The 114459-nt window shown below is 73.4% G+C and carries 103 protein-coding genes and 1 riboswitch (1 of these 104 only partly in view); of the genes, 73 read left to right on the top strand and 30 right to left on the bottom strand.

All coding sequences use genetic code 11. The features are described 5' to 3' along the window. From pknB to thiO, 4 genes are all read right to left on the bottom strand, one after another. Nucleotides 1-36, bottom strand: partial view of a Stk1 family PASTA domain-containing Ser/Thr kinase gene (pknB, locus tag PUR61_RS27775; protein WP_329882207.1) — the start only. The gene continues 1719 nt to the left of window position 1, outside the view; 36 of the gene's 1755 nt are visible here — the first part of the coding sequence; the start codon lies at nt 34-36; the stop codon falls past the left edge of the window. A 128-nt stretch (nt 37-164) separates the two neighbouring features. Beyond that, nucleotides 165-962, bottom strand: a complete 798-nt coding sequence (locus PUR61_RS27770) for a thiazole synthase (RefSeq protein WP_329882170.1) — start codon at nt 960-962, stop codon at nt 165-167. Nucleotide 963: 1 nt separating this feature from the next. Continuing rightward, nucleotides 964-1173 (bottom strand): sulfur carrier protein ThiS, encoded by a 210-nt coding sequence (gene thiS, locus PUR61_RS27765; protein WP_329882169.1) that lies wholly within the window; start codon nt 1171-1173, stop codon nt 964-966. Beyond that, nucleotides 1170-2324, bottom strand: a complete 1155-nt coding sequence (gene thiO, locus PUR61_RS27760) for a glycine oxidase ThiO (protein ID WP_329882168.1) — start codon at nt 2322-2324, stop codon at nt 1170-1172. The genes thiS and thiO overlap by 4 nt, the downstream gene beginning before the upstream one ends. 3 nt (nt 2325-2327) lie before the next feature. Next, a riboswitch (TPP riboswitch) is annotated at nt 2328-2440 on the bottom strand. Between the two features lie 119 nt (nt 2441-2559). Here thiO and PUR61_RS27755 point away from each other — a divergent pair. Genes PUR61_RS27755 through thiE form a run of 3 tightly spaced genes read left to right on the top strand, consistent with a single transcriptional unit; the run spans nt 2560 to nt 4836 of the window. Next, on the top strand, nt 2560-3768 hold the full coding sequence (locus tag PUR61_RS27755; RefSeq protein ID WP_329882167.1) for an NAD(P)/FAD-dependent oxidoreductase: 1209 nt from the start codon (nt 2560-2562) through the stop codon (nt 3766-3768). Nucleotides 3769-3820: 52 nt separating this feature from the next. Beyond that, nucleotides 3821-4186: an Rv2175c family DNA-binding protein gene (locus PUR61_RS27750; RefSeq protein ID WP_329882166.1), complete on the top strand. Its 366-nt coding sequence runs from the start codon at nt 3821-3823 to the stop codon at nt 4184-4186. Beyond that, nucleotides 4186-4836: a thiamine phosphate synthase gene (gene thiE / locus PUR61_RS27745; protein WP_329882165.1), complete on the top strand. Its 651-nt coding sequence runs from the start codon at nt 4186-4188 to the stop codon at nt 4834-4836. Before PUR61_RS27750 ends, thiE begins: the two co-directional genes overlap by 1 nt. A gap of 102 nt (nt 4837-4938) precedes the next feature. On the opposite strand, the gene PUR61_RS27740 is transcribed toward thiE, so the two are convergent. Continuing rightward, on the bottom strand, nt 4939-6045 hold the full coding sequence (locus PUR61_RS27740) for a polyprenyl synthetase family protein (protein WP_329882164.1): 1107 nt from the start codon (nt 6043-6045) through the stop codon (nt 4939-4941). Between the two features lie 184 nt (nt 6046-6229). Here PUR61_RS27740 and metF point away from each other — a divergent pair, with 184 nt between their 5' ends. Together metF and PUR61_RS27730 are read left to right on the top strand one after the other, a co-directional pair. After that, the gene (gene metF / locus PUR61_RS27735; RefSeq protein ID WP_329882163.1) at nt 6230-7144 is read left to right on the top strand and encodes a methylenetetrahydrofolate reductase [NAD(P)H]; all 915 of its coding nucleotides are present in this window, start codon (nt 6230-6232) and stop codon (nt 7142-7144) included. A 208-nt stretch (nt 7145-7352) separates the two neighbouring features. Next, nucleotides 7353-8312: a hypothetical protein gene (locus PUR61_RS27730; RefSeq protein ID WP_329882162.1), complete on the top strand. Its 960-nt coding sequence runs from the start codon at nt 7353-7355 to the stop codon at nt 8310-8312. Between the two features lie 53 nt (nt 8313-8365). Here PUR61_RS27730 and PUR61_RS27725 read toward each other — a convergent pair whose 3' ends face one another. Continuing rightward, a complete protein-coding gene (locus tag PUR61_RS27725; RefSeq protein ID WP_329882161.1) occupies nt 8366-9871 on the bottom strand; it encodes a phytoene desaturase family protein in 1506 nt (501 codons plus the stop codon). A 10-nt stretch (nt 9872-9881) separates the two neighbouring features. Then, on the bottom strand, nt 9882-10526 hold the full coding sequence (locus PUR61_RS27720) for a DUF4126 domain-containing protein (RefSeq protein WP_329882160.1): 645 nt from the start codon (nt 10524-10526) through the stop codon (nt 9882-9884). Between the two features lie 555 nt (nt 10527-11081). Between PUR61_RS27720 and PUR61_RS27715 the strand changes: the two genes are divergently transcribed. The 3 genes from PUR61_RS27715 to PUR61_RS27705 all read left to right on the top strand — a co-directional run bounded on the left by PUR61_RS27715 (nt 11082) and on the right by PUR61_RS27705 (nt 13260). After that, nucleotides 11082-11651 carry an SAV_6107 family HEPN domain-containing protein gene (locus PUR61_RS27715; RefSeq protein ID WP_329882159.1) on the top strand — a complete coding sequence of 190 codons (570 nt, stop codon included), beginning with the start codon at nt 11082-11084 and terminating at the stop codon, nt 11649-11651. A gap of 80 nt (nt 11652-11731) precedes the next feature. Beyond that, nucleotides 11732-12484 carry a methyltransferase domain-containing protein gene (locus PUR61_RS27710; RefSeq protein WP_329882158.1) on the top strand — a complete coding sequence of 251 codons (753 nt, stop codon included), beginning with the start codon at nt 11732-11734 and terminating at the stop codon, nt 12482-12484. A gap of 386 nt (nt 12485-12870) precedes the next feature. Further along, nucleotides 12871-13260, top strand: coding sequence for a DUF3040 domain-containing protein (locus PUR61_RS27705; protein ID WP_329882157.1), 390 nt, complete (start codon nt 12871-12873; stop codon nt 13258-13260). 159 nt (nt 13261-13419) lie between these two features. Here the strand turns inward: PUR61_RS27705 and PUR61_RS27700 are convergent, their stop codons facing one another. The 4 genes from PUR61_RS27700 to PUR61_RS27685 all read right to left on the bottom strand — a co-directional run bounded on the left by PUR61_RS27700 (nt 13420) and on the right by PUR61_RS27685 (nt 19077). Next, nucleotides 13420-15861 carry a transglutaminase family protein gene (locus tag PUR61_RS27700; protein WP_329882155.1) on the bottom strand — a complete coding sequence of 814 codons (2442 nt, stop codon included), beginning with the start codon at nt 15859-15861 and terminating at the stop codon, nt 13420-13422. After that, complete coding sequence (locus PUR61_RS27695; protein WP_329882154.1) at nt 15858-17180, bottom strand: DUF58 domain-containing protein; 1323 nt, start codon at nt 17178-17180, stop codon at nt 15858-15860. Before PUR61_RS27695 ends, PUR61_RS27700 begins: the two co-directional genes overlap by 4 nt. A gap of 1 nt (nt 17181) precedes the next feature. Next, complete coding sequence (locus PUR61_RS27690) at nt 17182-18228, bottom strand: AAA family ATPase (RefSeq protein WP_380363915.1); 1047 nt, start codon at nt 18226-18228, stop codon at nt 17182-17184. Nucleotides 18229-18534: 306 nt separating this feature from the next. Continuing rightward, nucleotides 18535-19077 (bottom strand): beta-class carbonic anhydrase, encoded by a 543-nt coding sequence (locus PUR61_RS27685; RefSeq protein WP_329882153.1) that lies wholly within the window; start codon nt 19075-19077, stop codon nt 18535-18537. Nucleotides 19078-19670: 593 nt separating this feature from the next. On the opposite strand from PUR61_RS27685, the gene rsmH reads away from it, so the two are divergent. From rsmH to PUR61_RS27605, 16 genes are all read left to right on the top strand, one after another. Further along, a complete protein-coding gene (gene rsmH, locus PUR61_RS27680; protein WP_329882152.1) occupies nt 19671-20645 on the top strand; it encodes a 16S rRNA (cytosine(1402)-N(4))-methyltransferase RsmH in 975 nt (324 codons plus the stop codon). Between the two features lie 73 nt (nt 20646-20718). Continuing rightward, a complete protein-coding gene (locus tag PUR61_RS27675) occupies nt 20719-21291 on the top strand; it encodes a cell division protein FtsL (protein ID WP_329882151.1) in 573 nt (190 codons plus the stop codon). Next, a complete protein-coding gene (locus PUR61_RS27670; protein WP_329882150.1) occupies nt 21288-23552 on the top strand; it encodes a peptidoglycan D,D-transpeptidase FtsI family protein in 2265 nt (754 codons plus the stop codon). The genes PUR61_RS27675 and PUR61_RS27670 overlap by 4 nt, the downstream gene beginning before the upstream one ends. A gap of 6 nt (nt 23553-23558) precedes the next feature. Then, nucleotides 23559-25226 (top strand): UDP-N-acetylmuramoyl-L-alanyl-D-glutamate--2,6-diaminopimelate ligase, encoded by a 1668-nt coding sequence (locus PUR61_RS27665; protein ID WP_329882149.1) that lies wholly within the window; start codon nt 23559-23561, stop codon nt 25224-25226. Further along, nucleotides 25223-26623, top strand: a complete 1401-nt coding sequence (locus tag PUR61_RS27660; RefSeq protein ID WP_329882148.1) for a UDP-N-acetylmuramoyl-tripeptide--D-alanyl-D-alanine ligase — start codon at nt 25223-25225, stop codon at nt 26621-26623. Before PUR61_RS27665 ends, PUR61_RS27660 begins: the two co-directional genes overlap by 4 nt. Beyond that, nucleotides 26623-27684: a phospho-N-acetylmuramoyl-pentapeptide-transferase gene (mraY, locus tag PUR61_RS27655; protein WP_329882146.1), complete on the top strand. Its 1062-nt coding sequence runs from the start codon at nt 26623-26625 to the stop codon at nt 27682-27684. The genes PUR61_RS27660 and mraY overlap by 1 nt, the downstream gene beginning before the upstream one ends. Continuing rightward, nucleotides 27681-29114 carry a UDP-N-acetylmuramoyl-L-alanine--D-glutamate ligase gene (murD, locus tag PUR61_RS27650; RefSeq protein ID WP_329882145.1) on the top strand — a complete coding sequence of 478 codons (1434 nt, stop codon included), beginning with the start codon at nt 27681-27683 and terminating at the stop codon, nt 29112-29114. Before mraY ends, murD begins: the two co-directional genes overlap by 4 nt. A 180-nt stretch (nt 29115-29294) precedes the next feature. Further along, complete coding sequence (gene ftsW, locus PUR61_RS27645) at nt 29295-30602, top strand: putative lipid II flippase FtsW (protein WP_380520418.1); 1308 nt, start codon at nt 29295-29297, stop codon at nt 30600-30602. A 6-nt stretch (nt 30603-30608) separates the two neighbouring features. Continuing rightward, entirely contained in the window at nt 30609-31715 is a 1107-nt protein-coding gene (murG, locus tag PUR61_RS27640; RefSeq protein ID WP_329882144.1) for an undecaprenyldiphospho-muramoylpentapeptide beta-N-acetylglucosaminyltransferase, read from the top strand. Further along, entirely contained in the window at nt 31708-32511 is an 804-nt protein-coding gene (locus PUR61_RS27635; protein ID WP_329882143.1) for a cell division protein FtsQ/DivIB, read from the top strand. The genes murG and PUR61_RS27635 overlap by 8 nt, the downstream gene beginning before the upstream one ends. Nucleotides 32512-32918: 407 nt before the next feature. Next, entirely contained in the window at nt 32919-34145 is a 1227-nt protein-coding gene (gene ftsZ / locus PUR61_RS27630; protein WP_329882142.1) for a cell division protein FtsZ, read from the top strand. Then, nucleotides 34142-34873, top strand: a complete 732-nt coding sequence (gene pgeF, locus PUR61_RS27625; RefSeq protein WP_329882141.1) for a peptidoglycan editing factor PgeF — start codon at nt 34142-34144, stop codon at nt 34871-34873. The genes ftsZ and pgeF overlap by 4 nt, the downstream gene beginning before the upstream one ends. Further along, nucleotides 34873-35679: a YggS family pyridoxal phosphate-dependent enzyme gene (locus PUR61_RS27620; RefSeq protein ID WP_329882140.1), complete on the top strand. Its 807-nt coding sequence runs from the start codon at nt 34873-34875 to the stop codon at nt 35677-35679. Before pgeF ends, PUR61_RS27620 begins: the two co-directional genes overlap by 1 nt. Nucleotides 35680-35906: 227 nt before the next feature. Beyond that, complete coding sequence (locus PUR61_RS27615) at nt 35907-36509, top strand: cell division protein SepF (protein ID WP_327676357.1); 603 nt, start codon at nt 35907-35909, stop codon at nt 36507-36509. A gap of 93 nt (nt 36510-36602) precedes the next feature. Further along, complete coding sequence (locus PUR61_RS27610) at nt 36603-36884, top strand: YggT family protein (RefSeq protein WP_030301231.1); 282 nt, start codon at nt 36603-36605, stop codon at nt 36882-36884. Between the two features lie 59 nt (nt 36885-36943). Beyond that, nucleotides 36944-38314 carry a DivIVA domain-containing protein gene (locus PUR61_RS27605; RefSeq protein WP_329882138.1) on the top strand — a complete coding sequence of 457 codons (1371 nt, stop codon included), beginning with the start codon at nt 36944-36946 and terminating at the stop codon, nt 38312-38314. 202 nt (nt 38315-38516) lie between these two features. Here the strand turns inward: PUR61_RS27605 and ileS are convergent, their stop codons facing one another. Further along, on the bottom strand, nt 38517-41663 hold the full coding sequence (ileS, locus tag PUR61_RS27600; RefSeq protein WP_329882137.1) for an isoleucine--tRNA ligase: 3147 nt from the start codon (nt 41661-41663) through the stop codon (nt 38517-38519). Nucleotides 41664-42377: 714 nt separating this feature from the next. Here ileS and PUR61_RS27595 point away from each other — a divergent pair. The 4 genes from PUR61_RS27595 to PUR61_RS27580 all read left to right on the top strand — a co-directional run bounded on the left by PUR61_RS27595 (nt 42378) and on the right by PUR61_RS27580 (nt 45299). Continuing rightward, a complete protein-coding gene (locus tag PUR61_RS27595; protein ID WP_329882136.1) occupies nt 42378-42893 on the top strand; it encodes a TraR/DksA family transcriptional regulator in 516 nt (171 codons plus the stop codon). 185 nt (nt 42894-43078) lie between these two features. After that, on the top strand, nt 43079-43825 hold the full coding sequence (gene lspA / locus PUR61_RS27590; protein WP_329882135.1) for a signal peptidase II: 747 nt from the start codon (nt 43079-43081) through the stop codon (nt 43823-43825). Nucleotides 43826-43879: 54 nt separating this feature from the next. After that, nucleotides 43880-44818, top strand: coding sequence for an RluA family pseudouridine synthase (locus PUR61_RS27585; RefSeq protein ID WP_329882134.1), 939 nt, complete (start codon nt 43880-43882; stop codon nt 44816-44818). A 10-nt stretch (nt 44819-44828) separates the two neighbouring features. After that, nucleotides 44829-45299: a GNAT family N-acetyltransferase gene (locus PUR61_RS27580; RefSeq protein ID WP_329882133.1), complete on the top strand. Its 471-nt coding sequence runs from the start codon at nt 44829-44831 to the stop codon at nt 45297-45299. A 583-nt stretch (nt 45300-45882) separates the two neighbouring features. Here PUR61_RS27580 and PUR61_RS27575 read toward each other — a convergent pair. Next, complete coding sequence (locus PUR61_RS27575) at nt 45883-46011, bottom strand: hypothetical protein (RefSeq protein WP_329882132.1); 129 nt, start codon at nt 46009-46011, stop codon at nt 45883-45885. A gap of 241 nt (nt 46012-46252) precedes the next feature. Between PUR61_RS27575 and PUR61_RS27570 the strand changes: the two genes are divergently transcribed. Together PUR61_RS27570 and PUR61_RS27565 are read left to right on the top strand one after the other, a co-directional pair. Beyond that, entirely contained in the window at nt 46253-49117 is a 2865-nt protein-coding gene (locus PUR61_RS27570; protein ID WP_329882130.1) for an alpha/beta fold hydrolase, read from the top strand. A 20-nt stretch (nt 49118-49137) separates the two neighbouring features. Then, the gene (locus tag PUR61_RS27565) at nt 49138-50025 is read left to right on the top strand and encodes an ABC transporter permease (protein ID WP_329882204.1); all 888 of its coding nucleotides are present in this window, start codon (nt 49138-49140) and stop codon (nt 50023-50025) included. Between the two features lie 85 nt (nt 50026-50110). On the opposite strand, the gene PUR61_RS27560 is transcribed toward PUR61_RS27565, so the two are convergent. Then, nucleotides 50111-51745 carry an alkaline phosphatase D family protein gene (locus PUR61_RS27560; RefSeq protein WP_329882203.1) on the bottom strand — a complete coding sequence of 545 codons (1635 nt, stop codon included), beginning with the start codon at nt 51743-51745 and terminating at the stop codon, nt 50111-50113. Nucleotides 51746-51939: 194 nt separating this feature from the next. Between PUR61_RS27560 and PUR61_RS27555 the strand changes: the two genes are divergently transcribed. Both PUR61_RS27555 and PUR61_RS27550 read left to right on the top strand, forming a co-directional pair. Further along, nucleotides 51940-52530 (top strand): dienelactone hydrolase family protein, encoded by a 591-nt coding sequence (locus tag PUR61_RS27555; protein ID WP_329882129.1) that lies wholly within the window; start codon nt 51940-51942, stop codon nt 52528-52530. 186 nt (nt 52531-52716) lie between these two features. Then, nucleotides 52717-53934: a hypothetical protein gene (locus PUR61_RS27550; protein ID WP_329882128.1), complete on the top strand. Its 1218-nt coding sequence runs from the start codon at nt 52717-52719 to the stop codon at nt 53932-53934. Here the strand turns inward: PUR61_RS27550 and PUR61_RS27545 are convergent, their stop codons facing one another. Then, nucleotides 53935-55263 carry a DUF2252 domain-containing protein gene (locus tag PUR61_RS27545; RefSeq protein WP_329882127.1) on the bottom strand — a complete coding sequence of 443 codons (1329 nt, stop codon included), beginning with the start codon at nt 55261-55263 and terminating at the stop codon, nt 53935-53937. It abuts the gene before it with no gap. A 189-nt stretch (nt 55264-55452) separates the two neighbouring features. Between PUR61_RS27545 and dnaE the strand changes: the two genes are divergently transcribed. Then, nucleotides 55453-58986 carry a DNA polymerase III subunit alpha gene (dnaE, locus tag PUR61_RS27540; protein WP_329882126.1) on the top strand — a complete coding sequence of 1178 codons (3534 nt, stop codon included), beginning with the start codon at nt 55453-55455 and terminating at the stop codon, nt 58984-58986. A gap of 104 nt (nt 58987-59090) precedes the next feature. On the opposite strand, the gene PUR61_RS27535 is transcribed toward dnaE, so the two are convergent. Further along, entirely contained in the window at nt 59091-59978 is an 888-nt protein-coding gene (locus PUR61_RS27535; protein ID WP_329882125.1) for a LysR family transcriptional regulator, read from the bottom strand. A 72-nt stretch (nt 59979-60050) separates the two neighbouring features. On the opposite strand from PUR61_RS27535, the gene PUR61_RS27530 reads away from it, so the two are divergent. The 6 genes from PUR61_RS27530 (at nt 60051) to PUR61_RS27505 (ending at nt 66447) form a co-directional block, all read left to right on the top strand. Beyond that, nucleotides 60051-60953, top strand: coding sequence for a dihydrodipicolinate synthase family protein (locus tag PUR61_RS27530; protein ID WP_329882124.1), 903 nt, complete (start codon nt 60051-60053; stop codon nt 60951-60953). Nucleotides 60954-61065: 112 nt separating this feature from the next. After that, on the top strand, nt 61066-62094 hold the full coding sequence (locus tag PUR61_RS27525) for an aspartate-semialdehyde dehydrogenase (RefSeq protein ID WP_329882123.1): 1029 nt from the start codon (nt 61066-61068) through the stop codon (nt 62092-62094). A gap of 256 nt (nt 62095-62350) precedes the next feature. Continuing rightward, nucleotides 62351-63622, top strand: a complete 1272-nt coding sequence (locus tag PUR61_RS27520; RefSeq protein ID WP_329882121.1) for an NYN domain-containing protein — start codon at nt 62351-62353, stop codon at nt 63620-63622. 86 nt (nt 63623-63708) lie between these two features. Next, nucleotides 63709-64707 carry an ABC transporter ATP-binding protein gene (locus PUR61_RS27515; RefSeq protein WP_329882120.1) on the top strand — a complete coding sequence of 333 codons (999 nt, stop codon included), beginning with the start codon at nt 63709-63711 and terminating at the stop codon, nt 64705-64707. Then, a complete protein-coding gene (locus PUR61_RS27510) occupies nt 64704-65516 on the top strand; it encodes an ABC transporter permease (protein WP_329882119.1) in 813 nt (270 codons plus the stop codon). The genes PUR61_RS27515 and PUR61_RS27510 overlap by 4 nt, the downstream gene beginning before the upstream one ends. A gap of 76 nt (nt 65517-65592) precedes the next feature. Next, the gene (locus PUR61_RS27505; protein WP_329882117.1) at nt 65593-66447 is read left to right on the top strand and encodes a hypothetical protein; all 855 of its coding nucleotides are present in this window, start codon (nt 65593-65595) and stop codon (nt 66445-66447) included. Nucleotides 66448-66489: 42 nt separating this feature from the next. On the opposite strand, the gene ybaK is transcribed toward PUR61_RS27505, so the two are convergent. The 3 genes from ybaK to PUR61_RS27490 form a co-directional block, all read right to left on the bottom strand. Further along, complete coding sequence (gene ybaK, locus PUR61_RS27500) at nt 66490-66984, bottom strand: Cys-tRNA(Pro) deacylase (protein ID WP_329882116.1); 495 nt, start codon at nt 66982-66984, stop codon at nt 66490-66492. A 66-nt stretch (nt 66985-67050) separates the two neighbouring features. Beyond that, complete coding sequence (locus PUR61_RS27495) at nt 67051-67779, bottom strand: LON peptidase substrate-binding domain-containing protein (RefSeq protein ID WP_329882115.1); 729 nt, start codon at nt 67777-67779, stop codon at nt 67051-67053. A 107-nt stretch (nt 67780-67886) separates the two neighbouring features. After that, nucleotides 67887-69467, bottom strand: a complete 1581-nt coding sequence (locus PUR61_RS27490; RefSeq protein WP_329882114.1) for an oxidoreductase — start codon at nt 69465-69467, stop codon at nt 67887-67889. A gap of 93 nt (nt 69468-69560) precedes the next feature. Here PUR61_RS27490 and hisD point away from each other — a divergent pair, with 93 nt between their 5' ends. From hisD to hisF, 8 genes are read left to right on the top strand one after another with little or no spacing between them, the layout of a single operon-like run. Then, nucleotides 69561-70868, top strand: a complete 1308-nt coding sequence (gene hisD, locus PUR61_RS27485; protein WP_329882113.1) for a histidinol dehydrogenase — start codon at nt 69561-69563, stop codon at nt 70866-70868. After that, complete coding sequence (locus tag PUR61_RS27480; protein WP_329882112.1) at nt 70865-71965, top strand: histidinol-phosphate transaminase; 1101 nt, start codon at nt 70865-70867, stop codon at nt 71963-71965. Before hisD ends, PUR61_RS27480 begins: the two co-directional genes overlap by 4 nt. A 6-nt stretch (nt 71966-71971) precedes the next feature. Then, complete coding sequence (hisB, locus tag PUR61_RS27475; RefSeq protein ID WP_329882111.1) at nt 71972-72565, top strand: imidazoleglycerol-phosphate dehydratase HisB; 594 nt, start codon at nt 71972-71974, stop codon at nt 72563-72565. Then, on the top strand, nt 72562-72714 hold the full coding sequence (locus PUR61_RS27470) for a hypothetical protein (RefSeq protein ID WP_329882110.1): 153 nt from the start codon (nt 72562-72564) through the stop codon (nt 72712-72714). Before hisB ends, PUR61_RS27470 begins: the two co-directional genes overlap by 4 nt. Before the next feature lie 34 nt (nt 72715-72748). Next, nucleotides 72749-73384: an imidazole glycerol phosphate synthase subunit HisH gene (hisH, locus tag PUR61_RS27465; RefSeq protein ID WP_329882109.1), complete on the top strand. Its 636-nt coding sequence runs from the start codon at nt 72749-72751 to the stop codon at nt 73382-73384. Between the two features lie 22 nt (nt 73385-73406). Further along, nucleotides 73407-74132, top strand: coding sequence for a bifunctional 1-(5-phosphoribosyl)-5-((5-phosphoribosylamino)methylideneamino)imidazole-4-carboxamide isomerase/phosphoribosylanthranilate isomerase PriA (gene priA, locus PUR61_RS27460; protein ID WP_329882108.1), 726 nt, complete (start codon nt 73407-73409; stop codon nt 74130-74132). Further along, nucleotides 74129-74569 carry a Rid family hydrolase gene (locus PUR61_RS27455; protein WP_329882107.1) on the top strand — a complete coding sequence of 147 codons (441 nt, stop codon included), beginning with the start codon at nt 74129-74131 and terminating at the stop codon, nt 74567-74569. Before priA ends, PUR61_RS27455 begins: the two co-directional genes overlap by 4 nt. Next, nucleotides 74566-75336: an imidazole glycerol phosphate synthase subunit HisF gene (gene hisF / locus PUR61_RS27450; protein ID WP_329882106.1), complete on the top strand. Its 771-nt coding sequence runs from the start codon at nt 74566-74568 to the stop codon at nt 75334-75336. The genes PUR61_RS27455 and hisF overlap by 4 nt, the downstream gene beginning before the upstream one ends. 50 nt (nt 75337-75386) lie before the next feature. Here the strand turns inward: hisF and PUR61_RS27445 are convergent, their stop codons facing one another. From PUR61_RS27445 to PUR61_RS27420, 6 genes are all read right to left on the bottom strand, one after another. Next, nucleotides 75387-76205 (bottom strand): hypothetical protein, encoded by an 819-nt coding sequence (locus tag PUR61_RS27445; RefSeq protein ID WP_329882105.1) that lies wholly within the window; start codon nt 76203-76205, stop codon nt 75387-75389. Further along, on the bottom strand, nt 76202-77362 hold the full coding sequence (locus PUR61_RS27440; protein WP_329882104.1) for a hypothetical protein: 1161 nt from the start codon (nt 77360-77362) through the stop codon (nt 76202-76204). Before PUR61_RS27440 ends, PUR61_RS27445 begins: the two co-directional genes overlap by 4 nt. A gap of 162 nt (nt 77363-77524) precedes the next feature. Continuing rightward, nucleotides 77525-78376 (bottom strand): Crp/Fnr family transcriptional regulator, encoded by an 852-nt coding sequence (locus PUR61_RS27435; protein WP_329882103.1) that lies wholly within the window; start codon nt 78374-78376, stop codon nt 77525-77527. Nucleotides 78377-78591: 215 nt separating this feature from the next. After that, complete coding sequence (locus PUR61_RS27430; protein ID WP_329882102.1) at nt 78592-79377, bottom strand: VOC family protein; 786 nt, start codon at nt 79375-79377, stop codon at nt 78592-78594. A gap of 154 nt (nt 79378-79531) precedes the next feature. After that, complete coding sequence (locus tag PUR61_RS27425) at nt 79532-80170, bottom strand: TIGR03085 family metal-binding protein (protein WP_329882101.1); 639 nt, start codon at nt 80168-80170, stop codon at nt 79532-79534. 49 nt (nt 80171-80219) lie between these two features. Further along, on the bottom strand, nt 80220-80903 hold the full coding sequence (locus PUR61_RS27420) for a hypothetical protein (protein ID WP_329882100.1): 684 nt from the start codon (nt 80901-80903) through the stop codon (nt 80220-80222). A 223-nt stretch (nt 80904-81126) separates the two neighbouring features. On the opposite strand from PUR61_RS27420, the gene hisI reads away from it, so the two are divergent. The 17 genes from hisI to PUR61_RS27335 all read left to right on the top strand — a co-directional run bounded on the left by hisI (nt 81127) and on the right by PUR61_RS27335 (nt 99126). Continuing rightward, the gene (hisI, locus tag PUR61_RS27415) at nt 81127-81498 is read left to right on the top strand and encodes a phosphoribosyl-AMP cyclohydrolase (protein ID WP_329882099.1); all 372 of its coding nucleotides are present in this window, start codon (nt 81127-81129) and stop codon (nt 81496-81498) included. Between the two features lie 36 nt (nt 81499-81534). Next, the gene (locus tag PUR61_RS27410) at nt 81535-83055 is read left to right on the top strand and encodes an anthranilate synthase component I (protein ID WP_329882098.1); all 1521 of its coding nucleotides are present in this window, start codon (nt 81535-81537) and stop codon (nt 83053-83055) included. A gap of 19 nt (nt 83056-83074) precedes the next feature. Beyond that, nucleotides 83075-83638: a Uma2 family endonuclease gene (locus PUR61_RS27405; protein WP_329882097.1), complete on the top strand. Its 564-nt coding sequence runs from the start codon at nt 83075-83077 to the stop codon at nt 83636-83638. Nucleotides 83639-83670: 32 nt separating this feature from the next. Then, the gene (locus PUR61_RS27400) at nt 83671-84297 is read left to right on the top strand and encodes a TIGR02234 family membrane protein (RefSeq protein ID WP_329882096.1); all 627 of its coding nucleotides are present in this window, start codon (nt 83671-83673) and stop codon (nt 84295-84297) included. Nucleotides 84298-84442: 145 nt separating this feature from the next. Further along, the gene (locus PUR61_RS27395) at nt 84443-84685 is read left to right on the top strand and encodes an HGxxPAAW family protein (protein ID WP_329882094.1); all 243 of its coding nucleotides are present in this window, start codon (nt 84443-84445) and stop codon (nt 84683-84685) included. A gap of 85 nt (nt 84686-84770) precedes the next feature. Further along, complete coding sequence (locus PUR61_RS27390) at nt 84771-85220, top strand: DUF2752 domain-containing protein (protein ID WP_329882093.1); 450 nt, start codon at nt 84771-84773, stop codon at nt 85218-85220. A 232-nt stretch (nt 85221-85452) separates the two neighbouring features. Further along, nucleotides 85453-86259 (top strand): indole-3-glycerol phosphate synthase TrpC, encoded by an 807-nt coding sequence (gene trpC, locus PUR61_RS27385; RefSeq protein WP_329882092.1) that lies wholly within the window; start codon nt 85453-85455, stop codon nt 86257-86259. Nucleotides 86260-86269: 10 nt separating this feature from the next. Beyond that, nucleotides 86270-86419 carry a tryptophan biosynthesis modulator TrpM gene (gene trpM / locus PUR61_RS27380; protein WP_167352964.1) on the top strand — a complete coding sequence of 50 codons (150 nt, stop codon included), beginning with the start codon at nt 86270-86272 and terminating at the stop codon, nt 86417-86419. A 61-nt stretch (nt 86420-86480) separates the two neighbouring features. Continuing rightward, on the top strand, nt 86481-87740 hold the full coding sequence (gene trpB, locus PUR61_RS27375) for a tryptophan synthase subunit beta (RefSeq protein WP_329882091.1): 1260 nt from the start codon (nt 86481-86483) through the stop codon (nt 87738-87740). 2 nt (nt 87741-87742) lie between these two features. Then, nucleotides 87743-88552, top strand: coding sequence for a tryptophan synthase subunit alpha (gene trpA, locus PUR61_RS27370; protein WP_329882090.1), 810 nt, complete (start codon nt 87743-87745; stop codon nt 88550-88552). A 197-nt stretch (nt 88553-88749) separates the two neighbouring features. Continuing rightward, nucleotides 88750-89019: a hypothetical protein gene (locus PUR61_RS27365; protein ID WP_329882089.1), complete on the top strand. Its 270-nt coding sequence runs from the start codon at nt 88750-88752 to the stop codon at nt 89017-89019. Nucleotides 89020-89113: 94 nt separating this feature from the next. Continuing rightward, the gene (locus PUR61_RS27360) at nt 89114-89605 is read left to right on the top strand and encodes a MauE/DoxX family redox-associated membrane protein (protein ID WP_329882088.1); all 492 of its coding nucleotides are present in this window, start codon (nt 89114-89116) and stop codon (nt 89603-89605) included. A 64-nt stretch (nt 89606-89669) separates the two neighbouring features. Next, nucleotides 89670-90509: a DsbA family protein gene (locus PUR61_RS27355; protein WP_329882087.1), complete on the top strand. Its 840-nt coding sequence runs from the start codon at nt 89670-89672 to the stop codon at nt 90507-90509. A 124-nt stretch (nt 90510-90633) separates the two neighbouring features. Further along, on the top strand, nt 90634-91695 hold the full coding sequence (lgt, locus tag PUR61_RS27350) for a prolipoprotein diacylglyceryl transferase (RefSeq protein WP_329882086.1): 1062 nt from the start codon (nt 90634-90636) through the stop codon (nt 91693-91695). A 209-nt stretch (nt 91696-91904) separates the two neighbouring features. Next, nucleotides 91905-92597 carry a VIT1/CCC1 transporter family protein gene (locus PUR61_RS27345; RefSeq protein ID WP_329882202.1) on the top strand — a complete coding sequence of 231 codons (693 nt, stop codon included), beginning with the start codon at nt 91905-91907 and terminating at the stop codon, nt 92595-92597. A 489-nt stretch (nt 92598-93086) separates the two neighbouring features. Beyond that, entirely contained in the window at nt 93087-97673 is a 4587-nt protein-coding gene (gltB, locus tag PUR61_RS27340) for a glutamate synthase large subunit (protein WP_329882201.1), read from the top strand. After that, entirely contained in the window at nt 97666-99126 is a 1461-nt protein-coding gene (locus PUR61_RS27335; RefSeq protein WP_329882085.1) for a glutamate synthase subunit beta, read from the top strand. Before gltB ends, PUR61_RS27335 begins: the two co-directional genes overlap by 8 nt. Nucleotides 99127-99332: 206 nt before the next feature. On the opposite strand, the gene PUR61_RS27330 is transcribed toward PUR61_RS27335, so the two are convergent. Then, a complete protein-coding gene (locus PUR61_RS27330; protein WP_329882084.1) occupies nt 99333-100310 on the bottom strand; it encodes a winged helix-turn-helix domain-containing protein in 978 nt (325 codons plus the stop codon). A gap of 94 nt (nt 100311-100404) precedes the next feature. On the opposite strand from PUR61_RS27330, the gene PUR61_RS27325 reads away from it, so the two are divergent. The 7 genes from PUR61_RS27325 (at nt 100405) to PUR61_RS27295 (ending at nt 107444) form a co-directional block, all read left to right on the top strand. Continuing rightward, the gene (locus PUR61_RS27325) at nt 100405-101670 is read left to right on the top strand and encodes an MFS transporter (RefSeq protein WP_329882083.1); all 1266 of its coding nucleotides are present in this window, start codon (nt 100405-100407) and stop codon (nt 101668-101670) included. Between the two features lie 248 nt (nt 101671-101918). Next, the gene (locus PUR61_RS27320; protein WP_329882082.1) at nt 101919-102785 is read left to right on the top strand and encodes a helix-turn-helix domain-containing protein; all 867 of its coding nucleotides are present in this window, start codon (nt 101919-101921) and stop codon (nt 102783-102785) included. A gap of 81 nt (nt 102786-102866) precedes the next feature. Further along, nucleotides 102867-104324, top strand: coding sequence for an aldehyde dehydrogenase family protein (locus PUR61_RS27315; protein ID WP_329882081.1), 1458 nt, complete (start codon nt 102867-102869; stop codon nt 104322-104324). 148 nt (nt 104325-104472) lie between these two features. Next, nucleotides 104473-105327, top strand: coding sequence for an SAM-dependent methyltransferase (locus PUR61_RS27310; protein ID WP_329882080.1), 855 nt, complete (start codon nt 104473-104475; stop codon nt 105325-105327). A gap of 37 nt (nt 105328-105364) precedes the next feature. Beyond that, the gene (locus PUR61_RS27305; RefSeq protein WP_329882079.1) at nt 105365-105742 is read left to right on the top strand and encodes a hypothetical protein; all 378 of its coding nucleotides are present in this window, start codon (nt 105365-105367) and stop codon (nt 105740-105742) included. Between the two features lie 25 nt (nt 105743-105767). Then, the gene (locus PUR61_RS27300; RefSeq protein ID WP_443035243.1) at nt 105768-106256 is read left to right on the top strand and encodes a MarR family winged helix-turn-helix transcriptional regulator; all 489 of its coding nucleotides are present in this window, start codon (nt 105768-105770) and stop codon (nt 106254-106256) included. A 96-nt stretch (nt 106257-106352) separates the two neighbouring features. After that, the gene (locus PUR61_RS27295; RefSeq protein ID WP_329882078.1) at nt 106353-107444 is read left to right on the top strand and encodes an NAD(P)/FAD-dependent oxidoreductase; all 1092 of its coding nucleotides are present in this window, start codon (nt 106353-106355) and stop codon (nt 107442-107444) included. A gap of 142 nt (nt 107445-107586) precedes the next feature. On the opposite strand, the gene PUR61_RS27290 is transcribed toward PUR61_RS27295, so the two are convergent. After that, the gene (locus tag PUR61_RS27290; RefSeq protein ID WP_329882077.1) at nt 107587-108522 is read right to left on the bottom strand and encodes an AraC family transcriptional regulator; all 936 of its coding nucleotides are present in this window, start codon (nt 108520-108522) and stop codon (nt 107587-107589) included. 49 nt (nt 108523-108571) lie between these two features. Next, complete coding sequence (locus PUR61_RS27285) at nt 108572-109498, bottom strand: NADP-dependent oxidoreductase (RefSeq protein ID WP_329882076.1); 927 nt, start codon at nt 109496-109498, stop codon at nt 108572-108574. 211 nt (nt 109499-109709) lie between these two features. On the opposite strand from PUR61_RS27285, the gene PUR61_RS27280 reads away from it, so the two are divergent. Next, on the top strand, nt 109710-110612 hold the full coding sequence (locus tag PUR61_RS27280) for a MerR family transcriptional regulator (RefSeq protein WP_329882075.1): 903 nt from the start codon (nt 109710-109712) through the stop codon (nt 110610-110612). Beyond that, nucleotides 110609-111631: a BtrH N-terminal domain-containing protein gene (locus PUR61_RS27275; RefSeq protein ID WP_329882074.1), complete on the top strand. Its 1023-nt coding sequence runs from the start codon at nt 110609-110611 to the stop codon at nt 111629-111631. The genes PUR61_RS27280 and PUR61_RS27275 overlap by 4 nt, the downstream gene beginning before the upstream one ends. 7 nt (nt 111632-111638) lie before the next feature. Here PUR61_RS27275 and PUR61_RS27270 read toward each other — a convergent pair whose 3' ends face one another. Both PUR61_RS27270 and PUR61_RS27265 read right to left on the bottom strand, forming a co-directional pair. Then, nucleotides 111639-112067 carry a hypothetical protein gene (locus PUR61_RS27270; RefSeq protein ID WP_329882073.1) on the bottom strand — a complete coding sequence of 143 codons (429 nt, stop codon included), beginning with the start codon at nt 112065-112067 and terminating at the stop codon, nt 111639-111641. 155 nt (nt 112068-112222) lie between these two features. After that, nucleotides 112223-114049, bottom strand: a complete 1827-nt coding sequence (locus PUR61_RS27265) for a bifunctional metallophosphatase/5'-nucleotidase (protein ID WP_329882072.1) — start codon at nt 114047-114049, stop codon at nt 112223-112225. Between the last annotated feature and the right edge of the window lie 410 nt (nt 114050-114459).

Here is a 114459-nt window from a genome sequence, read left to right as displayed (position 1 = left end):
GAGCAGGGTACCGATCAGGGGGTCGCGCAGTGCCATGTCCACCCGGCGAGTCTAGGGCTTGGGCCCCGGCCGGCCCCGGGAGGCACCGCTCCCGGGGCCGGTCTGTGCCCGGTTCGTGACACCGTGCGGCGGCGCCGGTGCCGGGGCCGGGTCGGAACGCCGGGTCAGAACGCCGGGTGCTCGCGGGTGTCCAGCTCGGCCCGGCCGGCCATCGCCGAGGAGGCCTCGGCGTGGAAGCGGCGCGGGATCCGGCCGGCCCGGTAGGCCAGCCGGCCGGCCTCGGCGGCGTGCCGCATCGCGTCGGCCATCAGCACCGGGTCCTGGGCGCGGGTGACGGCGGAGGCGAGCATCACGGCCGCGCAGCCCAGCTCCATCGCGAGCGCCACGTCGGAGGCGGTGCCGGCGCCGGCGTCCAGGATCACCGGGACGCCCGCGCTCTCCACGATCAGCTGGAAGTTGTGCGGGTTGCGGATCCCCAGGCCGGAGCCGATCGGCGAGCCGAGCGGCATGATCGCCGCGCAGCCGACGTCCTCCAGCTTCCGGGCCAGCACCGGGTCGTCGTTGGTGTACGGCAGGACGGTGAAGCCGTCGTCGACCAGGATCTCGGCGGCGTCCAGCAGTTCGATCGGGTCCGGCAGGAGGGTCCGCTCGTCGGCGATCACCTCCAGCTTCACCCAGTCGGTGCCGAGCGCCTCGCGGGCCAGCCGGGCCGTCAGCACGGCCTCGCCGGCGGTGAAGCAGCCCGCGGTGTTGGGCAGCACGCGGATGCCGTTGCGGGTCAGCACGTCGAGGACCGAGCCCTGGGTGGCGGCGTTGACCCGGCGCATCGCCACCGTGGTCAGCTCGGTGCCCGAGACCCGCAGCGCCTGCTCCAGGACCTCCAGGCTGGGGGCGCCGCCGGTGCCCATGATCAGGCGCGAGCCGAAGGCGGTACCGGCGATGGTGAAGGCGTCGTCGGCCATGTCAGCCTCCCTGGACGGCGGTGAGGATCTCGATCCGGTCGCCGGCGGAGAGCTCCGTGCGCGGCCAGTCGGTGCGTGGCACCACGGTCTCGTTCAGCGCGGCGGCGACCCCGGAGTGGGCCCGGCTGAGCGTGGCCACCACCTCGGCGAGGGTGGTCGGGGCGGCGACCGTCCGGGGCTCGCCGTTGACGTGCAGGGTGATGTCGCTCATGCGGGGACCTTCGTGAAGCGGGCGGGGGAGAACGGCTCGGCGAGGTCCGGCGTCACGCCGGTGGCCAGATACTCGGCGAGCAGGTCGCCGGTGACCGGGGTGAGCAGCACCCCGTTGCGGTAGTGACCGGTGGCCGCGACCAGGCCGGGCAGCGCGGTCGGGCCGAGCAGCGGCGCGTTGTCGGGCGAGCCCGGGCGCAGACCGGCGGCGGTCTCGGTCAGCGGCAGCTCGGTGATGCCGGGGACCAGCTCGTGGGCGTCGCGGAGCAGCTCGTACACGCCGCCGGCGGTGACCGTGGTGTCGTACCCCTGCTCCTCGCTGGTGGCGCCGATCACCAGCTCGCCGTTCTCCCGCGGCACCAGGTAGAGGTGCTGTCCGCGGACCACCGCGCGGACGTTGCGGGAGAGGAACGGCCGGTACGCCGCGGGGACCAGCAGCCGCAGGATCTGGCCCTTGACCGGGCGGATCGCCGGCAGCACGCCCTCCGGCAGCCCCGGCAGCAGGTGGCTGCGGGAGCCGGCGGCGAGGACGACCTGGTCGGCGGTGACGCTTTTGCCGGTGGACAGCCGGGCGCCGACGGCGCGGTCGTGCTCGACCAGCAGTCCGACGGCCTCGGCGCGGTGCAGGAGCACGCCTGCGCGCTCGCAGGCGCGCACCAGGGCCCCGGCGAGCCGGCGGCCGTCCACCTGGTGGTCGTCGGTGACGTGCAGGCCGCCGCGGACGCCCGGGGCGAGCATCGGCTCCAGCCGGCGGGCCTCGCGGCCGGTGAGCCACTGCGAGTCCAGGCCGAGCCTGCGGTGGAAGTCGTGCAGTTCGCGCAGTTCCGCGCGGTCGTCGGAGTCCAGGGCGACCGCGATCGTGCCGCACTGCCGGTAGCCGGTGTCCTGGCCGCCGCTCGCCTCGGTGAGCTCGGCGGCGAAGGCCGCGTAGCGCTCGTTGGAGGCCATGCCGAGGCGCAGCAGCGGCTCCTCGCCGTACTGGAGCTCGGTGACCGGGGCGAGCATCCCGGCCGCGACCTGGGCGGCGCCGCCGCCGTGCGCCGGGTCGGCCACGACCACGCGGAGCCCGCGCTGGGCCGCCCGCCAGGCGACCGCGAGTCCGATGACGCCGCCGCCTATCACCAGCACGTCGGCATGGGCGCCTTTCGCCAAGCGTGTCAAAGTCGCTGCTCTCCCTTCGCCGGTATGACCCGGATCAGGTTCGGACGGTCGCAGGCCGTTCCAGCCCGCCTCTCAGCCCGGTACGCCGGGCTCCCGTGATGGTGCCCCCACCATAACTCCGGGGGGTGCGGCCGTTGAAGGCGCGTACGAGGGGCGGAACGGGCCCCGGGCGGGCCGCCCGGACCGGACCGGAGGGCCCGGGGCCGGGCTGGGTACAGTGACGGGCGTGGCGGACAAGAGCGGGGCGGACCGGACGGATCAGGTGGTCGTGGTCGGCGCGGGGCTGGCGGGGGCCCAGTGCGCCCTGGTGCTGCGGCGCGACGGCTGGCAGGGGCGGATCGTGCTGGTCGGCGCGGAACCGCACGCGCCGTACGACCGGCCGCCGCTCTCCAAGGACGTGCTGCTCGGCAAGGCCGACACCACCGCCCTCGACCTCGACTTCGGGCAGCTGGACGTCGAGCTCCTCACCGGCCGCCGGGCCACCGGCCTCACCCCCGGCGTGCTGCACACCGACGCCGGCGACCTGCCCTACGGCTCGCTGGTGATCGCCACCGGCGCCGAACCGCGCGCCCTGCCCGGCGCCGAGCGGGCCCACCTGCTGCACACCGTGGACGACGCGCTCGCCCTGCGCGCCCTGCTCCGCCCGGGCCTGCGCCTGGTGCTGGTCGGCGCGGGCTGGATCGGCGCCGAGGTGGCCACCGCCGCCCGGGCCGCCGGCTGCGAGGTGACCGTCGTCGAGGCGGGCCCGGCCCCCGTCCCCGGCGCCCTGCCCACCGAGATCGGCCGGGTGATGGCCGGCTGGTACGCCGAGGCGGGGGTCGAGCTGCGCTGCGGCGTGGGGGTCGCCGCCGTCGAACCGGGCGCGGTGCTGCTCGCGGACGGCTCGCACCTGCCGGCCGACGAGGTGGTGGTCGGCGTCGGGGCCCGCCCGGCGACCGGCTGGCTGGCCGGCTCCGGCGTGGAGCTGGACGCGGCCGGCGCCGTCCTGGTGGACGAGCGGCTGCGCACCGGCCTGCCCCGCGTCTTCGCGGCCGGCGACTGCGTCAGCTACCCCTCGGCGCGCTCCGGCGTCCGCCTGGCCGTCCAGCACTGGGACCACGCGCTGCAGTCCGCCACGGCGGCGGCGGCCTCGGTGCTCGGCACGGACGCGCCGCCGTACGACCCGGTGCAGTACTTCTGGTCCGAGCAGTTCGGCCGCAGGGCGCAGTACGCCGGGCGGCACGCCGAGGGCGACGAACTGCTCTGGCGCGGTTCGCCGGACGGGCCGGACTGGTCGGTGCTCTGGCTGCGCGACGGCGCCCTGCGCGCGCTGCTCGCCGTCGACCGCCCGCGTGATCTGACCCAGGGCCGACGGCTGGTCGAACGCGGTGCGGTGCTGGACAGGGCCCGTGCGGCGGACCCCGCGGTACCGCTGAAGTCGGCCGTCGCCGGGTAGTCCGCGGGGCCGATTGGTGCGCGGCGGGCCGCGGAGGTGGCAGTCTGGTGACGTGAGTGAGATCGAAAGCAAGATTGAAGCCCTGGTCACCGACTGGATGTACCTGCCCGACATCTCGGAGCAATGGGGGGTCCGGGTCACCGAGGTGCGTGACATGGTCAAGCACGGCGGACTGATCGCCGTGCGCCGCGGCCCGAACAGGTCGCTGCAGGTCCCGGCCGCGTTCATCGACGGCACCGGGCTGGTCAAGCACCTGTCCGGAACGCTGACCGTGCTGCGTGACTGCGGCTACAACGACGTGGAGATCCTGGAGTGGCTCTTCACCGAGGACCCGTCGCTCCCCGGCAGCCCGATCCAGGCGCTGCAGGAGAACCGCGGCACCGAGGTCAAGCGCCGCGCCCAGGCGATGCTGATCTGATGGCGGCCGACACCCGGCGTCGGAGTCTCGCCGACGCCCGGCTCTACCTGTGCACCGACGCCCGCCGTGAGCAGGGCGACCTCGCCCAGTTCCTCGACGCGGCGCTGGCCGGCGGGGTGGACATCGTCCAGCTGCGGGACAAGGGCCTGGAGGCCAGGCAGGAACTCGCGGCGCTGGAGGTCTTCGCCGACGCCTGCCGGCGGCACGGCGCGCTGCTCGCCGTCAACGACCGCGCCGACGTCGCCCATGCGGCCGGACCGGACGTGCTGCACCTCGGGCAGGACGACCTGCCGGTGCCGGCCGCCCGCGCGATCCTCGGCGACGACGTACTGATCGGGCGGTCCTGCCACGCCGAGTCCGAGGTGGACGCGGCGATCGCGGAGCCCGGCGTGGACTACTTCTGCACCGGGCCGGTCTGGCCGACCCCCACCAAGCCGGGCCGCCACGCGCCGGGCCTCGGCCTGGTCTCGTACGCGGCCGGGCGGCCCACCGACCGGCCGTGGTTCGCCATCGGCGGCATCGACCTGGGCAACCTGGACGAGGTGCTGGCCGCGGGCGCCCGCCGGGTCGTGGTGGTCCGGGCGATCACCGGCGCGGACGACCCGGGGGCCGCGGCCGCCGAGCTCGCCCGCCGGCTGCGCGCCGTCTAGCCGAAGCCGGACGGCTGGGCGGCCGTCCGGTCCGGGGCCCATGCCCGGGACCGCCGTCCGGGGTACGGCCGACCGGCCGCCTGCCTCCTCCGCCGTCCGCGGTCAGTACTGGCGGACGGTGGCGGCCTCGGCCAGCGCCAGCAGCACCTCGCGGGCCCGCTCGTCCGCCAGCGGCGCCGCCGCCAGCGCGGCCAGCGACTGCCGCATCAGCTCCTCGATCCGCTGCTCGACCACGTCCGGCGCGCCGGAGCGGGCCACCAGCCCGCGCAGCTCGGCGACCTCCGGGGCGGCCAGGTCGGGGGCGCCCAGCCGCTCGTCCAGGTGCCGGGCGTCGGCGGCCGACAGGCCCCGCATGGCGTGCGCCACCAGCAGCGTCCGCTTGCCCTCGCGCAGGTCGTCCCCGGCCGGCTTGCCGGTGACCGCGGGGTCGCCGAAGACGCCGAGCAGGTCGTCCCGCAGCTGGAACGCCTCGCCCAGCGGCAGTCCGAACGCCCCGTACGCCTCGACCAGCTCAGGCGGGGCGCCCGCCAGTAGCGCGCCGACCTGCAGCGGCCGCTCGATCGTGTACTTGGCCGACTTGTAGTGCAGGACGGTCTGCGCCCGGTCCAGCGCGCCCTCGTCGGCGGAGTCCCCGGCGACCGGCTCCAGCACGTCCAGGTACTGGCCGACCATCACCTCGGTGCGCATCAGGTCGAACATCGGCTTGGCGGCCAGCACCGCGGCCGGTTCCAGGCCCGAGTGCAGGAACAGCTCGTCGCACCAGATCAGCAGCAGGTCGCCGAGCAGCACCGCCGCCGAGGCGCCGTACTGCTCGCGGTCGCCGCGCCAGCCGTGCTCGCGGTGGAGCGCCTCGAACCGGCGGTGCACCGAGGGCAGACCGCGCCGGGTGTCGCTGCGGTCCATCAGGTCGTCGTGGACCAGCGCGCTGGCCTGGAGCAGCTCCAGGGCCGCCGCCGCCCGGTCGATCCCGCTGCTCGCCGCCGGGCCGCCGGCGCCGCGCCAGCCCCAGTAGCAGAACGCCGGGCGCAGCCGCTTGCCGCCGTCCAGCAGGAAGTCGCGGAGCGCGTCGGCGACCGGCCCCAGCTGTGGGGAGATCTTGCCGAGCAGGGCCGACTGGCCGCCCATGAAGCCGGCGAGGGCGGCGTTGACACGCTCGCGCACGTCCTCCACGTCAATGGGGTTGGCCGGCCGCTGGCGGGACGAGGTCACGATGGGACTCCGGAGGTCGCTGGGGTTCAGCCAGGGTATCCGGGCGGGCAGGAACAACTGTACGGACGAGCCTCGGCCGCCCGGGTGAACGGCAGTGGCGGGGAACCGGAACGCCGTCCACCTGTTGTCTCAAAATCTGGGACCGAGTTGTCCGCGCCCTCCGCCCGGCGGCTAACCTGCCAGCATGGCACTAGGTATCGCTTCCACCAGACCGGACCGCGCGCTGACGGTCCGCGAACTCCTGGCAGCCGGCAAGCGGTCCTTCTCCTTCGAGTTCATGCCACCGCGCACCGAGGCCGGCGAGCAGAAACTCTGGGACGCCATCCGGCGGCTCGAACCGCTCGACCCCAACTTCGTCTGCATGACCTACGGCGCGGGCGGCTCCTCGCGCGAGCGCACCGTCAACATGGTCGGCCGGATCGCCACCGAGACCACGCTGACCCCGGTCGCCCACCTGACCGCCGTCGACCACTCGATCGCCGAGCTGCGCAACATCATCGGCCAGTACGCCGACCAGGGCGTGCGGAACGTCCTCGCGGTGCGCGGCGACCCGCCCGGTGACCCGACCGGCGAGTGGGTCAACCACCCGCAGGGCGTCACCTACGCCTACGAGCTGGTCGAGCTGATCAAGGGCATCGGCGACTTCTGCGTCGGCGTGGCGGCCTCGCCGAACATGCACCCGCGGTCGACCGACTGGGACGAGGACATCCGGCACTTCGTGGCGAAGATCCGCTCCGGGGCCGACTACGCGATCACCCAGATGTTCTTCGAGGTCGACGACTACCTGCGGCTGCGCGACCGGGTGACGGCCGCCGGCTGCGAGGCGCCGATCATCCCGGAGATCATGCCGGTCACCAACGCCAAGCAGCTGGAGCGGTTCCCCGAGCTGAGCGGTTCGGCCTTCCCGGTCGACCTGGAGGCCCGGCTGCGGGCCGTGATCGACGACCCGGCGGCGCTGCGCGAGGTCGGCATGGAGCACGCCACCGCGATGTCCGAGCGGCTGCTGGCGGAGGGCGTCCCCGGGCTGCACTTCATCACGCTGAACCACTCGACGGCCACCCTGGAGATCTACCAGAACCTCGGCCTGCACCGGCGCTGAGCTGCGCCGGAGCCTTGTCGGCGGCTCATGTCCGGCCCTGCCCGGCCCGCTTTCCGCCCTTCTGCGGCCCGTCCGCAGGCGGTCCGGGGCAGGCCGGGAGCCGGGCCCGAGCGGCCGGGAACGCGATGCGGTACCCGGGCCGTTGAACCGGTACAGTCGCCGCACACGCGCGGCGCGCGCGGGCACGCGACTGGAGGTACCGGGCGGGATGGGGATCGGATACCTGCTGCTGTACGGCGCGTTGGCGGTGGTGGCGCTCTGGCTGGTCGCCGAGCTGCTGCTGCAGAACCGGGCGCCGCTGCACTGGCGCGGCCTGGCCCTCGCCGGCTTCCTCGGGGTGGCCGTCGGGATGGCGATGGGATCCGTCCCGGTGATCGGCGGGGGCGCGGCGATGTTCGCGGTCGGCCAGACCTTCGTCACCCTCTCGGTGAAGCGCGGGTACGCGGCCGGCTGGTCGCTCCGCACGGCCGACGGCGGCCTGCCCGGCCCGCTGGCCAAGGTGCCCATGCTCGGCGCGCTGACCGGCGGTGCGGCGGCCGCGGCCGCCGTGGTCGCGGCGGAGCGGGTCGGCGAGGTGAGCGTCGTCGAGGAGGCCCCGGAGCCGGCCCCGGCGGCCGAGGACACACCGGCCGTCGAGCAGACCGCTGCCTTCGCGATGCAGGAGCTGGCGACGGACGGCGTCTACGCGCCCGCCTACTACGAGCAGCAGCAGACCGAGCTGCTCCAGGCCGTCCCTCAGGCCGACCCGTACGCCGAGGCCTACGGGACGGGGTACGACCAGCAGCAGACGGCGTGGGACCAGAACGCCCAGCAGCAGTGGCAGACCCCGCAGCAGCCCGCCTTCGCGTACGACCAGGGCTACGGCACCTACCAGCAGCAGGCCGTGCAGCAGCCCGACCCGTACGGCACCTACCAGCAGCAGGGCGTCCAGCAGCCGGATCCGTACGGCACCTACCAGCAGCAGGGCGTCCAGCAGCCCGACCCGTACGGCTACGACCAGCAGCAGTGGCACCCCCAGCCCGGGCACCAGCACGTGGACCACCAGCAGGCCCAGCCCGACCAGGGGCAGGGCCACGATCAGGGCCAGGGCCGGCACGGTATCCCGCAGCAGCCGCAGTACGACCAGTACGGCTACCCGCAGCAAACCACCTGGCAGCAGCAGGGCTGATTCCGGGATCCCGGAACCGGATCCCGCTCGGCGGCCCGCTCCGACCGTCCGGCTCAGGCGGGGCCGACGAGGTTGGCCACGATGCAGGCGGACATGCCGACGCGGGCCAGGCCGCCGCCGGGGTGGGCGGCGCCGCCGGTGAGGTAGAGGCCGGGGTAGTCCTCGTTCGGGGCCTGGAGCAGGTCGCCGCCGAAGCCGGCGAGCGCGGGCGGCGGCACGGAGCCGAAGAAGGAACCGGCGTCGCGCTCGGTGTGCTCGGGGGTGCGGACCACCCGCCAGAGCACCCGCTCGCGCAGGCCGAGCCCGGCCGCGTCGGCCTGGTCGAGCATCCGGTCGGCGAAGGCGTCGGCGGTGCCGGGCGTCCCCCAGTCGAGGTCCAGCGAGGGCGTGGTCGCGGTGAGCACGACGCTCTCGTGGCCCTCCGGACGCAACGACGGGTCGTCCGGCCGCAGGACCTGGACGGTCGGGCGGTCCGGCAGCGGGGCGCCCGGGGAGAAGATGCCGGCCAGCTCGGCGGCCGGGTCACCGGCGTGCACCACCGTGCGGTGCGCGGTACCGGCCGGGCGGGCGCCGCGCAGCGCGAGCAGCACGCTGACCCGTCCGGGCACGCCGTGCAGCCGCCCGGCGGAGGCCGGCCATTCGTCCGAGGAGTCGGCCGGGCCCATCCACTGGGTGTGCAGCACCCGGGTGTCGATCGAGGAGACCACCAGGTCTGCGTCGATCCGGTCGCCCTTGGTCTGCACACCGCAGACCCGGCCGTCCCGGGTGTCCACCTTGGTGACCGGCGTCTCGAAGCGGAACTCCACCTTGCGCTGCTCGCACCGCCGGTAGAAGGCGTCGGCCAGCGCGCGCAGGCCGCCCCGGACGTACCAGACGCCGAAGGACTGCTCCATGTACGGCAGCACGGTGGCCCCGGCGGGGGCGCTGCGCGGGTCGAGCCCGAAGCGCAGCGCGTGCTCGTGCAGCAGGGCGGTCAGGGCCGGGTGCCCGCCCAGCTGCTCGGCGGCGACGTCGGCCAGCGTCCACGGCCGGCGGCCGCGCAGCCGGCCGAACAGGCCGCGCCGGTCGGCCCCCGGCACCGGGTACGGGTCGGTGTGCAGCGGCCGGGGGTCGGCGGGGAGGGGCTCCTCCAGCAGCGGGCGGCGGGTGGCCTCCCAGACCGTCCGGCCGTGGTTGAGCACCGTTGCCCAGCGCTCGCCGGCGCCCGGGCCGAAGGCCTCGTCGAGGGCCCGGACCACGCCGCCCCGGGACGCGTTGGGCAGCGACAGCGCGGTGCCGTCGGCGAACAGGTGACGGCTCTCCGGGTCGACCGGGCCCAGCTCGACCAGTTCCTCCAGCGGCTCCCTGCCGGTCTTCAGCGCGAGGTCGCGGTAGACGGCGGGGAGGGTGAGCAGACCCGGGCCGGTGTCGAAGGCGAAGCCGTCGCGCTCGTAGCGGCCGACCATCCCACCGTACGTGCCGCGCGCCTCGCAGACCGTCACCCTGTGCCCGAGGGTCGCCAGCCGGGAGGCCGCCGCGAGCCCGCTCATACCTGCGCCGATGATGACGATCCGTGCCATGCGTCCGATCCTAGGGCCCGCTCCGGGTCCCCTGGACGGGCTCCTCCACCACCGGGCGTCCGGCCGCGGCGGCGCGGGCGGCCCTCCGTTCCCGCCGCCGGGCCCGGAAGGCCCGGATCCGGTTGACCGCGAACCAGACCAGCAGCAGGCCGATCAGCAGCAGGACGGTGGCGATCGAGGCGGCCAGCCAGGGGTGGAAGATCGCCAGTGTGACCAGTCCGGCCACCGACACGTCCTCGGCCAGCGAGACCACGATGTTGCTGGCCGGCTCCGGCGAGGTGTTGACCGCCATCCGCAGCGAGGCCTTCACCAGATGGCTGACCAGCGCGGCTGTGCCGCCCATCGCGCCCGCCGCGACCTCGCTCAGCGAGCCCGGATCGGCGGAGGCGATCAGCGCGCCCACGGTGGCACCCGCGACCGGCCGGATCGCGGTGTGGGCGACGTCCCAGAGGCTGTCCACGTAAGGGATCTTGTCGGCCACCGCCTCCAGCAGGAACAGCACGCCCGCGGCGATCAGCACGTCGGTGCGCTCCAGCGCGGGCGGCACCGAGTCGGCCCCCGCGAACCGGCCGAGCAGACCGAGCAGCAGCACCACCGCGTACGCGTTGATCCCGCTCGCCAGTCCGCTGGTGAAGATCAGCGGAACGATCGTCATCCGTTCCTCCTCGGAGTGCCCGCCGGGATCGGCCCGGCTCGCCGTACCGTACCGGGACGCCGCGGGCGGGGTGTGCGGTTCCCGCCTCGGGAGGTCCGAGTGCGGTCTGAGTACGGATACTCAGGTACCGGGTTGAGTAGCTGCGCGGATGGCCTGCGACCTGCGAAGACGGGAGAGTGGTGGCACCGGGACGGCGGCGCGTCGGGCGCCCCGCCCCGGAGCTGCGGACGGGCGTCGTCCGCCGGTCACGGGGGACCGGCGGAAGCGCCGTCGAGCTCCGCACCGGAGCCGGTCGCAGGCCCCGCACCGCCGGCACGGGGCGGCGGAGCGGGCCAGGGGGGACCGGCGTACCGGCGGGGGGACCGGGGCCGGAAGGCCGCGGCCGGGGGCCGCGGCGAACGGGGGGACCGGGGTGCTCCGAAGCGCCGTCCGTGGGGGACGGCGCTTCGGTACCCGCGCCAGCGACGGCGCTCCGGCCGGATTGTCAGTGGTGCCGGTCACGATGGAGGAGCGCGGATCACCCGGTCCGTGCGCTGCCTCGGAACGGGGGAGACCATGACCATCAGCCACCCTGAGCCCGTCACCGCCCGCCTCCACTCCGCCGCCTACCGACCGGCCGCCGACCGGCCCGCCGCCCAAGGGCCGGCCACCGGCGCCGACGTGCACCCGGTGCTGCGCCGGGTCTCCGCTCCGCCCGCCGCCCTCGACCTGCTCGCCGACGCCCACCGGACTCTGACCCGTTCCCGTTCCCTGGAGGACCCGCTGGAGCGGTACGCCGCCGCGCACCTCGCGGCGCTGCGCACCGTCGCGGCGGTGCTGGCCGTCCGGGGGCGGCCCGAGAAGAACCCCCGGCGCCGCCGGGCGATCCGCAGCGCCTGGGAGGTGCTGCCCGAGGTCGCGCCCGAACTCGCCGAGTGGGCGGTGTACTTCGCGGCCGGTGCCCGCCGCCGGGCCGCCGCCGAGGCCGGCATCCGGGGTTCCGCCTCGGCCCGCGACGCCGACGACCTGATCCGCAACTCCGCCTTCTTCCTCCGTCTGGTCGAGCGGCTGCTCGGCCTGCACCCGACCCCGCCCGCCCCGCGCCTGCCGCTGGACGGTGCCGACGACCCGGGTGACGCCGGGTGACCGGCGTCGCGGGCGCGTCGTCCGCTCGGTCTAAGGTGGAGGCAACCTGATCGAATCTGCACGTGCCAAGGAGCCCCGCCTTGTACCCGACGCGTCCCCGCAGTGCCCTGCGTACCGCCGTGGTGTGGGAGGTGGTGCGGGCCGCCCTGGAGAAGCGGGCGGCCGAGCTGGACCAGCCGGTGCTGGACGTGGTGGACACCGGTGGCGGCACCGGCAACTTCGCGGTGCCGGTGGCCCGGCTCGGCCACCGGGTCACCGTGGTCGACCCGAGCCCGGACGCGCTGTTCGCGCTGGAGCGGCGGGCCGCCGAGGCCGGCGTGACCGACCTGGTCCGCGCCGTGCAGGGCGACACCCAGACGCTGCCCGAGCTGGTCGCGCCCGGCAGCGTCGACGCGGTGCTCTGCCACGGCGTGCTGGAGGTCGTGGACGACCCGGCGGACGCCCTCGGCAGCCTGGCCGGCACCCTGCGCCGGGGCGGTTTCGTGAGCCTGCTGGCCGCGAACCGGAACGGTGCGGTGCTCGCCCGGGCCCTCGGCGGCCACTTCGCCGAGGCCCGAGCGGTGCTGGCCGCCGACGACGGCCGCTGGGGCGACAGCGACCCGATGCCGCGCCGCTTCACCGGCGAGGAGCTGGACCGGCTGGCGGTCGGGGCGGGCCTGCGGGTCGAGGCCGTGCACGGGGTCCGGGTCTTCGCCGACCTGGTGCCCGGCGTCCTGGTGGACACCGAGCCGGGTGCCATGGAGGCGCTGCTCAAGCTGGAGGAGGCGGCCGCCGGGCAGCCCGCGTTCCACGCCGTGGCGACCCAGCTCCACCTGCTGGCCACCCTGGCCTGACCGGCCCGTCCGCCGCCGTTCGCCCGCGCACCGCCGCCGCGTCTCCCGGCCGTCTCCTCACCGTCTCCTCACGATCCCCCCAGGTCCGGGCCCATTCCATCGGATCGGGCACTTGTCCGGCGGCCTCCGCGTTGAGCACTGTGCAGCTGGGAGCCGCCGAAGTGGCCGGGCCCACGCGTGGTCGACCGCTCCGGAACCGGCCGGTGGACCGTATGATCTGGGTAAAGCCGGAAAGCATGACAGCCGGAAGCGCGGGGCATATGGACGACACGGACCCGGGCCCCCGCACAGGCGTCCGACCGCGTGTTCTGAAGGCTGATTGGACGTGCCTCCCCGACCGGGGCGGCGGACCGGTCGCACCCGCGACCGACGAGTAGGAGGACTCCGTGCCGCTCTCGGAGCACGAGCAGCGACTGCTCGACCAGATGGAGCGAGCGCTGTATGCCGAAGATCCCAAATTCGCGTCGGCGCTTGAGGGAACCGGTCTGCGCACCTACACCCGTCGCCGGGTGTACCTGGCCGTCGGTGGCTTCGTGGTGGGCATCGGCCTGCTGATGGGCGGCATGGTCGTACCCAATCAGATCTGGGTCAGCGTGGTCGGGTTCCTGGTGATGCTGGGGTGCGCCGTCTTCGCCGTGACCGGCTGGCGCCGTGGGCCCGCCGGACAGACCCAGGGCGCCGGGCCGGCCGCGGCCCCGCGCCGCAAGGCAGGGATGATGGACCGGGTGGAGCAGCGCTGGCAGCGCCGGCGCGACGAGCAGACCGGCGGGTTCTGAGCCGGTCGTCCGGGGCCGGGTGAGGATCCGGACGGACGCACGGGACGCCGGACGAACGTGACGAGGGCGGGCAGTCGACCGACTGCCCGCCCTCTCCGTTGTCCCCGGGCTCCCGTCCGGCACCCGCAGGGGAGCCGGACGGGGACGGGAGCCGGTGTGTCAGGACTCCGGACCGTCGCCCTTCCGCCGCCGCAGGGCCCGGCGGACCGGCCCGGTGACGGCGGCGGTCAGCCGCGCGGCCCTGCGGCGCACTGCCAGCCGGGCCGCCAGCACCGCGTCCGAGAGGCGCCACCAGAGCTGGGCCGAGGACGCGGGCAGGAGCAGCGCCCTGGCCCGGCCGCGCCGGCCCGCGCCGGCCCGCAGGCCGTCGCGGGCGGTCCGGACGTCCGCCGCCAGCGGCGTGGTGACCTGCGTGGTCCGGGCGTAGAGGACCCGCTCGGTGGCCAGCGCCACCCGCCCGGCCGCCGCCGCCGCGGCCTCGTCGAGCTCGGCGGTCTCGGCGATCCGGCGCGCGGCGGAGCGCGGGGTCCGCGACTCGTCGGGCGGGATGCCGAGGTCCCAGGCGGAGTCGATCAGCTCGTCCCAGGCGGCCATCACCTGCTCGTCGGTGAGTTCGACCGACCCCTCCCCTCCGGGGCGCCGCCGCCCGCCGGCTCCGAGCCGGCGCCGGCGCAGCAGCGCCCGCCAGACCATCGGGGTGAGCAGCAGCGCGAGCAGCACCAGGGCGGAGGCCAGGGTGGCCAGGGTCTTCCCGGAGAACAGCCAGGAGTCGGCCAGGGCACCGCCGGCGGACTTGTCCCGCTCCCCGCACTCGCCCATGCTGCGCAGCTTCGGGTCGCAGTCGGGGTTGGCGGACGGCAACTGCGCCGAGGCGCTGGGCTGCGGCTGCGCGGTCGGCTGCGTGGTCGGTGCGGTGGTCGGCGCGGCGACCTGGTCGCTGTACTCGGGCTGCACGCCGCGGGTCGGGGTGGGCTCGAAGCGCATCCAGCCGTAGCCCTCGAAGTACAGCTCGGGCCAGGCGTGGTACATCGAGTCGGTCACCGAGTAGACGTCGCCGCCCTTGGTGTCGCCGGGCGTGAAGCCGAGCGCGACCCGGGCGGGGATGTCCAGGACGCGCGCCATCGCGGCCATGGTGGAGGCGAAGTGGACGCAGTAGCCCCGGCGCCGGGTCAGGAAGTCGGCCATCGCGTCGCTGCCGCTGTCGGACCGGGTCTTGACGTCGTAGGTGAAGCCGGAGCGGGTGAACCACTCCTGCAGCGCGACCGCCTTGTCGTAGGGGGTCCTCGCCTGCTGGGTGACGGAGACGGCCTTCTGGCGGACGATCGGCGGCAGGTCCCTCGGCAGGTCGAGGTACTGGGCCCGGATCCGGTCGGGCGCCTGGGGGGCGCTGCGCAGTTCGGCGGCGGTGGGGCCGACGTACAGCGAGGTGACCGTGTAGCCCAGACCCTTGATCGCCTTGTCCCGGGTCGGTTGGAGGGCCGAGGTGAGCGAGTCGAGCTGCCAGTCGGCGGTGTTGCGCAGTGAGACGGTCCGGGCCGGGTAGGGCATCGGGAGCCAGGCGTTCTCCAGCCGGTCGCTGATCCTGACCGTGGTCTTCAGCTCCGGGAAGTCGGGCACGGTCAGGCCGTCGGGGGCCGGCAGGGTGCCCTTGAACTCGGTCGTGTCGGTGGAGCTGAGCTTCCACCTGGTGCCGTCGAAGGCGTCCAGCGAGCCGGTGCGCAGGTAGGTGCTGTCGGCCAGCGGGCTGTCCATCTTGTAGGTGAGCAGCTCGACGTTGCGGGGCTCGGGGAGCGCGTCGTTCAGGGCGACCAGGGGATCGAGGCTGTTGAAGCCGCCGGCGCCGCCGTGCTTGCCGGAGCTCGCGGTGCCGCCGCTGTTCACCAGACCGGAGCTCCAGCGCGGCAGAAAGGCCGGCAGCAGCAGGGCGAGCGCGAGTGCCACCACGCCGACCTGCCGGCCGCTCTGGCTGAGTCCGCCGGAGCTGCCCTCGGTGCCGTGCGGGGTGCCGCGGAAGACCCGGCCCCAGCGGGAGACCCGGTCCTGGCCCTCGGCGAAGAGCAGGACCAGGTAGCCGGCCGCGGCGGCCGCGAACCAGAGCCAGTTGCCCCGGTCGCCGGCCAGGCCGTTGCCGACCGAGTAGAGCGCCAGCAGCGGCAGCCCGGCCAGCGCCGAGCGCCGGTACGTCACCGCGACGGTGTCCACCGCGACGGCGATCAGGCCGATCGAGGTGATCATGATCAGCCGCAGGCCCGCGCTGGGCGGGGCGGGGATGGCGTACTCCCGGATGTCGTTCAGCCCCTGCTCGAACGCCCGGGCGAGGGTGCGCAGCGACTCGGGACCGGGGACGATCCCGCCCCAGGAGGCGCCGGAGGCCGCGAAGGCGAGCAGCAGCAGGAGGAGGAGCGCGACCAGTTGGCCGAGCGGGACGGCCCAGCGGTAGAGCGGCGTGCGCCGCAGGCCCGCGCCGACGACCGCGATCACGGCCACCACCAGGTACGCGTGGGTGATCCAGCCCTTGGTGGTCAGCAGCGGGGTCAGGCAGAGCGCGGCCAGGGCGGTGGCCAGCGCCGAGTACGCGGTCAGTTTGGCCCGGGTGGTCACGCGCCGGCCTCGTTTCGGTAGGGGGAGGGCGCCTCGGCCCGGTCGGCGGCCCGCCACAGTTCGGTGACCGAGTCGCCGGCACGGACGGGCAGGACGGTCCATCCGGCCTCGCGCAGGCGGAGCACCCGGTCGCGGAACTCGTCGCCGCCGGTGTCGGGGGCGAGCATGCGGAGGCCGGCCCAGGTGGCGGTGTCGAGGAGGAAGGCCACGGCGCCACCGGTGCGGTTGCGCAGCCGGGCCAGCCGGGCGACCTGCTCCTCGTCCAGGTCGCCGAGGACGGCGACCAGCAGGCCCTCCCCGCCGGCCCGCAGCGGTTCCTCGGCGCGGGAGAGCCCGGCGCCCTCGGAGAGGTCGGCCACGGCGAGGGCGTCCAGGATCAGGCCGGAGGCGTCGGCCGCCGTGTTGCCGCCGCCGGCGCCGCTCCCGGGGACGGCGAGTCCGGTGTCGGTCAGCAGCCGGGTCTGGTAACCGCGTTCCAGCAGGTGGGCGGTGACCGAGGCGGTGCAGGAGACCGCCCATTCGAAGGAGGAGGCGGGGCCGCTGCCCCGGTGGCCCACCTCGCGGGTGTCCAGCAGGACGGTGGCCCGGGCCTTGCGGGGCTGCTCCTCGCGGCGGACCATCAGCTCGCCGTAGCGGGCGGTGGACTTCCAGTGCACCCGGCGGAGGTCGTCGCCGGGGCGGTACTCGCGCAGGATGACGTCGTCGTCACCGGCCAGGGCCAGGGCCCGGGCGTGGCTGTCGCCCTGGCCGGCCCACTCGCCGCTGAGCCGGACGTACGGTAGCGGCAGGATCTGCGGGACGACGGTGAGCACGTCGGACGCGGAGAACGAGCGGTTCAGCTCGCACATCCCGAACGGGTCGGAGAGCCGCAGCTGGAGCGGGCCGAGCGGGTAGCGGCCTCGGAGGTCGGAGCGGACCCGGTAGGAGACCTCGCGGTTGCCGCGGGGCTCGACCCGGTCCAGCACGAACCGCGGGCGCGGCCCGAGCACGTACGGGACCTTGTCCTCCAGCAGCAGCAGGCCGGTGGGGACCCGGGAGACGTTGTCCACCCGCAGGTGGACCCGGGCCTCCTGGCCGGCCACCGCCCGGCGCGGGCTGAGCCGCCGGCCACTGGCCACCCGGTAGCGGGTGTTGGACAGCAGCAGGGCGGCGGCCAGCGGCAGCGCGGCGAGCAGGACGCCGACGCGCAGCAGGGCATCCTGGTCGAGCAGGTACGCACAGACCACCGCGGTCACCCCGGCGGCGAGGAAGGAACGGCCCCGGGTGGTGAGGCCGCGCAGGCCGGCGCGCAGGCCCGACGGTTCGTCGGACGGGCCCACCTCAGCTCCTCCGCGTGGCGGGGGCGCCCTGCGGGCGCGGGAGCGGCAGGCGGGCGACCAGCTCGGCCACGATCTGCTCGGAGGTGCGGCGGCTGAGCTGGGTCTCGGCGGTCGGCATCAGGCGGTGGGCGAGCACCGGGACGGCGAGGCGCTGGAGGTCGTCCGGGGTGACGTAGTCGCGGCCGTCCAGGGCGGCGGCGGCGCGGGCGGCCCGGACCAGGTGCAGGGTGGCGCGGGGCGAGGCGCCGAGGCGCAGCTCGTGGCTGGTGCGGGTGGCGGAGACCAGGTCGACGGCGTAGCGGCGGACCGGGTCGGCGATGTGCACGGTGCGGACCAGGTCGATCAGCTTGAGGATGTCGGAGGCGTGCGCGACCGGCTGGAGGTCGTCCAGCGGGCTCGCGCCGGCGTGCACGTCGAGCATGGCGAACTCGGCCTCGGGGCTCGGGTAGCCCATCGAGATCCGGGCCATGAAGCGGTCCCGCTGGGCCTCGGGGAGGGGGTAGGTGCCCTCCATCTCGACCGGGTTCTGGGTGGCCACGACCATGAACGGCGAGGGCAGCTCGTAGCTGGTGCCGTCGATGGTGACCTGACGCTCCTCCATCGACTCCAGCAGCGCGGACTGGGTCTTCGGCGAGGCCCGGTTGATCTCGTCGCCGACGACGATCTGGGCGAAGATCGCGCCCGGCCGGAACTCGAAGTCGCGCTGGTGCTGGTCGAAGATGTTGGTGCCGGTGACGTCCGAGGGCAGCAGGTCCGGGGTGAACTGGATGCGCCGCACGGTGCAGTCGACGGACCGGGCCAGCGCCTTGGCCAGCATGGTCTTGCCGACGCCGGGCACGTCCTCCAGCAGCAGGTGGCCCTCGGCGAGCAGGACGGTCAGGGCGATCCGGATGGCCTCCGGCTTGCCCTCGATCACGCTCTCGATGTTGCCGCGGATCCGGTCCACGACGGCGGCGAGTTCCGGCAGACCGACGGGGTGGTACCCCGGCGTCTCCCGGTCGCCCCCTGCACGACCGTCGAGACCGGCCTGATCGTTGTAGCTCGTCACCCGTTCGCTCCCTGGCACACCACGTGCCCGCCTCCGTTGAGGCCGGCCCCCACCCCATGCTGGACGCGGCCCCTCCGGGAGCGGTTCCGTGTTCCGGGAGCCGGTGCCGGAGTACGGCCTGCGACCGGCCGCCCCAGGTGGTTCGAGGCCGGACCGGCAGGCGCATTCTCCCCCGGGCGGTGGTCAGAAGTCACCCTCCGGACCGGGCACCCTCGGGCGGCCGTGCCGGGGAGGCGGGCCGGGGGGCTTCCGGGGAGCGTCCGGCTGGCCCGGGCGACGCTGGCCGGGCCGACCGGATGGACGGGGTCAGTGGATCTCGCGCAGCAGCCCGGTGTGGACGTCGAAGACGAAGCCGCGCACGTTGTCGGTGTGCAGCAGGAACGGAGAGGTGCGGACGCGCTGCATGGACTGCCGGACGTCACTGTCCAGGTCGACGAAGGATTCGACCGCCCACTGCGGGCGCTGTCCGACCTCCTGCTCCAGCTCGCGGCGGAAGTCCTCGGTGAGGCCGAGCAGGCCGCAGCCGGTGTGGTGGATCAGCGCGACCGAGCGGGTGCCCAGGGCGCGCTGGCTGATGGTGAGGGAACGGATGGTGTCGTCGGTGACCACGCCGCCCGCGTTGCGGATGACGTGGGCGTCGCCGAGTTCGAGGCCGAGCGCGGCGAACAGGTCGAGGCGGGCGTCCATGCAGGCGACCACGGCGATCTTCTGCACCGGGCGGGCGTCCATCCCGCCGTCGCGGAAGGTCACCGCGTACTCGCGGTTGGCCGCGACGAAGCGGTCGATGATGGTGGGTGTCGGGGCGTCGGCAGCGGCGGTCGGCGTGGGCCGGTCGGGGGTCACTGTCATGGTGAAGACGTTAGTGCGATTCGCCGGGTCTTGGTGGGGCTGATGGCGACAGAGCGGGCCCGTGTGACCGAGCGCATATCCACAAGGCGCCGCTGCTTCCGGGCGATACGGACGGATTTGTCCGACCCGGTCCCGGTCCGGCCCCGACCCGTCCCGTCCGCTGTCCGGGGCGGTGCCCGGTACCGGGGCGTGCGGCACCGCGGCCGGCGCGGCCGCGGCGTCCGGCATGTGCCACGAGCACCGTCGCGACCTGCGGTGATCCGTACCGCCGCCCGGGTGGTGCGCCGGAGCGGGCCATTGACTGACGGGGCGTGCGCGGTAGAGTTGCGGCGCAGTGGAGCACACCCGCCGGGGCCCGTCAACCGGGCGTTTCCGGCCGGTGCGGCGGCCGACTCGGCCCGTGGCCTCCACCCGCTCCGTGCCACCTGGCGCACCTTCCCCGGTGCCGGGCGGTCACGACCTTCCCCAAGGAGCGGGCGGGGCCCACGGGCCGCGGCCCGGCCCCTGCGTCTGCTTCGCGGCGTGGTGGGACAGAATGGTCCGAGCTCCCGTACTTCGGGCGGCTCCGCACCGAGGAAGGGCGCCACCGCGCAATGACCACCAACGATCCGGCCCCCAAGCACGTCCCGGTGATGCTGCAGCGGTGCATGGACGCGCTGGCCCCGGCGATCTCCCGGCCCGGTGCGGTGGTGGTGGACGCCACCCTCGGCCTCGGTGGCCACAGCGAGGCGCTGCTCACCCAGTTCCCGGACGTCCGGCTGGTGGCGGTGGACCGCGACACGGCGGCGCTCAAGCTCTCCGGCGAGCGGCTGGCCCCCTTCGGCGAACGGGCCACCCTGGTGCACGCCGTCTACGACGAGATCCCCGAGGTGCTGGAGCGCCTGGACATCCCGAAGGCCGACGGCATCCTCTTCGACCTCGGGGTCTCCTCCATGCAGCTGGACGAGGCCGAGCGCGGGTTCGCGTACGCGCAGGACGCGCCGCTGGACATGCGGATGGACCAGACCCGCGGGATCAGCGCGGCCGAGGTGCTGAACACCTACAGCCACGGCGAGCTGGCCCGGATCCTCAAGTTCTACGGCGAGGAGCGGTTCGCCGGGAAGATCGCCTCGGTGATCCTGCGCGAACGCGAGAAGGAACCGTTCACCAACAGCGCGCGTCTGGTCGAGTTGGTGCGCAACGCCATCCCGGCCGCCACCCGCCGCACCGGCGGGAACCCGGCCAAGCGCACGTTCCAGGCGCTGCGGATCGAGGTCAACGGCGAGCTGGAGGTCCTGGAGCGGGCGATTCCCGGGGCTCTGGGCGTCCTGCCCATCGGCGGGCGGATCGCCGTGATGTCCTACCAGTCGCTGGAGGACCGCCTGGTCAAGCAGTGCTTCGCGGCCGGGGCGACCAACACCGCCCCGCCGGGGCTGCCGTTCGTCCCGGAGGAGCACCAGCCCTGGCTCAAGCTGATCACCCGCGGTGCCGAGCAGGCCACCGAGGAGGAGATCGAGGAGAACCGGCGCGCCGCACCCGTACGGCTGCGGGTGGCGGAGAGGATCAGGGACCGAAGCACCCGGGGCTGACCGGCACCGGGACGGTCCGAAGGGCGGAGGAAAGACGGTGGGGCCGGTGGCCGGAGGCGGGGCGGGGAGCAGGGTGCTCCCCGGGCAGGGCGGCAGGGCGCGGATCACCGTCCGCCCCGGGCGACGCCAGGTACGGGGGCGGACGCCGTTCGCGGTGCTGGTGGTGGTGCTGCTCGGGGCCGGACTGCTCGGGCTGCTGGCACTGAACACCGCCCTCAACGAGGGCTCCTTCGAGCTGTCCAGGCTGCAGCGGCAGACCACCGTGCTCACCGACGAGCAGCAGGGGCTTCAGCACCAGATCGACCAGAACTCCGCGCCGGACGCGCTGGCCCGCCGGGCCGCCGAGCTGGGCATGGTGCCGGCCGGCGGGATGGCCTTCCTCGACCTGCCGAACGGCGGCGCGGTGGTCGGCACGCCGAAGCCGGCCCAGGACAGCCCGCCGGTGAAACGGTCCACCGTGGAACCGTGGCCCGGGAAGCAGCCGGCGCCGAGCGCCCAACCCGGTGCCCAGCCCGGATCCCCGGCGGCGGCGCAGCCCACCACCGCGGCGCCGAACGCCCCGGCCCCCGGCGGCGACGTCACCGTCCAGCTCAACCCGACCGCGCCGCAGCCGGCGCCGGCCACGGGCGGGGGCGCAGCCCGATGAGCACACCCCGTCAGCCCTCCGGCGCAAACGGCGGCAGCGGCGGCAACGGCGGACGCCGTCCCGTCAAGGGCGCCGCGCCCCGGCCGGTCCCGCGCGGGCAGTCCACCGGCAAGCCGCCGGCCGCCGGGCGCGCCCAGCCCGCCAAGGGGCAGCCGGCCCGCGCCAAGCAACCGCCCGCGAAGCCGTCGCCCGCGAAGCAGTCCCAGGCGCGCCAGCCCGGGGCCAAGGCCCAGCCGGCCGCCGGGCGGGACCCGAGGGCCGCCGCCCGCACGCCCCGCACCCCGCAGCAGCGCCGCCCCGAGGGCCGCCCGCCGGCCCGCGCCGGCCAGGCGGGGGACCGGCCGCGCCCGCGTCCGCCGCAGCGCCGCCCGCAGCCGCGGGGGATCCGGCTGGCGGACCCGCGCCGCCGGCTGCGGGTGATCACCATCGTGCTCTCGGTCGTCTTCTCGATCTTCGCCGGACGGCTGGTCCAGCTCCAGCTGCTGGACTCCGACGCGCTGGCCGCCGACGCCAACACCAACCGGTACCTGAACATCCCGATCACCGCCGAGCGCGGCTCGATAACGTCCTCCGACGGGGTCGCCCTGGCCACCACCGTCGACGCGTACGACATCACCGCCGACCCCGCGATGTTCACCCCCGAGGCCACCGGCCTCCCGGACGCCCCCGAGCAGGCCGCCGCTCTGCTGGCGCCGATCCTCGGCCTGCCCAAGGAGCGGATCGCCGCCGACCTGCACACCCCCAAGGCCCGCTACAAGCGGCTGGCCGCCCAGCAGACCCCGGACGTCAAGAACCAGATCAGCGACCTCAAGTCGAGCCTGGAGAAGCAGGCCGGCTCGCGGGGCTGCCAGGCCCAGAAGCGGCTGCTGAACAAGTCCGTCGAGGACGGCGGCCGGACCAGGCTCGACAACGAGTGCGTCAACCCGCTGGCCGGGGTCTTCAACCGGGACACCCAGAAGCGGGTCTACCCCTCCGACGGCCTGGCCGCCAACCTGGTCGGCTTCGTCAACGCCGAGGGCGAGGGCGCAGGCGGTCTGGAACAGCAGTACCAGCACGAGCTGTCCGGCAAGGACGGCCACAGCAGCTACGCCCAGGCCGGCGGTCGCCTGGTGCCCACCGCCGGCGGCTCGCTGGAGCCCGCCGTGCCCGGCACCGACCTGCGACTGACCGTCAACCGCGACATCCAGTGGGCCGCCCAGCGGGCCATCACCGACCAGGTCGCCAACGCCGGGGCGGAGAAGGGCTACGTCATCGTCCAGGACGTGAAGAACGGCCAGGTGCTGGCGATGGCCTCCTCGCCGGGCTTCAACCCGAACGACCTGAGCACGGCCAGGAACTCGCAGCTCGGGAACGCGGCCCTGCAGGACGCCTACGAGCCGGGCTCCACTGCCAAGCTGATGACCATGGCGGCGGTCCTGGACACCGGCAAGGCCACCTGGGACACCAAGGTCACCGTGCCGTACCCGCTGGTCCGCGGCGACGTGGCGTTCAAGGACGACGTCCTGCACGACACCTGGTACCTCACCCTGGCCGGCGTGCTCGCCAAGTCCTCCAACATCGGCACCATCGAGGCCGCCCAGACGCTCGGCGCGACCCAGCCCGAGGCCAACCGGGTCCTCTACGACTACCTGCGGAAGTTCGGCATCGGCGAGCACACCGGCCTGGACTTCCCCGGCGAGACCGCCGGCCTGCTCGACAAGCCGGAGGACTGGAAGGCGTCCAAGCAGTACACCATCCCGTTCGGGCAGGGCCTGTCGGTCAACGCCCTGCAGGCGACCTCGGTGTTCTCGACCATCGCCAACGGCGGGGTCCGGGTGACGCCCAGCGTCGTGCAGGGCACCACCGCACCGGACGGCAGGTACACCCCGGCCGCACAGGGCGCGCAGTCCCGGGTGGTCGGCGAACAGACCGCCAAGACCCTCACCGAGATGCTGGAGTCGGTCGTCTCCGACGAGCAGGGGACCGGCGGCAAGGCCGCCATCCCCGGCTACCGGGTGGCCGGGAAGACCGGCACCGCCAACCGGGTGGACCCCAAGACCGGCGGGTACCGCGGCTACACCGCGTCCTTCATCGGCTTCGCCCCGGCCGACCAGCCGCGGGTCACCGTCTCCTGCGTGATCCAGGACCCGGTCAACGGCCACTTCGGCGGCCAGCTCTGCGGCCCGGTGTTCAAGCAGGTGATGGAGTTCACCCTCAAGACCCTCCAGGTCCCGCCGAGCGGTAGCGAGGCGCCCAACCTGCCCGTCGAGTGGAAGCCGTGATCGACCATGAGCAACGACCGGGCGGGTGCGGCCGCCGGTACGGGAAAGGGCCGGTTTGGCCCTGGAAGCCCTTCGGCGGATAGCCTCTCCGCCGTGCCGAAACCCGATCAAACCACCGTGAGCCCGCCCCGCCCCGCCCGGACGGGGGCCCGGCCGCTCGCCGAGGTCGCCCGACTGCTGGGTCTCGACCCCGTCGAAGGACCCGAGATCACCGGCGTCACCCACAACGCCCGCGAGGTCCGTCCCGGCGACGTGTACGTGGCGTTCCCGGGCGCCAACCACCACGGCGCGTCCTTCGCCGGGCAGGCCGCCGCGGCCGGCGCCGTGGCGGTGCTCACCGACCCGGCCGGCGCCGAGCTGGCCGCCGGCACCGGCCTGCCGCTGCTGGTCGTCGACCGCCCGCGGGCCCGGATGGGCGAGCTGGCCGCCGCCGTCTACGACCGGCCCTCCGAGCGGCTGCTGATGATCGGGCTGACCGGCACCAACGGCAAGACCACCACCTCCTACCTGGTCGAGGGCGGTCTGCACGGCGCCGGGCGCAGCCCCGGGGTCATCGGCACCGTCGAGATGCGGGTCGGCACCGAGCGGATCAAGAGCGAGCGGACCACCCCCGAGGCCACCGACCTGCACGCGATCCTCGCCGTGATGGGCGAGCGCGGCGCGGACGCGGTGACCATGGAGGTCTCCAGCCACGCGCTGGTCTACGGCCGCACCGACGGCGTGGTCTACGACGTGGCGCTGTTCAACAACCTCACGCCCGAGCACCTCGACTTCCACCCGGACATGGAGGACTACTTCCAGGCGAAGGCCCGGCTCTTCCAGCCCGGCAAGTCCCGCGCCGGCGTGGCCAACCTGGACGACGCCTACGGCCGCCGGCTGGCCGCCGAGGCGAAGATCCCGGTCGTGACCTTCTCCGCCACCGGCGCGCCCGAGGCGGACTGGCGCGCGGTGGACGTCCAGCTCGGCCCGGTCGGCTCGACGTTCCGGGTGCTCGGCCCCGACGGCGCCGAGGCGGACGCGGCCGTCCCGCTGCCCGGCCCGTTCAACGTCGCCAACGCGCTGGCGGCGATCGCCGTGCTGGCGACCGCCGGCCTCCCGCTGGACCGGGCCGTGGCCGGCATCGCGGCCGTTCCCGGCGTGCCGGGCCGGCTGGAGCGGGTCGACGCCGGTCAGCCGTACGTCGCGGTGGTCGACTACGCGCACAAGCCGGACGCGCTGGAGGCCGTCCTCGGCTCCCTGCGCGAGGTCACCAAGGGCCGGCTGCACGTGGTGGTCGGCTGCGGCGGCGACCGCGACCCGCACAAGCGCGCCCCGATGGGCGGCATTGCCGCCCGGCTCGCCGACACCGCCCTGCTGACCAGCGACAACCCGCGCAGCGAGGACCCGCTGGCGATCCTCGCCACCATGCTCGCCGGCGCCGCCGCGGTGCCCGAGGCCGAGCGCGGCACCGTCCTGGTCGTCCCCGACCGGGCCGAGGCGATCCAGTTGGCCATCACCCGCGCCCGGGCCGGTGACACCGTGCTGGTGGCCGGCAAGGGCCACGAGCTCGGCCAGTACGTACGAGACGAGATCCGCCCCTTCGACGACCGGGAGGTGCTGCGTGACGCCATCGGACAGGACGTCGTGGCACGGACCACGGCCGCCCGGGGCACCGGAGGAGTAGAGCAGCAGTGATCGCACTGACCCTCGCCGAGGTGGCCGCAGCAGTCGGGGGCACCCTGGCCGACGCCGACCCCGACGCCCTGGTGACCGGCCCGGTCGAGGTCGACTCCCGCAAGGTCGTCCCCGGCGGCCTCTTCGCGGCCTTCGTCGGCGAGCACGTGGACGGCCACGACTACGCCGCCACCGCCGTCGCGGCGGGCGCCGTCGCGGTGCTGGCCTCCCGCCCGGTCGGCGGCCCCACCGTCCTGGTCGACAGCGTGGTGGACGCGCTCGGCAAGCTGGCCCGCGCGGTCGTCGGCCGCGCCGGCGCCACCGTCGTGGCCCTCACCGGCTCGGCCGGCAAGACCAGCACCAAGGACCTGATCGCCCAGCTGCTCCTGCGCCTCGGCGACACCGTCTACCCGCCCGGCTCGCTCAACAACGAGATCGGCCACCCGATGACCGCCCTGCGGGTCGAGGACGCCACCCGGCACCTGGTGCTGGAGATGGGAGCCCGGCACAAGGGCGACATCGAGTACCTCACCTCGATCACCCCGCCCCGGATCGGCCTGGTGCTGAACGTCGGCACCGCGCACGTCGGCGAGTTCGGCTCGCAGGAGGCGATCGCCGAGGCCAAGGGCGAGCTGGTCGAGGCGCTCCCGGCCGACGGCGTCGCGATCCTCAACATCGACGACCGGTTGGTGCGCGCAATGGCCGCGCGCACCAAGGCCAGGGTGGTGTTCTTCGGCGAATCCCCGGACGCCCGGGTCCGCGCACAGGATGTTCGTCTGGACTCCACCGGACGGCCATCCTTCACGTTGACGACCCCCGCCGGTTCCGCACCCGTGCAGCTGCGCCTGTACGGTGAGCACCACGTCTCGAACGCCCTCGCCGCCGCAGCGGTGGCGACGGAGCTCGGGATGACCGTCGACGACACCGCCGAAGCACTGAGTGAGGCGGGTGCGCTGTCCCGCTGGCGCATGGAGGTCGTCGACCGGGCCGATGGTGTCACCGTCGTCAACGACGCCTACAACGCGAACCCCGACTCGATGCGGGCCGCGCTGCGGGCGCTGGTCTCGATGGGGGGACGAGGTCCGGAGCGTCGCCGTACCTGGGCGGTGCTCGGCGAGATGCGGGAGCTCGGCGAGGAGAGCCTGGCCGAGCACGACGCCATCGGGCGGCTCGCGGTCCGGCTGGACGTCACCAAACTGGTGGCGGTCGGCGGACGCGAGGCGGCCTGTATGGAACTGGGCGCGAGGAACGAAGGTTCGTGGGGTGAGGAGTCGGTGCTGGTGTCCGACGCGGACGCGGCGGTCGAACTGCTGCGCAGTCAGCTGCGGCCGGGGGATGTGGTGCTGGTGAAGGCGTCCCGCTCGGTGGGGCTCGAAAAGGTGGCCGAGGCGATCCTCGCGGACGGTGCGGCCCAGTAATGAAGCAGATCCTCTTCTCCGGCATGATCGGCCTGGTCCTGTCGCTGCTCGGCACCCCGGCCCTGATCAAGCTGCTCGCCCGGCAGGGCTACGGCCAGTACATCCGCGACGACGGCCCGAAGGCGCACCACAGCAAGAAGGGCACGCCCACCATGGGCGGCATCGCCTTCATCCTGGCGACGCTCATCGCCTACTTCGCCACCAAGGCGATAACGGGCGAATCCCCGACCGCCTCCGGACTGCTGGTGCTGTTCCTGACGACCGGTCTGGGACTGGTGGGTTTCCTCGACGACTACATCAAGGTCGTCAAGCGCCGTTCGCTCGGCCTGCGGGCCAAGGCGAAGCTCGCCGGGCAGTCCCTCGTCGGCCTGATCTTCGCCGTCCTGGCGCTGCAGTTCCCCGACGGCGCCGACCGCACCCCGGCCTCCCAGCACCTCTCGTTCGTCCGCGACTTCGAGTGGTCGGTCGGCCCGGTGCTGTTCGTCATCTTCGCGTACTTCCTGATCGCCGCGACCTCGAACGGCGTGAACCTGACGGACGGTCTGGACGGCCTGGCCACCGGTGCCTCGGTGATGGCCTTCGGCGCCTACACCTTCATCGGCGTCTGGGAGTACGGCCAGAGCTGCGCGTACGCCGTCTCGGCCACCTCCAACTGCTACGACGTCCGGGACCCGCTGGACCTCGCCGTGGTCGCGGCCGCTCTGATGGGCTCCTGCTTCGGCTTCCTCTGGTGGAACACCTCGCCCGCCAAGATCTTCATGGGCGACACCGGCTCGCTGGCCCTCGGCGGTGCGATGGCCGGTCTGGCGATCTGCTCGCGCACCGAGATCCTGCTGATCCTGCTCGGCGGCCTCTTCGTGATCATCACCCTCTCGGTGATCATCCAGGTCGGCTCGTTCCGGATGACCGGCAAGCGCGTCTTCAAGATGGCCCCGCTGCAGCACCACTTCGAACTCAAGGGCTGGAGCGAAGTCCTGGTCGTGGTGCGGTTCTGGATCATCCAGGGCCTCTGCGTGGCCGTCGGCCTCGGCCTCTTCTACGCGGGATGGGTGACCGGATGACCAACCCCGAGTGGGCCGGGCTGCCGGTCGCCGTCGCCGGGCTCGGAGTCTCGGGCATCAGCGCGGCCCGTGTCCTGCACGGACTCGGCGCCCGCGTCACCGTGGTGGACGGCGGCGGCGGCGAGGGCCTGAAGGCCCGCGCCGCCGAGCTGGAGGCCCAGGGGGTGACCGTCCGCCTCGGCGACGGTGACAGCCTGCCCGACGGCACCCGGCTGGTCGTCACCTCGCCCGGCTGGCCGCCGAGCAGCCCGCTGTTCGCGGCCGCCGCCGCGGCCGGCGCGGAGGTCTGGGGCGACGTCGAACTGGCCTGGCGGCTGCGCCGCCCGCTGGCCACGACCGGCGAGCCCGCTCCCTGGCTGGCCGTCACCGGCACCAACGGCAAGACCACCACCGTCCAGATGCTCGCCTCGATCCTCACGGCCGCCGGCCGGCGCACCGCCGCCGTCGGCAACGTCGGGGTCTCGGTGCTGGACGCCGTGCTCGCCGAGGAGCCGTACGACGTGCTCGCCGTCGAGCTCTCCAGCTACCAGCTGCACTGGGCGCCCTCGCTGCGCCCGTACTCGGCGGCCGTGCTCAACCTGGCCCCCGACCACCTCGACTGGCACGGCTCGATGGAGGCGTACGCCGCCGACAAGGGCCGGATCTACGAGGGCAACGTCGTCGCGTGCGTCTACAACCTGGCCGATCCGGCCACCGAGGCGCTGGTCCGCGAGGCCGACGTCGAGGAGGGCTGCCGGGCGGTCGGCTTCGGCCTCGGTGCGCCCGGCCTGTCGAACTTCGGCGTGGTCGACGGCCTGCTGGTGGACCGTGCCTTCGTGTCGGACCGGGCCAAGAACGCGGCCGAGCTGGGCTCCGTCGAGGACGTCAACCCGCCGGCCCCGCACAACATCGCCAACGCGCTCGCCGCCGCGGCCCTGGCCCGGTCCTACGGGGTGGACCCGAAGGCCGTCCGGGAGGGCCTGCGCGCCTTCCGGCCGGACGCCCACCGGATCGCCGAGGTCGGCGTCGTCGACGGCGTGACGTACATCGACGACTCCAAGGCGACCAACACCCACGCCGCCGCGGCCTCGCTCTCCGCCTACCGGCCGATCGTCTGGATCGCCGGCGGCCTGGCCAAGGGCGCGGCCTTCGACGACCTGGTCCAGGGCGCGGCCGAGCGGCTGCGCGCCGCCGTGCTGATCGGCGAGGACCGCGCGCTGATCCGGGAGGCGCTGGCACGACACGCGCCGGATGTCCCGGTGATCGAGGCGGCCGAGGGCCAGACTGGCGCGGTGGCGATGGCCGAGGTGGTCCGCGCGGCCGCCTCGCTCGCCCGAACGGGTGACACGGTGCTGCTGGCCCCGGCCTGTGCCTCGATGGACATGTTCACCAACTACGGCGAGCGCGGCGACCTCTTCGCGGCGGCCGTCCGGGGGCTGGCGGACGCGTAGGGCGTGTCGGACACACCCTGAGCACGGACGGGCCCCGCACCGCGAGCCGAGGGGCCGCGCCGGATCGGAGCGGCCCGGAGGCGGGCGAGGCGCAGAGGGAGAGCGGGACGGGTGGGCGGCGGTCAGGGCAGGGCGGGTGGTTCGGGCGCACCGGAGAACGGGGCGGCCGGCCGCTGGCGGGTGATCTCCGCCACCACCACCGCCTACAAGTCGGCCGGCCCGGTGGCCCGCCTGCAGGCCTTCCGGGCCCGCGTGCGGTACGCCCTGGACCGGCCGCTCACGCCCTACCTGCTGATCGCCGGTACGGCGCTGCTGCTGGTGGCGCTCGGGCTGATGATGGTCTTCTCGGCCTCGCAGATCCTCGCGCTGGGCCAGCACCGCTCGACCCAGTTCTACTTCTTCAAGCAGCTGGTCGGGGTGCTGCTCGGCTTCGCGCTGCTGGTCGGCTTCGCCCTGGTCCCGGTGGCCGTGCTGCGGGTGATCGTCTACCCGGTGATGCTCGGGGTGATCGGCGCACTCGTCCTGGTCGCGATCCCCGGTGTCGGCGTGGAGGTCAACGGCAACCGGAACTGGCTGGATTTCGGCGTGTTCCAGTTCCAGCCGTCCGAGTTCGCCAAGCTCGCCCTGGTGCTCTGGGGCGCCGACCTGCTGGCCCGGAAGCAGAAGAACGGCACGCTCGACCAGTGGAAGCACCTGCTGGTCCCGCTGGTCCCCGGCGCCCTGCTGCTGCTCGCGCTGATCATGCTCGGCGGCGACATGGGCACCGCGATGATCCTGGTGGCCATGCTCTTCGGCCTGCTCTGGATGGTCGGCGCGCCGCTGCGGCTGTTCGTCGCGACCCTCGGCGTGGCCGTGGTGGTCTGCACCGCGCTGGTGGTCACCGTGCCGCACCGCGCCGAGCGGCTCTCCTGCATCGGCGTCACCAAACTCGACCCGGCCGGCGCCTGCTTCCAGGCCCTGCACGGCGTCTACTCGTTCGGCCTCGGCGGTCTCTTCGGTTCCGGCCTCGGCGCCGGGGTCGAGAAGTGGGGCCAGCTCCCGGAGGCGCACACCGACTTCATCTTCGCCACGACGGGCGAGGAACTGGGACTGGTGGGGACGCTGTCGGTGATCGGTCTCTTCGCGGCACTAGGCTACGCGGGTATCCGTGTGGCCATCGGCACGAAGGACCCCTTCGTCAGGTACGCCGCGGGAGCCGCCATCACCTGGCTCATGGCTCAGGCCGTGATCAACCTGGGATCGGCGCTGGGACTGCTGCCCATCGCGGGCGTCCCGCTCCCGCTGTTCTCCTACGGCGGTTCCGCCATGCTGTCGGCCATGTCCGCGATCGGGGTGCTGCTCTGCCTGGCACGCAGCAGCTCGGGAGCGAAGGCGGCCCTGGCCGCCCGGAGCAAGAACTCCCGGATCAGGAAACAGCTGGCCCGGGTGCTGCCACGACGACGAACCACAGCGCGCCCGGCCCCGGTGCCGGCACGCAGGGAGCGGTGAATTTCGGTGCATGTCGTACTCGCCGGCGGGGGGACCGCCGGTCACATCGAGCCGGCCATGGCCCTCGCGGACGCCCTCCGCAGGCATGACCCGTCCATCGGGATCACCGCCCTCGGTACCGAGCGCGGCCTGGAGACCCGGCTGGTACCCGAGCGCGGCTACCAGCTGGAGCTGATCCCGGCCGTCCCGCTGCCCCGCAAGCCCACCCCCGAGCTGATCACCGTCCCGGGCCGGCTGCGCGGCACCGTCCGGGCCGCCCAGGAGATCATCGAGCGGGTCAACGCGGACGCCGTGGTCGGCTTCGGCGGCTACGTCGCCATGCCCGCGTACCTGGCCGCCAAGCGGGCCGGTGTGCCGATCGTGGTGCACGAGGCCAACGCCCGGCCGGGCCTGGCCAACAAGATCGGTGCGCGGTACAGCGACTTCGTCGCGGTCTCCACGCCGGACAGCAAGCTGCGCGACTCCCGGTACATCGGCATCCCGCTGCGCCGGACCATCGCCACGCTGGACCGCAACGCGTCCCGTCCGGAGGCCCGGCACTACTTCGGCCTCGACCAGCGGCTGCCCACCCTGCTGGTCTCCGGCGGCTCGCAGGGCGCACGCCGGCTCAACGAGACGATCGCCGCGATCGCCCCGCGCCTGCAGCAGTACGGCGTGCAGATCCTGCACGCCGTCGGCCCGAAGAACGAGCTGCCGCAGGTGGACGACATCCCCGGGATGCCGCCGTACCGCGCGCTGCCGTACCTGGACCGGATGGACCTCGCGTACGCGGCCGCCGACCTGATGCTCTGCCGGGCCGGAGCGATGACGGTGGCCGAGCTGGCGGCCGTCGGCCTGCCCGCGGCCTTCGTCCCGCTGCCGATCGGCAACGGCGAGCAGCGGCTGAACGCCCAGCCGATGGTGAAGGCCGGCGGCGGGCTGCTGGTCGACGACGCGGAGCTGAACCCGGACTGGGTGCTGCAGAACGTGCTGCCGGTGCTGACCGACCCGCAGAAGCTGTGGGACATGAGCCGGGCCGCCGCCGAGTTCGGCCGCCGGGACGCGGACGACCTGTTGGTCGGCATGGTCTACGAGGCCATCGAGGCAGCCCGGGGCGGCCGCCGTCGTGGCTGACGCCCGGCTCGCCGAGCCGCCCCCGGCCGGCGGCCGGGGATACCCGCACGACGAGGATCTCGGGGACGAGGAGTACACCCCCCGGCTCCGGCTCTCGCGGCGCGGTGTGGTGGTGCTGGGTTCGCTCGCGGCCGCGGTGCTGGGCGTGCTGGCGTGGTTGGTCTTCCTCTCCTCGGTCCTGGACGTCCGCAGCATCTCGGTGCAGGGCGTCCAGGACGACCGGCTGACGGCCGACCAGGTCCGCTCGGCGATCGGCGGGGTCGGCTCCGGCCCGCTGGCCCGGGTGGACCTGGCGGACGTCCGGCGGCGGGTCGAGGCGATCCCGCGGGTGGCCGGGGCCGAAGTCTGGCGGGGCTGGCCGCACACCCTGCGGGTGAAGATCACCCAGCGGTCGGCGGTCGCCGCGGTGAAGGGCGAGGACGGCCGGTTCACCCAGGTCGACGCGGGTGGCGTGAGCTTCGCCACCGAGCCGGCCGCGCCGGAGGGCGTCCCGGTGGTGGAGCTCCGGCTCAGCCAGCCCGCCAGGGACGTGGAGTCGGTGATCGGGCGGGCCCAGCTGGTGCAGGGCGCGGTGGCGGTGGCCGCCGGCCTGCCGGCCGAGGTCCGGCAGCGGGCCGGGGCCGTTCTGGTGCATTCGTACGACGATATCCAGTTGCAGCTCAGCGGGGGTGCGACGGTTCGCTGGGGAAGTCCCGAGCAGACCGATCGGAAAGCCCGGGTCCTGGTGGCGCTGCTGGGTCAGAAGGGTACGAACTTCGACGTGAGTGCGCCGGAGGCGCCGGCGGTGTCCGGATGATCCGGTAGGTTTTCTGCACAAGGGTGCGCGCGGAGCGCGTCGCTGACAGAGTGGCGGCGGGTGACGGGTGGGCTTGACGCGGTTTCGTGTCGGCCCGACCCTTGGTGGTCACCCCGGTTTCATCCGGCGGTTGATGATCACATAGGCTCAAAAGAAAAAGGGAAGCTCGGCGTGTTCGTTGAAACACGTGGCCGGAGCCACCTAGTGTCCTGTGTCACCAGCCTGTGTTCCCTGGTGATGTGACAGAGGCACAGCACTAACCCTAAAGGTCAAGTTTAGGGTTGGGGTCGGCGGTCGGCATTTCGGACATTGCGTCAGAAACCAGGCTCCCTACCCATCGACATCCGTCGGAATGACCCGTACCGGCGTCGGACCGACCCGGAAATTCGAGGCGAGAGGCCTTCGACGTGGCAGCACCGCAGAACTACCTCGCAGTCATCAAGGTCGTCGGAATCGGCGGCGGTGGTGTCAACGCCATCAACCGGATGATCGAGGTCGGTCTCAAGGGCGTCGAGTTCATCGCGATCAACACCGATGCGCAGGCCCTCCTCATGAGCGACGCCGACGTCAAGCTCGATGTGGGCCGTGAACTCACCCGGGGCCTCGGCGCCGGCGCCAACCCCGAGGTCGGCCGGAAGGCCGCCGAGGACCACCGCGAGGAGATCGAGGAGGTCCTCAAGGGGGCCGACATGGTCTTCGTCACCGCAGGCGAGGGCGGTGGCACCGGCACCGGTGGCGCCCCCGTGGTCGCCAACATCGCCCGCTCGCTGGGCGCGCTCACCATCGGCGTGGTCACCCGCCCGTTCACCTTCGAGGGCCGTCGCCGCGCCAACCAGGCCGAGGACGGCATCGCCAGCCTCCGCGAAGAGGTCGACACCCTCATCGTGATCCCCAACGACCGGCTGCTGTCCATCTCGGACCGCCAGGTCAGCGTGCTGGACGCGTTCCGCTCCGCCGACCAGGTGCTGCTCTCCGGCGTCCAGGGCATCACCGACCTGATCACCACCCCCGGCCTGATCAACCTCGACTTCGCCGACGTCAAGTCGGTCATGTCCGAGGCCGGTTCGGCGCTCATGGGCATCGGCTCGGCCCGCGGCGAGGACCGCGCGAAGGCCGCCGCCGTGATGGCGATCTCCTCCCCGCTGCTGGAGGCCTCGATCGACGGGGCCCGCGGCGTGCTGCTCTCCATCTCCGGCGGGTCCGACCTCGGCCTGTTCGAGATCAACGAGTCCGCCCAGCTGGTCAGCGAGGCGGCGCACCCCGAGGCGAACATCATCTTCGGTGCGGTCATCGACGACGCGCTCGGCGACGAGGTGCGGGTCACCGTCATCGCGGCCGGCTTCGACGGCGGCCAGCCGCCGGCCATCGTCCGCGACCCGGTGGTCAAGGCGAGCGCGGCCCCGGCCAACCCGCCGGCCTCCTCGTCGGGCGGCGCCCCCGAGCGCCCCTCCGGCCGGCCCGCGTACGGGGGCATCGGCTCGGTGACGTCCCGCCCGGACGGCGAGGGTCCGTCCCGTTCGGCGGAGGCCCCGGTCACCACCGCCGCCCCGGTTCCGCCGCAGGTGCAGCCGGCCCGTCAGCCGTACGTGGAGAGCCCGGCCGAGGAACTCGACGTCCCGGATTTCCTTAAGTGATCGATCGCGTCGCACGCGATGGTGCTCACTTCGCCTTCACCTCACGGTGGGGCGGGGTGAGCACTTCGCCGTACGGGGAGCTGAACCTCGGCGGCGCGGTGGGGGACGACCCGGCGGCCGTCCGGGAGAACCGGGGGATCGCGGCCCGTTCGCTGGGCCTGGACCCGGCCGACGTGGTCTGGATGAACCAGGTGCACGGCGCGGACGTGGCGGTGGTGACGGAGCGCCAGCCGGCGGGGGAGGCTCCCACGGTGGACGCGGTGGTCACCGACCGGCCGCTGGCGCTGGCGGTCCTGACCGCCGACTGCACCCCGGTGCTGCTGGCCGACCCGGCGGCGGGTGTGATCGGCGCGGCCCACGCGGGCCGGCCCGGACTCGCGGCGGGGGTGGTGCCGGCGGTGGTCCGGGCCATGGTCGAACTGGGGGCCGAGCCCGGGCGGATCACCGCCGCCACCGGCCCCGCGGTCTGCGGGCGCTGCTACGAGGTGCCGGCGCCGTTGCGCGCCGAGGTCGCCGAGCGGGTGCCCGCCGCGTACGCCGAGACCTCCTGGGGAACACCGGCGCTGGACGTGCCGAACGGAGTGGCGGCCCAGTTGGCCGCTGCGGGAGTCACCGAGTTGGTGCGATCATCTGTCTGCACCCTCGAATCCGCCGATCACTACTCCTATCGTCGCGAGCAGCGCACGGGCCGGCTCGCGAGCTACGTCTGGTTGGGCTCTGATCTCTGATGACGAACGACATCTACGGACCGTTCCCGGGAAGTACCGCCGGTTTCCCCGACGCGAGCTGGTCGGCCGGGCTGACGGACGGGCAGCGGGCCCGGTACGAAGAACTGGGTACCAACCTGGAAGTGGTCGAGCGGCGGATCTCCGACGCCTGTGCCGCGGCCGGGCGGGCGCGCGGGGAGGTCCGGCTGATCGTGGTCACCAAGACCTACCCGGCCGAGGACAGCGCCCTGCTGGCCGGGCTGGGCGTCACCGACGTCGCGGAGAACCGCGACCAGGACGCGGCGCCCAAGGCGGAGCAGTGCAGAAACCTTCCGCTTGACTGGCACTTCGTCGGCCAGCTGCAGACCAACAAGGTCCGCTCGGTGGTCCGGTACGCGAACCACGTGCACTCGGTGGACCGGCTCAGGCTGGTGGGGTCGCTCGGAGCGGCAGTGATCAAGGCGGACCGGCCCGAGCTGGGCTGCCTGGTGCAGGTGGCGCTGGACAAGGAGCACGGCGAGGGCGAGCACCGCGCCGGGGTGGCCCCGGCGGACGTCCTGGAGATGGCCGACGCGATCGCCGACACGCCCGGCCTCCGGCTGGGCGGTGTGATGACGGTCGCCCCGCTCGCCGGACCGCTGGCCGGGGACCCTGCCAGGGCCTTCGATCGGCTGGCGGAAATCGCAACCGCCGTACGGACGGCCCATCCTGCTGCCACGATGGTCTCCGCAGGAATGAGCGGCGATCTGGAGCAGGCCATTGCCGCCGGAGCGACACATGTGCGCGTCGGAACGGCGGTACTCGGAGTGCGGTCACCCCTCAGGTAACGTCACCGGGTAGTAGATCAGACTGCAGGACAAAATAGGACAGAAGCTAGCAGCTTATCTGAGCGCTAGCCAACCGTGGATCGCAGCTCCGCGGCCCTCTTCCACGATTTCTGACCGGGCGTCGACCTGACGGAGCGTCGTGGGCGGACCGCGGAATCCGCAGGCGGGGTCGTACGGCCCGGCCGCCGGGAGGGAGCCGGTCCACCACAAGCGGAGGAGACAGGAGCATGGCCGGCGCAATGCGCAAGATGGCGGTCTACCTCGGCCTCGTGGAGGACGAGACGTACGACGGTCAGGGGTACGACCCCGACGACGACTACGACGCGGACCCCGAGCCGATCCGGACCGGGCGGACCGAGGACATCCCGCGTCCGGCCGCCGCGACCCCCGCTCCGGTCCCCTCGATCGCGCCGCAGCCGGTGCCGGCCGCGGTCCCGATCCGCCAGGAGACTCCGAGGATGGCCCCAGTGTCGTCCATCACACCCGAACGCCGCCACAACCTGGAGAAGAGCGCCCCGGTGATCATGCCCAAGGTAGTGAACGAACGAGAGCCCTACCGCATCACCACGCTGCACCCGAGGACCTACAACGAGGCCCGTACCATCGGGGAACAGTTCCGTGGCGGGACCCCTGTGATCATGAATCTCACCGAGATGGACGACACCGATGCGAAGCGACTCGTAGACTTCGCCGCTGGACTCGTCTTCGGTCTGCACGGCAGTATCGAGCGCGTGACGCAGAAGGTGTTCCTCCTGTCTCCTGCTAACGTCGATGTCACGGCGGAGGACAAGGCTCGGATCGCCGAGGGTGGGTTCTTCAACCAGAGCTGACCCGGCCACGACTTTACGTGTGGATCTGATCGACAGTGAGTTAGCGACAGCGAGCGGCCTCAAGGGTCGAAGAACCGGGGAGAGGGAAGCGCGATGGAGATCGTGTGGGCGGTGCTCTATTACGCACTGACCGTCTTCCTGGTGTTCCTGCTCGTGCGGCTGGTGATGGACTGGGTCTTCCAGTTCGCGCGTTCGTGGCGGCCGGGCAAGGCCATGGTCCTGGTCCTGGAGGCCACGTACACTGTCACGGATCCGCCGCTCAAGCTTCTGCGGCGGTTCATTCCGCCGTTGCGTCTCGGGGGCGTGGCGCTCGACCTGTCCTTCTTCGTACTGATGATCATTGTGTATGTCCTGATCTCGCTTGTGCGGCCCTAGTCGTAGGTGAGCGATGCGACAGGATGCCGGTGTGCCGACGATCACGTTGAGGTGAAGAGATGCCATTGACCCCCGAGGACGTTCGGAACAAGCAGTTCACGACCGTCCGCCTGCGCGAAGGCTATGACGAGGACGAGGTCGATGCCTTCCTCGACGAGGTCGAGGCGGAGCTGACCCGCCTTCTCCGCGAGAACGAGGACCTGCGCGCCAAGCTGGCCGCCGCGACCCGTGCCGCCGCGCAGAACCAGGCCAACATGCGCAAGGAGCCGCCGCAGGACGCGCGCTCCGGCGCCCCGGTGCCGGCCGCCATATCCGGCCCGCCGGTCCCCGGCCAGCAGGGTGGCCCCGGCGGCCCGCAGCAGCAGCAGATGGGCGGCCCCGGCGGCCCGCAGCAGCAGCAGATGGGCGGCCCGCAGCAGCAGATGGGCAACCAGCCGCTCGGCCTGCCGTCCGGCGCCCCGCAGCTTCCGTCCGGCCAGGGCGGCCCGATGGGCCCCGGCGGTCCGCAGCAGCAGCAGATGGGCCAGACCATGGGCGGCCAGCAGCAGCTGGTCCAGCCGATGGGTGGTCAGATGCTCCAGCCGATGGGTGGCCCCGGCGGCCCGCAGGGCATGGGCAACCCCATGGGCCAGGGCATGGGCCAGCAGCAGATGCAGCAGATGGGCGGCCCCATGGGCGGCCCGCAGCAGATGGGCGGCCAGCAGCAGCAGATGGGTGGCCCGATGGGCGCCCCGATGCAGCAGCAGAGCCCCGGCGGCGACAGTGCCGCCCGCGTCCTGGCGCTCGCCCAGCAGACGGCCGACCAGGCGATCTCCGAGGCCCGTTCCGAGGCCAACAAGATCGTCGGCGAGGCGCGCAGCCGGGCCGAGGGCCTGGAGCGCGACGCCCGTGCCAAGGCCGACGCCCTGGAGCGGGACGCGCAGGAGAAGCACCGCGTCGCGATGGGCTCGCTGGAGTCCGCCCGTGCCACGCTGGAGCGCAAGGTCGAGGACCTGCGGGCGTTCGAGCGTGAGTACCGCACGCGCCTGAAGTCGTACCTGGAGACCCAGCTGCGCCAGCTGGAGTCGCAGGCGGACGACTCGCTCGCCCCGCCGCGGCTCCCGGCCACCGCGTCGCTGCCGCCGGCCGCGTCGTCGATGGCTCCGGCCGGTGCCGGTGCGATGAGCAGCCCGTCGCCGAGCTTCGGTGGCAGCCAGCCGGCGTTCGGCGGGAACCAGCCGTCCTTCGGCGGACAGGGCTCCTTCGGCGGTAACTCCGGTGGGCAGGGCTTCGGCGGTCAGGCCTCGGGTGGCAACTCGGGTGCGCCGCAGATGCAGCCGGCCGGGATGACCCAGCCGATGGCGGCCGTCCGTCCGCAGCCGCCGCAGCCGATGCAGCAGGCGCCGGCGCCGATGCGCGGGTTCCTGATCGACGAGGACGGCGACAACTAGGCGGTAGCCGACTGTCAGCAGCGCCCCCGCCGTGACCTCCGGGTCACGGCGGGGGCGTTCTGCGTTCGGTGCCCCGCCGCGCGGCGGGTCGGCCGCCGTGTTCGATCGCCGTTGATCGTCGGGGCCGGTCGCCGGACCCTCACGGGGACGACGGAGCCGCCGCCGCCCCTGGGTGGGGCGGCGGCGGCTCCGGGTCGTTCGGTCAGGCCCTGCGCAGCTGGAAGGCGAATCCGAGGGACTCGTCGGAGAAGGTGTCCGACTCCCAGTCGGCCGCGCCGGCGGCGAAGTCGGTCGCGAGGACCTCCTCCGCGACGAGGGAACCGTGCTCGGCGATCGCCTCGGCGGTCTCGTCGTCGGTGGCGCGCCAGCGGAGGACGATCCGGTCGGCGACGTCCAGGCCGGAGTTCTTGCGGGCCTCCTGGATCTGCCGGATCGCGTCACGGGCGACGCCGAGGCGCTTCAGCTCGGGGGTGATCGCCAGGTCGAGGGCGACGGTGGCGCCGGACTCGTTGGCGACGGCCCAGCCCTCGCGCGGGGTCTCGGTGATGATCACCTCGTCGGGGGAGAGCGTGACGGTCTCACCGTCCAGCTCGACCGAGGTGGTGCCCCCGGCCCGCAGCTCGGCGGCGAGCCGGGCGGCGTCGGCGGCGGCCACCGCCTTGGCGACGTCCTGCACGCCCTTGCCGAAACGCTTGCCCAGCGCACGGAAGTTGGCCTTGGCCGTGGTGTCGACCAGCGAGCCGCCACCGGTCCGGTCGGCGGAGCCGGCCGCGAGCGACTCCAGGGTGGAGACGTTGAGCTCCTCCGCGATCTGCGCGCGCAGGTCGGCGGGCAGCTCCTCCCAGCCCTGGGCGGCGACCAGCGCGCGGGAGAGCGGCTGACGGGTCTTCACGCCGGACTCGGCGCGGGTCGCCCGGCCCAGCTCGACCAGACGACGGACCAGCGTCATGTGGCGCGAGAGGTCGGCGTCGATCAGCGACTCGTCCGCCTCCGGCCAGGTGGCCAGGTGGACCGAGGCCGGGGCGTCCGGGACCACCGGGACGACCAGGTCCTGCCAGACCCGCTCGGTGATGAACGGGGTCAGCGGGGCCATCAGCCGGGTCACCGTCTCCAGCGCCTCGTGCAGCGTGGCGAGCGCGGCCGCGTCGCCCTGCCAGAAGCGGCGGCGGCCCCGGCGGACGTACCAGTTGGAGAGGTCGTCGACGAAGCCGGAGAGCAGCTTGCCGGCCCGCTGGGTGTCGTACGCCTGGAAGGACGCGTCGACCTCCCGGACCAGGGTGTTGAGCTCGGAGAGCACCCAGCGGTCCAGCTGCGGGCGGTCGGCCGGGGCCGGGTCGCTCGCGGACGGGGCCCAGCCGGACGTCCGGGCGTACAGGGCCTGGAAGGCGACGGTGTTCCAGTAGGTGAGGAGGGTCTTGCGGACCACTTCCTGGATCGTGCCGTGGCCGACCCGGCGGGCCGACCAGGGGGAGCCGCCGGCGGCCATGAACCAGCGGACGGCGTCGGCGCCGTGCTGGTCCATCAGCGGGATCGGCTTCAGGATGTTGCCCAGGTTCTTGGACATCTTGCGGCCGTCCTCGGCCAGGATGTGGCCCAGGCAGACGACGTTCTCGTACGCGTTCCTGTCGAACACCAGGGTGCCGACGGCCATCAGCGTGTAGAACCAGCCGCGGGTCTGGTCGATCGCCTCGGAGATGAACTGCGCCGGGTAGCGCTGCTCGAACAGCTCCTTGTTCTGGTACGGGTAGCCGTACTGGGCGAAGGGCATCGATCCCGAGTCGTACCAGGCGTCGATCACCTCGGGCACCCGGGTCGAGGTGCCGCCGCAGTCACGGCAGGCGAAGGTGACCTCGTCGATGTACGGGCGGTGCGGGTCGAGGCCGCTCTGGTCGGTGCCGGTCAGCTCGGAGAGCTCGGCCAGCGAGCCGACGCAGGTGAGGTGGCCCTCCTCGCAGCGCCAGATCGGCAGCGGGGTGCCCCAGTAGCGGTTGCGGCTGAGCGCCCAGTCGACGTTGTTGTTCAGCCAGTCGCCGAAGCGGCCGTGCTTCACGTTCTCCGGGTACCAGTTGGTGGCCTCGTTCTCGCGGACCAGGGCGTCCTTGACGGCCGTGGTCCGGATGTACCAGGACGGCTGCGCGTAGTAGAGCAGCGCGGTGTGGCAGCGCCAGCAGTGCGGGTAGCTGTGCTCGTACGGCAGGTGGCGGAAGAGCAGGCCGCGCTCCTTGAGGTCGGCGACCAGCGCCTCGTCGGCCTTCTTGAAGAACTGGCCGCCGACCAGCGGGACCTCGGGGGCGAAGGTGCCGTCGGCCAGCACCGGGTTGACCACCGGCAGGCCGTACCGGCGGCAGGTCGCGAGGTCGTCCGCGCCGAAGGCGGGGGACTGGTGGACGATGCCGGTGCCGTCCTCGGTGGTGACGTAGTCGGCGTTGAGGACGTAGTGCGCGTTCTCGATCGTGACCAGGTCGAAGGGGCGGCGGTAGGCCCAGCGCTCCATCTCGGCGCCGGTGAAGGACTCCCCGGTCGGTTCCCAGCCCTCGCCGAGGGCCTTGGCCAGCAGCGGCTCGGCGACCACCAGCTGCTCGGTGCCGTCGGTGGCCACCACGTAGGTGACGTCGGGGTGGACGGCGGCGGCGGTGTTGGAGACCAGGGTCCACGGAGTGGTGGTCCAGACCAGCAGCGCGGCGCGGCCGGCCAGCGGGCCGCCGGTCAGCGGGAAGCGGACGAAGACCGAGGGGTCGACGACGGTCTCGTAGCCCTGCGCCAGCTCGTGGTCGGAGAGGCCGGTGCCGCAGCGCGGGCACCAGGGGGCGACCCGGTGGTCCTGGACCAGCAGGCCCTTGTCGAAGATCTGCTTGAGCGACCACCAGACGGACTGCACGTAGGACGGGTCCATGGTGCGGTACGCCTGGTCGAGGTCGACCCAGTAGCCCATGCGCGAGGTGAGCTCGGTGAACGCGTCCGTGTGGCGGGTCACCGACTCGCGGCACTTGGCGTTGAACTCGGCGATGCCGTACGCCTCGATGTCCTGCTTGCCGGAGAAGCCCAGCTCCTTCTCGACGGCCAGCTCGACCGGGAGGCCGTGACAGTCCCAGCCGGCCTTGCGGGCGACGTGGTAGCCCTTCATCGTCCGGTAGCGCGGGAAGACGTCCTTGAAGACGCGGGCCTCGATGTGGTGGGCGCCGGGCATGCCGTTCGCGGTGGGCGGGCCCTCGTAGAAGACCCACTCGGGGCGGCCCTCGGACTGCTCCAGGCTGCGCTGGAAGACCTTGTTGTCCTGCCAGAAGGAGAGGATCTGGTGTTCGAGGACCGGCAGGTCGACCTGGGCGGGGACGGGGTTGTAGGTACTCATCGCGGGCGTCTACCTCCGACGGATGCGTGGACGGGATCCGACGGAGGGACGAGACGGCATGCCGCCCCGCGGTACCACCCTCCTTGGCCGCGGTGGTGCGTGCGGCCCTCTTGTTTGGGCTTGCTGCCGGGTCTACGGGCCGGTGCGACGGGAATCGCGGGCCGTTCTTCCGGCGGCTCCGGGGTGATCTTCGCGCCGTGCACACCCCCGGGCTCGCACCGTCCCCGGGTCGCTGGTGGCTGCGTACTGCGGTACTCGTCCCCATCTGCGCCTTGCAGGCTCAGTGTATCGGCCCGCCGCAAGTCGTTTCGGACCACCTGTCCGGGGCGGGTCCGGAGGGCCTCGGCGTCAGGTCGGGGGGGTCGGGGGCGGCGCCCCCGGAGCCCCGGGGGCGCCCCGGGCGTAGTGGGGGGCGGGGCCTCCGGTGCGGCGTCCGGGGGTGGTTAGGCGGGGGTGTACGGGGCACAACTCTGGTCGGCGCATGGGCGTGGCGCCTGTGACGGCTGCCCGGGTGGGATCATTGTGAGGCGTCGGTATGTCATGTTGTGACCGTTTTTGATCGGGATTATCGTTCCGGCACTGGAGGCCGCCGGGAACCGGCGGCTCGATTCGTTCGTAGATGGGGTCGAAGCCATGGCTGAGAAGGCAACCGGCGCGGGTACCGCCACCAAGCGGACACGCAAGGCCGTGGCAGGCGATCCAGGGGAGGGGACCGTGACCACTACCGCACGGCGAAAGAACACCACCGACACCGCTCTCGTGGCCCCCGGCCGCACCCGCACGCCGGCCCAGAACGGGGCCGTCCGGGCCACCGGCGGCGCCGAGTCGGTCGATCCGGCGGAGCTGCCCGTCCGCCCCGGCGAGGACCCGTGGACCTCGAACGAGGTGCACGAACTGCACGCCGAGCTGATCAGCGAGCTGGAGCGGCTGCAGCACGAGATCGACGCGGCCGAGGCGGCCATCACCGGCCTGATGCGCGACTCCAACGACGGCGCCGGCGACGACCAGGTGGACGCCGGCACCAAGAACATCTCGCGGGAGAGCGAGGTGGCGCTGGCCAACAACGCCCGTGACAGCCTCGCCCAGACCGAGCATGCGCTCGTCCGGCTGGAGGGCGTCGGCTTCGGGACCTGCGAGTCCTGCGGCCAGGCCATCGGCAAGGCACGGATGCAGGCCTTCCCGCGGGCGACGCTCTGCGTCCAGTGCAAGGCCAAGCAGGAACGCCGCTGACCGGGGCGACGCGGGGGGTCGGGCTTGCCGTAGGCTCGACCCCGTAACGTCGCCCGATCTGTCGGAGGTCGGGCGTTCCCCGGCCCACCCACGTCACGGCAGCGGAGCGGATCATCAGTACGCAAGGTTCCCCCCAGACGCGGGACGAGTCCGTCCCGACGCCCGCCGAAGCCGTGGCGGAGACCGTGACCGAGTCCGGTGAGACGCGTACCTCCGCCGTCCCCGCCGAAGCCCCCGGTGCCACGGCCGTCGGGGTCGCACCCGCCGGTGCCACCGCGGTCGGTGCCGCCGGTCTCGGGGCCACCGCGGTCGGTGCGACCGCGGTCGGTACCGCGGCGGTCGGGGCCACCGCGGTCGGGGCCGTCGTCGACGGGGCGGAGCCGGGGCAGGAGGCGTCGAAGGGGCGCCGCCGGATCGGCGTGCTGCTGGTGGTCGCGCTCCTGGCCTTCCTGATCGACTTCGGCAGCAAGCTGCTGGTGGTGGCCCGGCTGGAGAACCACGCGGCGATCAAGGTGATCGGCGACGTGGTGACCTTCCAGGTGATCCGCAACTCCGGCGCCGCCTTCGGCATGGGGCAGGCGCTCACCGTCGTCTTCACCATGATCGCCTCGGCCGTCATCGTGGTGATCTGGCGGATCGCCCGGCGGCTGTACAGCCTGCCGTGGGCGATCGCCCTGGGGCTGCTGCTCGGCGGCGCCCTCGGCAACCTCACCGACCGGCTGTTCCGCTCGCCCGGCGTGTTCCGCGGGCACGTCGTGGACTTCATCTCCGTCCAGCACTTCGCCGTCTTCAACCTCGCCGACTCGGCGATCGTCTGCGGCGGCATCCTGGTCGTCCTGCTCTCCTTCCGGGGCAGCAACCCCGACGGCACCGTCCACCAGCCGGCGGAGAAGGGGTCCAAGGGCGAGCGCGCGGAGGACCCGGCCGAGTAGGGCGGCGGACCGGCTGCGTAAGGGGTGGCCCCCGCGTCCGGCATACTCGTACGGGTGAGTACCGCAGCGCAGATCCGCAGCCTCCCCGTACCCGACGGCCTCGAAGGCGAGCGTCTCGACGCCGCCCTCGCCCGGATGTTCGGCTTCTCCCGGACCAAGGCCGCCGAGTTGGCCGCCGACGGCAAGGTGACGCTCGACGGCGCCGTCGCCGGCAAGTCGGACCGCGTCACCGCCGGTTCGTGGCTGGAGGTCGAGATCCCCGCCCCCGCCGCACCCGTGCAGATCGTCGCCGAGCACGTCGAGGGCATGCGCATCGTCCACGACGACGAGGACATCGTGCTCGTCGACAAGCCGGTCGGGGTCGCCGCGCACCCCAGCCCGGGCTGGACCGGCCCCACCGTGATCGGCGGCCTCGCCGCGGCCGGCTACCGGATCTCCACCTCGGGCGCTGCCGAGCGCCAGGGCGTCGTGCACCGGCTCGACGTCGGCACCTCCGGGCTGATGGTCGTCGCCAAGTCGGAGCGCGCCTACACCGACCTCAAGCGGCAGTTCCACGACCGGATCACCGAGAAGAAGTACCACACGCTGGTCCAGGGCCACCCGGACCCGCTCAGCGGCACCGTCGACGCCCCGATCGGGCGCCACCCCAGCTCCGACTGGAAGTGGGCGGTCACCCGCGAGGGCAAGCCGTCCGTCACGCACTACGACCTGATCGAGGCCTACCGGGCCGCCTCGCTGCTGGACATCAAGCTGGAGACCGGGCGCACCCACCAGATCCGCGTCCACATGTCCGCACTGCGCCACCCCTGCGTCGGCGACCTCACCTACGGCGCCGACCCCACGCTCGCCAAGCGGCTCGGCCTCACCCGTCAGTGGCTGCACGCCGTCTCGCTCGGCTTCGAGCACCCGGCGGACGGCGAGTGGGTGGAGTTCTCCAGCGAGTACCCGGCCGACCTGCGGAAGTCGCTCGACATCATCTCGTCCGAGAGCTGAGGCGGCCGGCATGAGCGCTTTCGCGGCACGGATCCGGATCGCGGAGGGGGAGGACGACCTCGCGTTGGTCCGGGGCGTCCGGCGGACGGTGTTCGTCGAGGAGCAGGGCGTGCCGGAGGAGCTGGAGTACGACGAGCTGGACGCCACCTCGGAGCACCTGCTGGCCGTCGGGCCGGCGGGGGAGCCGTGGGGGACGGCCCGGCTGATCTTCGGCGAGCAGGCGCTCGGGCTGACCGGGGGGACCGAGGGGCGGGTACTGCTCGGCCGGCTCGCGGTGGTCGGGGCCGCCCGGGGCACCGGGCTCGGAGCGGAGCTGGTGCGCGCCGTGGAGGCGGCCGGACGCCGGCGCGGGGCACGTGAGGTGGAGCTGCACGCACAGGTGCAGGCGCTGGGGTTCTACGAGCGGCTCGGGTACGTGGCCGAGGGCGGGGTCTACGACGACGCCGGGATCCCGCACCGGACGATGACCCGGGTGTTGTAGGGCTGCCCTCCGGGTGGGTTCGTGAGGCTTCGGGCGGGTCCGCTTCGGCGGGCCCGCCCGGTTTTCGATCTGTCGGGCCTGTCGGGCCTGTCGGGCAGGCCCCGTCTCTCGGGACTGCTGGTCCCGCCCGGTCTGTCGGGCTTGTCGGTCCCCCAGCCTCGCCGGTGCGCAGCCGGGGAGCGCCTCGGGGTGGTGGTCGCGGAGGTGGGCGACCAACTGCTCGCGGACCTCGAAGCGGAGCAGGGCGGCGTCGTCCTGGGTCCGGGCGGTCATGGTCGCCCGCACCATCATCGTGCTCGGGGTGGTGTCCACGACCTGGAGCGCCCACTCGGCGCAGTCCCGGCGCGGATTGCCCGCCAGACGGTCGTGCAGGACGGTGCGGAGCCGGTCGACCGGCGTCGCGTGGTCGAGGTGGAGGATCACCGAGGCCAGCAGGCCCGGATCGCGGCGGGTCCAGTTCTCGAACGGCTTGCTGACGAAGTAGGAGACCGGGACGATCAGCCGCCGGTAGTCCCGGAGCCGGACCACCAGGTAGGTGAGGGTGATCTCCTCGACCGCCCCCTGCTGGCCGACCACCACCGTGTCACCGAAGGGGCCAGACCGGGGCGTCGGGGTGGCGTGCGGCGGCGCGCTGGAAGGCCCGGTCGACGAGCCGGCCGGTCACCAGGGTGGCGACGACGGTGGCGAGCAGGGTGATCAGCGGCCGGAGCACGGGGCACCTCGTCGGTCGGGCGGTCGGGCGGTCGGGCGGTCGGGCGGTCGGGTGGTCGGTGAGCGGGTCGTGCGTACGATACTCGGGCACAGCTGGGCGAATCGGGCTCGTTGTCGGCGGCGGGGGGTCTCCTCGTGAGGGTCGCGGGCCGCACGGCGGCGAGCGGGTGGTCCCGTCGCGGGGGCCGGGCCGGGGCGCTCTTATCAGCCGCCTACCCGAGCGGCGGCTACGATCACGGACCATGGAGCTCGGTGGGGCGTGGCGCCGGTGGCGCGGTCGCGGTACGGCGGCCGGACGGAGACTGCTGGCGGGTGCGGTGGCCCTGGTGGTGGTGGCCGGCGTGGGTACGGCGGCCGTGGCCGCCGGCGGGGAACAGGCGGTCCGGCAGGAGGATCGTTTCCTCGCGATGCCCGAGACACCCGGCAGCCAGCAGGTGGTCCAGCTGGACACCTCCTTCTTCACGACCGGGGAAAGCCCGCGCCCGGCCGTCCTGCTCGGCCACGGCTTCGGCGGTTCCAAGGAGGGCGAGCGGGAACGGGCCGAGCAACTGGCCCGGCAGGGGTACGCGGTGCTCACCTGGTCGGCACGCGGCTTCGGACGCTCCGGCGGGAAGATCGGGCTGAACGCGCCGGACCGCGAGGTCGAGGACGTCAAGCGCCTGGTGGACTGGCTGGCCCAGCGGCCCGAGGTACGCCTCGACGGACCCGGCGACCCCCGGGTCGGCATCACCGGCGCCTCCTACGGCGGGGCGGTGGCGCTGCTCGGCTCGGCGTACGACCGCCGGATCGACGCGGTGGCCAGCCAGATCACCTGGTGGAACCTGGCCGACGCGCTGTTCCCGCAGGGGGTGCAGGGCTCCGGCGCGGTCGACGGGGTGTTCAAGAAGCTGTGGGCCGGGATCTTCTTCACCACCGGCTCGGCGGGCGACCTCGGTCCGTCGGGGGGTGCGGCCCGGCCGTCGGTGGCGTCGGAGGGGGCCGGGCAGGTCGGCTGCGGACGGTTCCTGGAGGAGCTGTGCCGGATGTACGACCGGGTGGCCACCACCGGGCACGCCGACCCGGAGGCGGTCGCGCTGCTGGACCGGTCCAGCCCGTCCTCGGTCGCGGACCGGCTGAAGGTACCGACGCTGGTCGTCCAGGGACAGCAGGACTCGCTGTTCCCGCTCGACCAGGGGGACGCGATCGCGCGTGCGGTGGCGGCCAACGGCGCCCCCGTCGCGGTGGACTGGTTCGCCGGCGGGCACGACGGTGCGACCGACACCAGCGAACGGGTGGACGCCCGGGTGGGTGCCTGGTTCGACCGCTACCTGAAGGGCGGCGGCGCTGCGAGCGGCGGTGCCCCGAAGGGGGGCGGTGCCCCGAAGGACGGCGACGCCTCGCAGGGTGACGGCGGTACCGGGGCGGCGTTCCGGGTGACCCGGACCGGTGGGGTGGACTCCACCGGCTTCCAGCCGGTCCTGCGCGGGGCGACGGCCGAGGCCTACCCCGGTCTCGACGGCACCGGCTCGCGGCAGTACCGGCTGACCGGCCCCTCGGCCGACGGTGAGCAGTCCTTCGCCAACCCGCCGGGCGGCGCCCCGCCCAACATCTCCGCGCTGCCGGGTATCGGCGCGCTCAGCCAGGCCGCCGCACTCGGTGCCTCGGTCTCCCTGGACTTCCCCGGGCAGTTCGCCGCCTTCGAGTCGGAGCCGCTGGACGCCTCGGTGCACCTGACCGGCCGGCCCACCGTCCCGATCAGGGTCCGGGCGGACCGCCCGGACGCGGTGCTCTTCGCGAAGCTGTACGACGTCGCCCCGGACGGCAAGCAGACCCTGCCGCAGCAGCTGTCCGCCCCGCTCCGGGTGACCGGCGCGGACGGGCCCGACGGGCGGACCGTCACGGTGGGGCTGCCCACCGTCGACCACACCTTCGACTCCGGGCACCGGCTCAGGCTGGTGCTCGCCTCGACCGACCTCGCGTACGCGTCACCCGCCGAACCGGCCACCTACCGGGCCGCCGTCACCGGACCGCTGACCCTGCCGACCGTGGACGGGCTGGTCACCGAGGCCGCGCCGCTGCCGTCGCGGACCTGGGTGCTGCCGCTGGTCGCCGTCGCGGTGGCGGCGGCCGTGCTGCTGCTGCCCCGGCTCCGGCGCCGGGCGAGGGCGGAGCGGGGCGCGGCGTACGACCCGGTGCTGGGCGGGGTGCCGCTGCAGATCACCGGACTCAGCAAGCGGTACAAGGGCGCCGCCGACCGGTACGCGGTCAAGGACCTGGGCTTCCGGGTGGAGCAGGGCCAGGTGCTCGGCCTGCTGGGCCCCAACGGCGCGGGCAAGACCACCACCCTGCGGATGCTGATGGGCCTGATCCGGCCCGACGCCGGCGAGATCAGGATCTTCGGCCACCTGGTGCGGCCGGGTGCGCCGGTGCTGTCCCGGGTCGGTGCCTTCGTCGAGGGCGCGGGCTTCCTTCCGCACCTCACCGGGCGGGCCAACCTGCGGCTCTACTGGCAGGCCACCGGCCGGCCCGAGGCCGACGCGCACCTGGACGAGGCCCTGGCCATCGCCGGACTCGGCGAGGCGCTGGACCGGGCGGTGCGCACCTACTCGCAGGGCATGCGGCAGCGACTCGCCATCGCCCAGGCGATGCTGGGCCTGCCCGACCTGCTGATCCTCGACGAGCCGACCAACGGGCTCGACCCGCCGCAGATCCGCGAGATGCGCGAGGTGATGATCCGGTACGCCGCCGCCGGGCGGACCGTCATCGTCTCCAGCCATCTGCTGGCGGAGGTCGAACAGAGCTGCACCGACCTGGTGGTCATGGACCGCGGCCGGCTGATCACCACCGGCGCCGTCGCGGAGATCGTCGGCGGTGGCGAGCAACTGCTGGTCGGGACCGACGCCTCGTTCGGGGCCGAGGAGCTGGCGGCGGCGGCCGACAAGGTGGCGGCCCTGGCCGGCGTCGCGTCGGCGGAGGCGGCCGAGGGCGGGCTGCTCGTCCGGCTGGACGGCATGGCTGCCAGTCAGCTGCTGGCCGAGCTGGTGCGGCTCGGGGTGCCGGTCGCGTCGGCCGGGCCGCAGCGCCGGCTGGAGGATGCGTTCCTGTCGCTGATCGGAGGTACGGCGTGAGCGCCGTGGTGTCTTCTGGGGTGTCGTCGTCCGGTGGCTCGCCCGGTGGCTCGTCGGGCGGGGTGTCGCCGGACCACGCCCCCGGGTACCGGGCCGGTCGGACGCTGCCGCTGCGCGTCGAGGTGGTCCGTCAGCTCCGGCGCCGGCGGACGATGGTGATCGGTGGCGTGCTGGCCGCGATGCCGCTCATCGTGCTGGCGGCGTTCCAGGTAGCCGGCACCCCGAACCGGGCCGACCGGACCACGTTCATCGAACTGGCCACCTCGTCCGGGCCGAACTTCGCGGCCACCATGCTCTTCATGGGCACCGGCTTCATGCTGGTGATCCCGGTCGCGCTGTTCTGCGGTGACACGGTGGCCTCCGAGGCGAGCTGGTCCTCGCTGCGGTACCTGCTGGCCGCGCCGGTGCCCCGGGCCCGGCTGCTGGCCCGCAAGTTCGCGGTCGGGCTGCTGTTCTCGGCGGTCGCGGTGCTCCTGCTGCCGCTGGTCGGACTGGGCGTCGGCACCGCCGCGTACGGGTGGGGCGACCTGAAGCTGCCGGCCGGCGCGAGCCTGACGGCAGGGGAGGCACTGCCCCGGCTGGCGGTCGCGGTGGTGTTCGTCTTCCTGAGCGAGGTCGTGATCGCCGCGCTGGCGTTCTGGCTCTCCACCGCCACCGACGCGCCCCTGGGGGCCGTGGGCGGGGCGGTGTTCGCCTCGATCATCACCGGGGTGCTGGACGCCATCACCGCGCTCGGTGACCTGCGGGCGTGGCTGCCCGCGCACTGGCAGTACGCGTGGGCGGACGCCCTGCAGCCGCAGCTGGAGTGGGGCGGCATGGTGCAGGGCGTGTCGCTGTCGCTGTCCTACGCCGTGGTGCTGCTGGCGCTGGCGTTCCGCGGCTTCGCCCGCAAGGACGTGGTGTCCTGACCGCCCCGGCCGCGCTCCTCGGGCGGGGCCCTCGGGCGGGGCCCCGCCCGCCGCTGACCGGCGGGCGGGGCCGTCGTGCCGGCGGCTACTTGACGGGCGAGTAGACGCGCTCGACCTGCTGGGTGCCGGACCTGGTGCGGTAGGAGCGCGTCCACTTGGTGGTGGCGTCCTTGCGGGTCCGGTCGGAGACGACGTAGTAGTCCATCTGCGTCCGGCTCGGGGTGATGTCCAGCACGCCGTAGCCGTGCGAGTCCAGGTCGACCCACTTGATGTGCCGGTTGGAGGCCTGGAGCGCGGCGGTGGCGACCAGCGAGAGGGTCTGCGGCGCGACCTTCAGGATGTCGTCGATGTTGTCCGAGGTCACCGAGGTGACCACGAACTCGGTCGCGCCGCTGCCGGACAGCGGGTACGTGGCGGCCTCGTTCGGGACGTCCGACGCCCAGGCCGAGTGGATGTCGCCGGTCAGGAAGACGGTGTTGGTGATGCCGTTCGCCTTGAGGTGGCCGAGCAGCTCGCGGCGGTCGTGGGTGTAGCCGTCCCACTGGTCGGTGTTGATCGCCAGACCCTCGCCGGGCAGGCCGAGCAGCTTGGCCAGCGGGCGAAGGATGTAGTCGGGGAGGGCGAAGAGGGCGACCGGGGAGATCATCACCTCGTTGCCGATCAGCCGCCAGGTGGTGTCGGAGGCGGAGAGGCCGGACTTCAGCCAGTCCATCTGCGCGCGGCCGGTGATGGTGCGCTCGGCCGAGTCGACGTCGCCGTTGCCGACCTTGACCTGCTGGGAGCGGAACGAGCGCTGGTCCAGCAGGTGCAGGTCGGCGAGCTTGCCGTAGCGCAGACGGCGGTAGGTGGTGCCCGCGACGGACGGACGGACCGGCATCCACTCGAAGTAGGCCTGCTTGGCGCCGGCCACCCGGGCCGCCCAGTCGCCCTCGGCGCCCGGGGTGTGGTTCTCGGCGCCGCCGGACCAGGCGTCGTTGGCGAACTCGTGGTCGTCCCAGATCGCGATCGTCGGGACCTGGGCGTGCAGCGCCTGGAGGTCCTCGTCGGTCTTGTAGCGGCCGTGCCGGGTGCGGTAGTCGGCGAGGGTGAGGATCTCGTGGGCAGGGGCGTGCGGGCGGACCACCGAGCCGCGGGCGCAGAACTCGCCGGTCTGGTACTCGTAGATGTAGTCGCCGAGGAAGAGGAAGGCGTCGAGGTCGCCGCGGGCCGCCAGGTGACGGTACGCCGAGAAGTAGCCGGCCTCCCAGTTGGCGCAGGACGCGACGCCGAAGCGGAGCCGGTCGAGGGCGGAGTCGGCGGCCGGGGTGGTGTGGGTGCGGCCGAGGGGGGAGACCGTCCCGCCGGCGGTGAAGCGGTACCAGTAGAGGGTGCCCGGGGTGAGGCCGCGGACGTCCGCCTTGACGGTGTGGTCGGTGGCGGCGGTGGTGGTCACCGTGCCGCTTGCCGCGAGCCGGGTGAAGCCCTTGTCGGTGGCGAGCTCCCAGCGCACGTCGGTGTCGGCACCGAGGCCGGAGCCGGGAACGGCCTCCGGGGCCGGGGTGACGCGGGTCCAGAGCAGGATGCCGTCGGGGAGCGGGTCGCCGGAGGCGACGCCGTGCAGGAACTGCGGGGCGGTCGCGGCGTGGGCCGAGGTGCCGAGGGCGAGCGGCAGGGCGGCGGCGCCGGCCGCGAGGGCGGTGGCCTTGAGCACCTGGCGGCGGTGCGGGCGGGCGGCGGTCATGTCATCGACAAGGTCAGTCACGGCGGACAGGCTACCGGTCGGTAATGCGCTGTTCCATACGTTGAACTGACTGTTCGTCGCTGCTTCACCGAGGTGTGGCGTCCCGCCATCGTGGCGGGTGCGCTCGGCCACCCGGCGGCCATGCGCGATGATGGGAGGCTGTTCCGGCCCCCTGTCGCAAGGAAGTCCCGCCCGTGGCACAGATCCTGCTCCTCCACTCCGTGTACGGCCTGCGCCCCGCCGTCCACGCCGCCGCCGACCGGCTGCGCGCCGCCGGGCACACCGTGCACACCCCCGACCTCTTCGAGGGACGGACCTTCGACGACGTCGAGGAGGGCATGGCGTACAAGGAGGAGGTCGGCAGCGACGAGCTGCTGCGGCTGGCCGTCGGAGCCGCCGCTCCGCTGCTGGGCTCCGGGGCGCCGCTCGTCTACGCGGGCTTCTCGCTCGGCGGCTCGCTCGCCCAGAACCTCGCGCTCGCCGACGAGAAGGCCCTCGGCCTGCTGCTCCTGCACGGCACGTCCGACATCCGCGAGGACGCGGCCACCTCGATCCCGGTCCAGCTGCACATCGCCGAGCCCGACCCGTTCGAGCCCGAGGACTGGCTGAACGCCTGGTACCTGGGCATGCGCAAGGCCGGCGCCGACGTGGAGATCCACCGCTACCGGGGCGCGGGGCACGTCTTCACCGACCCCGACCTGGCCGACTACGACGCCGAAGCGGCGGAGCGGACGTGGGCCGTGGCCCTGGACTTCCTCGCCGAGCTGGACGAGCAGGCCGCCTGAGGTCGCCGCTGTCCTGCCTGCGCGGGAAGTCGGCCCGGCCGACTTCCCGCGCAGGGGTCCGGCCGCCTTCGTCGTGCACGACGAAGGCGGCCGTGTGGTGGGGAGGTGAGGGGAACGGCCTGGAGGCCGGCACCGTCGAGGTGGTCTGCGCCGTGGGGGATGTGCCGTGGAGGGGAGGATGGGGGGATGGTGATGAGTGAGGGGCGGTATGCGCCGGCGGCGACGTTGGCGGGGCTGGTGCAGCGGGGGCGGGGGCTGGGGGCGCGGATGGCCGTCGAGGATCCTGCGGCCGCTGCCGAGATCGTCTACGGCTGCGTCCGGTGGGACTGGCGGTGGGACTCGGTCGACCAGAGGGGGCTCTATCTGGCCCGGCTGGTGAGGGACTTGGAGCTGCCGCTGGGGCCGGTGGTGGAGGGGCTCGGCGCGGGGGAGGAAGCGAGCGGGCGAGCCGCGCGGGTGTTGGCGCTGCTCGCGCTGGACGGGTCGGGGGAGGCCCGGGAGTCGCTGCGGGAGTACGTGGAGGAGGGGGAGCACGGGGTTGCGGCGCTGGAGGAGATGGCGCACCGGTGGCCGGTGGAGTGGTGGGACGACCTGGCGGAGACCGGGCGGGAGCGGGCGGAGCGGGACCCGGAGGACCGCTGGGGGGAGCCGTGGTACCGGTGGGAGCTGGCCGGGCCCGGGCCGGCGCACGGGCCCCGGGAGCGGAAGCCGTTGGCGGACGTCGACAACGCCGGGCTGTTGGAGCTGCTGGCGGATCCCGGGGAGTCGGAGGAACGCAGGACCGCCGCGCTCGACGTGATCGACGACCGGGGTCCGGAGCCCGGGGTGATCCCCCTGGTGCCGTCGCTGGGGACGGCGGACGGGAAGTACGTCCTGTGGCCGCTGATCGGGGTGGTCGACAAGCTCGGGCCCCTGGCAGTGCCCGCCGCCCGGGAGTGGGCCGCCCTCACGGAGCCCGGATGGCTGCGGTTGCTGGGTCACGGCGTGCTCGCCGAGCACGGAACGGTCGAGGACGTTCCCGTGCTGGTCGCCGACCTGGAACGGGACTGGGTGGAGCGGCGGTGGTGCGGGCCGATGAGGACGGCCGACGGGCTGCGGCGGTTCGGGACGGCGGCCCGGGACGCGGTGTCGCTGCTCCGGCGGTTCTGGCTGTGGACGCCGCACTCGTACGAGCGCGTGAGCTACCTGGAGGCGCTGGCGGAGATCGATCGGACGGGCCTGGACAAGGTGTACCTGGAGTGTCTCTGGGACTGTGAGGCCGACGCCCGGCTGCTCGGGGCGCGGCAGGCGCCGGACCGGGCGGACGTCAGGGAGCGGCTCGCCTACCTGCGGGACGACGCGTTGGAGGAGCCCGAGGTCAGGGCCGCCGCCGGGGAGCGGCTGGCGGCCCTGACCGGCGGCTGATCAGAGGCCGGGGATGCGGCCGTTGCGGTAGAGGTCCACGAAGAGCTGGTGGTCGGCGCGGGCCCGGGCGCCGTAGGCGTGGGCGAAGTCGACGAGCATCGCGGTGAAGCCGGCCTCGTCGCGGGCAATGGCCTCGTGGATGGCGTGCTCGGTGGAGAACGGCACCAGGGTGTGGCCGCTGGAGGACTCGTCGGCCACCGCGTGCATGGTGGCGGTGGCCCGGCCCAGGTACCTGGTCACGGCGAGCAGGTCGGGCAGTTCGTTGAGGTCGGTCCAGTCGAGGTCCGTCGCGTACGGGGAGACCTCGGCGACCAGCTGGCCGCGGCCGCGCAGCGTCGTGTACCCGAGCCACGGGTCGCTGTGGGACTGGAGGGCGCGCTGGGAGATGACCGTGCGGTGGCCCTCGTGCTCGAAGTAGTCGGCGATGGTGGGATCGGTGACGTGGCGCGAGACGGCCGGGGTCTGCCCCTGCTTCATGTAGATGATCACGTCGTTCTCCAGGGCGTCGGTGTGCCCTTCGAGCAGGAGGTTGTACGACGGCAGGCCGGCCGAGCCGATGCCGATCCCCCGGCGGCCGACGACGTCCTTGACCCGCAGCGCGGCCGGGCGGGTGCGGGAGGCCGGCGGCAGGGTGGTCAGGTAGTCCTCGAACGCGGCCAGCACCTCGGTCTTGGTGGGCTCGTCGAGTTCGATCGCGCCGCCGCCGAGGCGGAAGCGGCGGTCGTAGCCCTCGACGACGGTGTCGCCGTCGAGGAGCGAGACCCGGGTCCGCACCCGGGCCTGCCGGAGGGTGTCGAGGACCGGGCCGGTGGTGGTGTCCAGGGTGTACGGGTCGGCGTCGCCGGTCGTGACGTGGGCGGAGATCCGGGCCCGGTAGGCGGTGGCGAAGGCGGTGACCAGCTCGGTGATCGTCGCGTCCGAGAGCGCCTTGGCGTAGCCGATCAGCGCGAGGGAGGCGGCGAGCCGCTGGACGTCCCAGGTGAAGGCGCCGACGTAGGCCTCGTCGAAGTCGTTGACGTTGAAGACCAGGCGGCCCTCGGCGTTCAGGTAGGTGCCGAAGTTCTCCGCGTGGAGGTCGCCGTGGATCCAGACCCGGCTGGTGCGCTCGTCGAGGAACGGCGCGCCGAAGGACGCGAACGGCTCGGTGGTGAGGTCCGCGTAGTAGAGGCCGGCGGTGCCCCGGTAGAACGCGAAGGCGGACGCCGCCATCTTCCGGAACTTGACCCGGAACGCCGCCGGATCCTGGGCGAGCAGGTCGCCGAAGGCTGTTTCGAAGACGCTGAGTACCGTTTCGGCACGGTCGGTGGCGGTGGGCTGCTGGTGAGGCATGGGCGATCCTTCGGGGCGCGGCGCGTGGCCGGAGGCGGGTGCGTCCGGAGGCTAGAGTAGGAGCGTGAACGCGTGAGTGCTGGTCCGGGCCCCGGGAGTGGCTCGGGCCGCAACTGTTTCCAGGCGCACTGCCCGTGACCTGCGCGTTCGCCGGCCAGCCAGACAGCACGAGCCTCCGGAGGCCCCGCCTTGAGCGACCAGCCGTACGCGCATCTGCACGTCCACACCGAGTACTCGATGCTGGACGGTGCCGCCCGGCTGAAGCAGTTGTTCAAGGAGGTCGAGCGGCTGGGCCAGACCCATGTCGCGATGACCGACCACGGCAACATGTACGGCGCGGCCGAGTTCCACAAGCAGGCCACCGCCGCGGGCATCACCCCGGTGATCGGGATCGAGGCGTACGTCGCCCCGGAGTCCCGGTCCAACACCAAGCGCATCCTGTGGGGCCAGCCGCACCAGAAGAAGGACGACGTCTCGGCGTCCGGCGCCTACACCCACAAGACCATCTGGGCCCGGAACAGGGAGGGCCTGCACAACCTCTTCAAGCTGACCTCGCGCTCGTACGCCGAGGGCTGGCTCGTGAAGTGGCCCCGGATGGACAAGGAGATCATCGCCGAGCACGCGGCCGGCCTGATGGCCACCACGGGCTGCCCGTCCGGCGAGGTGCAGACCCGGCTGCGGCTGGGCCACTTCGACGAGGCGGTCAAGTCCGCCGCCGACTACCAGGACATCTTCGGCAAGGAGAACTACTTCCTTGAGCTGATGGACCACGGCCTGGACATCGAGAAGCGGGTCCGGGACGGGCTGCTGGAGATCAGCAAGAAGCTGAACATCCCGCCGGTGGTCACCAACGACTCGCACTACACCACCGAGGGCGACGCCGGCGCCCACGACCTGCTGCTCTGCGTGCAGACCGGCAAGAACCTCTCCGACCCGGACCGCTTCCGCTTCGACGGCACCGGCTACTACATCAAGTCGGCCGCCGAGATGTACGGGCTGGACTCCTCGGACGCCTGGCAGGAGGGCTGCCGGAACAGCCAGCTGCTGGTCGCCTCCCGGGTCGACACCGCGGGCATGTTCGAGTTCAAGAACCTGATGCCGCGCTTCCCCATCCCGGAGGGCTTCGAGTCCGAGGCGGACTTCTTCAAGTCCCAGGTGTGGAAGGGCATGGACTGGCGCTTCCCCGAGGGCTACGACGAGGAGCACAAGAAGCTCGCCGAGTACGAGATGGACACCATCATCCAGATGGGGTTCCCGGCGTACTTCCTCGTGGTCGCCGACTTCATCATGTGGGCCAAGGAACAGGGCATCGCGGTGGGCCCGGGCCGTGGTTCGGCGGCCGGCTCGCTGGTCGCGTACGCGATGGGCATCACCGACCTCGACCCCATCCCGCACGGTCTGATCTTCGAGCGCTTCCTCAACCCCGAGCGCATCTCCATGCCCGACGTCGACATCGACTTCGACGAGCGCCGGCGCGGTGACGTGATCCGGTACGTGACGGACAAGTGGGGGTCCGACAAGGTCGCCATGATCGTCACGTACGGCACCATCAAGGCGAAGGCCGCCATCAAGGACTCCTCGCGGGTCCTAGGCTATCCGTACGCGATGGGTGACCGGATCACCAAGGCGATGCCGCCGGACGTCATGGGCAAGGGCATCCCGCTGTCCGGCATCACGGACACCAGCCACCCGCGCTACGGCGAGGCCGGTGAGATCCGCGGGCTGTACGAGACCGACCCGGACGTGCGCAAGGTCATCGACACCGCGCGCGGCATCGAGGGCCTGATCCGCCAGCCCGGCGTGCACGCCGCCGGCGTCATCATGTCCGCCGAGCCGCTGACCGACCACATCCCGGTCTGGACCCGGCACACCGACGGCGTCACCATCACGCAGTTCGACTACCCCACCTGTGAGGGCCTCGGCCTTCTCAAGATGGACTTCCTCGGCCTGCGCAACCTGACGATCATGGACGACGCCGTCAAGGCGATCGAGAAGAACAAGGGCATCAAGATCAACCTGCTTGATCTGCCCCTGGACGACAAACCGACCTACGAGCTGCTGGCGCGCGGCGACACGCTCGGCGTCTTCCAGCTCGACGGCGGCCCCATGCGCTCGCTGCTGCGCCTGATGAAGCCCGACAACTTCGAGGACATCTCCGCGGTGCTGGCGCTGTACCGGCCCGGTCCGATGGGCGTCAACTCGCACACCAACTACGCGCTGCGCAAGAACGGCCAGCAGGAGATCACCCCGATCCACCCGGAGCTGGAGAAGCCCCTGGAGGAGATCCTCAAGCCGACGTACGGCCTGATCGTCTACCAGGAGCAGGTGCAGAAGGCCGCGCAGATCCTGGCCGGCTACTCGCTCGGCCAGGCCGACCTGCTGCGCCGCGCCATGGGCAAGAAGAAGAAGGAGATCCTGGAGGCGGAGTTCGTCCCCTTCCAGCGGGGCTGCCGCGAGCACGGCTACTCGGACGCGGCGATCCAGGCGGTCTGGGACGTCCTGGTCCCCTTCTCCGGCTACGCGTTCAACAAGGCGCACACGGCCGGGTACGGGCTGGTCTCGTACTGGACGGCGTACCTCAAGGCCAACTACCCGGCCGAGTACATGTCCGGCCTGCTGACCTCGGTCAAGGACGACAAGGACAAGTCGGCGGTCTACCTCAACGAGTGCCGCAAGATGGGCATCCAGGTGCTCCCGCCGGACGTCAACGAGTCGGACTCCGACTTCACCCCGCACGGGGACACCCTGGTCCGCTTCGGCCTGACCGCCATCCGCAACGTCGGCGGGCCGGTCGTCGAGTCGATGATCCGGACCAGGAAGGCGAAGGGGAAGTTCGTCTCCTTCCCCGACTTCCTGGACAAGGTGGAGTCGGTGGTCTGCAACAAGCGGACCGTGGAATCGCTGATCAAGGCGGGTTCGTTCGACTCGCTCGGGCACACCCGCAAGGGCCTGACCGCGCAGTTCGAGCCGATGATCGACAACGTGGTCGGGGTCAAGCGCAAGGAGGCCGAGGGGCAGTTCGACCTCTTCGGCGGCGACGCGGACGCCGACGAGCCGAGCTTCGGGCTGGACGTCGTCTTCTCCGAGGACGAGTGGGAGAAGTCGTTCCTGCTGACCCAGGAGCGGGAGATGCTCGGCCTGTACGTCTCCTCGCACCCGCTGCACGGCATCGAGCACGTGCTCTCCGACAAGGCGGACTGCGCGGTCGCCGACCTCGCCGAACGGCCGGACGGCACCATCGTCACCATCGGCGGCATCATCTCGGGCCTCCAGCGGAAGATGACCAAGCAGGGCAACGCCTGGGCGATCGCGACGGTCGAGGACCTGGCGGGCTCGATCGACTGCATGTTCTTCCCGGCCAGCTACCAGCTGGTCTCCTCGCAACTGGTCGAGGACGCGGTGGTGTTCGTCCGCGGCAAGCTGGACAAGCGGGAGGACGTGCCGCGGCTGATGGGGATGGAGCTGTCGGTTCCGGACCTGTCCAACGCGCACGCCGACGCGCCGATCATCATCAACATCCCGAGCGTGAAGGTGACGCCGCCGCTGGTGGCCAGGCTCGGCGAGGTGCTGAGCAGCCACCGGGGGACGACCGAGGTGCGGGTGCGGCTGGAGGCGCGGGACAGGACGACCGTGCTGCGGCTGGACCGGCACCGGGTGAAGTCGGATCCGGCGCTGTTCGGGGACCTGAAGCAGCTGCTCGGGCCGAGCTGCCTGGCCGGCTGACCGGCCCTGACCGGCTGACCGGGCCGGCCGGGCCGCGGCCGGCCCGGTGCGGCCGTGGGCCGAGCGGGGCGTCCACCCTTCCGGGGGTGGGCGCCCCGGTGCGTTCAGGCCGAGCCGCGCAGCCCCGGCGGGACGGCGGTGTACAGGGCCGAGACGAACGCGGAGATCGCGGGGTGGGCCCCGGCGCCGGCCCGGAAGGCCGTCCGGGTGCGGCGGTACATCGGCAGCCGGGTGAGGGTGACGCCGGGCGGCGGCTCCGCGGTGCCGAGGTGGGGCACCAGGGCCACGCCCTGGCCCGCCGCGACCAGGGCGAGCACGGTGGCGAAGTCGTCGATCTGGTGGCGGATCCGGGGCGCGAACCCGGCGCTCTCGCAGGCCCGGACGGCCATCGTGTGGCAGAGGGTGCCGGCCGGGGCGAGGATCCAGGGCTCGGTGCGCTGGTCGGCCACGCTGCCCGGACCCCGGGCCGCGAGGTACATCGGCTCGGTGAAGACCGGCCGGGTCACCGCCAGCCCCGGCTCCGGATCGGCCGGGACCAGGTCGTACTCGTGCACCAGGGCGACGTCCAGCTCCCCGGCGCGCAGCGCCGCCGCCACGGCGGCCGGGTCGACCTCGGTGACCATCGGCTCCAGCCCCGGGTGCCAGCCGGCCAGTTCGGCGAGCAGGGCGGGGATGATCGCGCGGGCCGCCGACGGGTAGGTGCCGATCCGGAGCGGGCCGGCCAACCCCTCGCGGGCGTGGGCGAGTTCGGCGTCGGCCTGTTCCAGCCGCTCCAACACCGCCTCGGCGTGCCGGACCAGGTTCAGACCCGCCGGGGTGAGGGCGACCCGGCGGCCGGTGCGTTCGAGGAGCGGGACGCCGGCCTCCTTCTCCAGGACGGACAGTTGCTGGGACACCGCAGAGGGGCTGAACGAGAGCGCCTCGGCGACGGCGGCGATGGTGCCGAGGTGGGCCAGTTCGCGCAGCAGGCGCAGGCGTCGGACGTCGAGCATCGGCTCAGCTTACGAGAAGCCTCGGAAATGTGAACTGGACCTGTGCGATCGGCCGGCCGCAGGATCGTCGTCATGGAACACACCACGGCTCTCCACGGCATCCACGTCCCGCTGATCACCCCCTTCGCGGCCGACGGCTCGGTCGCCCTCGACGCGCTGGAGAAGCTGGCCGGCTCGCTGCTGGACGCCGGCGCGGCCGGGCTGGTGGCCCTCGGCACCACGGGGGAGCCGGCCACCCTCGACGACGCCGAGCGGCGCGCGGTCGTCGAGGTCTGCGCGGCGGTCTGCGCCGACCGGGGCGCCCGGCTGCTGGTCGGCGCCGGCGGGCCGGACGCCCGGGCCGCCGCGGCGGAGCTGGCGGGGCTCGCCGGGCGGGTGCCGGGCGTGACCGCCGCGCTGGTCACCGTGCCGTCCTTCGTGCGGCCCGGCGAGGCCGGGACGGTCGCGCACTTCCGGGCGCTGGCCGAGGCGAGTTCGGTTCCGCTGGTCGTCTACCACATCCCGTACCGGACCGGGCAGGACCTGTCGGCCGGCGCGCTGCTGGAGCTCGCGGCCCTGCCGGGCGTGGTGGGCGTGAAGTACGCCACCGGCGGGGTGGACCAGGCCGCGGTGGAACTGCTCGCCGCCGCGCCGGAGGGGTTCGCGGTGCTGTCGGGGGAGGACGCCTTCCTCTCGCCGCTGCTGGCCCTGGGCGCCGCCGGTGGCATCCCCGCCGCCGCCCACCTGGCCACCGCGCGCTTCGTCGAACTGGTGGAGGCGTGGGAGGCCGGGGACACGGCACGCGCCCGTGCGCTGGGCCACCGGCTGACCGGGCTGGCGCTCGCCGCCTTCGCGGCGCCGAACCCGTCGGTGGTGAAGGGCGTGCTGCACGCGCAGGGGCGGATCCCGACCCCGGACGTCCGGCTGCCGCTGCTGCCGGCCGGGCCGGCCGAGGTCGCGCGGGCCCTGGAGCTGGCCACTGGTCTGGACCACTGAGGGGTCCGGGCCTCTCACACCGTGGAATACCAGGCCGGATTCCGCCCGTGACAAGGCATGATGGGCGGAGTGTTGCGGCTGTGAACAGCACGATCAAGAGGAGTAGTCGGAAATGAAGATCGGCATTGTCGGGGCCACCGGTCAGGTCGGCGGCGTGGTCCGCGAGATCCTGGCGGAGCGGAACTTCCCGGTGGAGCAGCTGCGGCTGTTCGCCTCGGCCCGTTCGGCCGGACGCACCCTGCCGTGGCAGGACACCGAGGTCACGGTCGAGGACGCGGCCACGGCCGACTACACCGGCCTGGACATCGTGATCTTCTCCGCCGGCGGCTCCACCTCCAAGGAGCTCGCCCCCAAGGCCGCCGCCGCGGGCGCCGTCGTCATCGACAACTCCTCCGCCTGGCGCCGCGACCCCGACGTCCCGCTGGTCGTCTCCGAGGTCAACCCGCAGGCCATCGCCGACCGGCCCAAGGGCATCATCGCCAACCCGAACTGCACCACCATGGCCGCCATGCCCGTGCTGCGCCCGCTGCACGACGAGGCAGGACTCGCCGCCCTGGTCGTCTCCACCTACCAGGCGGTCTCCGGCAGCGGCGTGGCCGGCGTGGCCGAGCTGCAGGACCAGGCCGCCAAGGTGGTCGACGGCGCCTCCGCGCTCGCCCACGACGGCTCCGCGGTCGAGTTCCCCGAGCCGCAGGTCTACAAGCGCCCGATCGCCTTCAACGTGCTGCCGCTGGCCGGCGCGATCGTCGACGACGGCTCCAACGAGACCGACGAGGAGCAGAAGCTCCGCCACGAGAGCCGCAAGATCCTCGGCATCCCCGGCCTGAAGGTCGCCGGCACCTGCGTGCGCGTCCCGGTCTTCTCCGGCCACTCGCTGCAGATCAACGCCCGCTTCGAGCGCCCGATCAGCCCCGAGCGGGCCGCCGAGCTGCTCGACGGCGCCCCCGGCGTCGAGCTGAGCGAGATCCCCACGCCGCTCCAGGCCGCCGGCCGCGACCCGAGCTTCGTCGGCCGCATCCGTGCCGACGAGACGGTCGAGAACGGCCTCTCGCTGTTCGTCTCCAACGACAACCTGCGCAAGGGCGCCGCGCTCAACGCCGTCCAGCTGGCCGAGCTGGTCGCCGCCGAACTCAAGGGCTGACCCGGGGGCCGGGCACCCGGCACCACCGGTACGAAGGGTCCCGCCGAGCCGGCGGGGCCCTTCGACCTGTTGCGGGACCGCGACGGACCGCCGAGGTTCGGCCGGCGAACCAGGGGGAAAAGGTGACCCAACGATCGGGCGGTTGCGGGCACCCCCTCACCCCCTCCCCGCCCGGGAGCCGGGCGGACCGCGCCCACCACGGAACCGCCGCCCCCGGCGGAGCCGGACCCCGAGGGCGAGCGGAACGAGGTGCGCGATGGACCGCTGTGTCGTCCTGGTGGACGCCGGATACCTGCTGGGCGCCGCCGCCAGCCTGCTCGCCGGAGACCCGTCGCGGTCCAAGATCTCCGTCGACCACACCGCGCTGATCGCCGCCCTGCGCGAGCGGGCCGAGGCCGAGACCGGCCTGCCGCTGCTGCGCATCTACTGGTTCGACGCCGCCCCCGAGCGGCGCCCGATGCCGGAGCACCGCCGCCTCCGGGTCCTGCCCCGGGTCACCGTCCGGCTCGGCGCGCTCACCCGGGCCGAGGGCCGCTGGGTGCAGAAGGGCGTCGACGCGGCGATGCACGCCGAGCTGTCCGAACTCGCCCGCAACCGGGCCTGCGCCGACGTCGTCCTGATCACCGGGGACGGGGACCTGCTGCCCGGCATGATGTCCGCCAAGGAACACGGCGTCGTCGTCCACCTCTGGGCGCTCCAGGCCGCCGACGGCGACTTCAACCAGTCCGAGGACCTGGTCGGCGAGGCCGACGAACGGCGGGTCCTGGACCGCGAGTGGATCGAGGGCTCGTTCAGCCTCCGCGAGACCTCCGCCGTCTTCCCCGCTCCCGGCCCCCGCCACGAGATCGTCAAGATCCTCGCCGCCCCGCCCACCGCGCCCCCCGCCGCCCTTCCCGGCACACTGCCCGGCACGTTGCCCGCCGCCGCGTCGGCTGCCGTCCGCCCGGCCGCAGGCGCTCCCGCTCCCGCTCCCGCCGCCGTCACCGTCCCGGTGGCCAACGGCCGACCGCAGTCGGCCACCGCGCTCAAGGTCGTCCCCACCCCCAAGGACCTCGCCGGGCGCAGCGTCGACCGGCCGGCCCCCGCGGCCCACCACCAGCAGGCCGGTCCGGTGCTGCGCTGGTCCTCCGACCGCGGCTGGGTCGACCGGCCCGTCCCCGAACCGGCCGTCACCGCCGGCGACGGCCTGCCCACCCTCGCCCAGCTCACCACCGCCGAACAGCGCTGGGCCGACCGTGAGGAGGACATCACCACGATCGGCGGCGACGCCCACGAGGTCGGCCAGGTCTTCGCCCGCCGATGGACCGGGCGGCTCGGTGACGTCGAACGGCTCACCGTGCTCTGGCCCGACTACCCGCGCATCCCGCACCGGGTCGACGGCGAGCTGCTCCGCTACGCCGCCCGGTTCGGCCTGCTCGCCCACAAGGACGACCAGATCGACGAGCACGACCGGTACGCGATCCGGGCCGGCTTCTGGAAGGAGCTCGCCGCCCGTGTCCCCGGTGGGGAGCTGGTCGTCGACGACTGACCTGCCGGGACGACTGACCTGCGAAGGGGTGGCGGAACGGGCCCCCTTGTCCGGTTCGCCGGTTGCACCGCGTAGAGTCGTCGGTCGTGAGCGAGACGGCCGGGCGGGCACCCCAGAAGACCTCGCCGTGCTGCGCCGTGCGCGACCTCGTGAGGACGTACCGCGCCGGGCGCGGCGCCGCCGCCACCGAGATCCGGGCCAACGACGGCATCACCCTGACCGTTCGGCAGGGGGAGATCTTCGGGCTGCTCGGACCCAACGGCGCCGGCAAGTCCACCCTGGTCCGCCAGCTGACCGGGCTGCTGCGGCCCGACTCCGGTTCGATCGAGCTGCTCGGCCACGACGTGGTCAAGCACCCCGAGCGGGCCGCCAGGCTGCTGGGCTACCTCGGGCAGGAGTCCACCGCGCTGGACGAGCTGACCGTCGCCCTCGCCGCCGAGACCACCGGCCGGCTGCGCGGCCTCGGCCGGGCGCAGGCCCGGGCGGCGGCCGACGAGGTGATCACCGAGCTGGCGCTGGAGCCGCTCGCCCACCGGCCGCTCGCCAAGCTCTCCGGCGGCCAGCGCCGGCTCGCCTGCTTCGCCGCCGCGCTGGTCGGCGACCGGCCGCTGCTCGTCCTCGACGAGCCCACCACCGGCATGGACCCGATCGCCCGCCGGGCCGTCTGGGCCGCCGTGGAGCGGCGCCGGGCCGAGCGGGCCGCGACCGTGCTGCTGGTCACCCACAACGTCATCGAGGCGGAGACCGTGCTGGACCGGGTCGCCGTGGTCGACGACGGCCGGATCATCGCCTGTGACACTCCGGGCGGCCTCAAGGCGCTGGTCGACGGCGACGTCCGGCTCGACCTGGTCTGGCGGGACGAGGCGCCGCTCGGCGTCCCCGCCGTGGCCGCGCTCGCGGAACGGGCCGAGCGCACCGGCCGCCGCTGGACCGTCCGCACCACCCCCGAGCAGGCCCGCGAACTGGTCGCCGCCGTCACCACCGGCCCGGCCTTCGCGGCCCTGGACGACTTCACTCTGGCCACCCCGAGCCTTGAGGACGCGTACCTCAAGCTGGGCGGCCGCCACGGAGGACTGGCCAAGTGACGCTGCTCTCGGCTCCGCCACGGACCGCACCGGCCACGGGCGGCGGGCCCGCCCCGCTCGCGCCGGCGGCCCGGCTGCTGCCCGCCCTCGCCGCGGTCTACCGGGCGCAGCTGGCGCGGGCCCGGGTGGCGCGGATCCCGCTGCTGTTCGTGGCCACCTTCCAGTCGCTCGGCATCCTGGTGATGATGCGGGGCGTGGTCGACGCCGGGCAGACCTCGGCCGCCCGGTACGTGGTGGCCGGCTCCAGCGTGCTGGTGGTCGCGTTCGTCGCGCTCAATCTGCTCGCCCAGTACTTCGGCCGGCTGCGGGCCACCGGCGGCCTCGACCACTACGCGACGCTGCCGGTGCCGGCCGCCTCGGTGGTGCTCGGGGCGGCCGCCGCGTACGCCTCGTTCACGCTGCCCGGGACGCTGGTCACGGCGGGCGCGGGCGCCGTCATGTTCGGGCTGCCGCTCGGACAGCTGTGGGTGCTGCTCGCGGTGGTGCCGCTGGCCGGTGCGGCGCTCTCCGGGCTCGGAGCGATCTGCGGGCTGCTCGCGCCCCGGCAGGAGCTGGCCACCATGCTCGGGCAGCTCGGCATGTCGGCCGCGCTGCTGCTCGGCGTCCTGCCGGTCGACCACCTGCCGCAGCCGGTGCTCTGGATGCGCGACCTGCTCCCCTCCACGTACGGGGTCGAGGCGTTCGCACGGACCTTCGAACCGGACCCGGACTGGGCGGCGGTGCTCGGCGACCTGGCGGTCTGCGCCGGGGTGGGCGTGGTGTCGCTGGCGGCCGCCACGTGGGCCTACCGGCGGGCGACCCGGCGGTAGGCGCGGCCCGCGCCCGCCGGGCCGGGGTGCGTGGGTGGCGCGGTCGCCGCGGCGGCGGTCGTGAAACGATGGCACCGTGACCGTACCGAACACACCTCCGGATCCCGCGCGAGCCGACGCCGACGCCGTCGCGGACGCCGTTCCCGATCCGTACGCGCCGCCGCGGGCCCCGGCGCCGGGTTCCTACCCGGTGCTGGACCTGGTCTCCGCGAAGCGGTCGAACGAGCCCTCCCTGCAGCGGCTGGCGCCCGAGCTGCGGATCGGTGCGATCACGGTCCTGGCCTGTCTGGTGCTGGGCGTGGCGATGGCCGGGCTGTGGGCCTGGCTGGCGCCCAAGGTGCCACTGGTGGTGGACGGCAACAAGATCCTCTACGGCGACCCGGAGGGGGAGCAGCGGGCCGGCGCGGACAGCGTCTTCGTGCTGATCGGGCTGGGCATGGGCGTGCTGACGGCGCTCGGGGCGTTCCTGGTCACCCGCAAGCGCGGCGGCGGGATCGCCGTCGCCCTCGGGCTCGCCGTCGGCGGGCTGCTCGCCTCGGTCGGCGCCTGGGGGCTGGGACGGTGGCTCGGGCCGAGCCGCGACCTGATCGCGGAGGCCCGGCGGGTCGGGAACGGCGGGCACTTCCGGGCGGACATCGACCTCGGTGCGTACGGGGCGGTGCTGGCCTGGCCGATGGCGGCGATGGTGGTGCTGCTCGCGCTGTCGGCGGCGTTCGGGAAGCGCGAGGAGGACCCGCCGCCGTACTGGGCGGGGCCGTACGGCGCGCCGGTGCCCCCGGAGGGCGCGGGGCAGGCGTTCCCGGGACACCCGGGACACCCGGGACACCCGGGACACCCGGAGCATCCGGGGCCGGTGCCGCCGGTGGACGCCCGGCCGGTGCCGCCGGAGGACGCCCGGCCGGTGCCGCCGGAGGACGGGCGGCGGGGCTGACTCCCCCGGGCGCCCCTGTGCGCTCCCGGGGCCCTGAGGGCCTCAGCGGGTGATCGGGGCGGTGCGCGCCGCGGTGAGGGTGATCAGGTCGGCCGGGGCCAGCTCGACCTCCAGGCCCCGGCGGCCGGCCGAGACGTAGACGGTGGGATGGGCGAGCGCGCCGGCGTCGACGACGGTGCGCAGCGGACGGCGCTGACCCAGGGGGGAGATGCCGCCCAGGACGTAGCCGCTGCTGCGTTCGGCCGCCGCCGGGTCGGCCATCACGGCGCGCTTGCCGCCGACGGCGGCGGCCAGGGCCTTGAGGTCGAGCCTGCCGGCGACCGGGACGACGCCCACGGTGAGGACGCCGTCGACGTCGGCGACCAGGGTCTTGAAGACCCGGTCGGCCGGGACGCCGAGGGCCTCGGCGGCCTCGCCGCCGTAGGAGGCGGCGGCCGGGTCGTGCGCGTAGGCGTGGACGGTGAACGGCACGGCGGCGGTCTCCAGGGCGACGGTGGCAGGGGTGCCCTGGCCGCCCTTCTTCGGTTTCTTGGCCATGTGCGGGCCTCCGGTGGACGGGCTGCCCGGTCCCGGGGCCGCCCGGGCCGGGCCGCCCCGGGCCGGTCAGTTGGGGCTGAAGGACTGGCGGGTGAGGTCGGCGGCGGGCAGCGAGGGGAGCCAGCCGAGCACGGCCGTCTCGCGGCGGAGCAGGTCGAGTTCGAGGCGCAGCCGCTGGGCGTTGTCGGGGGAGGCGAGCAGCTTCTGCTTGAGCGGGGTCTCCAGGACGGTCGCGGCGGCGACCAGGTAGGAGAGCACCTGGGGGTCGTCGGGCAGCTCCTGGCGGCCGACGGTGCTGGCCTCGCGGGCGCCGGCCAGGCGCTTCTGGTACGTCCGGAAGGCGCGTTCGACCTCGGAGGCGAGGGCGCCGGAGCCCTCCCCGGTGCGCTCCTCGATCGGCTCGGCCTCGCCGGTCAGGTACGGGCCGCCGGTGTCGGCCGAGCGGAGCCGGAACCGGGTGGTGCCGGTGACCAGCAGCTCGTACCGGCCGTCCGGCTGGGGCTGGACGGAGGTGAGGTCGGCGACGCAGCCGATGTGGTGGAGCGCCTCCAGCGGGTCGCCGGTGACGGTGCCGAGGCCGTTCAGCGGGCCGGCCGGGCCGTCGTCGGGGCGGACCGGGGCGACCTCGCGGCCGTCCTTGATGGCCAGCACGCCGAACCGCCGGGGCTGGTCCTCGGGCAGGGCGAGCAGGTCGGCGACGAGACGGCGGTAGCGCTCCTCGAAGACGTTCAGGGGCAGCACCAGGCCCGGGTAGAGCACGGTGTTCAGCGGGAAGAGGGGCAGCCGTTCTGTCACGGCGGACAGCGTAGTTCCCCGGGGCGGGCGGGCGCCCGGGGGTTACCGGCACGGGGCCCCGGCCGGGTGCCCCCACCCGTCCCGGGGGCCCGTTGCCGGGGCCGGTTCTAGCCGCGCTGGAGCATCCGGCTGGCGCCGGCGGCGACGGTGGTGGCGAGCACCCACCCGACGATGACCAGGCCGGCGGCCACCCACTGGGAGGTCCCGCCGGGGTTCCAGCCCTGCTGGCCGAGGTCGACCACGGGCAGCAGCTGGCCGAGCGCGTAGAGCACCGGGTTCCAGTGCGGCCGCTCGTCGGCCTTGAGCGGCTGCAGCTCGTGGGTGGCGAAGTAGAGGCTGCCGAGCGCCCAGGCGAGCAGCAGCCAGAGCGCGGCCCGGTTGGGGCGGAAGCCGTAGCCGACGGTGGCGTCCTGGATCCGGCCCCAGATCCGGGACGGCAGCGGCAGGGTCTGCCGGCGGCGGCGCTGCTTGGCGTAGAGCACCTCGCGGGCGTCGTCGTCGGCGCCGTCCCGGCGCAGGGCGGCGGCCAGCTGCTCGTACGACTCGGGCTGGAAGTCGACCGAGGAGCCCTCCAGCCAGGCGATCCGCTGCCGGACGGTGAACGGCACGGCCGGGCGCAGGCACTCGTAGGTGAAGCCGGTGAGGCCCAGGTGGCGGCCGTGCGGCCAGGCCTCGGGGGAGTCGACCAGGTTGCCGATCCGTGCGCGGGAGAGCGAGACCGGCCCGGTGGGCGGGGTGCGGCAGGTGAACCGCAGCTCGGGGGTCTGGATCCGGCGCAGCGCGAGCTCGTCCCCCTCCCCGAGGTGGAACTCGGCGCCGGAGATCAGGCAGGCGTTCTCGAACCGGCCGTCGGAGAGCCGGACCCGGCCGTACGCGCGGAACGGGGTGCTGGAGGCGCTGGGCGGGATGACCTGGCCGTAGCCGGAGCCGTAGTAGGACTGCGAGTCGGTCCAGCCCCGGTCCGCCGAGCTGCTCAGGTACAGCGTGTGGCCGACGGTTATTCGCGGGGCGTTGAGCGCGTTGGGGTTCTCCGGGACGGCCTGCAGCCGGGCGCCGCGCAGCGAGAACCGGCCGCCGATCCGGGCGGTGCGCAGGCTGATCTCGCCGACGGCCTCCAGCCGCTCGGCCTCGAAGTCCTGGCTGACGGCGAGGCCGTCGGCGGACAGCGCCCGGCCGAACCGGTCGCCGCCGAGCACGGCCTGGTTGAGCAGCAGGTCGGTGCCGATCCGGGCGTCGGTGAGCCGGACCCCCTGCGGGAGGCGGCAGCGGGCCAGGTGCAGGTCGCCGGAGGTGGCGAGCCGGGAGGCCTCCAGGCGCGGGATCAGGCAGCCGACGAAGCGCACCGTGCCCGCCTCGGCCTCGGACATCAGGACCTTCTGCTCGAACCGGCACTCGTGCAGTTCGACGTAGTGGCTGATGGTGCCGCCGGCCAGCCGCAGCGGGCCGGCGATCAGGGCGCCGGTCAGCTTGAGCGAGGCGACCCGGCCGGAGACGGCGGTGGGCCCGTCCAGCAACAGCCGGGAGAGCACCTCGGCGCGGACGGTGCGCCCGGGCCCCCAGTCGGCGTCGCCGAACGGGTCGTCCTGCTCGGCCACGCCGACCCGCAGGTCGTGGATCCGGCCGTGCCGGAACGCGTGCCAGAGCCCCTGCTCGGTCACCGTCCAGCCGTCGGGTGCCCGTTCGGTCATGGTTCCCCCCTGCTTCCCCCGGTCGTCTCGCTCTTCGTATCACGGACTGAAATGCGGGGCCGCCCGTTCCGGCCACTCCTTACACTGGGTGGCGTGATCTCTCGAATCGACCTCCGCGGCTCGCTCGACGACCCGCGTGACCTGCTGCCCCGTGCCGAGTTCGACGTGGCGGCCGCCCTGGAGACGGTGCGGCCGATCGCCGAGGACGTGCACCATCGGGGCGTACAGGCGCTGATCGAGATCACCGAGCGCTTCGACGGCGTGCGGCTGGAGACCACCCGGGTCCCCGCCGAGCAGCTCGCCGAGGCCCTGGAGACGCTCGACCCGAAGGTGCGCGCCGCACTGGAGGAGTCGATCCGCCGGGCCCGCACGGTGCACGCCGACCAGCGCCGCGAGGGGCACACCACCCAGGTGGTGCCCGGCGGCACGGTCACCCAGCGCTGGGTGCCGGTGGACCGGGTCGGGCTGTACGTACCGGGCGGCCTGGCGGTCTACCCGTCCTCCGTTGTGATGAACGTGGTGCCGGCCCAGGAAGCCGGTGTCCGCGGCATCGCGGTCACCTCGCCGCCGCAGAAGGCCTTCGGCGGCCGCGTGCACCCGACCATCCTGGCGGCCTGCGCGCTGCTCGGGGTCACCGAGGTGTACGCGGTCGGCGGCGCCCAGGCGGTCGCCATGTTCGCGCTCGGCACCGAGGAGTGCGAGCCGGTGAACATGGTCACCGGCCCCGGGAACATCTACGTCGCCGCCGCCAAGCGCTACTTCGCCGGCCGGATCGGCATCGACTCGGAGGCCGGCCCGACCGAGATCGCCGTCCTCGCCGACGACAGCGCCGACCCGCGCGAGGTCGCCGCCGACCTGATCAGCCAGGCCGAGCACGGCCCGACCTCGGGTTCGGTGCTGGTCACCGACTCGCCCGAGCTGGCCGAGGCGGTGGAGGCCGAGCTGAAGGTGCAGGTCACCCGGACCCGGCACAGCGAGCGGGTCGCCGAGGCCCTGGGCGGCCGGCAGTCCGGCGTCATCCTGGTCGACGACCTCGACCAGGGCCTCGCGGTGGTCGACGCCTACGCGGCCGAGCACCTGGAGATCCAGACCCGGGACGCCCACGCGGTCGCCGCCCGGGTCCGCAACGCGGGCGCGATCTTCATCGGCCGGTACACGCCGGTCTCGCTCGGCGACTACGCCGCCGGCTCCAACCACGTGCTGCCCACCGGCGGCTGCGCCTGCCACTCCTCGGGCCTGTCCGTGCAGACCTTCCTGCGCGGCGTGCAGGTCGTCGAGTACGACCGCGAGGCACTGGCCGGCATCGCCGCGCACGTCGTCACCCTGGCGGACGCCGAGGACCTGCCCGGTCACGGCGACGCGATCAAGGCCCGATTCGACTGGAGTGTGCCGGGCGCGTGAGCACCATCGACTCCCTTCCCATCCGCGACGAGCTGCGCGGGCAGTCCCCGTACGGCGCGCCCCAGCTCGACGTGCCCGTCCAGCTGAACACCAACGAGAACCCGTACCGGCTCCCCGAGGAGCTGGTGGCCCGGATCGCCGAACGGGTCGCCGAGGCCGCCCGCGGCCTCAACCGCTACCCGGACCGGGACGCGGTCGAGCTGCGCGAGGGCCTGGCGGCCTACCTGACCCGCACCACCGGCTTCCCGGTCGCCCGGGCGAACGTGTGGGCCGCGAACGGCTCCAACGAGGTGCTCCAGCAGCTGCTGCAGACCTTCGGCGGCCCCGGCCGCACCGCGCTCGGCTTCGAGCCCTCCTACTCGATGCACGCCCTGATCTCCCGGGGCACCGGCACCGGCTGGATCTCCGGGCCGCGCAACGAGGACTTCACCATCGACCTCGACGCGGCCGTCGCCGCCATCGCCGAGCACCGGCCGAACGTCGTGTTCGTCTGCTCGCCGAACAACCCGACCGGCACCGCCGTCGAGGCCGACATCGTGCTGCGGCTGTACGAGGCCGCGCAGGCCGCCCGGCCCAGCCTGGTGGTGGTCGACGAGGCGTACGTCGAGTTCTCGCACCGGGACTCGCTGCTGGAGCTGATCGAGGGCCGCCCCAACCTGGTGGTCACCCGCACCATGTCCAAGGCCTTCGGCGCCGCCGGACTGCGCCTGGGCTACCTGGCCGCCGACCCGGCGGTGGTGGACGCGGTCCAGCTGGTCCGCCTGCCCTACCACCTGTCGGCCGTCACCCAGGCCACCGCGCTGGCCTGCCTGGAACACACCGACACCCTGCTCGGCTACGTCGGCCGGCTCAAGGCCGAGCGCGACCGGCTGGTCGACGCCCTGCGCGGGCTCGGGCTGGAGGTGACCGACTCGGACGCCAACTTCGTCCAGTTCGGCCGCTTCGCCGACACCCACGCCGTCTGGCAGGCCATCCTCGACCGCGGCGTCCTGGTCCGTGACAACGGCGTCCCGGGGTGGCTGCGCGTCACCGCCGGCACCCCCGCCGAGAACGACGCCTTCCTGGACGCCGTCGCCAAAGTGATCAAGGAGCTGTAACCCCGCATGACCCGCATCGGACGCGTCGAACGCACCACCAAGGAGACCTCGGTCCTGGTCGAGATAGACCTCGACGGCACCGGGAAGACCGACATCTCCACGGGCGTCGGCTTCTACGACCACATGCTGGACCAGCTCGGCCGGCACGGACTCTTCGACCTCACCGTGAAGACCGAGGGCGACCTGCACATCGACACCCACCACACCATCGAGGACACCGCCCTCGCCCTCGGCGGCGCCTTCAAGCAGGCGCTCGGCGACAAGGTCGGCATCTACCGGTTCGGCAACTGCACCGTGCCGCTGGACGAGTCGCTCGCGCAGGTCACCGTCGACCTCTCCGGCCGCCCCTACCTGGTGCACACCGAGCCGGAGACGATGGCGCCGATGATCGGCACCTACGACACCACCATGACCCGGCACATCCTGGAGTCCTTCGTGGCCCAGGCGCAGATCGCCCTGCACGTCCACGTGCCGTACGGGCGTAACGCGCACCACATCGTGGAGTGCCAGTTCAAGGCGTTGGCCCGGGCGCTGCGCTACGCCGCCGAGCGCGACCCGCGCGCGGCCGGCATCCTCCCGTCGACCAAGGGTGCGCTGTGAGCAAGTCTGCGATCGTCCTTCTCTTCGTCGGCCTCTTCCTGGCCGGCGGCGTGATCTCGTTCTGGAAGCAGAAGATCCCGAAGGGCGTCATCGTGGTGCTCGCGCTCGGCTCGGTGATGTGTCTCGTCTCCGGCCTGATGCGCCTGTAATCCGTCGAGCGACCGAAAGACTGGACACCTGAACATGGGCAAGAACGTCGTCGTGCTCGACTACGGCTCCGGCAACCTCCGCTCGGCCCAGCGCGCCCTGGAGCGCACCGGGGCGAACGTCACCGTCACGTCCGACTTCCGGACCGCGATGGACGCGGACGGCCTGCTCGTCCCCGGCGTGGGCGCCTTCGAGGCCTGCATGCGCGGGCTGAGGGCCGTCCGCGGCGACTGGATCATCGGCCGCCGGCTCGCCGGGGGCCGCCCCGTCATGGGCATCTGCGTCGGCATGCAGATCCTCTTCGAGCGGGGGGTCGAGCACGGCGTCGAGACCGCCGGCTGCGACGAGTGGCCGGGCACCGTGGAACCGCTGGAGGCGCCGGTCGTCCCGCACATGGGCTGGAACACCGTCGACGCCCCCGCGGACGGCCGGATGTTCGCCGGCCTCGACGCCGACACCCGCTTCTACTTCGTGCACTCCTACGCGGTGCGCAGCTGGGAGCTGGAGGTCCACAGCGCGCGGATCAACCCCCCGCTGGTGACCTGGGCCACCCACGGCGAGCCGTTCGTGGCGGCCGTCGAGAACGGTCCGCTCTGGGCCACCCAGTTCCACCCGGAGAAGTCCGGCGACGCCGGCGCCGCCCTGCTGACCAACTGGGTCAGCACCCTCTGACGATCTGAGAGTTGCCAACACTATGAGCCGCCTCGAACTGCTCCCCGCCGTCGACGTCCGGGACGGCCAGGCCGTCCGCCTGGTCAAGGGCGCCTCCGGCACCGAGACCTCCTTCGGCGAGCCGCTCGCCGCCGCCCTCGCCTGGCAGGGCGCCGGCGCCGAGTGGCTCCACCTGGTCGACCTCGACGCCGCCTTCGGCACCGGCTCCAACCGCGAGCTGCTCCGCGAGGTCACCGCCGCCCTCGACATCAAGGTCGAGCTGTCCGGCGGCATCCGCGACGACGAGTCGCTGGCCGCCGCGCTCGCCACCGGCTGCACCCGGGTGAACCTCGGCACCGCCGCCCTGGAGAGCCCCGAGTGGGTCGCCAAGGTCATCGCCGAGCACGGCGACAAGATCGCCGTCGGCCTGGACGTGGTCGGCACCACCCTGCGCGGCCGCGGCTGGACCCGCGACGGCGGACAGCTCTTCGACGTGCTGGCCCGCCTCGACTCCGAGGGCTGCGCCCGGTACGTGGTCACCGACGTCAACCGCGACGGCACCCTGACCGGCCCCAACCTGCAGCTGCTGCGCGACGTCTGCGCCGCCACCGACCGCCCCGTGGTCGCCTCCGGCGGCGTCTCCTCGCTGGACGACCTCCGGGCGATCGCGACGCTGGTCGGCGAGGGAGTCGAGGGCGCGATCGTCGGCAAGGCACTCTACGAGCAGAAGTTCACCCTCGAAGAGGCCCTGGAGGCAGTGTCCCGATGAGCGAACCCCCGGCCGCGCGGCGGCTCGACCGAGTACCGGGCTCCTTCCCCCAGGAGGAGGAGTTCGGCTTCTCCCGAGCCGTCGCGGCCGGGGACTTCCTCTTCGTGTCCGGCGCCACCGCCCTCGACGTCGACGGCGTCGTCCACCACGAGGGCGACCCGTACGGGCAGACGCTCGCCGCCTTCGGGACGGCGCGCGAGGCCCTCGAACGGTTCGGCCTCACCCTCGCGGACGTGGTCCGCACCCGGATGTACGTGACCCACGCCCGGGACTGCTCCGAGGCCGGCCGCGCCCACAAGTTCCTCTTCGACACGGTCCGTCCGGCCGCCACCATGGTGGTGGTCGAGGGCCTGGTCGACTCCCGGATGATGGTCGAGGTCGAGATCGACGCCTATCGTGCCGGGCTCGCCAAGACTCTGGAAGGCAGACAGCAGTGACCCTCGCAGTACGTGTCATCCCTTGCCTGGACGTCGACGCCGGCCGCGTGGTCAAGGGCGTCAACTTCCAGAACCTGCGTGACGCCGGCGACCCGGTCGAGATGGCCAAGCTCTACGACGCCGAGGGTGCGGACGAGCTGACCTTCCTCGACATCACCGCCTCCTCCGGCGACCGGGAGACGACCTACGACGTGGTCCGCCGCACCGCCGAGCAGGTCTTCATCCCGCTCACCGTCGGCGGCGGCGTCCGCGCCGTCGAGGACGTCGACAAGCTGCTCCGGGCCGGCGCCGACAAGGTCGGCGTCAACACCGCGGCCATCGCCCGGCCGGAGCTGGTCCGGGAGATCGCCCGGCGGTTCGGCCGTCAGGTGCTGGTCCTCTCGGTCGACGCCCGGCGCTGCCCGCCCGGTACCGAGACGGAGTCGGGCTTCGAGGTCACCACGCACGGCGGGCGCCAGGGCACCGGCCTGGACGCCGTCGAGTGGGCCGGGCGCGCCGCCGAGCTGGGCGCGGGCGAGATCCTGCTCAACTCGATGGACGCGGACGGCACCAAGGACGGGTACGACCTGGAGCTGATCCGGGCCGTCCGCAAGACCGTCTCGGTGCCGGTGATCGCCTCCGGCGGCGCCGGGAAGCTCGCCGACTTCGCCCCGGCGGTGGAGGCCGGTGCGGACGCGGTGCTGGCCGCCAGCGTCTTCCACTTCGGCGACCTGCGGATCGGCGAGGTCAAGAACGCGCTGCGGGAGGCCGGGCAACCGGTCCGCTGAGGGCGGGCCGGGCACCCGGCGCCCCGGGGTGCCGGGTGCCCGCCCCGGCGTCACTTCAGGGCGAGCAGCACCAGCAGGACGAGCACCAGCAGGCTCAGTGCTCCGATGACGGCGAGGGCGGGACGGCCGAATCCGCCCGGGACGCCTGGAGCCCCCGGCGTCCCGGCGGGCGCTACCGGTCCGGGGCCGCGAGTGACTCCAGGATCCCGCCGAGCAGGATCAGCCCCCGCCCCGCCGAGGTCAGGACCCGCGCGGTCCCGTGCAGCAGACCCGGGGGGATCGGGAGCGGGCGCGGGCCCGGTGGCCCCGCTCCGCCCCCCGGGTGGGAGAGGCACGTCGACGACGTGCAGGAGCTCCTTCGTCCGGCGCGGTTCCAGTTCGGTCAGCGGCAGCTCCTCGCCGCCCTCGGCCGGGCCGGGGAGGTCGGTCGTGCCCGGGAGCGGATCCACGGGGCGGCGCGGGTTGTCGGCGAGGAAGTAGCTCCGGACCGAGCCCCGGACCAGCTCGTGCACCGCGTCGAAGTACGCGGCGGTGGGCCGGCCGGTGGGCCGTTCCAGGGTGACCACCCCCTCGACCAGGGGCGCGATCCGGCTGCCGCTGCGGGCGACCTCGCCCTCCTGGTCCACCTCCCGGGCGCTCAGCGGGACCATCCGGTAGAGCAGCCAGAAGCTTCCGCCGTCGGCGCCGATCAGCTGCACCAGGGAGGCGGAGCCGTTCAGGCTGCCGCCCGCGGTGCTGCTGAGGACGGACGCCTGGCGGCGTTCGACCAGGAAGTCCGGCGCGGCGGCGAGCCCGTAGCCGGTGGTCGGGGCGCAGACGATGGCGAACGGCCAGACCGTCTGCCGGCGGGTGCCGGTGGCGGCGCTCATGCCCGGGCCGTCCAGAGGTCGAGCCGGGAGCCGGGGTGCTCGTCCTCGAACTCCTCCAGCCGGGCCTGGAACGCCTTGGCGATGCGGACCAGTGCCTGCTGGTCGGTGGCGGCCTGCTCGACCGCCCGGCGCAGCTGGGCGGCACTCTCCTCGATCCGGCGGCCGTGGCGCCGCGCCTGCTCGTCGACGTACTCGGCGAGGGCGTCGACGACGACCTCGCCGGCGGTCTTCAGCAGCGGGTTCCTGGTGGCACGGGTGGCGAGGAACGCCCGGACCAGCGGCATGCCGGCGCTGACCCGCCGGAAGATCCGCAGCAGGCCCTCGGAGTTCCCCGGCGCACGGACGGCGGAGTTCTCCCGGGCCCGGGTGTACTTCCTCAGCTCGGTCGTGAAGAGGTCCACCACGACGGCCATGAACGGCACCTCGACGTCGAGCGGGTCGGGCCGGGCGCCGGGCGTCTTGACCACGTGGCCGTTCTCGTCGAGGCGGGCGAAGCCGCGGCCCACCGAGCTGACGGGGATGAGCCGGATCACGCCGCCGTCGCCCTGCAGCGCGCGCCGGCCGTCGACGAAGAGCCGGAACTCCCGCGTCGCGCAGAGCCGGTCGGCCACCTGCTCCAGGGTGTGGCCGGCCGCCTCCAGCAGGTCCCACTTGGTCAGGACGAAGTGGACCACCGCGTCCTGGTTGGCACCGAGATGGCTGAAGACGGGCCGGTACTCGCTGATCAGCCGGTTGTCGCCGGCCAGGAAGCGCAGAACCCTCTCGCCGTCCAGCAGGATCAGCAGGAAGGGCGAGGCGGTCATCAGCCGGTCGAGCTTCTCCAGCGACTCCGGGTACAGGTCCCCCTGGGTGAGGAGCTCGCCGCTGTAGTCGACGTAGGAGACGGCGAACGGGGTGAGCCGCCGCCGCGCCGGAGTGCTGACGGTGCAGGTGAAGTCCCAGACCGGGAAGTCCGCCGGGGTGGAGGGGATCGGCCAGTCGCCCGGGCCGACGACCTGCTCGTAGACGGCGTTGAGCTGCTGGGACTGGCCGAGCGGCAGGGTCACCGAGAAGCCGAGTTCGGGGTCCTGCTGGGAGAGCCTGGCGAAGAGACTGGCCAGGTACACGGTCTTGCCGGAGGATCGTGGACCCACCACGGTCACCGGGATCGAAGACATGAGCGCCCTTTCCGTACGAGCGGTCCGCACCACGGGCCCCGCGGGCGGGCCCGGGGCGTAGTAGAGCGCGCCGGCGGCGGCCCGAACCCGTCGCAGGACGGGTTCGGGGGCTTCGCAAGGGTTCCGTGACCGGATCTCGGCCGGGCGGCGATCTTCTGCGGGTCAGCGGCCCGGTTCGCCCTCGGCGGCGACGGCGAGCAGCCCGGGCAGCGACAGGACGACGGTGCTGCGGCGGCCGAGCCGGAGCAGGCCGCGGTCGGCCAGCTCGTGCAGGGCGTGGTGGACCCGCCGCTCGCCGGCGCCGATCAGGGCGCCCAGCTCGACCTGGGTCAGCCGGGGGCGGACGGTGATACCGCGCGGGCCGGCGCTGCCGTACCGCTGGGCGAGGTCGGCGAGGTCGTGGGCGAGCCGGTTGACGACCTGCTCGGAGGCGAGGCCGACCAGGCGGCGGGTGGCGGTGCGACTGCGGTTCACCAGGCAGCGGCTCAGCGCGATGCCGGCGACCGGGTGGGTGCCGAGCCAGTGCAGCCAGTCGGGTTGGGAGATCCGGCGGACGGTGACCGGACCGGCGGCGCTCACCGTGGCGGACCGGGGGCGGTCGTCGAGGGCGGCGGCCTCGCCGACGATGTCCCCGTACGCGCGGACGTCGAGCAGGACGGGCGTGCCGGCGGTGTCCTCGACGGTGGCCTTGGCGAAGCCGTCCAGCAGGAGCAGGACGAAGCGGCCGTGGTCCTGGTCGAGGATGAGGGTCTCGTCGTGGCCGTGGACGCGCCGGGTGCCCAGCCGGAGGATGTCCTGCTCGGCGGCGAGCGCGGCCGGTGACCCGTCGCGGCGCAGTTCGGCGAGGAGGGTGCCCTCGGGCCAGCCCCGGGCCGGCGGGCGTGCCGCCGGTGGCCGTACGGCCGGCGGGCCCGGCCGGGCGGTCGGGTCCGGCTGCCGGGGGTCCTGGCGGTGGGGGTTCGCGTGGTGGTGGTCCGGGTGGTGGTTCGGTGCCGTCGGCTGCGCCGGTCTCAACCCGTGGTCCTCCGCTGCACGGTGGATGGGCGGCGATCCCGCCGGGGGATCGGCCGTGGGGATGCCCTGGTGAGGCTAGCGCAGCGGCCGGGGTACGGGAAGGTCGCGCGCGGCCCCCGCGGAGGCGCCCTCGGTTCGTCAACTTCCTTGTCCTGTACCGGACATGGCGGACGAGGGGGCCACCTCCGCGGGGTCGGGCGGGCCGGCCGGACCGGTCAGGACTCCTGCGGCGGCTCGCCCTTGATCAGCGCGAACGGGGCACCGAACGGGTCGGTCAGCCAGGCCAGCACGCCGACGTCCGGGACGTGCTCCGGGCCCATCAGCACCGTGCCGCCGGCCGCGGTGGCCCGGGCGACCACCGCCGGCACGTCGGACGAACCGAAGTACGGGGTCCAGGCGGTCGCCTGGTCCTCGCCCATCACCGGGGCGATGCCGCCGAAGGTGGCGTCCTGCTGGTCGCCGTCGGCGGTGGAGACCACCCGGTACGTACCGCCGGGGGAGGGGAGGTCGGCGTGGCGCCAGCCGAACACCTGCTCGTAGAAGGCGAACCCGGCGTCCACGTCGGTGGTGTGCAGCTCGGCCCAGATCAGCGCGCCGTCCTCGGAGACGACGTCCAGGCCGGTGACCGCGCCGGGCTGCCAGAGCGCGAACCGGGCGCCCTGCGGGTCGGTCAGCTGGGCCATCCGCCCGGCGTCCATCACGTCGAAGGGCGGGACGCGGACGGAGCCGCCGGCCTGCTCGACGGCCTTGGTGGCGGCGTCCGCGTCCGGCGTGCGCAGGTACGTCGTCCAGGCGGACTGCGCGCCCTCCTCGGTGAGCGGGCCGATGGCCGCGACCGTCCGGCCGTCCAGCTGGAGGAAGCCGTAGCCGCCGGCCTCCGGGCCGGCCGACCGGAAGGTCCAGCCGAACACCGAGCCGTAGAACGCGGCGGCGGCGGCCGGGTCCGGACTGCCGAGGTCGATCCAACAGGGGGAACCGGTGGGGAAGTCGGTGGTGAGCATGGTGTCGCGCTCCTTCGACGGGACGGGGCCGGGCAGCCCTCAGACGGCCGTGGAGGCGCCCCTCCCCGGCCCTCTGCGAGTCTGCACCCCGCCACTGACATCCGCAGCCGGGGCGGGCCCGGCCTGCGGCGACACCGGGTTCGGCCGACAGGTCCTACGGGAGCGGCAGGACGTGGCGGAGGGCCTCGACGGCGTCCTGCGGGCCGTCCACGGTCAGCTCGGCGCGGGCACCCCGGCCGAAGGCGAAGAGCAGCAGCTCGCCCGGCTCGCCGGTGATCCGCACGGTCGACGAACCGGACGGGCCGACGGTCGGGCCCGCGCCGTCCGGGCGGTGCAGCTCCAGCCGTACGGGGGAGCGGCGGCCGGCCTCCAGCCGGGCGATCAGCGGCAGCCGGCGCCAGAGCGCCTCCGTCCGCCCGGGCGGCACCGGCCGGCGCACGGGGTCGGCACCGGCCCGCGCGACGTCCTCGGCGTGCACGAAGTACTCGACGGTGTTGGCCGCCTCGTCCGCGCCGGGCAGCGAAAACAGCGAGAACACCGGCGGGCCGGAGCGGAACAGCCGGATCAGCTCCTCGTACGGGCGGTCGGCGTACGCGTCCTGCACCCGTCGGGTCCGGCCGGCCAGCGGGCCGCCCCGGATGCCCGCCGCCGCGTCCGGCCGGCGCTCCCGGAGCACCAGGTGGGCGGCGAGGTCCCGGGTGGACCACCCGGCACAGAGGGTGGGCGCGTCCGGCCCGGCGGCGGCCAGCAGTTCGGCGAGGCGGTGACGCTCGGCGAGGGCGTGGTTCGACATGCCGCCCAGCCTAGTCAGATGACGTGCCCCGGGTGAGGGACCCGGGCACTCACGGGCGGAGGTTGCCGGTGAGCTTGGTGGAGTCGAGGCGGTTGCTCGCCGTCAGGGTGCAGGTGTAGTCCCGCCAGCCCTGCTGGTAGAAGGTCTTGGTCGGACCCACGGGGTAGCTGTAGTACGGGCCGCCGCCGCCCTGGCGGGCCTCGGCGGCGGCCTGCGCCTCCTTGCAGCCGTCCCGCATCGCGTTGGCGATCTGGTAGTCGCCGCTCAGACCCTCCGGGAGCAGCAGGTCGGCGATCGCCTCGCCGTCGTGCCGGCCCTCGCAGGGCCGTGCCTCCGGCTTGGTGATGGTCCTGCTGAGCTGCGGGTGGTCGAAGCAGGTGCCGACCGTGAAGAAGGTGTACGGGACCACCTTGGTGGGCGTCGGGGTCGGGGTCGGCGTGGGGGTCGGGGTGGGTGTGGGCGTGGGCCTCGGGGAGGTCGTGGTGGGGGAGGGCGGGGGTGGCTGGGCGGCCGGCCTCTCCTCCGGCCAGAGCAGCACGGTGGCCACCACCGCGAGCAGGACGGCCAGCACCGCCACGACGGCGAGCAGCAGCCCCCGCGACGGCCCGGCGGCGGGCCCGCTGCCCGGACGGCCGGCCCCCGGCGCGCCGGCACCCGGTCGGTCGCGGCTCGAACGGTCGGTACTCGGACGGTCGGTGCCCGGGGGCTCGGCGGCGGGCGGCTCGGTGGTCATGGGCACGAGGATGGCCCAGAGCGGTGCCGGTCGGCAGCCGGTTGGCACAACTCGTCCGATCCGGGCCCGGACCTCGGGCGGCGTCCCGCGGACCGGGCCGGGGCCGGCCCGGTCGGCAGGGCGTTCCCCGGCCTCCGGGCGGACCGTCCGGGCCCGGCCCGCGGCGGCGGCCCGGATCCGGACGGCGGGCGTCGCGAGCGGACCGGACTGACACAATGGCCCCATGTCCACCACACCCGCCGCCCCCGGCTCCACCGCCCTCGCCCCCGAGATCGCCGCGCGCCTCAAGCGCACCGAGGACGGCCTGCTCCCGGCTGTCGCGCAGCAGTACGACACCGGCGAGGTGCTGATGCTCGGCTGGATGGACGACGAGGCGCTGCACCGCACCCTCACCACCGGCCGCTGCACCTACTGGAGCCGCAGCCGCCGCGAGTACTGGGTGAAGGGCGACACCTCCGGCCACGTCCAGCAGGTGAAGTCGGTCGCGCTGGACTGCGACGGCGACACCCTGCTGGTCAAGGTGGACCAGACCGGCGCGGCCTGCCACACCGGCGACCGCACCTGCTTCGACGCCGACGTGCTCCCCCTCGGCTGACCACCCCCACCCCACTTCCGTAAGGTGCCGCCCGCCATGGACCTCGAAGCCTTCCGCAAACTCGCCGTCGACACCCGGGTCATCCCGGTCACCCGCAGGCTCCTCGCGGACGGCCTCACCCCGATCGGTCTCTACCGCAGCCTGGCCGCCGAGCGCCCCGGCACCTTCCTGCTGGAGTCCGCGGAGCAGGGCCGCAGCTGGTCCCGCTACTCCTTCGTGGGCGTCCGCAGCGAGGCCGCGCTGACCGTCGGCCCGGACGGCGGCGCCCGCTGGCACGGCGCCCCGCCGGTCGGCATCCCCACCACCGGCGACCCGCTGGAGGTGCTGCGCGCCGCGCTGGAGACCCTGCACACCCCGCGCAGCGCCGACGACGGCCTCCCGCCGCTCACCGGCGGCCTGGTCGGCTACCTCGGCTACGACGTGGTCCGCCGGCTGGAGAAGCTCCCGGACCTCAACCCGGACGACCTGAAGCTCCCCGAGCTGACCATGCTGCTCGCCACCGACCTCGCCGTGCTCGACCACGCCGACGGCACGGTGCTGCTGATCGCCAACGCCGTCAACCACAACGACCTGGCCAGCGGCGTCGACGAGGCGTACGCGGACGCGGTCGCCCGGCTGGACGCCATGGAGACCGACCTGCTGAAGCCGGTCGACCCCGGCCTCGCCACCTTCACCCCGACCGGCCCCGGCGAGGTGCGCTCGCCGTTCGGCGGGGAGCCCTACCGGGCCGCGGTGGAGGAGATCAAGGAGCGGATCCGGGCCGGCGAGGCCTTCCAGGTGGTGCCCTCGCAGCGGTTCGAGGCGCCCTGCCCGGCCTCCGCGCTCGACGTCTACCGCGTCCTGCGCACCACCAACCCCAGCCCGTACATGTACCTGTTCCGGTTCCCCGGGCCGGACGGCGGCGCCGAGGGCGGCTTCGACGTGGTCGGCTCCAGCCCGGAGGCACTGGTCAAGGTCACCGACGGCGAGGCGATGCTGCACCCGATCGCCGGCACCCGGCACCGCGGCGCCACCCCGCAGGAGGACAGCGACCTGGCCGCTGAGCTGCTCGCCGACCCCAAGGAGCGGGCCGAGCACCTGATGCTGGTCGACCTCGGCCGCAACGACCTCGGGCGGGTCTGCGAGCCGGGCAGCGTCGAGGTCGTCGACTTCATGCACATCGAGCGGTACAGCCACGTCATGCACATCGTCTCCACCGTGACCGGCCGGGTCGCCGAGGGCCGGACCGCCTTCGACGTGCTCACCGCCTGCTTCCCGGCCGGCACCCTCTCCGGGGCGCCCAAGCCGCGCGCGATGCGGATCATCGAGGAGCTGGAGCCCACCCGCCGCGGCCTGTACGGCGGCTGCGTCGGCTACCTGGACTTCGCCGGGGACTCCGACACCGCGATCGCGATCCGGACGGCGGTCCTGCGCGACGGCACCGCGTACGTCCAGGCCGGCGCCGGCGTGGTGGCCGACTCCGACCCGCACGGCGAGGACACCGAATGCCGCAACAAGGCGGCCGCCGTCCTGCGCGCGGTGGCCACGGCGAATACGCTGCGCACGCCGGCGGTGTGAGCCGCCGTAAGGAGCCGGGATGTCGCAGGACCAGGGTGCCGGATCGGCCTGGGACGTGCTGGAGGGCGTGAACCTCCCGCGCGGGTACCGGGTGGAGATCACGGACGGGAAGATCATCATGACGCCCCGGGGGGAGAGCCACCGGGCCGTCGTGCGCAGCGCGGCCGCGCAGCTGGAGCAGCAGCTCGCGGGCCGCGGCACCGTTCTCGCGGACGCCATGGTCGACTTCCCCTCGGCCCGCTCCGGCTACGCCCCCGACCTGACGGTCGTCGCCCCCGGCGCCGAGCGCAACGGCCGCGGCCGGTTCGCGTGGCACGACCTCGAAGCGGTGATCGAGGTCGTGCCGCCGTCCGGCCGGGACCACGACCACGTGACGAAGGTGCGCACCTACGGCGGGTGCGGGATCCCGCTGTACGTCGTGGTGGACCAGGCCGAGGCGGTCTGCACGGTGCACAGTGCCCCGCAGCGCACCGGGGGCTACCGGGAGGCGGAGCGGGTGCCCTTCGGCAACGACGTGTTCCTGCCGTCGGCGGACCGGACCCTGGTGCTGTCGACCGACGACTTCCCGGTCGACCCGGCGTAGGTCCGGCGCGTGGTGTCAGGGATAGTGGACGGGTGAGCGTTCCTACCCAGTCCCGTACCGAGACCGAGCCCGTCCCCGCGAAGGGCGGCGCCGGGCGGCGGACGCTCGGCCTGATGCTGCTGCTGACCGCGCTGGGCGCGGTCCTGGTGCTGACCGCCGCCGGCCGCGTCTGGGCCGAGGGCCTGGCCGGCACCCTGGAGGTCTCCGTCACCGGCGGGAGGATCTCCGAACTGCCCGCCGGGCTGGCGCTGGTGGCGCTGGCGGCTGCGGTCGCGGTGTTCGCTGTGCGCGGCGCCGGGCGGCTCGCGGTGGGCGCCCTGACCCTGCTGGCCGGGCTCGGCGCGGCGGCGGCCGCCGTGGCGGGCGCCGGGGACACCGCGGCGCTGGACGGCGAGGCGGCCCGCAAGCTCGCCCTGACCGGCTCCGCCGCGACCGGGGTCGGGCACACCGGATGGCCGTGGGTGGCGCTGGCCGGCGGGCTGCTGCTGGCACTGGCCGGGCTGCTCACCCTTCGGTTCGGGCGCGGCTGGCCGGCCATGGGCAGCCGTTACGAGGCCCCGACCGGGAGGGCGCCGGTGTCGCGGAGGACCGCGGCCGCGGAGAGTCCGGCCGACCTGTGGAAGGCGCTGGACCGGGGCGAGGACCCGACCGCCGGCTGACCGGCCGGCGCACGGCGCGCGCTGTGACGCGATAGACCCTCCACCCCCTTTGGGGCACCCGTGTGTGGCCCGGCACAATGGAACCGTCAACCCGCCAGGGGCCCGCAGGCCCGGCCGGGACCCGAGAGCCTAGGAGCACCATCAGATGGCAGCAGCAGCACACGGTCACACCCTCGCCGCCTGGACCGGCGTGACCATCTCCTTCATCGGTTTCGGCATCGCGGGCGTCGCCATGATCCTGCCGTCGGTGCTGCTGGTCTGGGCCGGCCTGGCGGTCGTCCTGCTCGGTGCCGTGGTGGGCAAGGCCATGGCGATGGCGGGCATGGGCCAGCAGCCCAGCACCAACGTGTACACCTCCGAGGAGCAGGCCGCGCTGGTCGCTGCCTGAGGAACTCCCGGTACTGCGTGAACGGCGGGCGCCACGCCCGCCGTTTCGTTTCTGGCGGGAGGCCCGGGCGGGCACAATCGTGGGCGTGAACGCCGCTCCCACCGCTTCCGCCGCCACCGCCCGGTCGTCCGGGCCGCGCCGGCTGGTGCCGCCGCTGACCGCCCTGGTCGCGGTGGCCGTCCCCACCGGGTACGTCGCCGCGGTCGACCCGAACGCCCCCGGGCACTACCCGGACTGTCCGTTCCTCGCGGCCACCGGCTGGTGGTGTCCCGGCTGCGGCGGGTTGCGCTGCGTCCACGCGCTGGCCCACGGGGACCTGAGCGGTGCGCTGCACGACAACGCGGTGGCGGTGCTGCTCTTCGCCGTGCTGGCGGTGCTCTGGCTGCGGTGGATCTGGTCGGCGGCGCGCGGTGTGCCGGTGCCCCGGCTCGCGCTCGGGGCGCGGCGCTGGGTGCTGGTGGGGCTGCTGGTGCTGGTCTTCACGGTGGTGCGCAACCTGCCGATCGGTGCGGGGCTGGCCCCGCCGCTGGTCTGAGGACCCCGTGCTGGTCCCGAGCCGGTCCGGCCGGTCCGGGGCACGGAGAGCGGGGGTGGAGGAGCCGTGAAACCGCAGCTCGGAGGGGGCCCGGGGGCGTCCGCTCCGCGAGACGCGCGCTGGGCGGATGCGCTGGGCGCCCCCCCTTGCCGATACCATCGAAGGGCCGGAGGCCCACTGGCCGTCCGGCTCCTCGCTAGCAGAACTAGCAGACATGATGGGGGCGCTTGGCGTGAGTGTGCTCGACTCGATCATCGAAGGGGTCCGTGAGGACCTCGCCGAGCGGCAGGCCCGAGTGTCGCTGGACGAGCTCAAGGAGCTCGCCGCCAAGGCCCCGGACGCCAAGGACGGCGTGGCCGCGCTCAAGGGCGACGGCGTACGGGTGATCTGCGAGGTCAAGCGCTCCAGCCCGTCCAAGGGCGCCCTGGCCGCGATCGCGGACCCGGCCGCCCTGGCCGCCGACTACGCGGCCGGCGGCGCCGCCGCGATCAGCGTGCTGACCGAGCAGCGCCGCTTCGGCGGGTCGCTGGCCGACCTGGACGCCGTCCGCGCCGCGGTGGACACCCCGCTGCTCCGCAAGGACTTCATCGTCACCGCCTACCAGCTGTGGGAGGCCCGCGCGCACGGCGCCGACCTCGCGCTGCTGATCGTCGCGGCCCTCGACCAGCCGGCCCTGGTGTCGCTGATCGAGCGTGCCGAGTCGATCGGCCTCACCCCGCTGGTCGAGGTGCACGACGAGGAGGAGATCGCGCGCGCGGTGGACGCCGGCGCACGGATCATCGGCGTCAACGCCCGCAACCTGAAGACCCTCGAAGTGGACCGGAACACCTTCGGCAACGTCGTCCACGCCATCCCGGACAACGTCGTCAAGATCGCCGAGTCCGGCGTGCGCGGCCCGCTGGACGTGATCTCCTACGCCAACCTGGGCGCCGACGCGGTGCTGGTCGGCGAGTCCCTGGTGACGGGCAAGGACCCGCGCGCCGCCGTGGCCGACCTGGTCGCGGCCGGTGCCCACCCCGCGATCCGCCACAAGGACTGATCCCGCCGCCATGAAGATCGCCACCCGTCTCGCCCCCGGCTGCCGCCCGCGCGGCTGCCGCGCGCCCGCACGCCGGGTGCTGGGCAGGCGGGTGCGGTACGTCATCGGCTGCGAGCCCGGGCAGGTGCCGGGACGGCGATGGCGCGGGACGCACGGCTGACCAGCCGTTCCGACGTCCCTCTCGTCATCGTCATCTTCCCGAGTTCCCGAAGGACTTCACCATGTCCGACAAGTCCGCCAAGGACTACCTGCCCGGCGCCGAGGTGCCGGACGCACGCGGCTACTTCGGCGCGTACGGCGGCCGCTTCATCCCGGAGGCCCTCGTCGCCGCCGTGGAGCAGGTCGCCGAGGAGTACGAGAAGGCGAAGGCCGATCCGGCCTTCACCGCCGAGCTCGACGCGCTGCTCAAGGACTACACCGGCCGGCCGAGCCCGCTGACCGACGTCCACCGCTTCTCCGCCGAGGCGGGGGGCGCGCGCGTCCTGCTGAAGCGCGAGGACCTCAACCACACCGGCTCGCACAAGATCAACAACGTGCTTGGCCAGGCGCTGCTCACCCGCCGGATGGGCAAGACCCGGATCATCGCCGAGACCGGCGCCGGGCAGCACGGCGTGGCCACCGCCACCGCCTGCGCGCTGTTCGGCTTCGACTGCACCATCTACATGGGCGAGGTGGACACCCAGCGCCAGGCGCTCAACGTCGCCCGGATGCGGATGCTCGGTGCCGAGGTGGTGTCCGTCACCTCCGGCAGCCGCACCCTCAAGGACGCCATCAACGAGGCGTTCCGCGACTGGGTCGCCAACGTCGACTCCACCCACTACCTGTTCGGCACCGTCGCCGGGCCGCACCCCTTCCCGATGATGGTCCGGGACTTCCACCGGGTGATCGGCATCGAGGCGCGGCAGCAGGTCCTGGACCGGACCGGACGGCTGCCCGACGCCGTCGTCGCCTGCGTCGGCGGCGGCTCCAACGCGATGGGCATCTTCCACGAGTTCATCCCGGACGCGGGCGTGCGCCTGATCGGCTGCGAGGCGGCCGGCGAGGGCGCCGAGACCCCGAAGCACGCCGCCACCCTCACCAAGGGCGACCCGGGCGTGCTGCACGGCTCCCGCACCTACGTCCTCCAGGACGAGGACGGCCAGACCATCGAGTCGCACTCGATCTCGGCCGGCCTCGACTACCCGGGCGTCGGCCCGGAGCACGCCTGGCTGAAGGACACCGGCCGGGCCGAGTACCGGCCGGTCACCGACGACGCCGCCATGCAGGCGCTGCGGCTGCTGTCCCGCACCGAGGGCATCATCCCGGCCATCGAGAGCGCGCACGCGTTGGCCGGCGCCCTGGAGCTGGGCCGCGAGCTCGGGCCCGAGGCCACGATCCTGGTCTCGCTCTCCGGGCGCGGCGACAAGGACATGCACACCGCGGCCGAGTACTTCGGCCTGTACGACGAGCCGGGCGCCGGCTCCGCCCACGGGGGTAAGTGATCATGGCTTCGAAGCTCAGTGGCATCCTGGCCGCGGCCAAGGCGGAGAACCGCGCGGCGCTGATCGGCTACCTGCCGGCCGGTTTCCCGAGCGTGGACGGCGGGGTGCGCGCGGTCAACGCGCTGATCGAGGGCGGCTGCGACGTCGTCGAGATCGGCCTGCCGCACTCCGACCCGGTCCTGGACGGTCCGACCATCCAGACGGCCGACGACATCGCGCTGCGCGGCGGCGTCCGGATCAAGGACGTGCTGCGGACGGTGCAGGAGGTCGCGGCCGCGCACCCCGGGGCGGCGGTGCTGGTCATGACCTACTGGAACCCGGTGGAGCGGTACGGGACCGCGCGGTTCGCCGCCGACCTGGCCGCGGCCGGCGGGGTGGGCTGCATCCTGCCGGACCTCCCGGTGGAGGAGTCCGAGGAGTGGCGCAAGGCGGCGGACGAGCACGGTCTGGACACCGTGTTCGTGGTCGCGCCGAGCAGCAGGGACAAGCGGCTGGCCGAGGTCACGGCGGCCGGCAGCGGCTTCGTGTACGCGGCCGCGGTGATGGGCGTGACCGGCAGCCGGGCCCAGGTCGGCGACCTGGCCGAGGACCTGGTCGCCCGGACCAGGGCCACCACCGAGCTGCCGGTCTGCGTCGGCCTCGGGGTGTCGACCCGTGAGCAGGCCGCGCAGGTGGCCGGGTTCGCGGACGGTGTGATCGTCGGATCGGCGTTCGTGCAGCGGATCCTGGACGCGGACGGGGACGAGCGGGCCGGCCTGGCCGCCGTGCGCGCCCTCGCCGGTGAGCTGGCGGAGGGCGTCCGCCGGCGCTGACCCGCAGGACCGACGGCCCGCCGCCCCGCATTCCGGGGGCGGCGGGCCGTCGGCGTTCCCGGTCCCGGCGGGGACGACCCGAACGGGTGAACAGCGGCGGGTGCACGCATCAACGGGGGTTGACCGGCGTTGAGTGGAGGGACGAGTGCACGAACGACGTGCCCCGGTGGTGCGGAGCGAGCGGAAGGGGTCGGCCGGTGCCAGGTCTCCAGCGAGCCGTGCTGCTGCGGGCGGCCGCGGCCGCCCTGGTGCTGGGGGCCGCCCTCGGCGCCCAGGGCGTGGTCGGTCCGGCGCTGGCCAAACGGGGTGTGGAGCGCGCCGAGCGGGACGCCCACGTCTGTGCGGAGGCGGCCCGGGTGGACGCGGTGGTACGGGCCGGCCGCTCGGTCCGGGAGGGGCGACGGGACCTCGACGCGGGCCGCTACGACCTCGGCCGGCCACCGGGCTGCGATCCGAACACGCGCTAGGGCGCAATCGGACAGGGCGTCATAAACGTCACTCTTTCGGCTTAACTCCTGAATATGGAGGAACCCGGCGTCACTGGTTACGGTTCATCAGGACGTGACGGTGTTTCCCGAGGGGGTTGTCCGGATGGCCGGGCCGGTGACGGAGTGGATCGGCACGGCCGCCCGACTGGGCCTCGCCGTGGTGTGGGGCTGGGCCGGGCTGGCCAAGATCGCCGACCCGGCCGAGGCAGCGCAGGCCGTGCGGGCGTACGAGATCCTGCCGGAGGGCCTGGTCAAACCGGTCGGCCACGCGCTGCCCTTCCTGGAGCTGGCGCTCGCGCTGCTCCTGGTGATCGGCCTCGGCGTGCGGCTGGTCGCCGTGGTCTCCGCGGTGCTGCTGCTCGCCTTCATCGGCGGGATCGCCTCCGCGTGGGCGCGCGGCATCTCGATCGACTGCGGCTGCTTCGGCGGCGGCGGGGCGGTGGACGCCTCGCAGACCGAGTACCTGCAGGAGATCCTGCGCGACACCGGGTTCCTGCTGCTGGCCGGGTGGCTGATCTGGCGGCCCCGCACCAAGTTCTCCGTGGACGGCTGGCTGGCGAGCTGAACAGCACGTCGGGCCGCCCCGTCGCACCGCATCCCCACCCCCGAACCTGGAATGTCCAAGGCTGATGAGCGAGAAGAACCGAGAAGGCAAGCGCACCGCCCGCGAGCGGATGCTGGCGGAACGGGCCGAGGACGAGGCCCGCGGCCGGCGCAAGAAGAAGCTGATCATCGGCGGGGTGGCACTGGCCGTGATCGCCGCCGCGGTGGTCACCGGCGTGGTGGTGCAGAACGAACGGTCCAAGCCCGAGACCCCCGCCGCCGCCCCCGCCGGCACCATCGGTGACAAGAACCTGGTCATCCCGGTCGGCGCGGCCGATGCCCCGGCCACGCTCACCGTCTACGAGGACCCGCGCTGCCCGGCCTGCGCGATCTTCGAGAAGGAGTTCGCCGAGACCATCGACCGGCTGCAGGACGAGGGCAAGATCGTCGGGAACTACCACATCGTCTCGTTCATCGACCGGGCGGTGGGCGGCAAGGGCTCCAAGTACGGGGCCAACGCGCTGGGCTGCGCCCAGGACGCCGGGAAGTTCCGCGCCTACCACGACGTCCTCTACCGCAACCAGCCGCAGGAGACCGACGACGCCTTCGGCAAGACCTCGACCCTGATCGAGCTGGCCAAGCAGGTGCCGGGGCTGAACACTCCGGAGTTCGAGGCGTGCGTCAACGACAACAAGTACAGCGGATGGGTGTCGGCGGTCCAGCAGGACTTCGACAAGTCCAGCTACAAGTCCACGCCGACGGTGCTGCTCAACGGGCAGCCGATCTACCCCAAGTACAACAACGAGGAGATCACCCCGGCCAACCTCACCAAGTGGGTGGACGCGGCCAACCAGGGCAAGCAGCCGGGTACCGCGAGCGCGTCGGCCGCCCCCTCGGGCCCGGCCGCCACCCCGACCGCCGGCTGACCCGTACCCGTGCGGATACCGCCGTCTCCTCCCCGTCCGGAGGGGGCGGCGGTGCGCTGTGCGCCGATCTGTGACCCTGGGGGTGCCCGGCGGAGGCCGTGGACCCTGTAGCGTCGGAGCTGCCATGGATATCGCCTACATTCCCAGCCCGTCGCGGGGCGTCCTGTACATCGGACCGGTCCCGCTGCGCGCGTACGCCTTCTGCATCATCCTCGGTGTCGTCGTGGCCGTCTGGCTCGGCAGCAGGCGCTGGGTCGCCCGCGGCGGTGGCAAGCACACGGTCGGCGACATCGCCGTCTGGGCTGTGCCGTTCGGCCTGGTCGGCGGCCGGCTCTACCACGTGATCACCGACCACCAGCTGTACTTCGGCGAGGGGAAGAACCCCTGGAACGCCCTCAAGATCTGGGAGGGCGGCCTCGGGATCTGGGGCGCGATCGCGCTCGGCGCGGTCGGTGCCTGGATCGGCGCCCGCCGCCGGGGCGTTCCGCTGCCCGCCTACGCCGACGCGATCGCACCGGGCATCGCGCTGGCCCAGGCGCTCGGCCGCTGGGGCAACTGGTTCAACCAGGAGCTGTACGGCCGGGAGACCACGCTGCCGTGGGGCCTGGAGATCCAGAAGACGCTGCCCGGCGGCGAGACGGTCACCGGGATCTACCACCCGACCTTCCTCTACGAGTCGCTCTGGTGCGTCGGTGTCGCGGCGCTGGTGATCTGGGCGGACCGCCGGTTCACCCTGGGCCACGGCCGGGCCTTCGCGCTGTACGTGGCCGGGTACACGGTGGGCCGGTTCTGGACCGAGTACCTGCGGATCGACGACGCGCACCACGTGCTCGGCCTGCGGCTCAACGGCTGGGTCGCGGTCGTGGTCTTCGTGGGGGCCGTCGCCTACTTCGTGATCGTGGGGAAGAAGCGGCCCGGCCGCGAGGACCCCGCGAGCATCGACCCGACGGCGCCCGACTCGGCGTCCGCGGCGGCCGTGACGGACCCGGACCCGGACCCGGCCGTGGACGAGGAGTCGGAGGGTGCGTCCGGCCAGCCGTCGGACGGGAGGACCGGCTCGAAGCCCGGCTCGACGTCCGGCTCGACGTCCGACGCCAAGTCGGAGGACAGGCCCGGCGCGGGATCGGCCGACACGCTCGCCGAGAAGCTCGACAGGTTGGAGAAGGGCGCCAGGAACCCCGCCTGACCTGCGACGTTCATCGACTCCGGCCGCCCTCCGCACCCTGCGCGAGGGCGGCCGGAGCTTTGTTCGGACAGCCTTGCTTTGCTGGAAATGCCCAGCTCAGGAGGGCTACGGTCGATTCGTCAGCCGAACTGACGATCATTCGACCGTATGGAGGCCGGAGTACCGTGAGCGCGACCACCCTCGACCCCGAGGCCGGGCACCACCCCCGGATCCCCGCCGCCGGGCACCACCGCGACGTGAACGGCGGCTGGCTGCGACCGGCCGTGTTCGGCGCGATGGACGGGCTGGTCTCCAACGTCGCCCTGATGACCGGCGTCGTCGGCGGCGCCGTCTCCGGCGGCACCGTGGTGCTCACCGGTCTGGCGGGCCTGGCGGCCGGTGCCTGCTCGATGGCGGCGGGGGAGTACACCTCAGTCGCCTCCCAGCGCGAGCTGGTCCAGGCCGAGATCGAGGCTGAGCGGCTGGAGCTGCGCCGCAACCCGCACGGCGAGCTGGCCGAACTGGCGCAGCTGTACGTCGAGCGCGGGGTCGATCCGGCGCTGGCCCGCGAGGTGGCCCGGCAGCTCTCGGCGGACCCGGACCGGACGCTGGAGATACACGCCCGGGAGGAGCTGGGCGTCGACCCCAACGACCTGCCCTCGCCGTGGGTGGCGGCCGGGTCCTCGTTCGTCTGCTTCGCGGCCGGTGCGCTGCTGCCGCTGCTGCCCTACCTGCTCGGTGCGACCTCGCTGCTGCCGGCCCTGCTGCTGTCGGCGGCCGGGCTGTTCGCCTGCGGGGCGGTGGTGGCCCGGGTGACGGCGCGCAGCTGGTGGTTCAGCGGGCTGCGGCAGCTGGTGCTGGGCGGGGCGGCGGCCGGGGTGACGTACCTGCTGGGGTGGCTGATCGGCGGGCAGGTCGGCTGACGGGCCCGCCGGGGGCCGCTCGGCCGGCCCGGTCGGGCCGGCCCGAGGGCTGGGCGGGTGTGCGGGCGGCGCCGTAGGATGGTACGGAAGTGTGCATGATTATGCGGACGACTGCGTGACGTTCCGCACATGAAGTCCGGATGCGACCTTGCCTAGTCTCACCATTCGGGCTCGGGGTCCGACGATTCGCATCCTGGGATCGACTCCGGGGATGGATTCGCAGGCGGCCATGATCGGCCTCTGTGGCGTGCGGGTTTCGCCCCTGTTTCGGGCCGCCGAACGCCGGGCACAATCGTCGGTACGTGCGCTGCTGCACGTCCTCTCATTGCACCCTTGACCTGCGGATCAGTCCGCGATGTGGACTCGATATTCCGCTACCCGGGTTCTTGGGCATCATGTAACTTGCATGAAATCGCATCAGGGCCAACGTCGTCCCTACTGCACCAGCTTCGAAAGACGACGACGGGAGAGCCGATGCTGTCTGCATCCATGCACTCCGCCAACGAGCCCCAGGTCGGCGCCGCGCGCCCGCCGTACGCGCTCGTTCCGGATGCGCGACCTGCTGCTCAGGGCCTGTACGACCCGCGAAACGAGCACGACGCCTGTGGCGTCGGTTTCGTCGCCACGCTGACCGGCATCGCCGACCACACCGTCGTCGAGCAGGCGCTGACCGTCCTGCGCAACCTGGAGCACCGCGGTGCGACCGGCGCCGAGCCGGACTCCGGCGACGGTGCGGGCATCCTCACCCAGGTCCCGGACGCCTTCCTGCGCGCCAGGACCTCCTTCGAGCTCCCGGCGGCCGGCGCCTACGCGGTCGGCATCGCCTTCCTGCCCGACGAGGACGCCGCCGACGCGGCCGCCGTCGCGCAGATCGAGACCATCGCCGCCGAGGAGGGCCTGACCGTCCTCGGCTGGCGCGACGTCCCGGTCACCCCGGACCTGCTGGGCGCCACCGCCCGCAGCGTGATGCCGCGCTTCCGGCAGATCTTCCTGAGCAAGGACGGCGTCGAGGGCATCGTCCTCGACCGGATCGCCTTCGTCGTCCGCAAGCGCTCCGAGCGTGAGGCCGGTGTCTACTTCCCCTCGCTCTCCGCCCGCACCGTCGTCTACAAGGGCATGCTGACCACCGGCCAGCTGGAGCCCTTCTTCCCCGACCTGTCGGACCGGCTCTACGCCTCCGCGCTCGGTCTGGTGCACTCGCGCTTCTCCACCAACACCTTCCCGAGCTGGCCGCTCGCCCACCCGTACCGCTTCGTCGCGCACAACGGCGAGATCAACACGGTCAAGGGCAACCGGAACTGGATGACCGCCCGGGAGTCCCAGCTCGCCACCGACCTGATCCCCGGCGACCTCGGGCGGATCTTCCCGATCTGCACCCCGGACCACTCCGACTCGGCCTCCTTCGACGAGGTCCTGGAGCTGCTCCACCTCGGCGGCCGGTCGCTGCCGCACTCGGTGCTGATGATGATCCCGGAGGCGTGGGAGAACCACGCCACCATGGAGCCGGCCCGCCGTGCGTTCTACCAGTACCACTCCAACCTGATGGAGCCCTGGGACGGCCCGGCCTGCGTCACCTTCACCGACGGCACCCAGATCGGCGCCGTGCTGGACCGCAACGGTCTGCGCCCGGCCCGGTACTGGATCACCGAGGACGGCCTGGTCGTCCTCTCCTCCGAGGTCGGCGTGCTCGACATCGACCAGGAGAAGGTCGTCCGGAAGGGCCGGCTGCAGCCCGGCAAGATGTTCCTCGTCGACACCGCCGAGCACCGCATCGTCGACGACGAGGAGATCAAGTCGGCGCTGGCCTCCGAGCACCCCTACGCGGAGTGGGTCGAGGCCGGCCAGATCCAGCTCGCCAAGCTCCCCGAGCGCGAGCACATCGCGCACACCCACGCCTCGGTCACCCGCCGCCAGCAGACCTTCGGCTACACCGAGGAGGAGCTGCGCGTCATCCTCGCGCCGATGGCCAGGACCGGCGGCGAGGCGCTCGGCTCGATGGGCACCGACTCGCCGATCGCCGCGCTGAGCGAGAAGCCCCGCCTGCTGTTCGACTACTTCGTGCAGCTCTTCGCGCAGGTCACCAACCCGCCGCTGGACGCCATCCGCGAGGAGCTGGTCACCTCCCTGCTCTCCAACCTCGGCCCCGAGGGCAACCTGCTGGCCGCCGAGGCCGCCGCCTGCCGCTCCGTCGGCATCACCTTCCCGGTGATCGACAACGACGAGCTGGCCAAGCTGGTCCACATCAACGCCGACGGCGACCAGCCCGGCCTCAAGGCCGTCACGCTGTCCGGCCTGTACAAGGTCTCCAGCGCAGGCGAGGGCCTGGCCGCCCGGCTCGCCGCGATCGCCGCCGAGGCCGACGCCGCGATCGCCGACGGCGCCCGGATCATCGTGCTCTCCGACCGGCACTCGGACGCCGAGCACGCCCCGATCCCCTCGCTGCTGCTCACCTCGGCCATCCACCACCACCTGATCCGCACCAAGCAGCGCACCCAGGTGTCGCTGCTGGTCGAGGCCGGCGACGTCCGCGAGGTGCACCACGTCGCCCTGCTGATCGGCTACGGCGCCGGCGCGGTCAACCCGTACCTGGCCATGGAGTCGGTCGAGGACCTCGTCGCCCAGGGCGTCTTCATCGAGGGCGTCGAGTCCGAGAAGGCGATCAAGAACCTGATCAAGGCGCTCGGCAAGGGCGTGCTGAAGGTGATGTCCAAGATGGGCATCTCCACCGTCGCCTCCTACCGCGGCGCCCAGGTCTTCGAGGCGATCGGCCTCTCCCAGGAGCTGGTGAACGGCTACTTCGCCGGCACCACCACCAAGCTCGGCGGCATCGGCCTGGACGAGATCGCCCGCGAGACCGCCGCCCGGCACGCCAAGGCGTACCCGGCCTCCGGCATCCCCGCCGCGCACCGCGCGCTGGACATCGGCGGCGAGTACCAGTGGCGCCGCGAGGGCGAGCCGCACCTGTTCGACCCGGACACCGTGTTCCGGCTCCAGCACTCCACCCGCAACCGCCGGTACGACATCTTCAAGCAGTACACGGACCGGGTGAACGAGCAGTCCGAGCGGCTGATGACGCTGCGCGGCCTGTTCCGGCTGGACGGCCTCGGCCGCACCCCGATCTCCGTCGACGAGGTCGAGCCGGTCTCCGAGATCGTCAAGCGGTTCTCCACCGGCGCCATGTCGTACGGCTCGATCTCCCTGGAGGCGCACGAGACCCTGGCGATCGCGATGAACCGCCTCGGCGCCAAGTCCAACACCGGTGAGGGCGGCGAGGACCCGGACCGCCTGTACGACCCGGAGCGCCGTTCGGCGATCAAGCAGGTCGCCTCCGGCCGGTTCGGCGTCACCTCCGAGTACCTGGTCAACGCGGACGACATCCAGATCAAGATGGCCCAGGGCGCCAAGCCCGGCGAGGGCGGTCAGCTGCCCGGCCACAAGGTCTACCCGTGGGTCGCCAAGACCCGGCACTCCACTCCGGGTGTCGGTCTGATCTCGCCGCCGCCGCACCACGACATCTACTCGATCGAGGACCTGGCGCAGCTGATCCACGACCTCAAGAACGCCAACCCGGCGGCCCGCATCCACGTGAAGCTGGTCTCCGAGGTCGGCGTCGGCACGGTCGCGGCCGGCGTCTCCAAGGCGCACGCGGACGTGGTCCTGGTCTCCGGCCACGACGGCGGCACCGGCGCCTCGCCGCTCACCTCGCTGAAGCACGCCGGTGGTCCCTGGGAGCTCGGCCTCGCCGAGACCCAGCAGACCCTGCTGCTCAACGGTCTGCGCGACCGCATCGTCGTCCAGACCGACGGCCAGCTGAAGACCGGCCGCGACGTCGTCATCGCCGCGTTGCTCGGCGCGGAGGAGTTCGGCTTCGCGACCGCTCCGCTGGTCGTCTCCGGCTGCATCATGATGCGCGTCTGCCACCTGGACACCTGCCCGGTCGGCGTCGCCACCCAGAACCCGGTGCTCCGCGAGCGGTTCTCCGGCAAGCCCGAGTTCGTGGTCAACTTCTTCGAATTCATCGCCGAGGAGGTCCGGGAGATCCTGGCCGAGCTGGGCTTCCGCACGATCGAGGAGGCCGTCGGCCACGCCGAGCACATCAACGCACAGGCCGCGGTCGACCACTGGAAGGCCGCCGGGCTCGACCTGGCCCCGCTCTTCCACGTCCCCGCGCTGCCCGAGGGCGCCTCGCTCCACCGCACCACCACGCAGGACCACGCGCTCGACAAGGCGCTCGACAACCAGCTGATCGACCTGGCGCAGGACGCCCTGGAGAACGGCGACGCCGTCCGCATCCAGCTGCCGATCCGCAACGTCAACCGGACCGTCGGCACCATGCTCGGCCACCACGTGACCAAGCGGTACCGCGGTGAGGGCCTGCCGGAGGGGACCATCGACGTCACCTTCACCGGCTCGGCCGGCCAGTCCTTCGGCGCCTTCGTGCCCCGCGGCATCACGCTCCGGCTGGAGGGCGACGCCAACGACTACGTCGGCAAGGGCCTGTCGGGCGGTGTGATCGTGGTCCGCCCGGCCCGCGACGCCGCCGCCATCGGCAACGACGCGCAGAACCACGTCATCGCCGGCAACACCATCGGCTACGGCGCCACCAGCGGCCGGATCCACCTGCGCGGCAAGGCCGGTGAGCGGTTCGCCGTCCGCAACTCGGGCGCCACCCTGGTCGTCGAGGGCGTGGGCGACCACGGCCTGGAGTACATGACCGGCGGGCGGGTCGTCGTCCTCGGTGAGACCGGGCGCAACCTGGCGGCCGGCATGTCCGGCGGCATCGCCTACGTGCTCGACCTGCGGCCGGCCAACGTCAACGACGGCATGGTGGGCATCGAGGCCCCCACCGCCGCCGACCGGGACTGGCTGCGCGAGACCGTGCAGCAGCACTACGAGGAGACCGGCTCCACCGTCGCCGCCGAGCTCCTGGCGGACTGGGGCAGCGGTGTCTCCCGCTTCTCCACGATCATGCCGACCGACTACAAGGCAGTGCTCGCCGCCAAGGACGCCGCTGAGCGCGATGGCCTCTCCGAGGCCGAGACCACTCGCAAGATGATGGAGGCGGCACATGGCTGACCCCAAGGGCTTCCTGACCACGCCCAAGCAGCTGGCCGAGCGCCGTCCCGTGGACGTCCGTCTGCGGGACTGGAACGAGGTCTACGTCGAACGCAGCCTCCTGCCGATCATCACCAAGCAGGCCGGCCGCTGCATGGATTGCGGCATCCCGTTCTGCCACAACGGCTGCCCGCTCGGGAACCTCATCCCCGAGTGGAACGACCTCGCCTACCGGGACGAGTGGTCCGGTGCCATCGAGCGTCTGCACGCGACCAACAACTTCCCGGAGTTCACCGGTCGCCTCTGCCCGGCGCCGTGCGAGTCGGCGTGCGTCCTCGGCATCAACCAGGACGCGGTGACCATCAAGAACGTCGAGGTCACCATCATCGACAAGGCCTGGGACCGGGGCGGCGTCACCGCCCAGATCCCGGAGCGGCTCTCCGGCAAGACGGTCGCCGTGGTCGGCTCCGGGCCGGCCGGCCTGGCCGCCGCCCAGCAGCTCACCCGGGCCGGGCACACCGTCGTGGTGTACGAGCGGGCCGACCGGATCGGCGGCCTGCTGCGCTACGGCATCCCCGAGTTCAAGATGGAGAAGCGCCACATCAACCGCCGCGTCGAGCAGATGCGGGCGGAGGGCACCCGGTTCCGCACCGGCGTGCACGTGGGCGAGGACATCACCGGGCAGCAGCTGCGCGAGCGCTTCGACGCCGTCGTCGTCGCCGCCGGTGCGACCACCGCCCGTGACCTGCCGGTGCCCGGGCGCGAGCTCAAGGGCGTCCACCAGGCCATGGAGTACCTGCCGCTGGCCAACAAGGTGCAGGAGGGCGACTTCGTCGAGGCCCCGATCAGCGCCAAGGGCAAGCACGTCGTCGTCATCGGCGGCGGCGACACCGGCGCCGACTGCGTCGGCACCGCCCACCGGCAGGGCGCGGCCTCCGTCACCCAGCTGGAGATCATGCCGCGGCCCGGCGAGGACCGCCCCGGCAACCAGCCCTGGCCGACCATGCCGATGACCTACAAGGTCACCTCCGCGCACGAGGAGGGCGGCGAGCGGATCTACTCCGTCTCCACCACCCACTTCAGCGGTGACGAGGACGGCAACGTGCAGGAGCTGCACCTCGTCGAGGTGGAGTTCAGGGACGGGAAGTTCGAGCAGGTTCCCGGCAGCGCGCGGGCCCTCCCGGCGCAGCTGGTCACCCTGGCCATGGGCTTCACCGGCACCGACGTGAAGAACGGCCTGGTCGAGCAGCTGGGCGTGGACCTCGACGCACGGGGTAATGTTGCCCGTGACGGTCGTTTCGCCACCAACGTCGATGGCGTGTACGTCTGCGGCGACGCCGGGCGTGGCCAGTCCCTGATCGTCTGGGCCATCGCGGAGGGCCGTTCGGCCGCCGCGGCCGTGGACGCGTACCTGGGCGGCAAGACCCCGCTGCCCGCCCCGATCCGGCCGACCGACCGCCCGCTGGTGGTCTGACGCACCCCTGAACCGCCCGGCGCCGCATCGCCGGGTTGCACCGAGCCGCATCCCGCCAGAGTCGCCGGGCCACCGCGGTCCCTGGCGCCTGCCCTCTCCCCGACCAGTCAGAGGGCAGGCGCCGCTGTGCGTTCCCGCGCGGCGGTGCCCCCGCACGGCGGTCCGGCTCCCGCACGGCGGTCCGGCCGTCGCCGTGGTCGCGTCGGCTAGCGGCCGTCCAGCAGGAGTTCGGACGCCTCGGTGCGGGCGTACAGCACCGTGCGGCCGGTGCGGTGCCGGGCGGTGAGGCCGGCCCCGCGCAGGGCCGTGAGGTGGTGGGAGACGTTGGCGGGGGAGAGGCCGGTCCGGGCGGCCAGCTCGGTGGTGGAGGCGGGCGCGGCGAGTTCGGCGAGCAGCCGGGCGCGGGTGCGGCCGATGACCCGGGCCAGCCCCTCGGGGACGGTGGGGCCGGTGGTCTCCCAGAGCGTGGCCACGCCCCGGGGCGGGTAGACCAGGCCGGGCTGGCCGGCGTTCCCGCTCTGCCAGACCATGCCGGGCCAGATGAACGCGCACGGGACCAGCACCAGCCCCCGGCCCGCGTCCAGCCGCTCCTCGATGTCGTAGCGGCGCTGGGCCAGCGTCAGCCGGCCGTCCCGCCAGCTCACCTTGTGGTGCAGCCCCTCGAACAGCGCCGCCGGCCCCGCCGCCGCCATCCGCCGCGCCCGGTACAGGATCTCGCCCTCCGCCAGCCGCTCGATGCGGGGCCAGTACGGCGCGACGGCCACCGCCCAGTACGCCCGGACCTCGGCCACCAGCCGGGCGATGCCGGCCCCGGGGTCGGCCCGCAGTGCGGCGACCAGCGGGGGCAGCGGTTCGGCCAGCGGGGCGAGGCCGGTGCGGACGGCGGCGGGCGTGGTGGAGGCCAGGAGGGCCAGCTCGGTCTCCAGGTCGGGCGCGGTGGCGGACGGCATCGGGATGAGGAAGCCGGGCAGGTGCCAGGCCGGCATCGGGACGAGCTGGGAGAGCAGGTCGTGGCGGACGCCGGCCGCGGCCAGCCGCTCGCGGGTGCGGCGCACCCACGGCAGGTGGACGGCCTTGGCGCCCGGGTCCTTGAGGACCTGGACGCTGGTCACCACCTCCAGGAGGCGCGAGCACGCGAACCGGGTGGCGGCGACGTCCTGGGCGGAGAAGTCCAGGGTGAGCACGAGGTCCTCCGGCGGGGAGCGGGGAGCGAGCGGCGAGGATTCGAGCAGGGTCGAATCTCTGGGCGCGGTCGATCATCGCCGAAAGGCTCGGCCCATGACCACCACCGTTGCGCCTGTCGCACTCCGGGACCGCCTCGGACTCCCCGTCACCACCGGCCGCCACCGGCTGATCGCCGCCCACCTCGTGGACAGCCTCGGCACCGGTCTGATCCTCGCCTTCACCCTCGTCTACTTCGCCCGCACCACCTCCCTCACCGTGCCGGCGATCGGCGCCGCCGTCTCCGCCGCCCGGTTGCTGGCGCTGCCCACCGCGATCGTCGTCGGCCCGCTGATCGACCGTTACGGCGCCCGGACCACGGCCGTCTGCGGCAACGCACTCTCCGCCGTCGCCTTCGCGGGCTACCTGGTCGCCGGGCAGCTGTGGCAGATCGTGCTGGTCTGCCTGCTGGCCCAGATCGGGCACGTCGGCTACTGGACGTCCAGCAGCGGGCTGGTGGTGCTCGCCTCGGCCGAGGGCGAGCGGACCCGCTGGTTCGCGCTCGTCCAGACCCTGCGCAACACCGGGATGGGGCTCGGCGGGGCCCTGGGCGCCGTCCTGGTGGCCGGGGGCGGCACGGGCGGGCTGCGGGCGCTGGTGGTGCTCAACGCGGTCAGCTTCGCCCTGGCCTCGGCCATGCTGGCCTCCTGGCGCCCGGCGGCCGCTGCGGCCCCGGGGAGGGGCCCGGACGGGGCCGCGGGGGCGGACCGGGGCGCGGCGCCCGCCGCCCGCGAGCGCGGCGGCTACCGGGCGGTGCTCCGGGACCGGCGGTACCTGCTGCTGGTGGCCGTCAACCTCACCTTCGTCTTCGGCTCGATGATCATCAGCATGCTGCTGGCCGTCTACCTGGTCGAGGGCCTGCACCGGGAGGCCTGGGTGGCCGGCTCGCTGCTCGTCCTCAACGGCGTCCAGGTGGTGCTCACCCAGAGCGCCGTCGCCCGCCGGCTGGAACGGTTCCGGCCGACCCGGGTGGTGGCGGCCGGCGCGCTGCTCAACGCCGTCGCCTTCGGCCTCTTCGCCGCCGTGGCCGCCGCCCCCGGCTGGGCCGTCCTGGCCGGCCTCTACCTGGCGATGGCCGTCTACAACCTCGCCGAGACCGTCTCCACCCCCTACGCCGAGGAACTCTCCGTCTCGCTCGCCGACCCGGCCCGCCGCGGCCGCTACCTCGCCGTCTACCAGCTCTCCTGGAACCTCGGCCAGGCCGTCGCCCCCGGACTCCTCACCCTCCTCCTCGGCCACGGCACCGCGCTGCCCTGGATCTTCCTGCTCGTCCTGAGCCTGGCCGCCGTTCCCGCCCTGATGCGGCTGGAACGCTTGCGGTGACCGGGATCCGGGGATGTCCAGAGGGCCGTCCGACGGCTAGAGTGCAATCCGAGCAGCTACGGGACAACTACCGCGCGTGTCCGGGCGGCAGGTCGGCCCCGGGCGCGAAGCCGACGGCGGCCGGGTCACCGGGGACCGCGTCGGGCGGGCTGTTCGCGGGGGCGTACCGAGGACTGTTGTTTGTCGGTCCCTGATGGAAGACTGCGGCCGACGGCCGGGGGGCTGCGCGAGGTGCGGAGGTTGAGGCGATGAGTGCGACTCAGGCGGGCGGCGGTGCCACGGTGCGGCGTCTGCTGCTGGGGTCACAGCTGCGCCGGCTCCGGGAGGCGAGGGGAGTCAGCCGCGAGGAGGCCGGGTACTCGATCCGGGCCTCCGAGTCGAAGATCAGCCGGATGGAGCTCGGCCGGGTCGGCTTCAAGGAGCGCGACGTCGCCGACCTGCTGACGCTGTACGGCGTCGAGGCGGAGCAGGAACGGGCCTCGGTACTGGGGCTGGTCCGCGCCGCCAACGCCACCTCCTGGTGGCAGGGGTACGGGGACGTCCTGCCGGGCTGGTTCCAGAACTACCTGGGGCTGGAGGAGGCGGCCACCCTGATCCGCAGCTACGAGGTCCAGTTCGTGCACGGGCTGCTGCAGACCGCCGACTACGCGCGGGCGGTGATCACCCACGGCGGGCACGTCACCGAGGCGGAGGAGATCGAGCGCCGGGTGGAGGTGCGGCTCAAGCGGCAGGCGGTGCTGACCGCCGAGCAGTCGCCCCGGCTGCTCGCGGTGCTGGACGAGGCCGTGCTGCGTCGCCCCTGGGGCGGGCCGGAGCTGATGCGGGCCCAGGTCGACCGGCTGCTGGAGCTGACCGAACTGCCCAACGTGGTGCTCCAGGTGATGCCGCTGGGGTTCGGCGGCCTGCGGGCGGAGGGCGGCGCGTTCTCCGTGCTGACCTTCGACGACCAGGACCTCCCCGACATCGTCTACCTGGAGCAGTTCACCACCGCGCTCTACCTGGACAAGCCGGCCGAGGTGGCCGAGTACGCCGGTGCGATGGACGGCCTGCTGGCCGACAGTCTCTCCCTCGACCGGACACGGGAACTTCTTCGCTCCGTACGCCAAGAGCTGTAGACGCTCAGTACGATGAGCCTCGATCAGATCTGATCGCGAACTGCTCGCGGGCGTTCACGAATCGGCACGAGAGGGACTTAGATGTCGTACCTTTCCGAGTTGGCGCTGCAGTACATCGACGGCGAGTGGCGCAATGGCAGCGGCTCCTGGGACATCGTCGACGTCGACCCGTTCACCGGTGACAAGATCGCCACCGTCACGGTCGCCACCGTCGACGAGGTCGACCAGGCGTACCGGGCCGCCGAACGGGCGCAGAAGGAGTGGGCGGCCACCAACCCGTACGCCCGCCGGCTGGTCTTCGAGCGCGCGCTGCGGATCGTCGAGGAGCGCGAGCAGGAGATCACCGAGGCCATCATGGTCGAGCTCGGCGGCACCGCGCTCAAGGCCGGGTTCGAACTCGCCCTCACCAAGGACATGCTGCGCGAGGCGATGCAGCTGGCGCTGCGCGCCGAGGGCCGGCTGCTGCCCTCGCCGGTCGACGGCAAGGAGAACCGGCTCTACCGCCTGCCGGTCGGCGTGGTCGGCGTGATCAGCCCGTTCAACTTCCCGCTGTTCCTCTCGATCAAGGCCGTGGCGCCCGCGCTGGCGCTCGGCAACGGCGTGGTGCTCAAGCCGCACCAGGAGACCCCGGTGGTCGGCGGCACCCTGCTCGCCAAGATCTTCGAGGAGGCGGGCCTGCCGGCCGGCCTGTTCAACGTCGTGGTCACGGACATCGCCGAGATCGGCGACGCGTTCATCGAGCACCCGGTGCCGAAGGTGATCTCCTTCACCGGCTCCGACAAGGTCGGCCGGCACGTCGCCACCGTCGCCGCCTCGCACTTCAAGCGGACCGTGCTGGAGCTGGGCGGCAACAGCGCGCTGATCGTGCTGGACGACGCCGACCTCGACTACGCGGTCGCCGCCGCCGTGTTCAGCCGCTTCGCCCACCAGGGCCAGGTCTGCATGGCCGCCAACCGGATCCTCGTCGACCGCAGCGTGGCGGAGGAGTTCACCGCCAGGTTCGTCGCCAAGGTCGCCGGCCTGAAGGTCGGCGACCCCAAGGACCCGGCCACCCAGATCGGCCCGCTGATCAACCCCGTCCAGGCTGCCGCCATCGGGGCCGAGGTCGACCAGGCGCTCGCCGCCGGCGCCACGGCGCTGCTGCGCGGCGAGACCAACGGCAGCCTGATGGACCCGGTCGTCCTCGGCGACCTGCCGGCCGACGCGCCGATCCTGCGGCGCGAGCTGTTCGGGCCGGTGGTGCTGGTGGTGCCGTTCGACGGCGAGGACGAGGCGGTGCGGATCGCCAACGACACCCCGTTCGGGCTCAGCGGCGCGGTGCACACCGCCGACGTCGAGCGCGGCGTGCGGGTGGCGCAGCGGATCGAGACCGGCATGATCCACGTCAACGACGGCACGATCGCGGACGAGGCGATCGTGCCCTTCGGCGGGGAGAAGAACTCGGGCGTCGGCCGGCTCAACGGCGAGTCCACGGTCGACGCGTTCACCACGGTGAAGTGGATCTCGATCCAGCACGGACGCAGCCGCTTCCCGTTCTGAGGCGCCGCGGCCGGTGCGGCCGTACGGGCCCGGCCGTCCCCCCGCCGTGGCGGGCGGACGGCCGGGTTCCACCTTGTTTCCGTAGGTGTACGGCAGATGCCCTATGCTGCCCGGCATATGACCGGAACGGACCCAGGGGGTATCGGGGATGACCGACTATCAGGAGATCGGCCGGGACTGGCTCGTCGGCGGTGAGGGCGACGAGGCCCGCCCGCCCACCGACCTCCGTCCGGAGATCCCGCACCCCGCCCGGATGTACGACTACTACCTCGGGGGCAAGGACAACTTCCCCGCCGACCGCGCGGCCGCGGAGAAGGTCCTCGCGATCAGCCCGCTGGTGCGGATCAGCGCCGTCGCCAACCGGGCCTTCCTCGGCCGCGCCGTGCGACAGCTCGCCACCGAGGGCATCCGGCAGTTCGTCGACGTCGGCACCGGGATCCCGAGCGCCGGCAACACGCACGAGATCGCCCAGGCGGTGAACCCCGACGCGCGGGTGGTCTACCTGGACAACGATCCGATCGTGCTGGTCCACGGGCGCGCCCTGCTGAGCGGAACCGCCGCCGGGAGCACCTCCGTGGTCCAGGCCGACCTGCGTGACCCCGCGGCGATCCTGGCGACCCCCGAGGTGCGCAGGGCGCTCGACTCCGGGGAGCCGATCGGCCTGCTGCTCGTCGCCGTGCTGCACTTCGTCGACGAGGAGCGCGACCCGTACGGCATCGTGCGCACCCTCGTGGACGCGCTGCCGGCCGGCAGCCGCCTCGTCCTCTCGCACGGCACTCTCGACTTCACCCCCGACGTCGACGCCTCCCGCGGCCCGGCCGTCTACCGCAGCGCCACCGCACAGCTGACCATGCGCAGCCGCGCGCAGGTGCTGCGCTTCTTCGACGGCCTGGACCTGGCCGAGCCCGGCCTGGTCACCGCGCCGCTCTGGCGCCCCGACGGGCCCGAGCAGTCCACCGACTCCCAGGTGGGCATCTGGGCGGGCGTCGGCGAGAAGCGGTAGGGCGGCGGTCCCGGCCTCGCGGCCGTCGGGCCGACGGGTGGCGGAGCAGTTCGGCGGGCACGTGGTTGCCGCCCGGCTCGACGGTGGCGATCGGGACGTAGGTGAGGTCGGGACTGCGGAGCTTGCCGGTGCGGGGCGAGGCGAGGTCGGTGTTCCCGCGGGGCATCGGATCGGCGGGGCGGCGGGCGTCGGACCGGCGGCGGACGAGCAGCAGGTTCCGCTGGTGGATCACGGACGGCCGGCCGTCATGATGATCTCGTCGCCGGTGGCCTCGATCCTCCACCCCGACGGAGGGGTGAGGCTCTACGCGCGGGCCGGCAACCAGGCGTGCCGTTCGGCGGCGTGGACTCTGGTCATGCGGTCATTCTCGGACGCGGCGGGCTGCGTCACGGATAGTTCGTACCGCGAATTGTAAGGTGCCCGACTGCTAGTCTGGGCGGGTGGACAAGAGTGATGACGACCGGATCGGGATCGTGGGGGCGCTGGTGCGGACGGCGTTCCTGGTGGACACGGTGTACACGGAGTCCGCGCGGGACCACGGGATCACGCCGCAGCAGGGTCAGCTGCTCTGCGTGCTGATGGCGCGGTCGTTCGTGATGGGTGAGCTCGGGTCGGTCCTGCGGCTGGCCAAGTCGAGCCTCACCGGCCTGGTCGACCGCACCGAGCGCAACGGTCTGGTGCGGCGGGAGAGCTGCGCGGAGGACGCGCGCGCGGTGCGGGTCGCGCTGACGCCCGAGGGTGCCGTGCTGGCCGAGGAGTTCCACACCGAGACCTGCCGCCGGATCGAGGCGCTGCCGGACGGCCTGGCCCCCGGCGAGCGGGAGGTGCTCACCGACCTGCTCGGCCGGGTGGTGCTGGACAACAAGGTGCCCGCGGTCTTCGGAGAGTCGGGCGTAGGCGTCGGGGGGTGCGCCGGCCACACGTGCTGAGGCCCGGCTTTTCGCCGGAAGGGGTTGCAGTTCGCGAAACGAACTAATATGTTCGTGGAGCGAACTGCAACTCTTTTCTGCTTGGGGGCAAGGGACATGAGTCGTACCGTTGTAGTGGTCGGCGGAGGGTACGGGGGAACCGCGGTGGCCAAGGCGCTCGACGCCGAGGCCGACGTCGTCCTGATCGACCCGCGCGACGCCTTCGTCAACGCCGTCGGGTCGCTGCGGGCGCTCGTCCGGCCCGACTGGGCGGGCAACATCTTCTTCCCGTACGACACGCTGCTCGCCCGGGGCGAGGTGATCCGCGACCGTGCCGCCTCGGTGGACCCCGGCGGCGTCACCCTGGCCTCCGGCCGACGCGTCGAGGCCGACTACCTGGTGCTCGCCACCGGCTCGACCTACGCCTACCCGGCCAAGCCCACCGCCGACTCCGCCGGCGAGGCGCTGGAGCACCTCCACGGGACCCACAAGGAACTGGCCGCCGCCGCCCGGGTCCTGATCGTCGGCGCCGGACCGGTCGGGCTGGAGCTCGCCGGCGAGATCAAGGAGGTCTGGCCGACGAAGGACGTCACCGTCCTCGACCCGGCCGACCGGCTGCTCCCGGCCTTCCTGCCCGAGGTGCGCGAGGACCTGCACCGGCAGCTGGACGAGCTGGGCGTGCGGCTTCGCCTGGGCACCGGCCTCGCCGGGCAGCCCGCCACCGAACCGGGCCGGGCCGGGGAGTTCACCGTCGCCACCACGGACGGCGCGGAGATCACCGCCGACATCTGGTTCCGCGCGTACGGCGTGCGGGTCAACAGCGACTACCTCGCCGACGGCCTGCTGCTGGAGCGCACCGAGCTGGGCCAGGTCCGGGTCGGCGAGACCCTCGCCGTCGAAGGCCACCCGCACGTGTACGCGGTCGGCGACCTCACGGACGTCGCCGAGCCCAAGATGGCGGGCAACGCGGGCCGGCACGCCGAGGTGGTGGCGCGGAACATCCTCGCCCAGCTGAAGGGCGAGCCGGCCGAGGCGGTCTACCAGCCGCTGTCCCACGCGGCGATGCTGGTGCCGCTGGGCCCGCGGGGCGGTGTCGGCCAGCTGCCCGGACCCGACGGGCCGTTCTTCGCCCCGGCGGCCACGGTCGCCCAGTACAAGGGCGGCGACCTGTTCACCGCGCAGTACATCGAGCTGTTCGGCAGGGTCTGAGCCGCACCGTTCGCCGAGCCGCACCGTCCGGGCGCGCGGGGGGACTGCGGCGCCCGGGCGGGAGGCCGCCACCCCCGTTCCGCCGCCCCCGTTCCGCCGCCCCCGTTCCGGCGCGCCCGGCGGGGGCCCCGGCGGGCAGGCCCTACGCCGTGCGGGCCTCGCGGCGGTAGCCGCCGGGGGCCTGCCCGTACTCGCGCTTGAACGCCTTGGCGAAGGCGTACTCCGAGCCGTAACCGGTCTGGGCGGCGACGGTGGTGAGCGGGGCCTCGGACTCGCGCAGCAGCCGGGCGGCCGTGGTCATCCGCCACCGGGTGAGGTAGGCCATGGGCGGCTCGCCGACGAGGTGGGTGAAGCGGCGGGCGAAGGCCGCCCGGGAGAGGCCCACGCGGCCCGCCAGGGACTCCACCGTCCACGCGGTGGACGGCGCCTCGTGGATGGCGGTGAGCGCCGGGGCGACGGCCGCGTCGCCGAGGGCCGCCGCCCAGCCGGCGGCCGTCGCCGCAGGCCGGTCCTCGAACCACGCCCGCAGGATGTAGAGGAGCAACGAGTCGATCAGGGCCGGGACGATACCGGTCGAGCCGATCCTGGGGTTCTCCAGCTCGGCGCCCAACAGCTGCACGGCCGCGCTGAGTTCGGGGTGCCGGCCGTGCCGGGTCGGCAGGTGGATGATCTCCGGCAGCTGGCGCACCAAGGGGTGCGGGCGCCCCTGGTCCAGGTGGTAGTTGCCGCACAGCAGGCTGGTGCGCGGCCCGTCGCCGCCGATGGAGACCGTGCCGATCGGCAGGCTCGGCCGGAACTGGTCCGGCCGTTCCGGGACGGCCGGGGTGTCCGGGTGGTCGGCGAGGATGTGGCCGCGACCGTCCCGCAGGAAGACCACGTCCCCCGGGCTGAGCGCGACCGGCGCCAGCCCGGGGGCGTCGTCCAGCGGGACCAGCCAGCACGTTCCGTACAGCACCACGTGGAACCCGGCGCCCGCGACCGGGGGAAGACGCAGCCCCCAGGGCGCCCGCCCCTCGGTGCGGACGGAGGTGGGCTGCCCCGTCCGCATCGAGCTCAACGCCTCGGTCAGGATGTCCACGTGTTCTCCCCGGTCAGGTGACGCATGTCCGCAGCCTAGAAGCCCGGGCTCAGGCGACGGTGAGGACGATCTTGCCCTGGGTCCGCCCCGAGGCGATCAGCTCGTGGGCCTTGCCCGCCTCCTCCAGCGGGAAGGTGTCGGCGATGTGCGGCCGGATCCGGCCCTCGTCGACCAGCTTGGCGATCGCCTCCAGCGAGGCGTAGTCCGGCTCCACCGAGATACCCGCGAACCGGCGCCCGGCGGCCTCCACCTCGGCGGCGAGCGCGGTGTTCCAGTGCTCCATGATCGAGACGAGCACGCCGCCCGGCCGCAGCACCCGCAGTGAGGCGGTGCCCTGCGAAGAGGAGTCGAAGACCACGTCGACCTCGCCGACCGCCTCCAGGTAGCCGTCGGCCCGGTAGTCGATCACCTCGTCGGCGCCGAGTCCGCGCACGAACGCGTGCTTCGGCTCGCTCGCCAGCGCGATCACGTGGGCGCCCCGGGCCGTGGCGATCTGGACGGCGAGGTGGCCGACGCCGCCCGCCGCACGGTGGATCAGCACCCGCTCGCCCTCGGAGAGCCGCGCCGCGTCCACCAGGCCCTGCCAGGCGGTCAGCGCCGCCAGCGGCAGGGCCGCCGCCTGCACGTGGTCCAGCGAGGCGGGCTTGCGGGCCACCTGGCGGGACGGGACCGCCACGTACTCGGCGTAGCCGGTGGCGGCCCGCGGGAAGAACGGCAGCCCGAACACCTCGTCGCCCGGCTTGAAACGGGCGCCCGGGCCGACCGCCTCGACCACGCCCGAGATGTCCCAGCCGACCCCGAACGGCGGCTCGCCGAGCAGCGGGTAGTTGCCCGAACGGACCGCCGCGTCCACCGGGTTGACGCCGCTGGCGTGGACCCGGACGAGAACCTCGGCGCCGAGCGGGGAGGGACGGTCGATCTCGACGACCTCCAGGACCTCCGGGCCGCCGACGGACTTCTGGATGACTGCGCGCATGGGACTGTTCCTTCTCTGCCGGGGCGATCCGCTGGTGACGTCTCCAACAGTAGGAAGGCCGTGAGCGCGGATGAATATCCTGCTGTCTCCGGAAGATGTCCCAGCGTCTCGCCGGCCGGCCGCCTGGGCCCGTCCGGACGGCCCAGGCCGTCCGCTCGGGCGGCCCCGCCGAAGTGGACTCTCCCCCGGAGGGAGGGTCCACGATGGCGGGGTGCCAGACCACGACGAACTCCTCACCATCGGGCGCTTCGCCCGGCTCTGCCGTCTGAGCGTCAAACAGCTCCGCCACTACGACGAGACCGGCCTGCTGGCCCCCGCCCGGGTCGACGCCGCCACCGGCTACCGCTACTACGCGCCCGGGCAGGCCCGTGACGCCCTCACCATCGTGCTGCTGCGCGAACTCGACCTCCCGCTGGCGGTGATCGCCGCCACCCTCTGCGCCGAGCCTCCCGACCGCGCGCGCCTGCTGCGCGCCGAACGCGACCGCGTCGCCGAACGGATCACCCGCGACCGGGCCCGGCTGGACCTGCTGGAACGTCTCGCCGACGGCGGCGGTCTGCCCGGCTACGAGGTCGTCCGCGGCCGGGAGCCGGACCGGCGGCTCGCGGTGGTTCGGGCGACCGCCGGGCCCGCGGAGCTGGGGGAACGGGTCGGCGCGTGCGTCGGGGCGCTGCTGGCCGGTCTCGCCGGTCCGGGCGGACCGGGTGACCCGCAGTGGAGCCCCCCGCTCTGGGGTCTGTTCCCGCTGGACCTGGGGGACGGGATGCGGATCGCCGTCGGGGCGGAAGTGGAGGCGGCGCTACCGGCGACGGAAGGCGTCGGGACGCCGGTCGGGACGCAGGCCGGGGCGCCGGAGGGGTCACCGGAGGGGGGACGGGTGGAGCGGGGCCTCGCGTACGAGGTGCTGCCCGGCGGGCCGGTCGTCGAGACCGTGCACCACGGCCCGTACTCCCGACTGCCGCTCGCCTACCACGCGCTGCTCTCCGCCGTGCACGAGCGCGGGCTGCGCCCGGTGCCCCCGGTCCGGGAGGCGTACCTGGTCGGCCCCGGTGAGGCGCCGGACGAGGAATGGATGACCAGGTTGGTCGTACGGGTCGAGGAGGACGCGACATGACGGAGCCGCGCGGGGCGAAGCACTGCGAGACGACCGCCCTGGGGGTGCTGCTGCGCCACGAGGGCCTGGACCTGTCCGAACCGATGCTGTTCGGGCTCGGGGCCGGGCTGTCGTTCGTCTACTGGGACGGCAAGGGCCTGGACTTCCCGTTCCTCGGCGGCCGGGTCAGGCCGTTCGAACTGACCCGGAACCTGGCCGGGCGCCTCGGGCTGGAGCTCGTGGTCAAGGAGACCGGATCCGCGCGCCGGGCCTGGGAGAACGTGGCCGCCGAACTCGACGCCGGCCGGCCGGTCGGGCTCCAGGTGGACAGCTACCACCTGGAGTACTTCACCTCGAAGGTCCACTTCGGCGGGCACGTCGTCGCGATGTACGGCCATGACGGCCGGGACGCGCACCTGGTCGACACCGAGCAGCAGGGCGGCGCCGTCACCACCAGCCTCGCCTCGCTGGCCGCGGCGCGCGCCGAGCGCGGGCCGATGACGGCGCGGAACCGCTCGTTCACGCTCGCCCTGCGGGGCGAACCGGCCGGGTTCCAGGGGCCGTTGGCGCGGGAGAGGCTGGTGCGGGAGGCGATGGTGCCCGCGCTCACCGCCTGCGCCGACGCGTTCCTCCACCCACCGATCGCCAACCTCGGCCACCGGGGTGTCGACAAGGCGGCGGCGCTGGTGCCGGGCTGGCAGGCGCGCGCCGACCGGCCGGAGATCCGACTGCCGCAGGCCGCCCGGATGATGGAGCTGGCCGGTACCGGTGGCGCGCTGTTCCGCAACCTTTACCGGGGCTTCCTCGGCGAGTGCGTGGAACTCCTGGACGACCCGCGCATCCGGGTCGCCCACGCGCAGTACGCGGAGGCGGCGCGGGGCTGGACGGAGGTGGCCCGGCTGGTGGCCGCCGCCGGCACCTCCGGTGAGGCGGCGCAGCTGGTCGAGGCGGGCGCGCTGCTGCGGGAGCTGGCGGCCCTGGAACGTTCGGCGATGGGGGAGTTGACCCGGCTGGGGGAGTTGAGCCGGCTGGGGGAGTGAACGCCCGCTAGCCGGGGGGCAGTTCGCCGACCCGGGTGACGGCGGCCCGGGATGTCCGGCAGTGCCACCAGGCCGTCCCGTCCGGTCCGCCGGCGGCCGGTTCCAGCAGGTGGGTGTGCCCCGGGCAGGGCGGCCACTGGACGAACTCGTAACCGGCCAGGTGGTCCTGGACCTGCTCCGCCACGTACGCGGTGAGCGGGCCGGGCGGGAGGTAGGGGTCCGTGTCGTGGGTGAACAGCGGGTGCTGTGCGCCCAGCCCCAGCAGGAAGCCGGAGTAGTGCTCCTCCGCGAGCTCCCAGCGGACGCCCGGTGGCAGCTCGCGGTCGGCGAGCGTGCGCAGCAGGTCCCGCCCCACCAGGGTGCAGGGCTCGCGGAACTCGGCCGGCACGGTGGCCGGGGGCTCGCCGTCCAGCGGCCAGCTGGCGATGATGCGCATGCCGACAGGCTAACGGCGGGCGGCACGGACGGGAACAGGCCCCGGGGCGAGGGCCCCGGGGCCTGTTCCTTCGATGCGTACGGCGGACGCGGCGGCGCGGCGGTCCGCCGGTCCTCCCGTGGGAGGGTCCGCGAAAGCGTCCGCAGGAGTCCGGCCTAGAAGACCGGTTGGCCGGCGCGGACCAGGCGCCACGACGCGGTGTGGAAGTCCGCCGGGTCGATGACGCCCTTCTCCTTCACCCACCCGATCATCGCGTTGCGGATCTCGTCGGAGTTGGCCCACAGCTTCTGGGCGGCCGCGACGTGCGGGAAGTTGCCGCCGCCGTTGGCGCGGTAGTTGTTGACCGCGAGGACGAACTGCGCCTGCGGGTCGATCGGCTTGCCCTCGAAGCTGAGGCCGACGATCCGGGAGCCGACCGGCTGGGCGATGTCGATGTCGTACGAGACGCCGTACACCGCGTCGTAGTTGTAGTCCGGGGTGTTCTGCGCGTTGGTCAGGGCGGCCCGGTCGATCGGCGCGCCGGGGGCGACCTGGGCGTAGTACTTCGCCGAGTACTCCAGGTAGTCCTTGATCTGAGCCCCCGTCAGGACGCGGGCCTCCAGGGTGTTCTCGTAGATGTACAGGCCGGCGGCGTCGCGCAGCTTGACCTGGCCGGCCGGGATGACGGCGGTGCGGTTGAACGGCGCGGCCTGGGCGAGGACCGGCAGCTCGGCGTACTGGCCGCCGGCCAGTGCGGCCCGGACCACGTCGGCCTGGACCCGGCCGATGAGGTCGATGATCGGCGTGTCCCGGAACGGGGCCTCGGCGATCGAGAGCTCGATCGCGGCGGTGCCGATGACCTGGTTGACGTACTCGACGACCTTCCTGTGCTGGTCGGTCATCAGGTCGACGATCTCCGGGTCCTCCGGGACGGTGTTGGAGTTCAGCACCCGGGCCGAGAGCGAGACGACCTTCCAGACGCCCTTGTCCAGCTCGACCTCGAAGTCGAAGCAGGTCAGCCGCTGGCCCCAGCAGAGCGGCTCGGAGAGCACGACGGCCTTGCCGGTCTCCTTGTTGGCGATCAGCCGCTGCGGGATCTCCTTGTGGGCGTGGCCGACCAGGATCGCGTCGATGCCGGGCACCTGCTCGGCGAGCGCGCCGGAGGCGTTCTCCGCCCACGGCAGCTGGTCGCCGTACGAGGTGGCCTCGTCGATGCCGGAGTGGCAGGCGACGACGACGACGTCCGCGCCGGCCGCCTTCAGCCGGGGCACCCAGACCTTGGCGGTCTCGACGATGCCCGGGAAGGTCATCTTTCCGGCGACGTTCGCCTTGTCCCAGATCGCGATGCCCGGGTTGGTGAGGCCGAGGATACCGACCTTGAGGGCCGGGCCGTTGCCCAGCTTCAGCTTGCGGATCACGTACGGCGGGAAGGCCGGCTTGTCGTTGCGGGCGTTCAGCGCGTTGGCGCCGAGCAGCGGGAAGTCGAGCTGCTCCTCGAAGGCGCGCAGGGTGTCGATGCCGTAGTTGAACTCGTGGTTGCCGAGCGCGGCGGCGGTGTACTCCATGGTGTTCATGGCGAGCGCCATCGGGTGCTCGGGCGCGGTGTCGGCCTCGGTGGCGATCGGCTCGACCCGGGCGTAGTAGTAGGTCAGCTGGGTGCCCTGGATGGTGTCGCCGGCGTCGATCAGCAGGGTGCGGTCCCAGCCCTTCTCCTCGCGGACCTGCTTGGCCAGCGTGGAGATCTTGGCGAGGCCGACCTCGTTGTGCGCCTTGTCCGCGTAGACCGCGTCGGTGAAGTAGTCCCAGTTGAGCACCCGGCCGTGCAGGTCGGTGGTGCCCATGACGGTGAAGGACTGCCGCTTGTTCCGGCCCTTGGCGCGGGCCTCCTCCGGACCGGCGGCCGCGGCCGGGGAGGCGGCGGCCAGGCCGGCGCTGCCGGCCAGCGCGGCGCCCGCGGCGGTGGCGGCGGACCGGGCGACGAAGTCACGGCGGTTCAGGGGCATGGACGACTCTCCCGGTGGGGACGGCGGAACGGATCGTCAACAAGGGCCGACGACGGCCGACGGTAGCGGCCCACAGGCTCTGTGACGCGCGTAGAGGTACGCGCGTAGAAGTGTGCCGTGCGCCCCCGGCGATGGGTAGCCCCCCGAGCTGTCCGGCAGGTGAGATCTTGGCGACTCGTTCGTGACGCGGGCGGGCGGGTGCTGTTGGCCCCCCCCCCCCCCCCGCCCCCAAACCCGCCCCCCCCCCCGGCGGCCCCCCCCCCCCCCCGGCCCCACCCGCGCGCGGGCCCGCTTGCTCCCGGGGGGGGCGCGGGGGCCAACAGCACCCGCCCGCCCGCGTCACGAACGAGTCGCCAAGATCTCACCTGCCGGACAGCTCGGGGGGCTACCCATCGCCGGGGGCGCACGGC

The sequence above is a fragment of the Streptomyces sp. BE20 genome, assembly GCF_036322525.1.
Classification (GTDB): Bacteria; Actinomycetota; Actinomycetes; order Streptomycetales; family Streptomycetaceae; genus Kitasatospora.
This window is presented reverse-complemented; position numbering and strand designations above follow the sequence as displayed.

Bases quoted from the DNA above. Each gene is read 5' to 3' on its own strand.
- PUR61_RS27770 (WP_329882170.1), bottom strand. From the start codon at position 962: ATGGCCGACGACGCCTTCACCATCGCCGGTACCGCCTTCGGCTCGCGC.
- thiS (WP_329882169.1), bottom strand. From the start codon at position 1,173: ATGAGCGACATCACCCTGCACGTCAACGGCGAGCCCCGGACGGTCGCC.
- thiE (WP_329882165.1), top strand. From the start codon at position 4,186: ATGGCGGCCGACACCCGGCGTCGGAGTCTCGCCGACGCCCGGCTCTAC.
- metF (WP_329882163.1), top strand. From the start codon at position 6,230: ATGGCACTAGGTATCGCTTCCACCAGACCGGACCGCGCGCTGACGGTC.
- PUR61_RS27730 (WP_329882162.1), top strand. From the start codon at position 7,353: ATGGGGATCGGATACCTGCTGCTGTACGGCGCGTTGGCGGTGGTGGCG.
- PUR61_RS27725 (WP_329882161.1), bottom strand. From the start codon at position 9,871: ATGGCACGGATCGTCATCATCGGCGCAGGTATGAGCGGGCTCGCGGCG.
- PUR61_RS27720 (WP_329882160.1), bottom strand. From the start codon at position 10,526: ATGACGATCGTTCCGCTGATCTTCACCAGCGGACTGGCGAGCGGGATC.
- PUR61_RS27715 (WP_329882159.1), top strand. From the start codon at position 11,082: ATGACCATCAGCCACCCTGAGCCCGTCACCGCCCGCCTCCACTCCGCC.
- PUR61_RS27685 (WP_329882153.1), bottom strand. From the start codon at position 19,077: ATGACAGTGACCCCCGACCGGCCCACGCCGACCGCCGCTGCCGACGCC.
- rsmH (WP_329882152.1), top strand. From the start codon at position 19,671: ATGACCACCAACGATCCGGCCCCCAAGCACGTCCCGGTGATGCTGCAG.
- PUR61_RS27670 (WP_329882150.1), top strand. From the start codon at position 21,288: ATGAGCACACCCCGTCAGCCCTCCGGCGCAAACGGCGGCAGCGGCGGC.
- PUR61_RS27665 (WP_329882149.1), top strand. From the start codon at position 23,559: ATGAGCAACGACCGGGCGGGTGCGGCCGCCGGTACGGGAAAGGGCCGG.
- mraY (WP_329882146.1), top strand. From the start codon at position 26,623: ATGAAGCAGATCCTCTTCTCCGGCATGATCGGCCTGGTCCTGTCGCTG.
- murD (WP_329882145.1), top strand. From the start codon at position 27,681: ATGACCAACCCCGAGTGGGCCGGGCTGCCGGTCGCCGTCGCCGGGCTC.
- PUR61_RS27620 (WP_329882140.1), top strand. From the start codon at position 34,873: ATGACGAACGACATCTACGGACCGTTCCCGGGAAGTACCGCCGGTTTC.
- PUR61_RS27615 (WP_327676357.1), top strand. From the start codon at position 35,907: ATGGCCGGCGCAATGCGCAAGATGGCGGTCTACCTCGGCCTCGTGGAG.
- PUR61_RS27610 (WP_030301231.1), top strand. From the start codon at position 36,603: ATGGAGATCGTGTGGGCGGTGCTCTATTACGCACTGACCGTCTTCCTG.
- PUR61_RS27605 (WP_329882138.1), top strand. From the start codon at position 36,944: ATGCCATTGACCCCCGAGGACGTTCGGAACAAGCAGTTCACGACCGTC.
- ileS (WP_329882137.1), bottom strand. From the start codon at position 41,663: ATGAGTACCTACAACCCCGTCCCCGCCCAGGTCGACCTGCCGGTCCTC.
- PUR61_RS27580 (WP_329882133.1), top strand. From the start codon at position 44,829: ATGAGCGCTTTCGCGGCACGGATCCGGATCGCGGAGGGGGAGGACGAC.
- PUR61_RS27570 (WP_329882130.1), top strand. From the start codon at position 46,253: ATGGAGCTCGGTGGGGCGTGGCGCCGGTGGCGCGGTCGCGGTACGGCG.
- PUR61_RS27560 (WP_329882203.1), bottom strand. From the start codon at position 51,745: ATGACCGCCGCCCGCCCGCACCGCCGCCAGGTGCTCAAGGCCACCGCC.
- PUR61_RS27550 (WP_329882128.1), top strand. From the start codon at position 52,717: ATGGTGATGAGTGAGGGGCGGTATGCGCCGGCGGCGACGTTGGCGGGG.
- PUR61_RS27545 (WP_329882127.1), bottom strand. From the start codon at position 55,263: ATGCCTCACCAGCAGCCCACCGCCACCGACCGTGCCGAAACGGTACTC.
- PUR61_RS27535 (WP_329882125.1), bottom strand. From the start codon at position 59,978: ATGCTCGACGTCCGACGCCTGCGCCTGCTGCGCGAACTGGCCCACCTC.
- PUR61_RS27530 (WP_329882124.1), top strand. From the start codon at position 60,051: ATGGAACACACCACGGCTCTCCACGGCATCCACGTCCCGCTGATCACC.
- PUR61_RS27525 (WP_329882123.1), top strand. From the start codon at position 61,066: ATGAAGATCGGCATTGTCGGGGCCACCGGTCAGGTCGGCGGCGTGGTC.
- PUR61_RS27520 (WP_329882121.1), top strand. From the start codon at position 62,351: ATGGACCGCTGTGTCGTCCTGGTGGACGCCGGATACCTGCTGGGCGCC.
- ybaK (WP_329882116.1), bottom strand. From the start codon at position 66,984: ATGGCCAAGAAACCGAAGAAGGGCGGCCAGGGCACCCCTGCCACCGTC.
- PUR61_RS27490 (WP_329882114.1), bottom strand. From the start codon at position 69,467: ATGACCGAACGGGCACCCGACGGCTGGACGGTGACCGAGCAGGGGCTC.
- hisB (WP_329882111.1), top strand. From the start codon at position 71,972: ATGACCCGCATCGGACGCGTCGAACGCACCACCAAGGAGACCTCGGTC.
- hisH (WP_329882109.1), top strand. From the start codon at position 72,749: ATGGGCAAGAACGTCGTCGTGCTCGACTACGGCTCCGGCAACCTCCGC.
- priA (WP_329882108.1), top strand. From the start codon at position 73,407: ATGAGCCGCCTCGAACTGCTCCCCGCCGTCGACGTCCGGGACGGCCAG.
- PUR61_RS27455 (WP_329882107.1), top strand. From the start codon at position 74,129: ATGAGCGAACCCCCGGCCGCGCGGCGGCTCGACCGAGTACCGGGCTCC.
- PUR61_RS27445 (WP_329882105.1), bottom strand. From the start codon at position 76,205: ATGAGCGCCGCCACCGGCACCCGCCGGCAGACGGTCTGGCCGTTCGCC.
- PUR61_RS27440 (WP_329882104.1), bottom strand. From the start codon at position 77,362: ATGTCTTCGATCCCGGTGACCGTGGTGGGTCCACGATCCTCCGGCAAG.
- PUR61_RS27430 (WP_329882102.1), bottom strand. From the start codon at position 79,377: ATGCTCACCACCGACTTCCCCACCGGTTCCCCCTGTTGGATCGACCTC.
- PUR61_RS27425 (WP_329882101.1), bottom strand. From the start codon at position 80,170: ATGTCGAACCACGCCCTCGCCGAGCGTCACCGCCTCGCCGAACTGCTG.
- PUR61_RS27420 (WP_329882100.1), bottom strand. From the start codon at position 80,903: ATGACCACCGAGCCGCCCGCCGCCGAGCCCCCGGGCACCGACCGTCCG.
- hisI (WP_329882099.1), top strand. From the start codon at position 81,127: ATGTCCACCACACCCGCCGCCCCCGGCTCCACCGCCCTCGCCCCCGAG.
- PUR61_RS27410 (WP_329882098.1), top strand. From the start codon at position 81,535: ATGGACCTCGAAGCCTTCCGCAAACTCGCCGTCGACACCCGGGTCATC.
- PUR61_RS27405 (WP_329882097.1), top strand. From the start codon at position 83,075: ATGTCGCAGGACCAGGGTGCCGGATCGGCCTGGGACGTGCTGGAGGGC.
- PUR61_RS27395 (WP_329882094.1), top strand. From the start codon at position 84,443: ATGGCAGCAGCAGCACACGGTCACACCCTCGCCGCCTGGACCGGCGTG.
- trpM (WP_167352964.1), top strand. From the start codon at position 86,270: ATGAAGATCGCCACCCGTCTCGCCCCCGGCTGCCGCCCGCGCGGCTGC.
- trpB (WP_329882091.1), top strand. From the start codon at position 86,481: ATGTCCGACAAGTCCGCCAAGGACTACCTGCCCGGCGCCGAGGTGCCG.
- trpA (WP_329882090.1), top strand. From the start codon at position 87,743: ATGGCTTCGAAGCTCAGTGGCATCCTGGCCGCGGCCAAGGCGGAGAAC.
- PUR61_RS27355 (WP_329882087.1), top strand. From the start codon at position 89,670: ATGAGCGAGAAGAACCGAGAAGGCAAGCGCACCGCCCGCGAGCGGATG.
- lgt (WP_329882086.1), top strand. From the start codon at position 90,634: ATGGATATCGCCTACATTCCCAGCCCGTCGCGGGGCGTCCTGTACATC.
- gltB (WP_329882201.1), top strand. From the start codon at position 93,087: ATGCACTCCGCCAACGAGCCCCAGGTCGGCGCCGCGCGCCCGCCGTAC.
- PUR61_RS27335 (WP_329882085.1), top strand. From the start codon at position 97,666: ATGGCTGACCCCAAGGGCTTCCTGACCACGCCCAAGCAGCTGGCCGAG.
- PUR61_RS27325 (WP_329882083.1), top strand. From the start codon at position 100,405: ATGACCACCACCGTTGCGCCTGTCGCACTCCGGGACCGCCTCGGACTC.
- PUR61_RS27320 (WP_329882082.1), top strand. From the start codon at position 101,919: ATGAGTGCGACTCAGGCGGGCGGCGGTGCCACGGTGCGGCGTCTGCTG.
- PUR61_RS27315 (WP_329882081.1), top strand. From the start codon at position 102,867: ATGTCGTACCTTTCCGAGTTGGCGCTGCAGTACATCGACGGCGAGTGG.
- PUR61_RS27310 (WP_329882080.1), top strand. From the start codon at position 104,473: ATGACCGACTATCAGGAGATCGGCCGGGACTGGCTCGTCGGCGGTGAG.
- PUR61_RS27295 (WP_329882078.1), top strand. From the start codon at position 106,353: ATGAGTCGTACCGTTGTAGTGGTCGGCGGAGGGTACGGGGGAACCGCG.
- PUR61_RS27285 (WP_329882076.1), bottom strand. From the start codon at position 109,498: ATGCGCGCAGTCATCCAGAAGTCCGTCGGCGGCCCGGAGGTCCTGGAG.
- PUR61_RS27275 (WP_329882074.1), top strand. From the start codon at position 110,609: ATGACGGAGCCGCGCGGGGCGAAGCACTGCGAGACGACCGCCCTGGGG.
- PUR61_RS27270 (WP_329882073.1), bottom strand. From the start codon at position 112,067: ATGCGCATCATCGCCAGCTGGCCGCTGGACGGCGAGCCCCCGGCCACC.
- PUR61_RS27265 (WP_329882072.1), bottom strand. From the start codon at position 114,049: ATGCCCCTGAACCGCCGTGACTTCGTCGCCCGGTCCGCCGCCACCGCC.